The organism is Gemella sp. zg-1178 (assembly GCF_018790995.1).
Classification (GTDB): Bacteria; Bacillota; Bacilli; order Staphylococcales; family Gemellaceae; genus Gemelliphila.
This window is the reverse complement of record NZ_JAHKEI010000005.1, coordinates 1-107,869: the sequence shown is the minus strand read 5'-3', so window position 1 is coordinate 107,869 and position 107,869 is coordinate 1. Positions and strand designations below refer to the sequence as shown.

The 107,869-nt window shown below is 30.8% G+C and carries 116 protein-coding genes and 4 riboswitches; of the genes, 95 read left to right on the top strand and 21 right to left on the bottom strand.

Annotation, left to right across the window (positions count from 1 at the left end; translation table 11 throughout):
• The 6 genes from KMP12_RS02385 to ileS form a co-directional block, all read left to right on the top strand.
• Positions 1-716 (top strand): restriction endonuclease subunit S (locus KMP12_RS02385; RefSeq protein ID WP_215756136.1); only part of this gene is annotated, 716 nt, incomplete at its 5' end.
• 112 nt (positions 717-828) lie between these two features.
• A complete protein-coding gene (locus KMP12_RS02380) occupies positions 829-1,803 on the top strand; it encodes a YeiH family protein (RefSeq protein WP_215756135.1) in 975 nt (324 codons plus the stop codon).
• An 85-nt stretch (positions 1,804-1,888) separates the two neighbouring features.
• Complete coding sequence (locus KMP12_RS02375; protein ID WP_215756134.1) at positions 1,889-2,314, top strand: cell division protein SepF; 426 nt, start codon at positions 1,889-1,891, stop codon at positions 2,312-2,314.
• 1 nt (position 2,315) lies between these two features.
• On the top strand, positions 2,316-2,600 hold the full coding sequence (locus KMP12_RS02370) for a YggT family protein (RefSeq protein WP_252344668.1): 285 nt from the start codon (positions 2,316-2,318) through the stop codon (positions 2,598-2,600).
• 1 nt (position 2,601) lies between these two features.
• The gene (locus tag KMP12_RS02365) at positions 2,602-3,375 is read left to right on the top strand and encodes a YlmH/Sll1252 family protein (protein WP_215756133.1); all 774 of its coding nucleotides are present in this window, start codon (positions 2,602-2,604) and stop codon (positions 3,373-3,375) included.
• 874 nt (positions 3,376-4,249) lie between these two features.
• Positions 4,250-6,979: an isoleucine--tRNA ligase gene (gene ileS, locus KMP12_RS02360; RefSeq protein WP_215756132.1), complete on the top strand. Its 2,730-nt coding sequence runs from the start codon at positions 4,250-4,252 to the stop codon at positions 6,977-6,979.
• A 292-nt stretch (positions 6,980-7,271) separates the two neighbouring features.
• Here ileS and ung read toward each other — a convergent pair whose 3' ends face one another.
• Positions 7,272-7,919: a uracil-DNA glycosylase gene (gene ung, locus KMP12_RS02355; RefSeq protein ID WP_215756131.1), complete on the bottom strand. Its 648-nt coding sequence runs from the start codon at positions 7,917-7,919 to the stop codon at positions 7,272-7,274.
• Positions 7,920-8,055: 136 nt separating this feature from the next.
• Here ung and pepF point away from each other — a divergent pair, with 136 nt between their 5' ends.
• The 6 genes from pepF to thiM all read left to right on the top strand — a co-directional run bounded on the left by pepF (position 8,056) and on the right by thiM (position 16,715).
• A complete protein-coding gene (gene pepF / locus KMP12_RS02350; RefSeq protein WP_215756130.1) occupies positions 8,056-9,864 on the top strand; it encodes an oligoendopeptidase F in 1,809 nt (602 codons plus the stop codon).
• A gap of 76 nt (positions 9,865-9,940) precedes the next feature.
• The gene (locus tag KMP12_RS02345) at positions 9,941-10,774 is read left to right on the top strand and encodes a DNA adenine methylase (RefSeq protein WP_215756129.1); all 834 of its coding nucleotides are present in this window, start codon (positions 9,941-9,943) and stop codon (positions 10,772-10,774) included.
• Positions 10,775-10,783: 9 nt separating this feature from the next.
• Positions 10,784-11,644 (top strand): type II restriction endonuclease, encoded by an 861-nt coding sequence (locus KMP12_RS02340; protein ID WP_215756128.1) that lies wholly within the window; start codon positions 10,784-10,786, stop codon positions 11,642-11,644.
• 196 nt (positions 11,645-11,840) lie between these two features.
• Positions 11,841-12,932 carry an NAD(P)/FAD-dependent oxidoreductase gene (locus KMP12_RS02335; protein WP_215756127.1) on the top strand — a complete coding sequence of 364 codons (1,092 nt, stop codon included), beginning with the start codon at positions 11,841-11,843 and terminating at the stop codon, positions 12,930-12,932.
• A 927-nt stretch (positions 12,933-13,859) separates the two neighbouring features.
• A riboswitch (TPP riboswitch) is annotated at positions 13,860-13,963 on the top strand.
• Positions 13,964-14,024: 61 nt separating this feature from the next.
• A riboswitch (TPP riboswitch) is annotated at positions 14,025-14,128 on the top strand.
• 61 nt (positions 14,129-14,189) lie between these two features.
• Positions 14,190-14,293: riboswitch (TPP riboswitch) on the top strand.
• Between the two features lie 147 nt (positions 14,294-14,440).
• Positions 14,441-15,274: a bifunctional hydroxymethylpyrimidine kinase/phosphomethylpyrimidine kinase gene (gene thiD, locus KMP12_RS02330; protein WP_215756126.1), complete on the top strand. Its 834-nt coding sequence runs from the start codon at positions 14,441-14,443 to the stop codon at positions 15,272-15,274.
• A gap of 4 nt (positions 15,275-15,278) precedes the next feature.
• Complete coding sequence (gene thiM / locus KMP12_RS02325) at positions 15,279-16,715, top strand: hydroxyethylthiazole kinase (RefSeq protein ID WP_215756125.1); 1,437 nt, start codon at positions 15,279-15,281, stop codon at positions 16,713-16,715.
• A gap of 531 nt (positions 16,716-17,246) precedes the next feature.
• On the opposite strand, the gene KMP12_RS07490 is transcribed toward thiM, so the two are convergent.
• Entirely contained in the window at positions 17,247-17,399 is a 153-nt protein-coding gene (locus tag KMP12_RS07490) for an NAD(P)-binding protein (protein ID WP_252344667.1), read from the bottom strand.
• Positions 17,400-17,850: 451 nt separating this feature from the next.
• Between KMP12_RS07490 and adhE the strand changes: the two genes are divergently transcribed.
• Positions 17,851-20,511, top strand: a complete 2,661-nt coding sequence (gene adhE / locus KMP12_RS02315) for a bifunctional acetaldehyde-CoA/alcohol dehydrogenase (RefSeq protein ID WP_215756124.1) — start codon at positions 17,851-17,853, stop codon at positions 20,509-20,511.
• Between the two features lie 217 nt (positions 20,512-20,728).
• Here adhE and KMP12_RS02310 read toward each other — a convergent pair whose 3' ends face one another.
• Complete coding sequence (locus KMP12_RS02310; RefSeq protein ID WP_215756123.1) at positions 20,729-22,612, bottom strand: PTS sucrose transporter subunit IIABC; 1,884 nt, start codon at positions 22,610-22,612, stop codon at positions 20,729-20,731.
• Between the two features lie 223 nt (positions 22,613-22,835).
• Here KMP12_RS02310 and KMP12_RS02305 point away from each other — a divergent pair, with 223 nt between their 5' ends.
• The 3 genes from KMP12_RS02305 to KMP12_RS07780 all read left to right on the top strand — a co-directional run bounded on the left by KMP12_RS02305 (position 22,836) and on the right by KMP12_RS07780 (position 25,737).
• Positions 22,836-24,290, top strand: a complete 1,455-nt coding sequence (locus KMP12_RS02305; RefSeq protein WP_215756122.1) for a sucrose-6-phosphate hydrolase — start codon at positions 22,836-22,838, stop codon at positions 24,288-24,290.
• Positions 24,271-25,233 carry a LacI family DNA-binding transcriptional regulator gene (locus KMP12_RS02300; RefSeq protein ID WP_215756121.1) on the top strand — a complete coding sequence of 321 codons (963 nt, stop codon included), beginning with the start codon at positions 24,271-24,273 and terminating at the stop codon, positions 25,231-25,233. The genes KMP12_RS02305 and KMP12_RS02300 overlap by 20 nt, the downstream gene beginning before the upstream one ends.
• A 339-nt stretch (positions 25,234-25,572) precedes the next feature.
• Positions 25,573-25,737 carry a DUF5713 family protein gene (locus tag KMP12_RS07780; protein WP_371821650.1) on the top strand — a complete coding sequence of 55 codons (165 nt, stop codon included), beginning with the start codon at positions 25,573-25,575 and terminating at the stop codon, positions 25,735-25,737.
• A 318-nt stretch (positions 25,738-26,055) separates the two neighbouring features.
• On the opposite strand, the gene KMP12_RS02295 is transcribed toward KMP12_RS07780, so the two are convergent.
• Positions 26,056-26,226, bottom strand: a complete 171-nt coding sequence (locus KMP12_RS02295) for a transposase (protein WP_215756143.1) — start codon at positions 26,224-26,226, stop codon at positions 26,056-26,058.
• 213 nt (positions 26,227-26,439) lie between these two features.
• On the opposite strand from KMP12_RS02295, the gene KMP12_RS02290 reads away from it, so the two are divergent.
• Both KMP12_RS02290 and KMP12_RS02285 read left to right on the top strand, forming a co-directional pair.
• On the top strand, positions 26,440-28,362 hold the full coding sequence (locus tag KMP12_RS02290) for an ABC-F family ATP-binding cassette domain-containing protein (RefSeq protein ID WP_215756120.1): 1,923 nt from the start codon (positions 26,440-26,442) through the stop codon (positions 28,360-28,362).
• Positions 28,363-28,385: 23 nt separating this feature from the next.
• Positions 28,386-28,763 (top strand): DUF1934 family protein, encoded by a 378-nt coding sequence (locus KMP12_RS02285; RefSeq protein WP_215756119.1) that lies wholly within the window; start codon positions 28,386-28,388, stop codon positions 28,761-28,763.
• A 60-nt stretch (positions 28,764-28,823) separates the two neighbouring features.
• Here KMP12_RS02285 and KMP12_RS02280 read toward each other — a convergent pair whose 3' ends face one another.
• The 7 genes from KMP12_RS02280 to KMP12_RS02250 form a co-directional block, all read right to left on the bottom strand.
• Entirely contained in the window at positions 28,824-29,339 is a 516-nt protein-coding gene (locus KMP12_RS02280; protein ID WP_215756118.1) for a YjbQ family protein, read from the bottom strand.
• A gap of 37 nt (positions 29,340-29,376) precedes the next feature.
• A complete protein-coding gene (locus tag KMP12_RS02275) occupies positions 29,377-30,072 on the bottom strand; it encodes a triose-phosphate isomerase (RefSeq protein WP_215756117.1) in 696 nt (231 codons plus the stop codon).
• Between the two features lie 2 nt (positions 30,073-30,074).
• The gene (locus tag KMP12_RS02270) at positions 30,075-30,920 is read right to left on the bottom strand and encodes a class II fructose-bisphosphate aldolase (RefSeq protein ID WP_215756116.1); all 846 of its coding nucleotides are present in this window, start codon (positions 30,918-30,920) and stop codon (positions 30,075-30,077) included.
• Positions 30,921-30,932: 12 nt separating this feature from the next.
• Entirely contained in the window at positions 30,933-31,283 is a 351-nt protein-coding gene (locus tag KMP12_RS02265; protein WP_215756115.1) for a transcriptional regulator GutM, read from the bottom strand.
• A 1-nt stretch (position 31,284) separates the two neighbouring features.
• Entirely contained in the window at positions 31,285-33,237 is a 1,953-nt protein-coding gene (locus KMP12_RS02260; protein WP_215756114.1) for a BglG family transcription antiterminator, read from the bottom strand.
• Between the two features lie 82 nt (positions 33,238-33,319).
• Positions 33,320-34,609, bottom strand: coding sequence for an NAD(P)H-dependent oxidoreductase (locus KMP12_RS02255; protein WP_215756113.1), 1,290 nt, complete (start codon positions 34,607-34,609; stop codon positions 33,320-33,322).
• Between the two features lie 36 nt (positions 34,610-34,645).
• A complete protein-coding gene (locus tag KMP12_RS02250) occupies positions 34,646-35,002 on the bottom strand; it encodes a PTS glucitol/sorbitol transporter subunit IIA (protein ID WP_215756112.1) in 357 nt (118 codons plus the stop codon).
• Positions 35,003-35,169: 167 nt separating this feature from the next.
• Between KMP12_RS02250 and srlA the strand changes: the two genes are divergently transcribed.
• The 11 genes from srlA to pyrE all read left to right on the top strand — a co-directional run bounded on the left by srlA (position 35,170) and on the right by pyrE (position 48,585).
• Entirely contained in the window at positions 35,170-35,694 is a 525-nt protein-coding gene (srlA, locus tag KMP12_RS02245; RefSeq protein ID WP_215756111.1) for a PTS glucitol/sorbitol transporter subunit IIC, read from the top strand.
• Between the two features lie 12 nt (positions 35,695-35,706).
• Complete coding sequence (gene srlE / locus KMP12_RS02240) at positions 35,707-36,702, top strand: PTS glucitol/sorbitol transporter subunit IIB (RefSeq protein WP_215756110.1); 996 nt, start codon at positions 35,707-35,709, stop codon at positions 36,700-36,702.
• An 878-nt stretch (positions 36,703-37,580) separates the two neighbouring features.
• Positions 37,581-38,111, top strand: a complete 531-nt coding sequence (pyrR, locus tag KMP12_RS02235; protein WP_215756109.1) for a bifunctional pyr operon transcriptional regulator/uracil phosphoribosyltransferase PyrR — start codon at positions 37,581-37,583, stop codon at positions 38,109-38,111.
• Between the two features lie 146 nt (positions 38,112-38,257).
• Complete coding sequence (locus KMP12_RS02230) at positions 38,258-39,142, top strand: aspartate carbamoyltransferase catalytic subunit (protein ID WP_215756108.1); 885 nt, start codon at positions 38,258-38,260, stop codon at positions 39,140-39,142.
• Positions 39,143-39,152: 10 nt separating this feature from the next.
• A complete protein-coding gene (locus KMP12_RS02225) occupies positions 39,153-40,430 on the top strand; it encodes a dihydroorotase (protein WP_215756107.1) in 1,278 nt (425 codons plus the stop codon).
• A gap of 64 nt (positions 40,431-40,494) precedes the next feature.
• Positions 40,495-41,586: a glutamine-hydrolyzing carbamoyl-phosphate synthase small subunit gene (carA, locus tag KMP12_RS02220; protein WP_215756106.1), complete on the top strand. Its 1,092-nt coding sequence runs from the start codon at positions 40,495-40,497 to the stop codon at positions 41,584-41,586.
• A gap of 11 nt (positions 41,587-41,597) precedes the next feature.
• Complete coding sequence (carB, locus tag KMP12_RS02215; RefSeq protein ID WP_215756105.1) at positions 41,598-44,774, top strand: carbamoyl-phosphate synthase large subunit; 3,177 nt, start codon at positions 41,598-41,600, stop codon at positions 44,772-44,774.
• Between the two features lie 177 nt (positions 44,775-44,951).
• The gene (locus KMP12_RS02210; protein WP_215756104.1) at positions 44,952-45,716 is read left to right on the top strand and encodes a dihydroorotate dehydrogenase electron transfer subunit; all 765 of its coding nucleotides are present in this window, start codon (positions 44,952-44,954) and stop codon (positions 45,714-45,716) included.
• A gap of 9 nt (positions 45,717-45,725) precedes the next feature.
• Positions 45,726-46,640: a dihydroorotate dehydrogenase gene (locus KMP12_RS02205; RefSeq protein WP_215756103.1), complete on the top strand. Its 915-nt coding sequence runs from the start codon at positions 45,726-45,728 to the stop codon at positions 46,638-46,640.
• A 580-nt stretch (positions 46,641-47,220) separates the two neighbouring features.
• A complete protein-coding gene (gene pyrF, locus KMP12_RS02200) occupies positions 47,221-47,922 on the top strand; it encodes an orotidine-5'-phosphate decarboxylase (protein ID WP_215756102.1) in 702 nt (233 codons plus the stop codon).
• 42 nt (positions 47,923-47,964) lie between these two features.
• Positions 47,965-48,585 carry an orotate phosphoribosyltransferase gene (gene pyrE / locus KMP12_RS02195; protein WP_215756101.1) on the top strand — a complete coding sequence of 207 codons (621 nt, stop codon included), beginning with the start codon at positions 47,965-47,967 and terminating at the stop codon, positions 48,583-48,585.
• A gap of 356 nt (positions 48,586-48,941) precedes the next feature.
• On the opposite strand, the gene msrB is transcribed toward pyrE, so the two are convergent.
• From msrB to KMP12_RS02165, 6 genes are all read right to left on the bottom strand, one after another.
• The gene (gene msrB, locus KMP12_RS02190; RefSeq protein WP_215756100.1) at positions 48,942-49,382 is read right to left on the bottom strand and encodes a peptide-methionine (R)-S-oxide reductase MsrB; all 441 of its coding nucleotides are present in this window, start codon (positions 49,380-49,382) and stop codon (positions 48,942-48,944) included.
• Positions 49,383-49,519: 137 nt separating this feature from the next.
• On the bottom strand, positions 49,520-50,302 hold the full coding sequence (locus KMP12_RS02185) for a cation diffusion facilitator family transporter (protein ID WP_371821649.1): 783 nt from the start codon (positions 50,300-50,302) through the stop codon (positions 49,520-49,522).
• 202 nt (positions 50,303-50,504) lie between these two features.
• A complete protein-coding gene (locus KMP12_RS02180; protein WP_215756099.1) occupies positions 50,505-51,656 on the bottom strand; it encodes a DUF819 family protein in 1,152 nt (383 codons plus the stop codon).
• Between the two features lie 24 nt (positions 51,657-51,680).
• Positions 51,681-52,091: an NUDIX hydrolase gene (locus KMP12_RS02175; protein WP_215756098.1), complete on the bottom strand. Its 411-nt coding sequence runs from the start codon at positions 52,089-52,091 to the stop codon at positions 51,681-51,683.
• On the bottom strand, positions 52,075-52,599 hold the full coding sequence (locus KMP12_RS02170; protein WP_215756097.1) for a hypothetical protein: 525 nt from the start codon (positions 52,597-52,599) through the stop codon (positions 52,075-52,077). The genes KMP12_RS02175 and KMP12_RS02170 overlap by 17 nt, the downstream gene beginning before the upstream one ends.
• A gap of 2 nt (positions 52,600-52,601) precedes the next feature.
• Positions 52,602-52,928: a hypothetical protein gene (locus tag KMP12_RS02165; RefSeq protein WP_215756096.1), complete on the bottom strand. Its 327-nt coding sequence runs from the start codon at positions 52,926-52,928 to the stop codon at positions 52,602-52,604.
• Between the two features lie 297 nt (positions 52,929-53,225).
• On the opposite strand from KMP12_RS02165, the gene upp reads away from it, so the two are divergent.
• The 32 genes from upp to rho all read left to right on the top strand — a co-directional run bounded on the left by upp (position 53,226) and on the right by rho (position 84,867).
• Positions 53,226-53,855 carry a uracil phosphoribosyltransferase gene (gene upp, locus KMP12_RS02160; RefSeq protein WP_215756095.1) on the top strand — a complete coding sequence of 210 codons (630 nt, stop codon included), beginning with the start codon at positions 53,226-53,228 and terminating at the stop codon, positions 53,853-53,855.
• Positions 53,856-54,004: 149 nt separating this feature from the next.
• Entirely contained in the window at positions 54,005-54,733 is a 729-nt protein-coding gene (gene atpB, locus KMP12_RS02155) for a F0F1 ATP synthase subunit A (protein WP_215756094.1), read from the top strand.
• Between the two features lie 45 nt (positions 54,734-54,778).
• On the top strand, positions 54,779-54,991 hold the full coding sequence (gene atpE / locus KMP12_RS02150) for a F0F1 ATP synthase subunit C (protein WP_215756093.1): 213 nt from the start codon (positions 54,779-54,781) through the stop codon (positions 54,989-54,991).
• A 40-nt stretch (positions 54,992-55,031) separates the two neighbouring features.
• On the top strand, positions 55,032-55,556 hold the full coding sequence (gene atpF, locus KMP12_RS02145; RefSeq protein ID WP_215756092.1) for a F0F1 ATP synthase subunit B: 525 nt from the start codon (positions 55,032-55,034) through the stop codon (positions 55,554-55,556).
• Entirely contained in the window at positions 55,556-56,095 is a 540-nt protein-coding gene (gene atpH, locus KMP12_RS02140) for an ATP synthase F1 subunit delta (RefSeq protein WP_215756091.1), read from the top strand. The genes atpF and atpH overlap by 1 nt, the downstream gene beginning before the upstream one ends.
• A gap of 25 nt (positions 56,096-56,120) precedes the next feature.
• Positions 56,121-57,623 (top strand): F0F1 ATP synthase subunit alpha, encoded by a 1,503-nt coding sequence (gene atpA / locus KMP12_RS02135; RefSeq protein WP_215756090.1) that lies wholly within the window; start codon positions 56,121-56,123, stop codon positions 57,621-57,623.
• Positions 57,624-57,651: 28 nt separating this feature from the next.
• On the top strand, positions 57,652-58,530 hold the full coding sequence (gene atpG, locus KMP12_RS02130; RefSeq protein ID WP_215756089.1) for an ATP synthase F1 subunit gamma: 879 nt from the start codon (positions 57,652-57,654) through the stop codon (positions 58,528-58,530).
• Between the two features lie 48 nt (positions 58,531-58,578).
• On the top strand, positions 58,579-59,994 hold the full coding sequence (gene atpD, locus KMP12_RS02125) for a F0F1 ATP synthase subunit beta (protein WP_215756088.1): 1,416 nt from the start codon (positions 58,579-58,581) through the stop codon (positions 59,992-59,994).
• A 14-nt stretch (positions 59,995-60,008) separates the two neighbouring features.
• Complete coding sequence (locus KMP12_RS02120) at positions 60,009-60,413, top strand: F0F1 ATP synthase subunit epsilon (RefSeq protein WP_215756087.1); 405 nt, start codon at positions 60,009-60,011, stop codon at positions 60,411-60,413.
• A gap of 392 nt (positions 60,414-60,805) precedes the next feature.
• Positions 60,806-61,657 (top strand): ParB/RepB/Spo0J family partition protein, encoded by an 852-nt coding sequence (locus tag KMP12_RS02115; RefSeq protein WP_215756086.1) that lies wholly within the window; start codon positions 60,806-60,808, stop codon positions 61,655-61,657.
• A gap of 10 nt (positions 61,658-61,667) precedes the next feature.
• Complete coding sequence (locus KMP12_RS02110) at positions 61,668-62,426, top strand: ParA family protein (RefSeq protein ID WP_215756085.1); 759 nt, start codon at positions 61,668-61,670, stop codon at positions 62,424-62,426.
• The gene (locus KMP12_RS02105; RefSeq protein WP_215756084.1) at positions 62,419-63,273 is read left to right on the top strand and encodes a ParB/RepB/Spo0J family partition protein; all 855 of its coding nucleotides are present in this window, start codon (positions 62,419-62,421) and stop codon (positions 63,271-63,273) included. Before KMP12_RS02110 ends, KMP12_RS02105 begins: the two co-directional genes overlap by 8 nt.
• Positions 63,274-63,275: 2 nt before the next feature.
• On the top strand, positions 63,276-64,130 hold the full coding sequence (locus KMP12_RS02100) for a mechanosensitive ion channel family protein (RefSeq protein WP_215756083.1): 855 nt from the start codon (positions 63,276-63,278) through the stop codon (positions 64,128-64,130).
• A gap of 12 nt (positions 64,131-64,142) precedes the next feature.
• On the top strand, positions 64,143-64,328 hold the full coding sequence (locus KMP12_RS02095; RefSeq protein ID WP_215756082.1) for a DUF951 domain-containing protein: 186 nt from the start codon (positions 64,143-64,145) through the stop codon (positions 64,326-64,328).
• 246 nt (positions 64,329-64,574) lie between these two features.
• On the top strand, positions 64,575-65,222 hold the full coding sequence (locus KMP12_RS02090) for an O-methyltransferase (protein WP_215756081.1): 648 nt from the start codon (positions 64,575-64,577) through the stop codon (positions 65,220-65,222).
• An 80-nt stretch (positions 65,223-65,302) separates the two neighbouring features.
• Positions 65,303-66,232, top strand: a complete 930-nt coding sequence (locus KMP12_RS02085; protein ID WP_215756142.1) for a peptidase U32 family protein — start codon at positions 65,303-65,305, stop codon at positions 66,230-66,232.
• A gap of 139 nt (positions 66,233-66,371) precedes the next feature.
• A complete protein-coding gene (locus KMP12_RS02080) occupies positions 66,372-67,646 on the top strand; it encodes a peptidase U32 family protein (RefSeq protein WP_215756080.1) in 1,275 nt (424 codons plus the stop codon).
• A gap of 2 nt (positions 67,647-67,648) precedes the next feature.
• Positions 67,649-68,269, top strand: a complete 621-nt coding sequence (gene udk / locus KMP12_RS02075) for a uridine kinase (protein ID WP_215756079.1) — start codon at positions 67,649-67,651, stop codon at positions 68,267-68,269.
• 56 nt (positions 68,270-68,325) lie between these two features.
• Entirely contained in the window at positions 68,326-68,808 is a 483-nt protein-coding gene (gene greA / locus KMP12_RS02070) for a transcription elongation factor GreA (RefSeq protein ID WP_215756141.1), read from the top strand.
• A gap of 4 nt (positions 68,809-68,812) precedes the next feature.
• Positions 68,813-69,496, top strand: coding sequence for a 5'-methylthioadenosine/adenosylhomocysteine nucleosidase (locus tag KMP12_RS02065; protein WP_215756078.1), 684 nt, complete (start codon positions 68,813-68,815; stop codon positions 69,494-69,496).
• 304 nt (positions 69,497-69,800) lie between these two features.
• The gene (gene argS / locus KMP12_RS02060; RefSeq protein ID WP_305798195.1) at positions 69,801-71,438 is read left to right on the top strand and encodes an arginine--tRNA ligase; all 1,638 of its coding nucleotides are present in this window, start codon (positions 69,801-69,803) and stop codon (positions 71,436-71,438) included.
• Between the two features lie 13 nt (positions 71,439-71,451).
• Positions 71,452-71,913 (top strand): DNA-directed RNA polymerase subunit delta, encoded by a 462-nt coding sequence (gene rpoE / locus KMP12_RS02055; protein WP_215756076.1) that lies wholly within the window; start codon positions 71,452-71,454, stop codon positions 71,911-71,913.
• 64 nt (positions 71,914-71,977) lie between these two features.
• Entirely contained in the window at positions 71,978-72,529 is a 552-nt protein-coding gene (locus KMP12_RS02050; RefSeq protein WP_215756075.1) for a histidine phosphatase family protein, read from the top strand.
• A 155-nt stretch (positions 72,530-72,684) separates the two neighbouring features.
• Entirely contained in the window at positions 72,685-74,379 is a 1,695-nt protein-coding gene (locus KMP12_RS02045) for a proline--tRNA ligase (protein ID WP_215756074.1), read from the top strand.
• A 113-nt stretch (positions 74,380-74,492) separates the two neighbouring features.
• The gene (locus KMP12_RS02040; RefSeq protein ID WP_215756073.1) at positions 74,493-78,833 is read left to right on the top strand and encodes a PolC-type DNA polymerase III; all 4,341 of its coding nucleotides are present in this window, start codon (positions 74,493-74,495) and stop codon (positions 78,831-78,833) included.
• Between the two features lie 308 nt (positions 78,834-79,141).
• A complete protein-coding gene (pgeF, locus tag KMP12_RS02035) occupies positions 79,142-79,840 on the top strand; it encodes a peptidoglycan editing factor PgeF (protein ID WP_215756072.1) in 699 nt (232 codons plus the stop codon).
• Between the two features lie 19 nt (positions 79,841-79,859).
• Positions 79,860-80,390, top strand: a complete 531-nt coding sequence (locus KMP12_RS02030) for a hypothetical protein (RefSeq protein ID WP_252344663.1) — start codon at positions 79,860-79,862, stop codon at positions 80,388-80,390.
• A gap of 60 nt (positions 80,391-80,450) precedes the next feature.
• The gene (locus tag KMP12_RS02025) at positions 80,451-81,251 is read left to right on the top strand and encodes a 6-phosphogluconolactonase (protein WP_215756071.1); all 801 of its coding nucleotides are present in this window, start codon (positions 80,451-80,453) and stop codon (positions 81,249-81,251) included.
• Positions 81,244-82,605: a hypothetical protein gene (locus KMP12_RS02020; RefSeq protein WP_252344662.1), complete on the top strand. Its 1,362-nt coding sequence runs from the start codon at positions 81,244-81,246 to the stop codon at positions 82,603-82,605. Before KMP12_RS02025 ends, KMP12_RS02020 begins: the two co-directional genes overlap by 8 nt.
• Before the next feature lie 95 nt (positions 82,606-82,700).
• Positions 82,701-83,003: an EamA family transporter gene (locus tag KMP12_RS07480; RefSeq protein ID WP_252344661.1), complete on the top strand. Its 303-nt coding sequence runs from the start codon at positions 82,701-82,703 to the stop codon at positions 83,001-83,003.
• 272 nt (positions 83,004-83,275) lie between these two features.
• A complete protein-coding gene (locus KMP12_RS07475; protein WP_252344660.1) occupies positions 83,276-83,449 on the top strand; it encodes a hypothetical protein in 174 nt (57 codons plus the stop codon).
• 149 nt (positions 83,450-83,598) lie between these two features.
• A complete protein-coding gene (gene rho, locus KMP12_RS02010; RefSeq protein WP_215756070.1) occupies positions 83,599-84,867 on the top strand; it encodes a transcription termination factor Rho in 1,269 nt (422 codons plus the stop codon).
• A gap of 1,291 nt (positions 84,868-86,158) precedes the next feature.
• Here the strand turns inward: rho and KMP12_RS02005 are convergent.
• Genes KMP12_RS02005 through KMP12_RS01990 form a run of 4 tightly spaced genes read right to left on the bottom strand, consistent with a single transcriptional unit; the run spans position 86,159 to position 88,898 of the window.
• Entirely contained in the window at positions 86,159-86,881 is a 723-nt protein-coding gene (locus KMP12_RS02005; protein ID WP_215756069.1) for an ABC transporter ATP-binding protein, read from the bottom strand.
• The gene (locus tag KMP12_RS02000) at positions 86,881-87,879 is read right to left on the bottom strand and encodes an ABC transporter substrate-binding protein (protein ID WP_252344659.1); all 999 of its coding nucleotides are present in this window, start codon (positions 87,877-87,879) and stop codon (positions 86,881-86,883) included. Before KMP12_RS02000 ends, KMP12_RS02005 begins: the two co-directional genes overlap by 1 nt.
• Positions 87,866-88,645 carry an ABC transporter permease gene (locus KMP12_RS01995; protein WP_215756068.1) on the bottom strand — a complete coding sequence of 260 codons (780 nt, stop codon included), beginning with the start codon at positions 88,643-88,645 and terminating at the stop codon, positions 87,866-87,868. Before KMP12_RS01995 ends, KMP12_RS02000 begins: the two co-directional genes overlap by 14 nt.
• Positions 88,617-88,898 carry a thiamine-binding protein gene (locus KMP12_RS01990; RefSeq protein WP_215756067.1) on the bottom strand — a complete coding sequence of 94 codons (282 nt, stop codon included), beginning with the start codon at positions 88,896-88,898 and terminating at the stop codon, positions 88,617-88,619. Before KMP12_RS01990 ends, KMP12_RS01995 begins: the two co-directional genes overlap by 29 nt.
• An 87-nt stretch (positions 88,899-88,985) precedes the next feature.
• Positions 88,986-89,088: riboswitch (TPP riboswitch) on the bottom strand.
• A 106-nt stretch (positions 89,089-89,194) separates the two neighbouring features.
• Here KMP12_RS01990 and KMP12_RS01985 point away from each other — a divergent pair.
• The 34 genes from KMP12_RS01985 to rlmB all read left to right on the top strand — a co-directional run bounded on the left by KMP12_RS01985 (position 89,195) and on the right by rlmB (position 107,770).
• Positions 89,195-89,728, top strand: a complete 534-nt coding sequence (locus tag KMP12_RS01985) for an NYN domain-containing protein (RefSeq protein ID WP_215756066.1) — start codon at positions 89,195-89,197, stop codon at positions 89,726-89,728.
• A 29-nt stretch (positions 89,729-89,757) separates the two neighbouring features.
• On the top strand, positions 89,758-90,015 hold the full coding sequence (locus KMP12_RS01980) for a GNAT family N-acetyltransferase (protein ID WP_215756065.1): 258 nt from the start codon (positions 89,758-89,760) through the stop codon (positions 90,013-90,015).
• A gap of 380 nt (positions 90,016-90,395) precedes the next feature.
• A complete protein-coding gene (rpsJ, locus tag KMP12_RS01975) occupies positions 90,396-90,704 on the top strand; it encodes a 30S ribosomal protein S10 (RefSeq protein WP_215756137.1) in 309 nt (102 codons plus the stop codon).
• A 20-nt stretch (positions 90,705-90,724) separates the two neighbouring features.
• Positions 90,725-91,387, top strand: coding sequence for a 50S ribosomal protein L3 (gene rplC / locus KMP12_RS01970; RefSeq protein WP_215756064.1), 663 nt, complete (start codon positions 90,725-90,727; stop codon positions 91,385-91,387).
• A gap of 28 nt (positions 91,388-91,415) precedes the next feature.
• Positions 91,416-92,039, top strand: coding sequence for a 50S ribosomal protein L4 (gene rplD / locus KMP12_RS01965; RefSeq protein WP_215756063.1), 624 nt, complete (start codon positions 91,416-91,418; stop codon positions 92,037-92,039).
• Positions 92,039-92,320 (top strand): 50S ribosomal protein L23, encoded by a 282-nt coding sequence (gene rplW, locus KMP12_RS01960; RefSeq protein ID WP_215756062.1) that lies wholly within the window; start codon positions 92,039-92,041, stop codon positions 92,318-92,320. Before rplD ends, rplW begins: the two co-directional genes overlap by 1 nt.
• Before the next feature lie 35 nt (positions 92,321-92,355).
• Positions 92,356-93,186, top strand: coding sequence for a 50S ribosomal protein L2 (rplB, locus tag KMP12_RS01955; RefSeq protein WP_215756061.1), 831 nt, complete (start codon positions 92,356-92,358; stop codon positions 93,184-93,186).
• A 78-nt stretch (positions 93,187-93,264) separates the two neighbouring features.
• Positions 93,265-93,546: a 30S ribosomal protein S19 gene (gene rpsS, locus KMP12_RS01950; RefSeq protein WP_215756060.1), complete on the top strand. Its 282-nt coding sequence runs from the start codon at positions 93,265-93,267 to the stop codon at positions 93,544-93,546.
• A 28-nt stretch (positions 93,547-93,574) separates the two neighbouring features.
• Positions 93,575-93,910 carry a 50S ribosomal protein L22 gene (rplV, locus tag KMP12_RS01945; RefSeq protein ID WP_215756059.1) on the top strand — a complete coding sequence of 112 codons (336 nt, stop codon included), beginning with the start codon at positions 93,575-93,577 and terminating at the stop codon, positions 93,908-93,910.
• Positions 93,911-93,948: 38 nt separating this feature from the next.
• Positions 93,949-94,602 carry a 30S ribosomal protein S3 gene (rpsC, locus tag KMP12_RS01940; RefSeq protein WP_215756058.1) on the top strand — a complete coding sequence of 218 codons (654 nt, stop codon included), beginning with the start codon at positions 93,949-93,951 and terminating at the stop codon, positions 94,600-94,602.
• A gap of 2 nt (positions 94,603-94,604) precedes the next feature.
• Positions 94,605-95,030: a 50S ribosomal protein L16 gene (gene rplP, locus KMP12_RS01935; RefSeq protein ID WP_215756057.1), complete on the top strand. Its 426-nt coding sequence runs from the start codon at positions 94,605-94,607 to the stop codon at positions 95,028-95,030.
• Between the two features lie 23 nt (positions 95,031-95,053).
• Complete coding sequence (gene rpmC / locus KMP12_RS01930) at positions 95,054-95,239, top strand: 50S ribosomal protein L29 (RefSeq protein ID WP_370520016.1); 186 nt, start codon at positions 95,054-95,056, stop codon at positions 95,237-95,239.
• 14 nt (positions 95,240-95,253) lie between these two features.
• Positions 95,254-95,517, top strand: coding sequence for a 30S ribosomal protein S17 (gene rpsQ, locus KMP12_RS01925; protein WP_215756056.1), 264 nt, complete (start codon positions 95,254-95,256; stop codon positions 95,515-95,517).
• A 39-nt stretch (positions 95,518-95,556) separates the two neighbouring features.
• A complete protein-coding gene (gene rplN, locus KMP12_RS01920; protein WP_215756055.1) occupies positions 95,557-95,925 on the top strand; it encodes a 50S ribosomal protein L14 in 369 nt (122 codons plus the stop codon).
• Positions 95,926-95,965: 40 nt separating this feature from the next.
• Positions 95,966-96,271, top strand: a complete 306-nt coding sequence (gene rplX, locus KMP12_RS01915) for a 50S ribosomal protein L24 (RefSeq protein WP_215756054.1) — start codon at positions 95,966-95,968, stop codon at positions 96,269-96,271.
• Between the two features lie 31 nt (positions 96,272-96,302).
• On the top strand, positions 96,303-96,842 hold the full coding sequence (gene rplE / locus KMP12_RS01910) for a 50S ribosomal protein L5 (protein WP_215756053.1): 540 nt from the start codon (positions 96,303-96,305) through the stop codon (positions 96,840-96,842).
• Positions 96,843-96,860: 18 nt separating this feature from the next.
• Positions 96,861-97,130 (top strand): 30S ribosomal protein S14, encoded by a 270-nt coding sequence (rpsN, locus tag KMP12_RS01905; protein ID WP_215756052.1) that lies wholly within the window; start codon positions 96,861-96,863, stop codon positions 97,128-97,130.
• 29 nt (positions 97,131-97,159) lie between these two features.
• Positions 97,160-97,555 (top strand): 30S ribosomal protein S8, encoded by a 396-nt coding sequence (rpsH, locus tag KMP12_RS01900; RefSeq protein WP_215756051.1) that lies wholly within the window; start codon positions 97,160-97,162, stop codon positions 97,553-97,555.
• A 22-nt stretch (positions 97,556-97,577) separates the two neighbouring features.
• The gene (gene rplF, locus KMP12_RS01895) at positions 97,578-98,114 is read left to right on the top strand and encodes a 50S ribosomal protein L6 (protein ID WP_215756050.1); all 537 of its coding nucleotides are present in this window, start codon (positions 97,578-97,580) and stop codon (positions 98,112-98,114) included.
• Between the two features lie 27 nt (positions 98,115-98,141).
• Positions 98,142-98,498: a 50S ribosomal protein L18 gene (rplR, locus tag KMP12_RS01890; RefSeq protein ID WP_215756049.1), complete on the top strand. Its 357-nt coding sequence runs from the start codon at positions 98,142-98,144 to the stop codon at positions 98,496-98,498.
• 20 nt (positions 98,499-98,518) lie between these two features.
• Positions 98,519-99,016 (top strand): 30S ribosomal protein S5, encoded by a 498-nt coding sequence (gene rpsE / locus KMP12_RS01885; RefSeq protein ID WP_215756048.1) that lies wholly within the window; start codon positions 98,519-98,521, stop codon positions 99,014-99,016.
• Between the two features lie 16 nt (positions 99,017-99,032).
• On the top strand, positions 99,033-99,209 hold the full coding sequence (gene rpmD / locus KMP12_RS01880) for a 50S ribosomal protein L30 (RefSeq protein WP_179942112.1): 177 nt from the start codon (positions 99,033-99,035) through the stop codon (positions 99,207-99,209).
• Between the two features lie 21 nt (positions 99,210-99,230).
• Positions 99,231-99,671, top strand: a complete 441-nt coding sequence (gene rplO / locus KMP12_RS01875) for a 50S ribosomal protein L15 (RefSeq protein ID WP_215756047.1) — start codon at positions 99,231-99,233, stop codon at positions 99,669-99,671.
• A gap of 2 nt (positions 99,672-99,673) precedes the next feature.
• Positions 99,674-100,966, top strand: coding sequence for a preprotein translocase subunit SecY (gene secY, locus KMP12_RS01870; protein WP_215756046.1), 1,293 nt, complete (start codon positions 99,674-99,676; stop codon positions 100,964-100,966).
• Positions 100,967-100,977: 11 nt separating this feature from the next.
• Positions 100,978-101,631 carry an adenylate kinase gene (locus tag KMP12_RS01865; protein ID WP_215756045.1) on the top strand — a complete coding sequence of 218 codons (654 nt, stop codon included), beginning with the start codon at positions 100,978-100,980 and terminating at the stop codon, positions 101,629-101,631.
• Between the two features lie 14 nt (positions 101,632-101,645).
• Complete coding sequence (gene infA / locus KMP12_RS01860; RefSeq protein WP_066130735.1) at positions 101,646-101,861, top strand: translation initiation factor IF-1; 216 nt, start codon at positions 101,646-101,648, stop codon at positions 101,859-101,861.
• Between the two features lie 28 nt (positions 101,862-101,889).
• Positions 101,890-102,003: a 50S ribosomal protein L36 gene (gene rpmJ, locus KMP12_RS01855; RefSeq protein WP_003144208.1), complete on the top strand. Its 114-nt coding sequence runs from the start codon at positions 101,890-101,892 to the stop codon at positions 102,001-102,003.
• Between the two features lie 17 nt (positions 102,004-102,020).
• On the top strand, positions 102,021-102,386 hold the full coding sequence (gene rpsM / locus KMP12_RS01850; protein WP_215756044.1) for a 30S ribosomal protein S13: 366 nt from the start codon (positions 102,021-102,023) through the stop codon (positions 102,384-102,386).
• Between the two features lie 25 nt (positions 102,387-102,411).
• Positions 102,412-102,801, top strand: a complete 390-nt coding sequence (rpsK, locus tag KMP12_RS01845; RefSeq protein WP_215756043.1) for a 30S ribosomal protein S11 — start codon at positions 102,412-102,414, stop codon at positions 102,799-102,801.
• Between the two features lie 40 nt (positions 102,802-102,841).
• Positions 102,842-103,783 (top strand): DNA-directed RNA polymerase subunit alpha, encoded by a 942-nt coding sequence (locus KMP12_RS01840; RefSeq protein ID WP_215756042.1) that lies wholly within the window; start codon positions 102,842-102,844, stop codon positions 103,781-103,783.
• A gap of 14 nt (positions 103,784-103,797) precedes the next feature.
• Positions 103,798-104,166, top strand: a complete 369-nt coding sequence (gene rplQ / locus KMP12_RS01835; protein ID WP_215756041.1) for a 50S ribosomal protein L17 — start codon at positions 103,798-103,800, stop codon at positions 104,164-104,166.
• A gap of 976 nt (positions 104,167-105,142) precedes the next feature.
• On the top strand, positions 105,143-106,543 hold the full coding sequence (cysS, locus tag KMP12_RS01830) for a cysteine--tRNA ligase (protein ID WP_215756040.1): 1,401 nt from the start codon (positions 105,143-105,145) through the stop codon (positions 106,541-106,543).
• Positions 106,528-106,968 carry a Mini-ribonuclease 3 gene (locus tag KMP12_RS01825; protein ID WP_215756039.1) on the top strand — a complete coding sequence of 147 codons (441 nt, stop codon included), beginning with the start codon at positions 106,528-106,530 and terminating at the stop codon, positions 106,966-106,968. Before cysS ends, KMP12_RS01825 begins: the two co-directional genes overlap by 16 nt.
• Positions 106,969-106,987: 19 nt before the next feature.
• Positions 106,988-107,770, top strand: a complete 783-nt coding sequence (gene rlmB, locus KMP12_RS01820; protein WP_371821646.1) for a 23S rRNA (guanosine(2251)-2'-O)-methyltransferase RlmB — start codon at positions 106,988-106,990, stop codon at positions 107,768-107,770.
• Positions 107,771-107,869 lie beyond the last annotated feature (99 nt).

Below are 107,869 nucleotides of genomic sequence, written 5' to 3'. Positions count from 1 at the left end.
AAATTGATTTTGAATTTATGGACGCTTATATAAGCGAGCTAGAAGAGGAGCGTATAAGCGAGCTAGCCGCTTACTTGACAGTAAGCGGCTTGGATAACTACAAGTTATCCACTCTTGAGCGTGAGGCACTAGACCTTGTCTTAGCAGATAAACTTACTTGGGCAGAGTTTAGGATTGGGGATTTGTTTGAGAAAATCAAAACAAAAAAATTATTATATAAAGCTAAAGATTTACCAAAAGTTCCTACAAGTAAAAATACTTTGCCAGCTCTAACTTCTAGTTTTACAAATCAAGGTTTAAACTATTATGTACCTAAAGATAAAGCAACAATTTTACAAAATGTTATTTCTATTCCTTCAAATAGTGATGTTTATAGAGCATACTATCAATCAAGAGATTTTACTGTATTATCAGATGCTTACGCAATAGAATGGAAAAATAAAGAAATAAATTTTGAATCAAATAATTATATATTTGCTGTACCTTGTATAAATAAAGTTACAGATTTACCAATATATTCATATAAAAATAAATTAGGTGGTTGGAATGTTGTAAAAAATAAAAAAATAGTCTTACCAATCAATTTAAATAATGAAATTGATTTTGAATTAATGAAAATTTTTATACAAGCCATAAGAAAACTCGTTATTAAAGACGTCGTACTTTACGCTGATAAAAAAATTCAAGCAACTAAAGAGGTTGTGAAGAGAAAGTAAAAAATTAACTGTCGCCATAAAACTACAAGCAATAAAAAATTAGTGAATATTATAAAATCATCTTTTTTTATTTAGTATATGGGTGTATAATAAAGAAAAAGGGGGAGAAATAATGCTTAAAGAAAAAAATTTTTATATATCATTTACTATAACTTTTATAGTATCACTTTGTGCTATGTACTTAGCCAAGCTACCATATTTAAAACTATTCGGTCATTTAGTTTTAGCCCTAGTTTTTGGTATGCTACTTCAAATAATTTTTAGGGATAAGCTAAGAAACATAAAAAAAAGTACAGCTTTTATAAGTAATAAATTTTTAAGAGTGGGAATTATTTTACTAGGTTTTAAGTTGTCGGTAGATAAGTTGTTTTCTGAGGGAAAAATTACTATATTAATGGCCTTTTTACTAGTTCTTTTTATGATTATTTTAACTTATTTAATCTGTAAATTTTTTAAAATCGAAAATGATTTAGCCCTACTTGCTTCGTGTGGATGTGGTATTTGTGGAGCTGCTGCAGTAATGGGTGTGGGTTCACAAATCAGGGCAAAAACAGAAGATAGCGTAGTTGCCGTGGCAGTAGTTGCCATCTTGGGAACAGTTTTTACTCTTATTGAGGTAGGCTTAAAACCATATCTAAATTTGAGCGATACAGCTTATGGAACTTTTACCGGGGCAAGTCTGCATGAAATTGCCCACGCAGTAGCTGCTGGGGGTGCAGGAGGCAGTCTAGCCTTAGAGGCTGCAATCCTAATGAAACTTTCAAGAGTTCTTATGCTTGTTGTGGTTATTTTAGCCCTGGCTATATTTAAAAAAAATAATAGTAGAGAAAAAGCACCCTTGCCTTATTTTATACTCGGCTTTATCGCCATGAGTTTTATAGGCAGCTATGTTACAGTTTTAAAACCGCTAAGTCCTTACTTGGTCGATACAGCCTATATCTTGCTTGGTATGGCAATGGCAGCTTTGGGAATGAATGTTGATTTTAAAGTTTTACGCCAAAAAGGCGGTCTAGTTTTAGGAGCTTGTTTTATTTCTTCTTTTATATTAATGATAGTTTGCTATGCAGTTGTCAAATTTTTATTATAAATTATGTTAGATGGTGTAGTTTCTAGTTTTTTTAATTTTTATGTGCTATAATGAGATGATATATAAATTTTAGGGGTATAAAGCTATGAGTATATTTAAAAAATTTAGTAATTTTTTAGAAGATGACGAAGAGAAAGTATATAATGAAACAAATAATAGTAAAATGGAAAAAAATGAAAAAAAGGAAAGAGAAGTTGATATAGTGCAAAATAATAAATCGAGTAAAAAAGTAGGTATCTCACAAGGCATGGCCAAAAAAGGAGATGTAGTATTAATAGAACCCCTAGTTTTTGCAGACAGTAAAGATGTTCTTGACGATATTAAGGCCAACAAGGTAGTTATTTTAAATTTAACAAAATTAGATTTAGAAACTTCAGACAGGCTATTAGATTTTATTTCTGGTGGAATTTATGCCATGGATGCAAAATTAAAAACAATAGGTGATGAAATATATCTTTGCGTTCCTCATGGAGTAGACGTAGAGGGTGAATTTTCAGAAGGAGAATATTAATTTGGATACTGTTTTTTACATTTGGATATACAGGGTTATTAGTTACACTTTTAGATTTTACGAGGGAGCCTTACTAATCTATATTTTTTCGTCTTGGTTTCCCATCTCAAGAGAAAATATAATAATCAGATTTTTAGAAGATATTTGTGAACCCTACTTAAAATTATTTAGAAAAATATTACCACCCCTTGCCATGGTAGATTTTTCTCCTATCCTAGCCTTTATAGCTCTAGGATTTATAGAAAGATTAATATACGCCCTTGTCTTTGGAGTGTCAATTTTCTAGTATGAAAAATTTATTTAATAATAATATTTTTTCCAAAGAAGAGCAGGAGATAGCAAAAGATTTATTAAATACCATAAATTTAAAAAGTGGTAAAAATGAAATTTCTCCTTTTTTAAGTCAGCTAGAACAAAAACTTTTAGAAAAAATTATAAATTATTCTTATAGTAATATAAAATTAGATTTTTTTGGTGGCACTTTAGATAATGAACGTAAACGTGCCAAACTGCTTATTAATAATAACTACGATATTGACTATAATATAGTCTGTTTGGTGGCAAATTTTAATACTAAATTTCATAAGATAGGACACAGGGACGTTTTGGGAGCAGTCCACAATCTAGGCTTAAATTTTAACCGTATCGGAGATATTATTGTTGAAGATGACAAGATATTTATTTTTGTTGACGCAGGTATTGCCGAATATCTAATAATGAATTTTAGTAAAATCGGTAGGGCTGTTTTAAATTTTAGCATAGAGGAAAAGCTGGCTGACATTAAAATAGAAAAAAAATATCAAAGTCTTAGTATTGTTTGCTCATCGCATAGACTAGATTCTATCGTTTCAAAAATTATAAATAAAAGTCGCAGCAAAACAAAGGAAGTCTTGCAAAAAGAATTTGTAAAAGTAAATCACACCCTAGTTACTGACGGCGAAAAAAATTGTAAGATTGGCGATATGATTTCTATTCGCAAGTATGGGAGATATATCCTAAAAGAATCAAGTCAAAATACAAAATCTTTAAAATATAGAATAATCTTAGATAAACTTGTCTAAGATTATTTTTTATTTTCTAAAATAAGGGATTAATATTAGGGCTGGGAATAAAATTTTTTTAATATGGACAGGGGAATTAAATTTTTTATAAATTTACTTACTATAAAATATTTTTGCTAGTTTTTATTAGTTGTATTGCCAAAGGCAAGATATTTTTATAAAATCTATTAGCAAAGAATTATTATAAACTTTAAAATATAAGTTTGACTAGATAAAATTTTTAATCAAACAAATTTTAAAATCTAAATCTTGCTAGATAAAAATTTTTTAAGAAAGTTTGTCTAAATTTTTTAATTACCAGCTTAAATATTTTTTATAAATTTACTGGCTATAAAATATTTTTGCTAGTTTTTATTAGCTGTATTGCCAAAGGCAAGATATTTTTTATAAAACCTATTAGCAAAGAATTATTATAAACTTTAAAATCTAAGTTAGATTAGATAAAATTTTTTATCAAACAAATTTTTAAAATCTAAATCTTGCTAGATAAAAATTTTTAAGAAAGTTGGTCTGAATTTTTTTAATTACCAGCTTATATATTTTTTATAAATTTTTGTCAAATAATTTTTTAAACTTTTTCAACTGGGAAAAATATTTTTTAAATTTTATATTTTAAATTTTCACTAATCACTTGCTAATTTTTAGAAAATATAATATAATTAAATAAATTTAATAAAGACAAGATTTTTAAATTAGGTTTATAGAGAGAAACTGGTTGGTGCAAAGTTTTAACAAGATTTAAAAATTATCACTTTATTTAAAAAATTAATAATTAAAAGAGCTGCTCCTAAAGTGAGTTAATAGAGGTGGTACCGTGGATTTTTTCGCCCTCTGATTTATTTTAGGAGTTTTTTATTTTGAAAGGAGATAGGACATGGAAGTTAAAGACACACTACTTATGCCCAAAACAGCTTTTCCAATGCGAGGCAATTTACCAAACAAGGAGCCGGAATTTTTAAAACGTTGGGACGAAATGGACTTATACAGAAAGGTTTTAGCGAAAAATGAGGGGAAACCGACATATGTTTTACATGACGGCCCACCCTATGCAAATGGTAATATTCATATCGGACATTCTCTGAATAAAATCCTAAAAGATTTTATCGTGAAGTATAAAAATATGAATGGCTACCTATCGAACTTTGTTCCTGGTTGGGATACGCACGGTTTACCAATCGAGCAAGTTTTGGTAAATAATGGCGTTGATAGAAAGTCTATGCCAGCCTACAAGTTTAGAAACAAGTGTAAAGATTATGCCCTAAAGCAAATTGATAAGCAAAGAGTAGACTTTAAAAAATTAGGTGTTATCGGAGATTGGGACAATCCTTATGTAACCTTGGATCCAAAATTTGAAGCAGAGCAGATTAGAGTTTTCGGAAAAATGGTGAGCAAGGGCTATATTTACAAGGGACTAAAACCTATTTACTGGTCGCCATCTTCTGAATCTGCCCTGGCAGAAGCGGAAATTGAATATAAGGAACACACTTCGCCGTCAATCTATGTAGGTTTTGAACTTATCAGCGATACTGAACTTGTTGACAAGGGAACTAAGTTTCTTATTTGGACAACTACTCCTTGGACTTTGCCAGCCAATGTTGCCATTGCAGTAAATAAGGATTTTTTATATCAAGTAGTTGCCGTTAATGACCAAAAATATTTAGTGGCAAAAGATTTGCTAGATAAGTTAGCAAAAGAATTTGCCTGGGAAAGTTACCAAATAATCAATGAAGTAAACGGTGCAGACCTAGAATATCTACTATGTAAACATCCTTTCTTGGATAGAGAATCAATGCTAATAGTAGGCGACCACGTTACGCTCGAAGCAGGGACGGGGCTTGTTCACACTGCACCAGGCCATGGGGTTGACGACTACAATGTAGGTTTCTTACAGTACAAACTACCCGTAATTTCTCCGGTTGACAATCAAGGTATTTTCACAGAAGAAGCAGGAATGTTTGCTGGAAAATTTGTTTTTGATGCCAACAAGGATATTATTGAACACTTAGCGAGTCTAGGAGCCTTGTTAAAACAAGAAACTATTACCCACTCATACCCACACGACTGGCGTAGTAAAAAACCTATTATCTTCAGGGCAACACCTCAATGGTTCTGTTCGGTCGATGCCTTTCGTGGAGAACTCTTAGACGCTATCGACAGAACGAAATTTTATAGTGAATGGGGGAAACCTCGTCTTTATAACATGATTCGCGACCGTGGCGACTGGGTAATATCTCGTCAGAGAGTTTGGGGAGTTCCTATTCCAGTATTCTATGCAGAAAACGGACAACCAATTTTAGATAGCGACCTAATCGAACACGTTGCAAAAATCTTTGAAGTAGAGGGTTCTAATGTTTGGTTCAATAAAGAAGCCGAAGAACTACTACCAGCAGGCTACACTCACCCAGACAGCCCAAACGGCAAATTCACAAAAGAAATGGATATAATGGACGTGTGGTTCGACTCTGGAACATCCCACCAGGGCTGCTGTGCAGTGCGTGATGACTTAACATATCCAGCCGACCTTTACCTAGAGGGAAGCGACCAATATCGAGGTTGGTTTAACTCATCACTAATAAATTCTGTTGCTGTCTCTGGACAAGCTCCCTACAAAGAATTAGTTTCTGCTGGTTTTGTTGTGGACGGTAACGGCCATAAGATGAGTAAATCTTTAGGAAATGTTATTTCTCCAAATGATGTAGGAAAACAACTAGGGGCAGAAATTATTCGTCTATGGTCAGCAAGTGTTGACTACACACAAGACGTGCGTATTTCAAATGACATATTAAAACAGGTTTCAGAATCTTATAGAAAATTACGTAACACATACCGTTTCTTACTAGGAAATTTATTCAACGGAAAATTTGATAACAGAAAAGACCTATTAGCCTATGAAGACTTATTAGAATTAGATAAGTATATGCTGATAAAATTTGAACAAGTTGTTAGTAAAATGCTAAAATACTATGAAAATTACCAGTTCAACTATGTAATGAGCGAGCTAACAAACTTCTTTAATATCGATCTATCTTCTTTCTACCTAGATTACGGAAAAGATATTCTTTATATCGAGTCAGAAGATTCTCACATTCGTAGAAGTATGCTGACAGTTCTATACACAATCCTAAGTAAAACAGTAAGATTAATAGCACCGATACTATCATTTACTGCTGAAGAAGTATATGACAACATGCCTTATGAAGAAGCTGACTCAGTACACCTAACAGACTTCCCAGCCGAAAACCTTATCGACGACAAAGAACTAGAGGCTAAGTGGGATAAATTATTAGAAATTCGTGATGACGTTCTTAAAGCCCTAGAAGAAAGCCGTAACGAAAAAGTAATCGGTAAATCACTAGAAGCAAAAATAGAAATTTATGCAAAAGATTTAGAAATAGTAAACCTATTAAAATCAGTAGATAATTTACATCAATTATTTATTGTAAGTAAGGCAGATGTTAAGGAAAATGGCGGCAAAGAATATGACTATACAGCAGTGAGCGTAGCAAGAGCAGAGGGTTATAAATGCCAACGTTGCTGGACAATAGTTGATGAAGTAGATGAAGACGGCTTATGCCCACGTTGCCATAACATTTTAAAAAAATAAGATAAAACTACCTAAATTTAGGTAGTTTTTTTATTTAAAGGGAAAAGATATTTTACGAAGATATAAAAATTTAAAATAAATAATTATCCTAATAAGCAAGTTTAGAAAAATTGTTCCAGAAAATATACTTACTGAAGATAAGAAAGCAGTGAGTGTTAAAAAGACTGAAGAACACATCAAAAATTTAGCTTTTAAAGAAAAGAAATAGGACAAGAAAAAAGACTTAAAATTATTTTAAATCTTTTTGTTTTGCTCTCTTATTTTCAGATATTTTGTAAAATTTTTATTGTCGCTACCACTTTATTTCTTCTTTGTTTACAGATTTTAGAAATTCGTTGGTTTTTGAGAAGGGTTTGCTTCCGAAAAATCCTCTATAAGCAGACAAGGGACTTGGGTGGGCTGATTCGATAATATAATGTTTTTTAGGGTCTATAAGTTTCTTTTTGCTACGAGCAAAACCTCCCCAAAGAATAAAAACAATATTATTACACTCATTAGATATTTCTTTTATAATGTAGTCTGTAAAATCTTCCCAACCAAGATTTGAATGACTAGCTGGCTTATTTTTTTCAACTGTCAGAACAGAATTAAGCAAAAAAACTCCCTGCTCGTGCCAGATTTCTAAGTTGCCACTTTTTCTAGGCGCTATAGCCAAGTCGTCGTGCAGTTCTTTGTAAATATTTATTAAACTTTTGGGTAGAGGCACATCATCTTTTACAGAAAAACTTAAACCGCAGGCCTGATTATCGTTGTGGTAGGGGTCTTGTCCCAGTATTACCACCTTTATATCTTCAAGGGCTAAGTCAAAAACTTTAAATACTTCATCTTGAGGAGGGAAGATTGTTGTTTTTGCCCTTTGTTTATTTATTTCATCTAGGACATTGCCAAGGGCTTGTCGTTTAGGATAATTTTTAAAAAATTTTTTCCACGAAGCATCCATAAAAACTCCTTAAATTTATTTTTCTTAAATATATCATAATAAAGTTGCTATGGCAATTTTCTAATAAATAGTTTATAATTTTCAATATACAAGTTAAATACATTTTTAAGGAAAATTATAGCTAAAGGAGATTATTATGAGTCAAGTAAGATTAGTAGATAGAAAAGATGTCGATAAAAAATATACATGGGATATTAATTTAATTTATAAAGATGATATAGAGTACAAGGAAGAATTAAAAAAACTAGAAAAAAATATTATTGAATTTAAGGCAGAGTTTGAAAATAAATTAGCCGACTTAAATATTTTAGATAGGGCTATTAAAATTTTTGAAGAATTATTGTTCGATTTAACTAAGTTAGAACATTACGCCTACTTGCCAACAGCAGTAGACAGATTTAATAATAAAGTTATTGAAAATTATAGTTTGTTTGAAAATTTTGTGAGTATCTGGTCAAGTAATGCAAGTTTCTTTAGTAGTGAACTTGCTACCTTAGAAGAAGATTTTATTAAGGAATTTGTAAGTTCTAAACGTCCCGACCTAGAATATTTTTTTAGTAAAGTTTTGCGTGATAAAAAACATATGCTAAGTAAAGATACAGAACAATTATTAGCAAGCCTAGAAAGTTTACCGAGCTTTTACAATCTTTATGAAGTTACAAAATTTGAAGATATGGAATTTGATTCTTTTGAAGCAAATGGAAAAACTTTAGAAAATTCTTATGTTCTTTATGAAAATCTACACGAAATGGATAATGACAAGGGAGTAAGACGTAATGCAGCGGCAAGTTTTTATAAAACTTTGAACCGATATAAAAATACGACAGCTAACGAATATATATCGCACATTAAAAAAGAAAAAGCCATAGCCACTGCTCGTGGTTACGAAAGTGTAATTGATTATTTATTAGATAGACAAGACGGGGATAGAGAACTTTATGACAGACAAATTAAAGTTTTAATGGAAGATTTAGCACCCCACATTCGTCGCTACATAAAATTACTTGCTCGTGAACACAAGATAGAAGATATGACTTTTTCTGACTGCAAAATCAACCTTGACCCAGAGTTTGAAGTTGACATGACAGTTGATGAGTCAAGAGAATATTTGAAAAAGGCTCTTGGAATTTTGGGACAAGATTACCTAGCCTTAATTGATGAAAGTTATGACAAGCGTTGGACAGATTTTCCACAGAACAAGGGAAAATCTACTGGTGGTTTTTGTGCTACCGTGCCGAATATAGCTAGCTATATTCTCTTATCTTGGACGGGTAAAATGAATGAAGTCTTTGTTCTTGCTCACGAATTAGGTCATGCCTTTCATTTTATGAGTACAGGCAAGCACCAAACAATGTTAAATTATGACTGCCCTCTTTACTTTGTAGAAGCTCCGTCAACTTGTAACGAAGTAATAGTTTCTAACTATCTTTTAAAAACAAGTGAGGACGCAAGATTTAAACGCTGGGTAATTTCTAATATGATTAGTCGTACATATTTTCACAATATGGTAACCCACTACCTAGAAGCTGTTTATCAAGACAGGGTTTATAAAAAAGTTGATAATAATGAAATGCTTACTGGAGAGATATTATCAGATATTAAAGGCTCTGTAATGGAAGAATTTTTTGGAGATAGTTTAAGAGTAAATGAGGGAGCAGAATTAACTTGGATGCGTCAGCCACATTATTACATGGGACTATATCCATACACCTATTCAGCAGGACTTACAATAGGTACAGCCATAGCAAATAAAATAGAAAAGGACACTTCAGCTGCTCAAATTTGGTTAAACACTTTAACAAAAGGAAGTAGTATGTCAGCAAAAGACTTGGCAACTTTAGGAGGTTGTGATGTAAGAACGCAAGAACCACTAAAAGAAGCAATTGCCTATGTAGGATATTTAGTAGACCAGTTGTACAGCTTGACTGATGAAGTGAATAAATAAAATTTATTTTAATTATATTTATGAAATATTTTTATTAAATTAAAATTATATCAAGGTATATTAATTTAGGAGATATATGAAAAATGATAATGTTATTTATCCACAACCTTTTGTAAAGTGGGTTGGTGGGAAAAGACAGATAATAGATAAAATAAAAAATAAAATACCTTCAAATTTTAATGATTACTACGAGCCTTTTGTTGGAGGTGGAGCGGTATTGTTTAATATTAATTCTGAAAATATTTTTATTAATGATATTAATGAACAATTAATAAATGTTTATCATCAAATAAAAAATAATTACAAAGAACTTGCATACCAAATAGATTGTTTAAATAGTGAAGAGGTTAATTCCATTAGGTATGAAAAATTAAGAGAATTATACAATGACAAGATAATAAATAAAGAGCTAGACTTAGAGTGTGCAGCTTTATTTATGATTATAAATAAATATTGCTTTAACGGTGTATATAGAGTCAACAAAAAAGGGCTTTACAATGTTCCTTGGAATAAAAAAACTAAGGTTAAAATTTATGAGTTAGATAATTTAAAGGCTATTTCTAAAAAGTTACAAAATGCCACTATAAAATCTGGTGATTTTTTAAATGTTCTAAAAACTGTAAAAAAAAGGGATTTTGTATTTTTTGATAGTCCTTATGCACCTTTAAATGAAACTACGTTTAATTCATATACACAAACAGGTTTTACAAAAGATGACCATAAAAGATTAGCTCAAGAATTTAAACGATTAGATGGTAAAGGGGTATATCTTATGCTAACTAATCATAATACAAAATTAATTAGAGAGCTATATAAAGAGTATCATATTGAACTGCTTGATGTTAAAAGGGCAGTCAATAGCGATGCATCAAATAGAGTAGGCAAAGAAATTATAATAACAAATTATTAAGGAGTAAATATGGATAGAAATTTTGATATATGGTTATCTAAAATGGTTAATTCTATAGCTAGTTGGTCTTGGTATACAGATTTTGAAAAAGTGTATAAAAATATAGATAGCATAAAAATAGAGTTAAATTTGTTAAACACGCTAATTAATAGCAAGAATATAGAAGTAGAATTTAAAAATTTAGTAGAAAAATATCCTAATATTTTAAATGCAATACCAATATTAATAGCTAAAAGAGAAAACAAGATAATAATTAAAGACAATAAATGTGATTATGAATTTAATTTTAAGAAACAGAATTATGATATTAAAGATTATATTTTGTTTATGAGAAAAACAGGAATTTTTAACCTTTTAGAAAATCATATAATTTCCAATTTATATGATTATGTTACAGGAATAGAAGTAGGATTAGATTCTAATGCTAGGAAAAATAGAACAGGACATTTAATGGAAGATTTAGTTGAATCGTATCTGCTAAGTTCTGGTTTAGTTAAAAATGTAAATTATTTTAAAGAACTAAATAAAAGTAAGATAGAAGAATATTGGGGAATAGATTTATCAAAGCTAGGAAATAGTGGTAAAACAGAAAAGCGTTTTGACTTTGTAATAAAAACCAATAATAAAATTTATGCCATAGAAACAAATTTTTACTCCAGAGGTGGTTCTAAATTGAATGAAACTGCAAGAAGTTATAAAAATTTATTTGAAGTATGTAATAAAATAGAAAATTTTGAATTTATTTGGATTACTGATGGTCAGGGGTGGAACAAGGCTAAGAAGAATTTAGAAGAAACTTTTAATATAACTAGAAATATTTATAATATAAATGATTTGGAGAATAATATAATATTAAAATTAATTAATTAAGTTAAGACAGTGTTTTAATTTGCTTTTATGGTAAAAATAAAAATTTTTAAATAGTATCTAATAAAAATACTTTGAGATTTTAAATATTTCAAAGTATTTTTTATTTTGAAATATAAAATTAAAAAATAAATTATAAAAATAATTGAATATAGTTTTTTAGTGCTATAAAATAAGTATATAAGAAAGAGGTGTTAATATGAAAATAGCAGTCGTTGGTGCTGGCATAGTCGGAGCTACTTGTGCCTATTACTTATCAAAAGAAGATGTTGAATTAAAGGTTTTTGATTACGGCTTGGGACAAGCAACAAAGGCGTCAGCAGGAATTATCAGCCCCTGGTTTTCTAAACGTCGTAACAAGGCCTGGTACAAGATGGCAAGATTGGGAGCTGAATTTTATTTAAAATTGGTAAAAGATTTAAAAAATGATGGTTACAGCACAGATTTTTACAGGCAAACTGGAGTTTATATCCTAAAAAAAGATGAAAGTAAATTACAAGACCTATTAAGTCTTGCAGAAAGTAGAAGAGAAGTTTCTGCTATGATAGGAGATTTAAAAATAGTTTCTAAGGCGGATATTAAAAAAAATATTCCAGATTTCACAGGTACTAATTACGCCCTTTATGCGAGTGGTGGGGGTAGAATAGAGGGAGAACTTTTTGTAAAAACACTACTTGAAGCTGCTAATGTTGAAGTAATAAATAAAAAAGTTTCACTAGAAATTCAGCAAGACAAATATATTATTGACAATGAAGAATTTGACAAGGTAATTTTATGTACAGGGGCATGGCTTAAAGAAATACTTGAACCCCTTAATTTTGAAATAGACGTTCGCCCACAAAAAGGACAACTTCGAGATTATCAAATTTCAGATTTTAACAGTGGTACTTATTCTGTAATTATGCCAGAAGGCGAGTTAGATATAATCCCTTTTGAAAATGGTTTTGTCAGCATGGGAGCAACTCACGAAAATAATATGGGCTTTGATTTAAGGGTTGACAAAGATTTATTAAATAAATTTGAAGAAGAGGCGACTAATTTTTTACCTACATTAAAAAAAGCAAAGGTAATAAATGAACGTGTAGGAATTAGGGCATATACAAATGATTTTTCTGCCTTTTATGGTCTAGTTCCAGGAGAAAAAAATCTTTTTGTAGCAAGTGGTTTAGGCTCTTCTGGACTAACTACCGGAGGCATAATTGCTTATAATCTTGCAATGCTTGCAGTAGGTAAAGAGGAGTTGCTAGACAGTTCGGATTATCCCACAAGTAGATATATTAGAAAAAAATAAAAAAATTCTGAAGCTAAGTTGAGATTTTTTCTAACTTTCTATGTTTCAATCACACCCATAAAATCCATAATTATTTACAATCTCCCATCTCCCAATAAAAAATATATAAGCATCATTTAAAACCTAACAAGACTTGGAAATATTTATTTTAAAACTTCTAGGCAACTTGGGCTACCATGATATGCCAGTTAGTTCTTTAAATTTTTATCAATTTAACATGACTTGTATAAGCCAATGTTCCTAATTTTCCAATATATAAGAGGACTAGTATTTAATAAATAATTCTATATAACTAAAGCCATTGAAATTATAAATAATAAATATGGTAATAATCTATGATAACACCATTATTGTCGCTTTAATTAAGTGTATATGATAACTAAAATTTTGCAATTCGTCTTTAATAATAATGTTTAATCTTGCTAGGTTTAATATGGTAGAAAGTACTTAATCAGATGTTTTCATAAGGGATAAAAATATATAATATATAATTCATCTTTTCTCACTACTAAAATATAGTAGAATTAGCATCTAAATCACAAGTTTCTAATCCTATTTTTATTATATTCAATAAAAACAGATAATTTCTTACTAGAAATTATGGGTACTTCTCCTAATCTTATATTTCTATATAGCAGTAGACTTGAAAATTTTATTTTTAAAATCTAGGATGAAATCATTTTTTAATATATGTCTTTTTTCGATTTCACCAATTCCAAGGAAATAAAATATAATATTCTTATATTTTACAAGAATATTTATAGCAAAAACAAGAATATTATAAATGATTATTTCAGGTATAGTTAATATTTATTTTCTAAATTGTTTGTTTTATTTCCAGTGAAAATTAAATACAAATAATAATATATAACTCTTTTTATTGAAAAAATAAAATTTTTATGCTAATATGAAATAAGAAATAAATTAATCTTATAAAAGGGGGCTGATAAATCGGCTGAGATAAGAATGTGATTCTTGACCTTCGACCTGATCTGGGTAATGCCAGCGTAGGAATTTAATTGACGCCGCATATATCCATAGATATATGCTTTTTTAGTGGATTTACTTAAAAATTATTAAAAATAATAAATTATCTTATAAAAGGGGGCTGATAAATCGGCTGAGATAAGAATGTGATTCTTGACCTTCGACCTGATCTGGGTAATGCCAGCGTAGGAATTTAATTGACGCCGCATATATCCATAGATATATGCTTTTTTAGTGGATTTACTTAAAAATTATTAAAAATAATAAATTATCTTATAAAAGGGGGCTGATAAATCGGCTGAGATAAGAATGTGATTCTTGACCTTCGACCTGATCTGGGTAATGCCAGCGTAGGAATTTAATTGACGCCGCATATATCCTCAGATATATGCTTTTTTAGTGGATTTACTTAAAAATTATTAAAAATAATAAAATTATATTATTAAATATTGAGCTAGCATCTAACTTTTTTGAAAATAGATTAGTATATTTAATTAAACATTATATATGGAGGGTAAATAATGAAAAAAGTATTAACAATAGCCGGTTCTGATTCAAGTGGAGGAGCTGGGGTTCAAACCGATCTAAAAACATTTGCAGCGCATGGAGTTTATGGTATGAGTGTTATAACATCAATAACAGCACAAAATACAATGGGGGTTAATTATATAGAAGATATTTCTTCAAAAGGAGTTACGTGTCAGCTAGAAGCTATTTTTACAGATATTGAAGTTGATTCTATAAAAATAGGAATGCTGTCAAATTCAAATATAGTAGAGTCGGTTTATGACGGTTTAAAAAAATATAAAACTAATAATATAGTTTTAGACCCTGTTATGATTTCCACTTCAGGCTTTGATTTAATAGATGATGCGGCAAAAAATAAATTAATAAATACACTTTTTTCTATTGCTGATATAATTACTCCCAATATAATGGAAGCCAAGTGTATATATAAATTATTATTTAACATAGAAGTAAATATAACTAGGGTAGAAGAAATGGTAAAAGTTGGTAAAGAAATACAAACAGTAACAGGAAAGTATGTACTCATTAAGGGAGGGCATCTTGATGAAAATCCATGTGATGTTTTAATAGATATTAATAATAAAGAACACTACTTTACTAATAATAGAATAAATACTAAAAATACACATGGAACTGGATGTACATTATCTTCAGCAATTGCTGCAAATTTAGCTTTAGGCTTTGAAATGATTGATGCTGTAAAAAAATCCAAAAAATTTATAACTATGGCTATTGAAAATTCTTTAAATATAGGTAGTGGATGTGGACCTACAAATCCTATGGGACAAATATATAAAGATTTAAACCTAAAATATAAAGGAGATTAAAAACATGAATAAAAATATAATTATAGAAGAAATTTGTAAAGCAATTAAAAAGGTTAGGGAAACAAAACCTTTAATAGAACAAGTTACAAATTATGTTACAATAAATGATTGTGCAAATGTTACACTAGCTATTGGGGCATCACCAGTAATGGGAGATGCGTATGATGAAGTAGATCAAATGACGAAAATAGCCAATGCACTGGTACTTAACTTTGGAATAATTAGTTCTGAATCATTAAAAACAATGATAAAAGCAGGAAAGACTGCAAATGAGAATAATATACCCATAGTTTTTGACCCAGTAGGCATAGGTGCAACTCCTTTTAGAAATGAAACGGTTATAGAGTTTTTAAATCAAGTGCACGTTAGTATTATTAAAGGTAACGCTTCTGAGATAATGGCATTGGCAGGAGTTAATGTAAAAACCAAAGGAGTAGATTCAAGTGTAGAAAGTACTGAAGCAATAGACGCAGCTATTTTTATAGCTAGAAAGTATAGATGTGTATGTACTGTTACTGGAAAAGTTGACATTATAACAGATGGAATAAATATTATAAAAATACAAAATGAATCAGATTCTTTAGCCTACATTACAGGAACTGGTTGCATGATTGCTTCATTGATAGGAAGTTATGTTGGAGCTAATAAAAATCCATTAATTAGTTCAGTTGCAGGTGTCTTGACTATGAGTCTATCTGGTGAAATAGCAAATAATGAAACTAAGGGGATTGCCGCTTATAAAGAACAGGTGATGAATAATATTTTCAACTTCAATCCAGAGATGGTAATAAAAAACGCTAAAATATCTTATGAAAAAGTGAAATATCAATATGATATGTATGTAATTACAGATGAAAAAGCATGCTTGGGTAAAGATCTTTATACATCTATAGAGGAATGCATAAAAGGTGGAGCTAAGATTATTCAACTTAGAGAAAAAAAATTAGCTACTAGAGATTTTTTAAATAGAGCCATAAAGATAAAAGAAATTTGTGCAAAATACAATGTTCCATTATTAATAAATGATAGATTGGACATAGCTATTGCTGTAGATGCGGATGGTGTACATGTAGGACAATCTGACATGCCAATAAAAAAAGTGAAGGAATTAATGGGACATAATAAAATAGTAGGAGTTTCTGTAAAAACTGTATCACAGGCACTTGAAGCTCAAAAAGAGGGAGCTGATTATATAGGAGTCGGTGCTATATTTGCTACAAATACTAAACCTGATGCTCATGTAATATCTAAAGAGACTATTATGGATATTAAAAATAATGTATATATTCCAATTTTAGCAATTGGAGGTATTAAGTTAGAAAATTTAGATGTTATTAAAGATATAGGGGTGGATGGAATCTGTGTAATATCAGATATATTAAATCAAGAAGATTGTAAAAAAAGAACAGAAGAATTAGTAGAAAAATTTTCAAACCTATAATAAAAAATATTAAATAAATTATATGTAAAAAGATACATATTCCCTAAAGAGTATTATTATGAAACAAATAAAAATCATATTAATTAAATACTTGGTCAGGTTTTAGTATAAAAATAAATCTAAATATCAGCATATCAAAATATAATTTAGAACTTGATAAATTTAATAAAGTTCTTTTAGAAAAACTTAAAAATTTTATATAAAAATTAATATAATTAATTTATAGGATTTTATAATTCAACCACAATTTGTATAACATCTTAAAAAAGACACTTCCTAATAAATATTTTAAGAGGGTTAGATATGGAGATCTAGCTCTCTTTTTATTGCATTATTAATTTTAAAACAATTCACAGCATCTCTAGCTTTTTCACTAGCTGGATAAAGGCTTTTATTTTCTTGTTTTAAAGGCAGGTTATGATTTTTAAAAAATTCATGGAGCTTATATTTATGATAGGCACTGCGTAAAAATCTACCGTTATGTATGGCTAGTTCTAACTGATTTTGTGTGTCGCTAGATAAAAGATTACATCAAGCATTGCCAGTCATCAATAATTTTGTGCCAACTCTTTTTCTTTCTTCTAGTAGAAAAATTTTAAGTTTATGATTATTTAATCTATCTGCTATCATAAGAGGGCTAATCCCAGCTCCAATAATAATTAAGTCATATTTAAAATCTTTCATACTCCTCCTAAAACTGTTATCTAATAAAATGAAATATTTTTCAAAATAGAAAAGTCAATAAATTTTTAAAAATATTTTTATTATTATTTTTGTCTTTTTAAATAAGATAAATAGATATATAACAATTATTATTTAAAAAATAAATTTTAAAGTAAAACACCATTTTTTAAAATGAAATATTCTGTTTCACTGTTTTATTTTATATGTTTCAAAAATGATATCTTGATTTATAAAAATAAGAATAAAAATAAAAATAAATTAATTTTTATATTCAAAACAGATATATAACAGATATTTACAAAAATTTTTTTGTGTGTTAAACTTTAGGTGTAATAAATTAAGGGACAAATTAGCTAATAAAACTAAATAATGCCTAGCAATTATTGTAATTTTTATTTTAAAATTTGTCTACTTATGAAAATTTAAATAATTTTTAAAAGGAGTCATAATCATGGCAAAAGAAAAAGAAGTATTATTAGACCCAATCGAAGAAGTGAACACGCTTGTTGCAAAAGGGCAAGTAGCATTAGCTGAATTCTTGAAAATAGAAGACCAAGAAAAAATTGATGCGATAGTTCAAGCGGCGGCAGTTGCAGCTCTAGAAGCTCACGGGCCTCTTGCGGTAGCAGCGGTTGAAGAAACAGGACGTGGTGTAATAGAAGATAAGGCAACTAAAAACTTATATGCGTGTGAATATATAGTAAACAGCATGCGTGGAGTTAAAACAGTTGGTGTTATAGACAGAGATGAAGTAGATGGTTTGACTGCTATAGCAGAACCTGTTGGGGTTGTATGTGGTGTAGTTCCTACTACTAATCCAACATCAACAACAATTTTCAAGTCATTAATCTGTTTGAAAACAAGAAATCCAATTATCTTTAGCTTCCACCCATCTGCTAATGAATGTTCTAAAGAGGCGGCAAGAATAGTTAGAGATGCTGCTATAAAAGCAGGGGCGCCAGAAAACTGTATTCAATTTATCGAAAAACCATCAATGGAAGGTACAAATGCCTTGATGAAACATGATGGAGTTGCAACAATTTTAGCAACTGGTGGTAACGCAATGGTTCGTGCAGCTTATTCTTGTGGGAAACCAGCCTTAGGTGTAGGTGCAGGTAACGTGCCAGCTTATGTACACAAAGATGCAAAACTTAAACAAGCGGTAAATGATATTATTTTAAGTAAAGCATTTGATAACGGAATGATTTGTGCATCAGAACAAGCGGCTATTGTCAATAAAGAATTATACGATGAATTTATTTCTATAATGAAATCACACAGAGTTTACTTTGTAAACAAAAAAGAAAAAGCTCTTTTAGAAAAATTATTATTTGGAGTAGAAGCTAAATCACAAGATTGTGCTGGAGCAAAATTAAATTCAGTAATAGTTGGTAAACCAGCAACAGAAATTGCAAAACTAGCAGGATTTGAAGTGCCACAAGGAACTGTAATTTTAGCTACTGAATGTAGTGAGGTAGGAATTAACGAACCACTAACTAGAGAAAAATTATCTCCAGTATTAGCAGTAATTAAGTCAAAAGATACAAAAGATGGATTAGAAAAATCACGTCAAATGGTAGAATTTAATGGGCTAGGACATACAGCAGCTATCCATACACAAAATGCTGACGTAGCAGAAGAGTTTGGTAAATTAGTAAGAGCTTGCCGTATTGTTTGGAACTCTCCATCAACATTCGGAGGAATTGGAGATGTTTATAACGCATTTATCCCGTCTCTAACATTAGGTTGTGGTAGTTACGGACGCAACTCAGTATCAGGAAACGTATCAGCAATTAATCTAATCAACGTAAAGCTTATTGGACGCAGAAACAATAATATGCAATGGTTCAAAGTACCACCAAAAGTTTATTTTGAGCCAAATTCAATAAAGTACCTAAGAGAGATGGAGGGTTTGGAAAGAGTAATGATAGTAACTGACGAATCAATGGTTAAACTAGGATTCGCTCAAAAAGTTATTGACCAATTACAAGGTCGTGCAAACAAGGTACAAATTCAAATCTTTGACCAAGTAGAACCAAACCCAGATATTAAAACTGTAGAAGCTGGTACAGCTTTAATGAATAGCTTTAAACCAAATGCGATAGTTGCACTTGGTGGTGGTTCTCCAATGGACGCAGCAAAAATAATGTGGCTATTCTATGAAAGACCAGACGCTGACTTCGTTGAATTAGTACAAAAATTCGGAGATATAAGAAAACGTACAGTTAAATATCCACACTTAGGAAATAAAGCTAAATTTATAGCTATTCCAACAACATCAGGTACAGGTTCAGAAGTTACTCCATTTGCTGTAATTTCTGACAAAGAAAATGATAAAAAATATCCGTTAGCTGACTATGCACTAACTCCTCATGTGGCAATAGTAGACCCTAATCTAGTATTAACAGTTCCAGCAGGACCAACAGCAGCGACTGGTATGGATGTATTAACTCACGCAACAGAAGCTTATGTAGCTACTCTAGCTAACGACTATACTGACGGTTTAGCTCTTAAAGCTATAAAATTAGTATTTGATAACTTAGAAAAATCAGTAAAAACTGCTGATAGAGACGCTCGTGAAAAAATGCACAACGCATCTTGTATGGCGGGAATGGCATTCGCTAACGCCTTCTTAGGAATTTGCCACTCAATGTCACACAAAATAGGTGGTAAATTCCACACAGTTCACGGTGAAAATAATGCGACCTTATTACCTTATGTAATTAAATATAACGGTACTCGTCCAGGTAAAGTTTCACTATGGCCTAAATATGAACACTACCAAGCAGCAGAAAGATATCAAGAAATTGCTCGTATGCTAGGACTAAAAGCTAGCACACCAGAAGAAGGTGTTGAATCTTATGCACAAGCTGTTTACGAACTAGGTAGAAAAGTAGGATGTCCAATGGCATTCAAAGAACATGGTTCATTCGCAAAAGGTGGTTATACTCACGAACAATTTTTAGCTTCACTAACAAAACTTGCCTTCGACTCTTATGAAGACCAATGTACGCCAGCTAACCCTCGTTTAGCGATGATTAGTGATATGAAAGAAATGTTTGAAGCGGCATGGTATGGCTACGGAGAGAAAAAATTCGTAGAAAAAATCTAATTAAAGTAACTCTCAATCAACTTTCAATAAAAAATGCAGTCTTTGGACTGCATTTTTGTTATATATAAAATATTTATATGAAGAAAATAGGGTTTAAATTTTATAAATATTTAAAAAGAAAATTCTATCTATGTAAAATATTAAGCAATTTGTGGAGTAGATGACACTGCATATGGTAGATATAACTTAATTTTAAGAGCTAAAACTTTTTATATGCTTATTTTAGTACTTTAAATAAGGCATCACCATGTGATATTCTAGAATTTGCAAGGGCTTCAACTGCTTTAAATTCTGATGAATTTACTACTATTACCATAGTAGTATCATCAAGACCTGCAGATACAATCTTGCTTAAATCAAACTTAGCAATAGCCGTTCCTGCTTTAACCTTATCACCTACTGCAACTAATTTCTCAAATCCCTCACCTTTCATTGATACAGTATCAATACCGATATGAATAAGTAGTTCAGCCCCACTTGCTGTCTTCAAACCATAAGCATGCCCTGTGTCAAATACAATAGTAACTTCTGCGTCTGCTGGTGAATAAACAAGACCTTCAGATGGCTTGACAGCAACACCTTGTCCAATAGCACCTGATGAAAAAACAGGATCATTAACATTTTCAAGAGCAACAACTTCACCTGAAAGAGGTGAAACAAATATTTCTTCTTTAACAAGTGGATTTGAAGATTTATCTATTACTTCAGTAGTTGATGCTACTTTAAAATTTTTTTCAGAAGTTACTGCTTCATCTTCAAACCCAAACATATAAGTCAATGTGAAACCAGCTATGAAGGATACTGCTACCATTAATAAATAAGGTAGAAGTTGTCCGTTCAAGTAAAGTAGTGTCCCTGGTATAATAGTAATACCGAATCCAACACCTGCAAGCCCTAGAATAGAAGCGAGAGCACCGCCTATAGCACCTGCAATCAATGAAAAGAAGAAAGGTTTACGAAAACGTAAATTCACACCAAAGATAGCTGGCTCTGTAATTCCCAGAAAAGCCGCAAGAGATGCAGGGAAAGCAAGAGCTTTCAATTTAGGATTTTTAGTTTTCACACCAACTGCTACTGTAGCCGCTCCCTGTGCTGTCATCGCCGCAGTAATAATGGCATTAAATGGGTTTGCACCAGTATTTGCAATTAACTGAGATTCCAACAAATTGAAGATATGGTGAACACCAGAAACAACGATAACCTGATGGACCCCACCAATAAAGATGCCTGGAAGACCAAATGGAAGAGCAAGAAGAGCTTTGGTAGCTGCAAGAATATAATTCTCAACAACATGAAATACTGGGCCAATAACAAACAAACCAAGGATCGACATCACAAACAATGTAACAAATGGTGTTACTAAAAGATCCAATACTTCGGGCACATGCTTTCGTACAAATTTTTCAAATTTAGCACCAACTATACCGATAATAAAGGCTGGGAGAACTGAGCCTTGCAAGCCAACTACTGGAACAAATCCAAAGAAAATAGTTGGTGTCGCATCACCGCCCTTAGCCACCTCCCAAGCATTTGGTAAAGAAGCAGATATTAGCATCATACCAAGTATGATACCAATAGTTTGATTTCCTCCAAATACACGGAAGGTTGACCATACTACAAGTGCTGGCAGAACAATAAAGGCTGTATCTGTCAAAATTTGAGAATAAACATTCAAATTTTGAGGTAGCGTAATACTTAAAGCAGCAAGTAATCCACGCAAGCCCATAAACAAACCAGTTGCTACAATTACGGGTATAATTGGAACAAATACATCACCGAATGTACGAATAGCACGTTGAAATGAATTACCTTGTTTAGCAGTTTCTGCTTTCATATCATCTTTTGAAGAAGTTGGGAGGCCGAGTGCAACAACTTCATCATAAATTTTATTAACGGTTCCAGTGCCAAAGATTATTTGATATTGTCCTGAATTGAAAAAAGCTCCCTGTACTTTCTTTATATTTTCGATAAGAGTTTGGTCAATTTTATTTTTATCTTTTACCATGACACGTAGCCTAGTTGCACAGTGGGCTACACTATTAATATTATTACATCCACCTAGAGCTTTTATGACATTTTTTGCAATTTCAGTATTGTTCATATTGTAAAAATCTCCTTTATTAAATGTTTTCTTTATTGAATTAAAAAGTATTTTAAGACGTATATATTTTTTATTATAAACTTTTTCCTTAATATGTCAAACGTTTAATATATTTTTTAATACTTTAAAATTTAAGCACAAAATCTTGCTTTTTTACAAGAAAAAGTTTACTATATTAACTATATTTATAGAAAAATAACTAAAAATGAAATAAGGAGAAAACATGCTCTTAACAAATGAAGAACGATACCGTCCTTATGAAGATTGGTCAACAGAACATATTGAAAAAATCACCAAAAATACGGAGAGTTCTCCTTGGAGAACAAGCTTTCATATCGAACCTCCACACGGTCTTTTAAACGATCCAAACGGATTTTCTTACTTTAATGGGAAATGGAATCTCTTTTATCAATACTTTCCATTTGGTGTAGCTCACGGATTAAAATCATGGTTTCATACTCAGTCAACAGATCTTGTCCACTTCGAACCTACAAGGGTCATGATATACCCCGACACTAGGCTCGACAGCCAAGGTGTTTATTCTGGATCCGCCATGCAGTTTGAAGACAAGCTTTTTCTCTTTTACACTGGGAATGTACGTGATAAAAACTGGCTTCGCCACTCTTATCAAATTGGAGCCCTAATGAGTAAAAATGGGAAAATTCAAAAAATTGATAAGATTTTGATTGATAAACCAGACGACACAACAGATCATTTTCGCGATCCGCAGATTTTCAACTTCAAGGGCAACTGCTATGCTATTATTGGGGCTCAAAATATTAATAAAAAAGGTATCATCAAACTATACAAAGCTGTAGATAATGATTATTTAAACTGGATCTATATTAATGATTTGAATTTTGATAATGATTTGACATCTTATATGATAGAATGTCCAAACCTTGTATTTATTAATGAACAACCTATTCTACTTTATTGCCCACAAGGACTAGATAAAAATATTCTTGAATACGACAATATCTATCCAAATATGTACAAAATAGCTCAATCATTTGATCCAAAAACAGCTACAGTGTTCAATCCTGGTCCACTTGAACAGCTGGATTACGGCTTTGAATGTTATGCAACTCAAGCAATCAACGCTCCCGACGGACGAGTACTTGCAATCAGCTGGCTTGGGCTACCCGACATTAAGTACCCTACGGAAAGATATGATTATCTTGGTTGCTTATCCTTGGTCAAAGAATTGAAAATAAATAATGGTAAACTCTACCAATACCCTGTTGAAGCTATTACTAGTCTCCGTAAAGATTCTCAAGTCTTTAAAGAAAAAAAAGAAACTAATAATGTATACGAATTGGAATTAACTGTAGAAAAAGATGGTTATATTGAGCTGCTTCTCTTCTCAGATTTAAACAAAAAAGGGCTAAAACTAGTTATTGACCCTGCAAATGAAAAGGTATCGGTTGATCGCAAGAACTGCGGAGAAGCTTTTGCCCTTGAATTTGGTACAAAACGCCATTGCCATATTGACAACAAGATAACAACAACTAATATTTTCGTAGATAAGTCTGTATTTGAAATTTTTATTAATAAAGGAGAAAAAGTATTTTCTGGACGCATATTCCCTTGCCAGGGTGAGACGGGAATAACTATTCTAGCAGGGAAAGCAACTGGAAATTACTACTCATTAGATTATGGTTGCAAAACTAACTGATGTCGCAAAACTAGCTGGAGTAAGTCCTACAACCGTCTCTCGTGTCATTAATAAAAAAGGATATTTGTCTGAGAAGACGATAAAAAATGTTATCGAAGCTATGCAAAAGTTAAACTACAAACCAAACAATCTAGCTAGAGGTTTACAAGGAAAATCTCCCAAACTAGTTGGTCTCATATTTCCAACCATCGGTAATATATTCTATGCAGAATTGATTGCTTACCTAGAAAAGGAATTATTCAATAGAGGATACAAAACTATTATTTGCAACAGCCAGCAGGATTCTGCCAAAGAAAAAGAGTACTTAGAAATGCTAACTGCCAATCAAGTAGATGGTATTATTTCAGGAAGTCATAACCTAGGAATTAAAGATTATGACCTAGTTACAGCTCCTATTATTGCCTTTGACCGTAATTTATCGCCTTCTACACCAATTGTCTCATCTGACAACTACAGCGGAGGTATTTTAGCAGCTAAAACACTTAAAAAAGCAGGATGCCTTCATCCAATTATGATTACAGGGAATAACAATTCCAACTCTCCTACTGGTCTTCGCCAAAGAGGATTTTCTAGTATTTTTCCAAAAGCAAAGATTTACCATATCTCAAGTGATTTCTCCCCTGTTCGCAAAGAAATAGAAATCAGAACAATTCTTAAAACAACCAAAACAGACGGTATTTTTATTTCAGATGATTTGACTGCCATACTAGTATGGAATATAATCCAATCCTTGAAATTATCTATTCCACAAGATTTAAAACTTATAGGCTACGATGGTACTTATTTCATCGAAACACATTATCCCCAACTGACAACCATCAAACAACCCCTAGCAGATATTGCTAAACTCATGGTAGATCTTCTTTTGCAAAAAATTGAGGGTTCAAGTTTAGAAAAATCTTATCTTCTACCCGTAAGTTTGTTACCAGGTAGGAGTGTCTAATATAAAACATTCAAATTAAAACACAGCTTTACTAAATTTATATATAAAAATAGTTTAGATTGATTGTTATATATATGATTATGGATGGTAAACAATACTTATCAAGCTGTAATGAAAGTTTATAAAGAAGAAATAGCAAATTCTGATAATTTAGAAGGTATAAAATTTATGCATATTTTTAAATGGTAATGCTGAAATAATTGACGGAGAAATTTTTTAATTATAATTTTGAAAAATATTATATTAAGTAATCAAATTATTTATGAGTATATCTGTAAAAAATATAAAACCAGATATTATTATAAATAATTTTAAATTAATAAATAAACTTGTGGAGTCATTTACATAAAAGAATTTGATAAAGAATATAGACTATTAAAAGAAATTGTTAATGATGATTATTACCAGTCTTTTATTGTTCAAAAAATCAAAAGTCTTATTTTGCCAGTGATAGAACTTTTGGAAAATGGTGAAAAAGATATAGCTATTATTCAAAAAACTTGATAAAATTACTTTGGTTATTAATGATGTAAAATAAGAATTTTATGAAAATAATAGTTATATAGAAACTATTGCAAGTGATGATATGGTAGAAATAATTTCTGACATGCTAAATGTCTTTATATTGCTATAGGTATTTAAGATACTGTGGCTTAAAGATATTGCTAAAATAAAATGTAGTGATTTAATATTAGTTAAGTCACTACATTTTTATTTTAAGTACAGCTTATGTATAATTTACCGAAATGGACACTATACATTTATCTTCCCCTAGGTTGTAAGAGAAAGGAGTTATTCTCACGTAGGTTTGTGCTTAAAATATTAAGCAATTTGTGGAGTAGATGATGCTGTATATGACACATATAACTTGCATATTAATAAAATACGATTTCTAAAATATGAATATTTATGATAATCATAAGAATTTCTCTTTAGTATTTTAATTTTATCATTAATTCCTTCAAGTAGTGCGTTAGCGAAATGATTATAGATAAATGTGTTGTATAATTTTTATTTTACAAAATTTAATGGTTAAGTAAATCTTATTTTTGAATTTTTACTCAACTAGTAAAAATATATTTTTTTTGTTATAATTAGGTGTTATGAATATAGTTTATAGTAATGTTTATTAAAAAATAATTTTAATTTTACAATTTTTATTTTGAAAATTATTTATAAAAATAAATCATTTAGAAAGGAGAGCTTATGCTAATTCAATTAAATGATATTAGTAAATATTTTGTTGTTACAGAAGTATTTTCAAATGTTAAATTAGAAGTCAATGAAAAAGATAAAATTGCCATAGTCGGTCGTAACGGTGCGGGTAAATCAACACTATTAAAGATTATAGCAGGGCTGACAAGTTTTGATAGTGGGCAAAGAATGGTTGCAAAAAATACAAAAATTGGTTATCTATCCCAAGAATTTATTGTAAAAGAAGAAAGAACTATTTATGAAGAAATGCTTGACTGTTTTACAGAGATAATTGACCTAGAAAGTGATTTAGAAAAATCAGCAGCCAACCTAACGAATGAAAATATAGAAAAAGACCCAAATTTATTAAATAGATATGACAATTTACAAAATATGGTTTTAAATCATAAGGATTATCACTACAAGAGCAAGATTAAATCTGTCTTGTTCGGTTTAGATTTTTGCGAAGATGATCTGCATAAAAATATTATTAATTTTTCTGGTGGAGAAAAAACTCGTATCTCCATGGCAAAATTATTACTTAGTGAACCCGATGTTTTAATTCTTGATGAGCCGACCAACCATCTGGATATGGAAAATGTAGCCTGGTTAGAAAATTATTTAAATGCCTATAAGGGTGCAGTAATCATAGTAAGCCACGACCGTTATTTTCTTGATAAGATAGTTGATGTTGTTTATAATGTTGAATTTGCTACTTGTAAAAAATATATCGGCAACTACTCAAAATTTTTAATTCAGTATGAAGAAGATTTTGAAAAACACCTAAAAGAATATATAAGTCAACAAAAGGATATAAAAAGATTAGAAGACTTTGTACAAAAAAATATAGCAAGAGCTTCTACCAGCGGTATGGCAAAAAGTCGTCAGAAGATTTTAGATAAGATAGAACGCCTAGATAATCCTCGCAAAGATGACAAGACAGCCAACATAGAATTTACAATTAGTGAACAAAGTGGACGTGACGTTCTTAGAATAGAAGATTTAAAAGTAGGTTACGACGGAAAGCAAATAGCAAAAAATTATAATTTTGATGTGTACAAGGGCGACCGTTTAGCTATTGTCGGTAAAAATGGTATCGGCAAATCAACTCTAATAAAAACAATAGCCAAAAAACAAGAAGCCCTAGCTGGAAATATCTATTATGGAAGTAAGGTGTCATTAGGTTATTACGACCAAAAACAAGCAGAATTTCAATCATCAAAAACAGTTTTACAAGAACTGTGGGACGAATATCCGACCATGAAAGAAGCTGACGTAAGAAGTGTACTGGGAAGATTTTTATTTCCGGGAGAAGATGTACTAAAAATAGTTAGCGACCTATCAGGAGGAGAAAAAGCTAGGTTGCAACTCGCTAAACTCATGCTTGAAAAAAATAATTTATTAATCCTAGATGAGCCGACCAACCACCTTGATATAGCCAGCAAGCAGGTCTTAGAAGCGGCACTTGAAAACTATGAGGGAACAATAGTATTTGTTAGTCATGACAGGTACTTTATTAATAAGATTGCTAACAAGGTTATGGATATAAATGAACAAGGTTCTAATATTTATCTTGGTAATTTTGATTACTATCTTGAAAAAAAAGAGCAAGAATTAATACTAGAAAAAATTACCCAGACAGAAAAAACTAATCCTAATCAAAAAAAAGAAATAAATGACTACACAATCAGCAAAGAAGAAAAAAAACAAGTTCGTAAACTAGAAAGAGAAAGAGATAATCTCATTTCACAAATCGAAAATTTAGAACAAGAAATTATCAGCGTAAACAATGAACTAATTAAAGAAGAAGTTTACACAGACGCAAAGAAAACTCAAGAATATAATAATATCTTGCAGGATATAAACACAAGACTAGAAGAATTAAATACTACTTGGTTAGAAGTAGAAGAAGAATTGGAAAATTTAAAATTATAGTTTTAATCTCATAGGAGCTTATGATGAAAATAAATATAACAACATATATAGATAATGAAAAGCTACTCTTCGAAAAAAATATGGGAGACTTAGTAGAAAATGAAAAAAATTATATCCTAACTTATCAAGACAGTAAAAAAAATAATTTTGAAATTAAAATTGCTAAGGATGCGAGCAGGGCTGATATTATCAAAGACGGAGTAGTTCTAGCACTTAGTAAAAAACTTCAAAAAACAAACTATAAAACTGATTTTGGTATTGTATCCTTTAATACCCATTTACAAAAAATTAATATCCTAGAAAAAAATAAATTTATACAGTTTGAGATAGATTATAAAATATATTTTTCTGACACTGACAAACAAGATAATAAATTAAAAATTCTTGTTAATAGAAATTAAAAAAGAGATAGACGGAAATAACTCTTAATTTTGAGTTGATTTCTTTCTATCTCTTATTTTTTATTCTCCCATTACAAGAACATTAATAGTTCTATTTCTTTCTCTTAGCATATCCCAGTCAGCAAAATATACTTTTCCAAGAGAACCCATTTGCATCTGTCCATCTTTTACGATAATTGTTTGTGAGTTTGTTCCAAAAATAGATGATTTGATGTGGGCATCTGTGTTTAGCATAGTCCATGCTTCTGGTGGATAGTTAGGACTTGTTAGGCCTAAACCAAATTCTATATGTTCTGGGCCAGGACTGAAGTATTGAGTTTCAGTTGTACATCTAGGAACGATTTTATCCATTACATTGCTAATATCTACTTGTAAATATTCATCTCCATAGTAGTTTTTATCGTGCATATATTCTTCAAAATATAATGAACAAGTTGTGTGCGAACTTGTTAATGTGATTATCCCATTTTTAATACCGCTTTTAGCAACTATTTCTTTTGCTTGTGGAGTAATATCATGATAAGATACACGATTTTGTACAGTAGTTACCTTAATATCTTCGTGATGAAATTTCATTTTTTTATACCATCTGAAAAATTCAGATTTCCTTTCTTTATTTTTTATTTTCTCTGTCTTTGTAGGCTTTAAGCATAGCTTGTAACATGTCGTCTACGGTTTGTTTAGGGTCTTTTGCTTTTATGATACCACTTGTTCCTCCGGTAGAGTCAGCTCCCAAATAGATAGCACGGTATACATCTTCTGCAGTAGAAACACCCGCTGCTTGTAAGACTTGTGTATTAGGATTTGCTTCTTTTACTGCTTTGTTTGTTTCTATCATGTATTCATCAGAACTTGTTTGTCCAGTTCCAACTAATTCATCTGGCTCACAAATAATAATATCTGCTCCGAGTCTTGCAGCTTTTTTAGCGTCGTTAATTCCGTTAGCACAAACAACAGATTGTATACCCAACTCTTTGCATTTTGCCATAGATTGCTCTAGTTCTTCATCGGTAATTTTATGTTCAACATGATTTAAGAATGTAGCACGCACTCCAACATTATAAAGCATTTCTCCAACTATTTTTCCCATACCACGTCCTGGTGATATTCCGTCCATGTGCTGAGCTGTTATAGTAAGATACTTAGTATTTTCTGCTATTGTTTTAAGTTCTACATAAGGTGCAGTAAATAAAATATCTACATCATATTCTTTTGCCTTTTGGTCAGCAAATTTTGCCAAGTCTAATAATTCTTCACCATACAGGTATGATTTTGGATTTATTACAAGGTAAGGTACTCTTAATCCCATATTTATTCTCCTTTAGTTTCAAAAACATTGAAGTAGTGTAGCAGAGTATTTTTAATAGCTTCTTTAACTTCTTCTTTATGTTCGTAGTAGTTGTTAGATTTTGAATTGACAACTGATTTGTGTGAAGCTTTTAAAAAGTCTGTATAGATATTAATTTTTCTTATACCATTAGTTGCACAATTATTTAAGTTTTCATCTCCAGATGATGAGCCACCATGTAAGACTAGAGGTGTGTCTATTGCTGCATCTATTTCTTTTAAGCGTTCGATACTAATATTAGGTTCACCTACATAAGTTCCATGACTTGTTCCAATAGAAATTGCTAGAGAATCTACATTAGTTTGTTTTACAAATTCTTTAGCTTCTTCTACACTTGTATAAACATTTCCGTCGCTACCAACAGCACATTCAACTCCGATAACATCTCCGCTTCCTACATGACCAATTTCTGCTTCAACAAATATTCCCTTGCTATGAGCATAGTCAACAACTTCTTTTGTTAGTCTAACATTTTCAGCAAATTCTTTTTCTGAAGCATCTATCATTACAGAAGTAAAACCTAAATCAATAGCTTTTTTTACACTTGCTAAACTTTGCCCGTGGTCTAGGTGTAATATTATTTTTGCCTTGCTATTTTCTGCATAAAATTTTCCTAGCAGGGCAGCTTTTTCCATACTTATATATTCAGAGTGGGCTTCTGCAAAAGCAATTATTAATGGTTTGTTAGTTTCTTCTGCCGCTTCAATGTATGCTTCTAACATTTCTTGGTTGATAAAATTTGCAGCAGGTATTGCATAATTATATTTATCAGCATGATTAAATGCTTCTTTTACGTTTATTAATGTCATATTTTCTCCTTTTTATTTTATTTTTTCATAGAATGATATAGCATTTATTATTGCAGCTTCGTGGGCAAATTTTTCTTTAGCCTCTTTAATAAAAAGTCCGTCTATATTTTCTATTTTCTTAAATTTAGCAAATACTGTACGCCCCTTCATAAGTTCTCCGTATTCTATTTTTCCTGTTTTGTTTATAACTAATATTGCTATACTACCTTGTTTGAGAATTTTTTGATTTTTACCAGTTGAAATGTAAGATGTTGGATATTCTTTTTTTAGTCTAGCAGTTTTTTCCTTATATTTTTTCATTTGTTTGAATGATAGAAAAATATTTATAACATAAACTATTACTATGGCTATCAGTATTTTCATTTTATAAGCTCCTAATTATTTGTTTAAATTCAGCAGAACTATTTGTGTTTATAAGAGAGTTCATAAGTTCTACATCTTGACCTATATTCATTATATCATCATAAATTTTTATTATTAAGTCTGGGTCTATCATTTCTTCTTTTGGATAGGCAGTTAAAATAATAAATTTTACTATTTTATTACAATGATAGCATTCTTCTTTTAAAACACCAATAGCTATTACTGGTTCTTGTATTAATTCACTCGTATAGTGGGGAAGCATTATCCCATTATCAAAAATAGTAGGATTAACTTCTTCTCTATCAATAATATATTTTTTAAATTTTTCATTTACCTTGTTAGAGTCTATTAGACTATCAATCATATCTACAAGAATTTCTTTGTAATCACTACTTTTATAAAAATGAATATGGTTGTCTTGAATAAATTTTAAGATAAAAGAATTATTATCTTCATTATCGTTAAAATTATTTATATACAAAGTATTTTCAATAAGATTAAGTATTTCATTTTCGTTAAATAAGGTATCTATCTTTATAATGGGTAGTGATATAGACTGAAATACTTTTGTATTGGGAGATATGGTTGTAAAAACTATCTGATATTCGCTATGGTCTATTTTGGCAAATTCATAGATAGAAAAAACGTCAATTTTACTGTCAGAGCTAAGCATTCTCTTTAATCTAGCTTTTAAAAGCATAGAAGTTCCCAAACCATTTTCGCAAACTAGGGCAAAGTTTTTAAGTTTAGAAACTTTGGCTTTATTATTTTCTAGTAAGGCTCCAAAGTGAATTGCAATTAAGGCAGTTTCACTTTCTGATACATTAACTCCTAATTCATCTTCTATTATTTTTGATGATAATTCAGCTAGACGATAGGCAAATTTATATTTCTTTTTAATGTCGTAAGTGCTAGTGTTATTGATTTGAACATTGAATATTATACGATTAATTGAATAATTTAGGTGCAGGGCAAGATTTTTTAATAATTTTTTATCATTTATTACAAAACCTATATCCTGATTAATTTTCAACCATATCTTATCCATAATTCTAATAACAAAGTTATCAATATTTTCTTCGTCATATATTTCACTCACTGCAGCATTACGTGTCAAAAATGGAATTGATAGATAAATTCTACCATTTTCATTTACCTTAATATCAAAATATTTTTCTATTAATTCTCCAACACTGTCAGTATATTTACGTAGGTAAGAGTGGTTAGTTATTACAGAATGTTTTTTCTCGATATGATTTATAATATAACCTTTCTTAACCCTATAAAGCATAATAAGTATGTGTTTAATAATTTCATCAAGTATTAATTTGGTTGTATTATAATTATTTTCCGTAAGAAAATTATAAATATCTGTTTTTAGTGATTTAATAATATGAGTTTCTAATTTGAGATATTTGTTATTAATCATTTCTATTGTGTAATTTTCACAACAGTAATTTAAGATTAATAATCTTATATCTATTTCATTATAGTCAAGATAGCTACCTATATTTTTTTTACTTTTTATTTTACAACTAAATTTCTTTAAAATTTTATCTACTTCCTTCATATCGCCAATTAGTGTAGTTTTACCAATATTTATTTGGTAGGCTAACTCATCTAATGTGGCAATACCGTCAAGCTCAACAAAATAATCAATAATATATTTTATTCTATCTTCTCTGCTGTTTAAAGCTAGATTTTTTTGATTGTTTTCCTTTAAAAATTTGTTGAACAAGGTTTTGTCGTAAATATTAAGATAAACACCCTTTGTTCTGTGGGCTTCTATCGAAATAATATTTACAAGTTCTTCATTAATTCTTTTTATATAATTACGAATACTTCTGTCAGAAACACTTAGCTCTTGAGATAATTTATTGATTGGAATAAATCTCTCTTCTGCTAGCAAATTAATAATTTTTAAGTCCTTATTGTCAATTATTGGTATTTGCATAAATGCTCCTTTCAGAAGTATCATAATATATAGTATAATTTGATTATATCAAGTTTTAATTTTTAATGTAAAATATTTTTTATTAAAATAATTTTTCTTGTAGTTGTCTTAGGTGGTATAGGGTAGTAGACTTATCTATTTCTACCATATCATAAGTTATGATTTCACCTTTTTTAATATCTTTAAGAACTTTTGTTTTCTTGTCAACTAAACCAAGAGGTACTGCATTCATTTCTTTTGCATTTTCGTATGTATCTATTAAACCGTAGCAAGTGTATGCTCCGTATCCGTCCATGTATTCTCCAGCTTTCAAATCTTTTTTAGCAACAGTAAGAACTTCTGCAACTAGTCCAGCCTTAGGAACAATAGTTGGTTTATTTTCTAAAACTGCCATTGCAACTGATAGCGGAGTTTCTAATGAACAAAGATGATATGGTCTATATAGTACATAGTTAGGTCCATCTCCCATACTTACATATTTCATTTCGTGATTAACTGATGGTAACTTGTGGGCAACTATTGCAAAAACTCCAGGAGCAATACCATTTACAAAATCTACAACTCCGTATTTATTTAATACTCCACCTTCTTCTTTCAATGAGAATTTTTGCGGTAGGTCTTTAACGTCAGATACGATACCGTGAGCACCACGAACATCTGGTACCATTCCAGTAGCATTACACATTAAAGCCATCTCCACCATTGTTTTAGTTCCTTCTTTAAATGAAGTAATCATGTGTGGGTTTGCCCCTCTTCTTAGGGCATCTTCTCTTACTGAATCTGGATTTGCGTCAAAGTCTAGGGGATTATTTTTTCCTTTACCAATTACACGAACTTCAAATCCCATTGCGTCTGCAAAATCATATAATTCCATTACAGCACCTGGTTCATCACCGGCAGAACCTGTAAAAATAACTCCAGCGTCATCAGCTAATTTTTTCAGTATTGGTCCAACAACACAATCAGTTTCAGCATTTAACATTACGATATGTTTTTTATTAAGAATAGTATTAAATGCTATCTCAGCTCCAAGAGCAACCCCACCAGTTGCGTCGACAACTGCTTGAATTTTTTCAGCCTTGCATCCAATTAAGAAATCTTTACAAACAACACGTTTTCCGTCTGCAATAGCTGCATTAGCTTCTTCTACATTATTTACTTCTACTATTTGACTTGGGTCAACTCCAGAATCAGTGAATGCTTTTTTAGCATTTTCTATATTTATATCTACAACTATTGTAGCTTCCATACCTTTCATAGTTGCCATTTGACTAACCATACCGTTACCCATTTGACCTGCACCAACTAGAGTAACACGAATTTTTTCTCCTTTAGCTTCTAGTTCAGCTAATTTTCTATTTAAACCAAACATTTTTTTCTCCTCCTAATAATGTTTTTATTTTTTAGATTATTTAATAGTAAATTTATCTCCGATTTTAATATTTTTTAGTTCACCAAATACTGCTATCTCTCCTGGTAAATTAACTTCACCACTTCCTGTAAAACGCATAGTTAAATGACCGATATTTTTAAAAGTTTCTAGTGCGACATCACCGACAGCGGTAACGTATAATTCATTTTCGCCAATTCTTATTTCATCACCGACAGCTATATCTTCTAATAGTTGAGATGACTTGTGAACCAAGGCAATATCTTTGAGTGATTCATCTAGGACACTGTCATTAAATAGAATTAAACTTTTAATTCCTTCATATAATGATAGAGCGTCTCCTCCGATATTAACCACTTCAGAATTATATTTCATCTAAAATTCCTCCCTGCTATTTAATTTATAATTTTATTGTACTTTTAATAAAAAAAATCATAAATACATAAATTTTCCATTTGCGATGAAAAAATATGTATTTATCTAAAAAAATAATATACTTATAATGAAATCGTAAACAAATTATTTTTAGGAGGTAACATTATATGTTAGATAAAATCACACATGGTATAGAAGCTTTTATAGGTCTTTTTAAAGCTGGTGGTGAAACTTTTGTAGGTTTAGTTACAGGAATTTTACCAACTTTAATAGTTCTTATGGTTGCTATTAATTCTATTATTAAAATTATTGGTGAATCTCGTGTTGATAGATTTGCTCAAAAAATATCAAAATATTCATTTGCACGCTATTTGGTTCTACCATTTTTAGGAGTTTTCTGTTTAGCTAATCCTATGTGCTACACATTCGGTAGATTTTTAAAAGAAGAACACAAGCCAGGTTATTACGACGCAGCTGTATCTTTTGTACATCCAATAACTGGATTATTCCCACACGCAAATCCTGGAGAACTTTTTGTATGGTTGGGTATTTCAGCAGGACTTACAACTCTAGGGCAGTCAACTACTAAATTAGCCCTAGTATATTTCTTAACAGGATTAGTTGTAATCTTTATTAGAGGTATGGTAACAGAAAAAATTTACAAATATTTAGCAGGTAAATCTAAAAAATAAGAGGTGGAGAAAATGACGAAAGAAGTTTTAATTCAAAAAGGTCCTTCTGGTTGGGGAGGTCCACTTAGAATAAGAAAAGAAGAAGGAAAAGATGTAATTTTATCTATGACTTCAGCAGGTATTGAACCTGTAACAGAAAAATTAGCAGAATTGTTAGATTGTAGAATAGTTGATGGTTTTAAAACTGGAGTTGATGATAGTGAAATTTTAGTAGCTGTTATTGATTGTGGAGGAACTGCAAGATGTGGTGTTTATCCTAAGAAAAATATTTTTACAGTTAACGTAAAACCAACTGGAAAAACTGGACCACTAGCTCAATTTATTACAGAAGAGCTTTACGTTTCAGCTGTTGGTCTTGAACAAATTACAGTAACTGACGGAGCAGATGCACCAGCTCCTAAAAAAGCAGTTGTGAGTAATACAGGAGTTAAAAAACCTGAAAATTATGATGAAATTAAACGTCAAGCTAAAGAACAAGTTAGTGGAAGTTTTATTATGAAACTTGGTCAAGGAGTAGGAAATGTTGTCGCTAAATTTTATGAAGCAGGACGTGAAACTATAAATGTTGTAATCGGAAGTGTTTTACCGTTTATGGCTTTTGTAAGTATGCTTATGGGACTAATACTAGCATCTGGACTTGGTGATTTAATTGCAAAAGGAATATCACCATTTATTGGAAATATTTTTGGTCTAGTTGGAATTTCAATTATCTGTGCTATCCCATTACTATCTCCAATATTAGGACCAGGTGCAGTTATTGCTCAAGTAGTTGGTACTCTTATCGGTACACAAATTGGTTTAGGAGTTATTCCAGCTTACCTAGCCTTGCCGGCACTATTTGCGATTAATTCACAAGTAGGTTGTGATTTCGTACCAGTAGGTTTAAGTTTGGGAGAAGCAGAAGCAGAAACAATCGAACATGGGGTTCCAGCTCTATTCTACTCAAGATTAATTACTGGACCGCTGTCAGTAGTAATTGCTTATGCAGTAGCTTTATTATTCCTATAAAATTATTTAAGTTATAAAAAACAATTTTTCTTTATAAACTATTAAATTTTTAAAATATATTTTGAAGAAAAAAGACGACTATCTAGTCGTCTTTTTTAGATATATATTTATTGTATATGTGTAAAAATATTATAGGAGTTATTAAACTATTTAAAGATGACAGTAATACCGATAGTGTATTACCTATTATGTTATGATTTTTAAATAGTCGGATAAGTCCATGTATTATTGCTGATGTAATAATAAATATTATGACTAAATATATTTTTGATTTCTTCTTTCCATAATTACTTGTCCTATTTTTTAATTTATTTTTTATTAATTTTTTATTAATTAGTCTTGTGATTTTCTTTTTCTAATATTTTTATGTATTTATTTACTAGTGGTGTAAAGACTAAAGAAGTTACTATTCAGAAAATTATATTTATTACAGTTATTAGAATAAGTTTTTTTATATAACTTTCCTAATTTTATTTAAAGTTAAAAAATTATAGTTATTTCAATATAAAAATAAGATACAAAAATTTTAAAATCAATATGAAAATAAAGGGATAAAAAATTTTTTAATAATACATTTGTTTAAAATATATTTAGAAAATTTTATTGTTAAAATAAAAATTACTTACTAATAAAATTACAAGATAGCTGTAAAATAATTTATTTAAAAATCTATTTTTTATATAAGGTTCTTTTATTATTTTATTTGACAATATCTTTTTTATAATTTATAATTATATTAATATAAAAATAATAAAAATTCTTTTAAATAGTCCAGAGAGGCTAGTAAGGAAATATTTTAAGACATGGCTTGCTATGTTTATTAATGAAGATGAAATTACTACTCTGACTTAGGTCGGAGTATTTTTTTGAGGTGAGAAATGAAGAAGAGAATTTTATTCGATGAAGATACAATGTCAAGAATGATTAGCCGCCTTGCTCATGAAATTTTGGAAAAAGGTTATGAAGTAAATAGTCTTGTTTTGGTCGGAATAAAAACTCGTGGTGTTTTTCTTGCCAAACGCTTAAAAGAAAAAATAAAAGCTATTGACGGAGTTAATGTTGCTATTGAAACTTTGGATATAACTTTTTATCGTGATGATTTGGAAAAAGATTTTAGTGAACCTAAGGTTAAAAATACAAATTTCAAACTTGACTTAACTAATAAAATAGTAGTTATAGTTGATGATGTATTGTATACGGGTCGTACTGTTCGTGCGGCGATAGATGCAATAATGGATGTAGCTCGCCCAAAGGCTATTCGCTTAGCCATACTTGTTGACAGAGGTCATAGGGAGCTACCAATTCGTGCAGACTATGTAGGGAAAAATATTCCTACTTCAAGCAGAGAAAATATAAAAGTACAACTAAAAGAAGTTGATGACAAAGATATGGTTGTACTCATAACTTAATACAATATCTTTTTAAGGGTAGCCCTGTGAGGCTAACAAGAGATTTATAGAATTTACTAGGGTAAGTCTATTTATCACGCCTTGTTTGCCAGAGCAGATGAGGTGTTTTTATTTTGTATAATAATTTAGTCAAAGGAGAATGATATATGCCAAAAAATTTAGTAGCTATGTCTGATTTATCAAATGAAGAAGTTTACGAATTAATAAGGAGGGGGTTAGAATTAAAAAATGGGGCTAAGCCTCTAGCAAGAGAAGATTTATTTGTTGGGAATTTATTTTTTGAAAATTCAACTAGAACAAAACACAGTTTTGAAGTTGCAGAACATAAATTAAAGTTAAATGTTATTAATTTTGAAACTTCAACATCTTCAATCAACAAGGGGGAAAGTTTATACGATACTTGCAAAACTTTGGAAATGATAGATTGTAAAATTTTGGTGATTAGACACCCAGAACGTGAGTATTATAAAAATTTAAGAAAATTAAATATTCCTCTTGTATCTGGTGGGGATGGTAGTGGTGAACACCCGAGCCAGTGTTTACTAGACCTGATGACCATGTATGAACGTTTTGGAAAAATTGAAGGTTTGAATGTTGTGATAGTGGGTGATATAAAAAATTCCAGAGTAGCCCGTTCAAATTATAATATTTTAACTAGGCTTGGGGCGAAAGTAAATTTTGTATGCCCAGAAGTTTTTGTTGATAAGACGCTAGGGCAAGTAGTAGATTTTGATGAAATAATTTCTCAAGTAGATGTTTGTATGTTGCTAAGAGTGCAACATGAACGCCATGACGGACAAGTAATATTCGATAAAGAAAGTTACCACACAGGTTACGGCCTAACACTTGAAAGATATAAAAAATTAAAAGATGGTGCAATAATAATGCATCCAGCTCCAGTAAATAGGGGAGTAGAAATAGCTGATGAACTTGTAGAAGCAGAAAAATCATTAATATTTGAACAGATGAAAAATGGTATGTATGTTCGCCAAGCTATTTTAGAAAAAATAATAAGAGATAATAATTTATAAGGAGTTTACAATGATACTTTTAAAAAACGGAAAAATATTAGAAAATGGGAAATTAGTAAAAAAAGATATTCTTATTGACGGAAAATATATAAAAGAAATTGCAGATGAAATTAATGAAAGTTCAGAAAAAATTTATGACCTAAACGGAAAATTTATTTCACCAGGTTTTATTGATGTTCATGTTCATTGGCGAGAACCGGGCTTTTCTTATAAAGAAACAATATACCAAGCCTCAAGAGCAGCAGCAAGAGGTGGATTTACAACAGCCATGCCAATGCCAAATCTAAATCCAGTTCCAGATAGTTACGAAAATCTAAAACAGCAATTAGATATTATAGAAAAAGATAGTGTAATCAGAGCCATAGCTTACGGAGCAATTACCAAAGGTGAGTTGGGTCAAGACTATGCAGAATTTGAAGAATTAAATGATTATGTATTTGCATTTTCTGATGATGGTCGTGGAGTTCAAGATGCAAATATGATGTACCAATCAATGAAAATTGCAGCCAAGTTAAACAAGGCGATAGTTGCTCACTGTGAAGATAATTCTTTAATACTGGGTGGTTGTATGCATTGTGGTAAGAGAAGTAAAGAATTAGGGCAAAAAGGTATTCCATCTGTTTGTGAATCTGTGCAGATAGCTAGAGATGTTTTACTAGCAGAAGCGGCAGGTTGCCATTACCATGTTTGCCATGTATCAACAAAAGAATCTGTTAGGGTAATAAGAGATGCTAAGCTAGCCGGAATAAAAGTTACTTGTGAAGTTTGTCCTCACCATTTAATCAGCGATGAAAATGATATTCCTGAAGCAATAGGAATGTGGAAGATGAATCCACCTCTAAGAGCTAGCGAAGATAGACAAGCACTAATTGCTGGAGTTTTGGACGGAACAATAGATATTATAGCAACAGACCACGCACCACATGCACCACATGAAAAAGAAGTTCCGATGGCAGAATCAGCATTTGGAATTGTCGGTTCTGAAACAGCCTTTTCTCAACTTTATACTTACTTTGTAAAAACTGGAATTTTTACTTTGGAACAACTTGTAGATATGATGTCTAGCAAGGTGGCAAGAACATTTGATTTACCTTATGGGAAATTAGAAGCTAATGAACTAGCTGATTTAGTCGTAATAGATTTAGAACGTAAAGAAAAAATTAATCCAGATAAATTCTTATCAAAAGGACGCAACACGCCATATACAAATCAAGAAATTTATGGCATACCAGAACTAACATTTGTAGATGGGAAAATAGCTTACTGTGATGAAGAAATTTTTAAATAAAATATAGGGTAGCAAAATTTACTAAAAAATATTTTTACATTATTAAAATTATACGGAGGAAAAGATGTATAAGCAAGATAGACAATTAATATTAGAAGATGGAACGATATATAAGGGTTACGGATTTGGTGCCGAAACAGAAATGAAAGGTGAAGTAGTTTTTAATACGGCTATGACCGGTTATCAAGAAACTTTATCTGACCCTTCATACAATGGACAAATTGTAACATTCACATACCCATTAATCGGTAATTACGGGATAAATAGAGATGATTATGAAACTATCAATCCGACAATAAAAGGAATGGTCGTAAGAGAAATTTGTCAAAAGCCCTCAAACTTCCGTCAAGAATTTACTTTAGATGAAGTTTTAAAAGAATTAGACATACCTGGTATTGCTGGAATTGATACTAGAAGCTTAACAAGAAAAATCAGGGAAGCAGGAACTATAAAAGGGGTAATCACATCAATAGAAAAAAATAGTGATGAAGTTTTAGCTGAATTACGTTCTACGGATTTACCAACAGACCAAATAAACCAAGTTTCTACAAAAAAATCATTCATGTCTTCTGGTAGAGGATATAGGGTTGTACTTCTTGATTGTGGAGCAAAATCTGGGATAGTAAGAGAACTAAACGCAAGAGATTGCGATATTATAGTCATGCCTCACAACTCTACTGCTAAAGAAATTTTACGTCAAAAACCAGACGGTATAATGTTAAGTAATGGACCAGGCGACCCAACTGATGTACCAGAAACAATCGAAACAATAAAAGACTTAATACCACAAGTTCCTATTTTTGGAATTTGTATGGGACACCAACTTATAGCCCTAGCGAGTGGAGCAAAAACTTATAAACTAAAATTTGGTCATAGGGGAGCTAACCAACCAGTAAAAAATATTTTGACTGGTAGGGTTGATATAACTTCTCAAAATCACGGTTACGCAGTTGATATAGAATCATTAAAAGATACGGACTTAGAATTAACTCACATAGCTGTTAATGACGGAACGTGCGAGGGAGTTAGACACAAAAAATATCCAGTCTTTTCAGTTCAATATCATCCAGAAGCATCACCAGGACCACACGACCCAAATTATTTATTTGATGAATTTATAAATAATATGAAAAATTTTAAAGAAAGTAATAAGTAAGGAGAAGAAAAATGCCAAAAAGAACAGATATAAAAACTATTCTAGTAATAGGTTCAGGTCCAATCATAATTGGACAAGCAGCAGAATTTGATTATGCAGGAACACAAGCCTGTCTATCTCTTAAAGAAGAGGGCTACAAGGTAATTTTGGTAAATTCAAATCCTGCTACCATAATGACAGATAAAGAAATAGCAGATAAGGTTTATATAGAACCCCTTACTCCAGAATTTATTACAAAAATTATTCATAAAGAAAGACCAGATGCCCTGTTGCCAACTTTAGGAGGACAGGTAGGTCTTAATATGGCAGTTGAGTTACACAAAAGAGGAGTATTAAAAACTTATAATGTAGAATTGCTAGGAACAAAATTATCTTCTATCGAGCAAGCAGAAGACAGGGAATTATTTAGAGATTTAATGTATGAACTAAATGAACCAGTTCCTGAATCAGAAATTATTAATAATTTGGAGCAGGCTTATAAGTTTGTAGAAAAAATTGGTTATCCAGTAATCGTTCGTCCAGCCTTTACCATGGGTGGAACAGGTGGAGGAATTTGCCATAATCCAAAAGAATTAGAAGAGATAGTAGGAAATGGTTTGCACTATTCACCTGTAAATCAGTGTCTACTAGAAAAATCTATTGCTGGTTACAAAGAAATAGAATATGAAGTAATGCGTGATTCTAACGACACAGCTATTGTAGTGTGTAATATGGAAAATATTGACCCAGTAGGAATACATACAGGAGATTCTATTGTGGTAGCTCCATCACAAACTTTAACGGATAGAGAATATCACATGCTAAGAGATGTTTCATTAAAAATAATTAGAGCCTTAAAAATTGAAGGTGGTTGTAATGTTCAATTAGCTCTTGACCCAGCATCATTTAAGTATTACATTATCGAAGTAAATCCTAGGGTATCTCGTTCTTCGGCTCTTGCGTCTAAAGCTACTGGTTACCCAATAGCAAAAATTGCAGCAAAAATTGCAGTAGGTTTAACTCTTGATGAAATTATAAATCCAGTTACGAAAGTTTCTTACGCTTGTTTTGAACCGGCACTTGATTATGTAGTAAGTAAAATTCCACGTTTCCCATTCGATAAATTTGAGCATGCAGACAGAAAATTAGGAACTCAGATGAAGGCCACTGGTGAAGTTATGGCAATGGGTAGAACCTATGAAGAATCTTTACTAAAAGCTATTCGTTCATTAGAGTATGGAGTTCATCATTTAGGTTTACCTAATGGAGATGATTTTGAACTTGACTACATAATGAAACGTATCAAGCAAGCTGGAGATGAAAGATTATTCTTTATAGGAGAAGCCTTAAGAAGGGGAGTAAGCACTAAAGAAATACATGATTTAACAAAAATCGATATGTTCTTCTTGGATAAAATGCAAAATATTATAAATATTGAGCATGAATTAAAAAATAATCCTAAGGATATAGAGTTATTACTTTATGCTAAACGTTATGGATTTTCAGACAAGGTAATTGCACATAGATGGAATATGACAGAAGAAGAAATTTATAATTTGCGTAAAGATAAAAATATAAAACCAGTATTTAAAATGGTTGATACTTGTGCGGCAGAATTTACATCATCAACACCATATTTCTATTCAACTTATGAATTTGAACAAGAATCAATAGTTAGTGATAAGAAAAAAGTTATTGTTCTTGGTTCTGGTCCAATAAGAATTGGTCAGGGTGTAGAATTTGACTATGCAACTGTTCATACGGTAATGGCTATTAAAGAAGCAGGTTATGAAGCAATAATTATTAATAACAATCCAGAAACAGTTTCAACTGATTTTTCTATTTCTGATAAATTATATTTTGAACCACTAACAACAGAAGATGTAATGGAAATTATTGAACATGAAAAACCTATGGGAGTTGTTGTGCAATTTGGTGGACAAACTGCCATAAATTTAGCAGATAGTTTAGCTAAAAAAGGAGTTAAAATTTTAGGAACGCCCCTAGAAGAAATAGATAATGCAGAAAATCGTGATAAGTTTGAACACCTATTACGCAAGTTAGAAATTCCACAGCCTTTAGGAAAAACTGCATTCACAACAGAAGAAGCGGTACAACATGGAAAAGAAATAGGCTATCCTGTTTTAGTTCGTCCTTCTTATGTGCTTGGAGGACGAGCTATGGAAATTGTATATAAAGAAGAAGAGTTACGCCACTACATGCAAAATGCTGTAAAAGTTTCGCCAGAACATCCAGTTCTTGTCGATAGATACTTGGTCGGAAAAGAAATAGAAGTAGATGCAATATGCGATGGACAAACAGTCGTTATACCAGGAATAATGGAACATATCGAAAGAGCAGGAGTTCACTCTGGAGATTCAATAGCAGTTTATCCACCACAAAGTTTAAACAAAGAAGAAATAAATACACTAATTGATTATACAATTCGTTTGGCAAAAGGATTAAATATTGTAGGACTTTTAAATATTCAATATGTTATTAGCAAAGGTGAAGTTTTTGTATTAGAAGTAAATCCAAGAAGTTCTCGTACAGTTCCATTCTTGAGTAAAATAACAAATGTTCCTATGGCAAAACTTGCTATGCAGGCAGTCTTAGGAGAAAAATTATCAGATAAGGGCTACACTACTGGACTTGTTAAAGAAGCGGAAAAAATATATACAAAAGTTCCCGTATTTAGTTTCCAAAAATTAAAAGATGTTGATACAACATTAGGACCAGAGATGAAATCAACTGGAGAAGTAATGGGTGTTGATAAAACTTTAGAAAAATCTTTATACAAAGGTTTGGTTGCAGCTGGAATTAAGATAAAAGATAATGGTAATGTTTTATTTACAGTAAGTAAAGATGCTAAACCAGAAGCGTTAAAATTAGCAAAACGTTTTGCAGATATAGGCTATAATATAGTCGCAACAAAAGGAACAGCAGATTATTTATCTGAACATGGCTTGAGAATAGAAAGAGTAAACAAGATAACAGAAAATGAAAATACGGTACTTGATGCAATTTATGGTGGCAAGATAGATGTGATAATAAATACAACATCAAAAGAAAAACGTAGTACGAGTGATGGCTTTAAAATAAGAAGAGCAGCAAGTGAACAAGATGTTATTTGTTTAACTTCACTAGATACGGCTAATGCTTTAATCAGTGTCTTAGAATCAATGAGTTTTACAATAGCAGAAGTTTAAAAATATAAACTAAGTAAATATAAAATATTATACAAATAATTTATTTACAAATTTAAAAAATAAAAAAATTATTTATATAAATTTTTAAAATAAAAAAAAATATTTTTAACTTAAGTATAATATTTTATATAGTTACTTATTATTTGATTTTAAAATTAAAAATCATAGGAGGAAAAAATGCAAGTAGAATTAACAAAAGTTATCGAGAATAAAAATATTGCTCATAATATTTTTAAAATAACCTTGCAGGGAGATATAGTAAAAAATATGAACCAAGCAGGGCAATTTGTAAATATTAGGATAAATAATTCAAATGAATACTTGTTAAGACGTCCAATTTCTATATGTGAAATTAATAAGGAGCAGAATACTTTTGTGATGATTTATCGTGCAGAAGGTGCTGGAACAAAAATTATTTCTCAAATGAAAAAAGGAGATGTGGTTGATATACTTGGACCTCTCGGTAATGGATATGATATATCAAGTTTAAAAAAAGGTCAGACTGCTCTGCTTGTTGGAGGTGGCATCGGAGTACCACCCCTTTATGAACTTGCAAAAAAATTTAGGGCAGCAGGAATAAATACTATCCACATACTAGGCTTTAATAATCAAGGTGATGTTTTTTATGAAGAAGAATTTAAAAAATTGGGTAATACTTATGTAGCAACAGCAGATGGAAGTTATGGCGAAAAAGGTTTTGTAACTGATCTTATTAAAAAATATAATTTACAGTATGACAAGTATTATAGTTGCGGACCGCTGCAAATGTTAAATGCCTTAAAAAATTTAAATCCTGATAAGGAAGGTTATATTTCTTTAGAAGAGAGAATGGCGTGTGGAGTTGGTGCATGCTATGCCTGTGTCTGCAAAACAGAATTTGATGATACGGCTAGAGTTTGTTATGACGGACCTGTTTTCAAGGCTGAGCAAGTTATATTTTAGGAGGTTATTATGAATGATAGATTAAGAGTAGAAATACCGGGACTTGACCTAAAAAATCCAATTATTCCCGCTTCGGGCTGCTTTGCTTTTGGAATAGAATATGCAAATTTTTATGATTTATCAAAATTAGGTGCAATCATGATAAAGGCAGCGACAAAAGAAAAAAGAAATGGCAATCCAACGCCAAGAATTGCAGAAACTTCGAGTGGAATGTTAAATGCTATTGGGCTTCAAAATCCAGGAGTTCACAGGATAATAGAAGAGAAATTACCACAATTAGAAAAATATGATGTTCCTATTATTGCCAATGTCGCTGGAAGTGAGATAGATGATTATGTTTATGTAGCAAAACATATTTCAAAATCTCCTAATGTCAAAGCCTTGGAACTTAATATTTCTTGTCCCAATGTAAAACATGGCGGAATACAATTTGGAACAGACCCGGAAACTGCAAAAAATCTAACGAAAAAAGTAAAAGCAGTATCAAGTGTGCCAGTTTATGTAAAACTTTCTCCCAATGTAGCTGATATTGTAGCAATGGCAAAAGCAGTTGAAGAAGGTGGAGCTGATGGAATAACTATGATAAACACTCTAGTTGGTATGAGATTGGATAAAAAAACAGGCAAACCAATTATAGCAAATTTAACTGGTGGTTTGTCAGGTCCTGCTATAAAACCAGTAGCCATTCGTATGGTCTACCAAGTTGCACAGGCTGTAAAAATTCCAATTATTGGTATGGGTGGAATTATGAATGAATGGGATGTTATAGACTTTATTTCAGCTGGAGCTTCAGCTGTGGCAGTCGGAACTGCAAATTTCACCGACCCCTATGTATGTCCAAAAATAATAGAAAAATTACCTCAAGTTCTTGATGAATTAGGAGTAAATCACATTTTAGATTTACAGGGAAGAGCCTTTAGATAAAAGAATATTTAAAGAATATTTAGAAATTGTAAAAATCCAAGTCATGTTTACTTAATAAAAATATAATTAGAGAGTTATCAAGAAGAAGTAAGTATTGATAAAGTTCAATATTTTCCTAGTTTATTATAGCTTTTCAAATATTAAAAATATATATACAATTTTAGATAACAGCATTAAAATTTTTAATAGGCAATAAAAAATAATTATTTATTAGATTACGCACAAATTTTTGTAAAAAATGTATAATGTTATGATTTTACCGATAAATTTTTAAAAAGAAAATTATTTGCAAGTGTTGAAAGTAAAATGCGAGAGTTTGTTAAATAATATAGATTTCTATACGAATTATCTGGCTAATTTTAGATAGAAATTATACTGCACCTAAAGAGGTAAAATTAGAAATTATAAATCTTTTAGCTAACTTTTTAAAAATATTAAAAAATTAGAAAAAACATGTAAATTGTATAATTAAATGTAGAATTTATTATAAGGCTTGGTTTGATTTTTTAAAGTAAGGACGACTACAAATCTTATAAAGATTATTTGATTGAGAATAATATAGATTATTGAGGAGAAAATTATGAAAAATGATGTAATAATAGCATTAGATTTTCCAACATTAGAAGAAAGCCTAGATTTTTTGGATAAGTTTCAAGATGAAAAACCATTTGTTAAGGTAGGAATGGAATTGTATTTGCAAAATGGACCTAGAGTTTTAGAAGAAATCAAAAAAAGAGGGCATAAAATATTTTTAGATTTAAAACTTCATGACATACCCAATACAGTTTACGGAGCAAGCAAGGGGCTAGCAAAATTTTCTGTTGATATTTTAACAGTGCATGCTGCTGGTGGACAAGAAATGTTAGAAGCTGCTAAAAAAGGTATGCTTATTGGTGGAAGTTTCAAGACAAGGGTAATTGCAATTACACAATTAACATCAACATCAAAAGAAAATATGAAAAAAGAACAGCTGATAGAAAAAAGTTTAGAAGCAAGTGTTTTGAATTATGCAAAACTGGCAGAAAAAGCAAGGCTTGATGGTGTGGTATCATCTGTTCTTGAAGTTAGTAAAATAAAAGAGGTTACTAAGGAAAAATTTTTAAAAGTAACACCAGGTATTCGCCTTGCAACTGATGAGGACGGCGACCAAAAAAGAATTGCGACACCCAAGCGTGCAAGAGAAATGGGTTCTACACATATAGTAGTAGGTCGCCCCATAACACAATCAGAAGACCCGGTAGCTGCTTATAAAAAATTTAAGAAAGAATTTTTAGGGCAATAAATTTTGTAAATAGTTTTAAAAAATTAAGAAGGAGATAATATAATGACTAAGAATCTTGCTCAAGAAGTAGCAAAAAATTTATTAGAAATCAAGGCAGTGGAACTAAGACCCCACGACTATTTTACTTGGACATCAGGAATTAAATCACCCATATACTGTGATAATAGGCTGACTATGTCTTATCCGAATGTTCGTCGCAATATAGCTAATGGCTTAGCTCAACTTATCAAAGAAAACTTTTCAGAAGTTACGGTTGTAGCAGGAACAGCTACGGCTGGTATACCTCACGCAGCATGGGTTAGTGAGCTACTAGATTTGCCAATGTCTTATGTTCGAGACTCTAAGAAAAAACATGGAAAAACTAACCAAATTGAAGGTTTAGTGAAAAAAAATGATAAGGTGGTTGTAGTAGAAGATTTAATTTCTACTGGACTATCATCAATAAATGTAGTAAAAGCATTAGAAGAAATAGGTTGTGAGGTTTTAGGAGTAGTAGCAATTTATAGTTATAATTTACCTAAGGCTCTAGCAGCATTTAAAGAAGCAAATGTAAAATATTTCACAATAACTAACTATGACTTGTTGATAGAAGAAGCGAGTAAGCAAGGCTACATCAAAGAAGAAGACAAAGAAGAGTTAGTTAAATGGAGAAATAATCTTTAAGAACATTAAAAATTTTTTGAGAATTAAAATTTCATAAAAAATATATAATATTTAGTGTGGCTAAGAAAAATCTGCACTAAATATTTTTTATTACTTTCTTACCTACATCTATTAATAAAAAGCTGAAATTTCAAATGAATATTTTTAGCAACATATATTAATAAAGAGTAGAAATTTCAAGCAGATATTTTTATTCCTTTTTAGCGACAGACATTAGTAAAGATATGAAATTCTAAACAAATATTTTTATTAATTTTTTATTCACATATATTAATAAATAGCTGAAATCCAAAATAAATATTTGTTATCAACATTTATTAACAAATAAAAATACCTTGACAAAAGACAAGGTATTTTTATTTTTCTTCAAAAATTTCTTTCCATTTAGAGTAGCCTTCTTCATCTAATTTTTCATAGGCTATAAATTTCAAGGCTGCAGAATTTATACAGTATCTAAGTCCGCCCTTATCAAGTGGCCCATCACTAAAGACATGTCCCAAATGAGAGTTGGCTTCTTTACTGCGTACTTCTACCCTGTGCATACCGTAAGAAAAATCTGCGTGATTTGTAACCATCTTGTTTTCTATGGGTTTAGAAAAGGCAGGCCAGCCACAACCAGAATTAAATTTATCAAGTGAAGAGAATAAGACTTCACCACTCACGACATCGACATAAATACCCTTTTCAAAAAAGTTATCATATTTCCCAGAAAATGCTCTTTCTGTCGCAGAGTTTTGTGTAACTTCGTAGGCTAACTCGCCAATTCTTTTCTTTAAATCATCTTTATTTTCTAACATATAAACTCCTTATTAATAATAATCTATATTAAGTATAGCCCTCTTAAGATTTTTTGTCAAAATTTAGAAATTAATTTTTTATTTTTTAATGATTATACATGATTTTTACAATCTTCGTGAATATCAATAAAGCTATGTTATATACTATATTTATCTTTAAGAATATTTTTTATTTTTTGATTGGCTGCTCTGTAATTTATTTCATTAGAATTAATAAGGGCATGCATTGTTATTGTTTTTTCTTCGTCATTGGTATTCCACAGGTGACTTTCGTGAACATTATCCACACCAGAAATATTTAAGATATCATTACCAATATCCTTGATATTAATATTAGAATAATCCATTAATATTAAAAATGCTTTTTTGGTAATTTTATAGCCCCCTTTAAAAAGGACAAAACTTATAAAAATACTCATAATAACATCAACTATTTTGTAGCCTGTAAAATAGATAATAATAGCTGAAATAATAAGGCCGATAGAATTTATTAAATCTCCGATAAAATGCCAAATTGCACTTTGCACATTCAAATTATTTTCTTCTTTAAGACTTTTATGCAATACCAAAGTTATCCTTATATTGAATATCAAAACGATTATAGAAATTCCTAGCATAGTTTTTAATTCTATTTCACGAGGATAAATAATAGACAAAATACCCTCGATTATCATGTAAAAAGAAATGGCGATAAGGACTAAGCCGTTGACAAATGCTGTGATAACTTCTAAACGCAGATAGCCGAATGTAAAATTATCTGTTGGCTTTTTTGCTGAAAAATATATGGCAATAGCACTTGCTCCCAAGGCTAAAACGTCAGAAAGCATGTGAAAAGAATCTCCGATTAGGGCTAGAGAATTAGATATAATACCTCCAAATAATTCTAATAAGGCAAAAGCAAGAGTTATTATAATACTTATGTAAATAGTTTTTTAAGATTTAATTTGATTTTTATAATGTTTAGTATGATGAAAATTTGTTGTTAGTGTGTTCATAATTATTCCTCCTCTTTACATCATACAAGTTAATTTTTTCTTTACCAGCCAATGATAGTTAATATCATTAAGACATAAAAATAAAAAAGAGAATTTCTATTACTAAAAATTCTCTTTTGAATATAATTTATCCTAAGTATTGACCTAAAAGCAGACCGAAGTAGGTTCCTATGATGTAACCGAGAGTTCCTACTAGCATGGCAGGAGCAACAAATTTATGCCAGCTCTTAGATATTGCCATGGCCACAGCGGTAGTAGGTCCACCAATATTTGCATTTGAAGCTATGATAGCTTCTTCAACAGTGAAATTAAAAATTTTTGCACCAATAAAAGTAACTACCATATTAACAAGAACTATTATTGCACAAAATACTACTATCAATGGTGATTTTTCTAATATAGAAGTAATAGAAGCAGGAATACCGATTACTACAAAAAAGATGTAGATTAAAAATGTTCCAAGTTCATTACTTGATTTTATACTTTGGAAAAATTTCGGGAAAGCACTTGTTAAAATCACGGTTATTGTAGCCAAGATTAAATATTTATTTGAAATAAATTGCATGATAGGATTTTCTCCTAGCTTTACTAAATGCTCTGATAGGGTAAAACTTAAAGCCACTATCACAGCAGAGCTTGCAAAAGAAAAGGCAATATCTCTGACTGAAGTGTTAAGATTTTTTTCTTCTTTTTTTATTTCATTTTGATTTTGGTGATTGTAGGTTGACTTAAAATGTTTTTGAAAAAATTTAGAACTAGGTATAGCGATTAATATAAAGAAGTATATAACTGTAATTAAATAGTCGCTAACTGTAACGGCTGATACCAAATCAGATGGAGTGTTAAAGGCTGTTGTTACAGCAACAAAATTCACACTACCTCCTATGTATGAAGCTGTCATCATACCTGCTATATGATTTAAAACTGGTATGTGGTTATGTAGTAATATGTAACCTAACATAGCTCCTAATATTGTACCTAGAGAAGAAATTAAAAATATTATGGTCATGCGACCACTTTCTTTCCAAATTTGTTTAATATCACATTGAAAAAGTAACATGGGTATGGCTAATGGAATTACATAAGACCAAATACTGTCATAAACTTCAGATTCTGTAGGAATTATTTTTAAATTACCTAGTGTCGCAGCTATTATCATAGCAATAATAGCACCGGTGATTTTTTTTGCCCATGTAAACTTATCTTCTAAATATATACTAAATGCGGCTATAAATAAAATTATAGCCCACAAAATCCAAATATTATCTGCTTGTATCATAGATACCTCCTAAGTATTTTATAATTATTTAGTGTAGCCAGTTATTTTTAAACATTTAATAACTTCAATTAATGTTGGTGTCAACTTACTTTTATCAGGCTTATAAATATCTATCCACTCATAAGAAGATATTTCATTTGCTATTGCAAAATCATATTTATAGTCCACCATAAAAATATAAGATGTGATAGGTATATTTTCAAACTGAGCTGTTGAATTTATTGTTGTTAAAAATCTTATACTATTTTCATCTACACTAATATTCAATTCTTCTTTTAACTCTCTGATAAGAGCTTCTTCTTTTGTTTCATCAACTTCTAATTTTCCACCTGGCAAAATAAAATGACTAGCATTATTTTTCTTTTTTAGGGCTAAAAGTTTTCTATCTCTAATAATTATTCCTGCTGATTTTATAATTTTATTTTCTTGATTCATAATTTCTATACCAAAATATTCCTATAATAGTTATTATTGCCGTTAAGTAAGGAAAGGCTAAATATATTTTTGCAGTTACACTTATACTCATAAGTATAGCCTGAATTAAGGACGGTACAAATATAATTAAAGGAACTGCCTTATTCACATTAAATTTTTTAGCTAGGTACATAGTTGCAAGAAGCCAAACAAGTATTATGACTATACAAATTATTCGAGGAATATAAAAATTATAATTTTTAGCAAAACCAAAAGGATTAAATACCAGTAGAATTATCATAAAAATAAAAATTCCACTTTGAACATTGCTGACAGTTTGCCTATTAATATTCTGATTTATTATAAGAGAATATATTACTAAAAATCCTAGAAGTGCTAATGACAAAATCACAATTATTTCTATAATATTAGCAGGAACAAACGGATTTGTTAGCATAGGAAAAAAATAAAAAAATAAGTAAATAGAAAATAAGAAAAGCAATCTAAATTTTTCAAACTTTTTATTCATAACTAGTCCTCCTTAGTAACTAATGCACCTATAAAATATCCAGCAAAAGAAAGTATAAAAATTATAAGAAATACTACAATAACAGAATTATTATAAATAAAAAATAAGCCTGCACTACACATGGCAGATAAAAAAGGTATTTGTATTTCCTTGCCTAGCCTGTATGTGAAAAATAAATTTAGAGCAAAAGATAAAAATGCTAAAATAAGCATAATAGCAAAGGCTGCTTTGTCTAAATTATTCGTAGTATAACTAAGTATTAAGATAGGTATAGCTATATAACTAACTAAAAAAATTAAAAACATTCCAAATAAATGTTTAAAGGTCATTATTAACCTCCTTTTGTCGAAAATATATTTTTTCTTTATCAAAGTAAAAAATAATAAAAAATAATAAAAAATAATTTTGAAATCATTTTTAAAATTTAATGTATATAATTATACACAAATAAAAAAAAAATACAATAAATAGTTATCAAATCAAATTTAAAATAAATTTATTTGAAATGAAATATCAAAAATTTATTTTTAAATTTTATTATGATCATCTATTCTGAAATAACTTGTTAAATATTAAAAATTAGAGTAAAATTATTTTATAACAATTATTTTAAAGGAGTATAGAATATGTCAAAGGTACATGTATTTGATCATCCCTTAATTCAGCATAAACTATCATTCATTAGAGATATAGAGACAAGTTCTAAAGACTTTAGACAACTAACTAATGAAGTTGGTATGTTAATGGGCTATGAATTAACTAGGGATTTACCATTGGAAGAAGTAACAGTTACGACACCTGTGGAAACTACAACTTGCAAAAGATTGTCAGGAAAAAAAATAGTTTTTGTTCCAATTTTAAGAGCAGGTTTAGGAATGGTAGATGGGTTAATGGCTTTAATTCCATCTGCAAGAGTTGGGCATGTTGGTTTGTATAGAGATCCGGAAACTTTGCAACCACACGAATATTTTGTAAAGATACCTAACGAACCAGAAAAAAGACAATTTATAGTAGTCGACCCAATGTTAGCAACTGGAGGTTCTGCCATAGCGGCGATAAACTCTTTAAAACAAAGAGGGGTTACTGATATTAAATTTATGTGTTTAATAGCAGCACCAGAAGGCGTAGAAGCACTAAAAAATGCTCATCCTGAAATTGAAATTTTTATTGCAGGCTTAGATAGTCATTTGAACGATCATGGCTATATTGTTCCAGGACTTGGTGATGCGGGAGATAGAATATTTGGAACTAAGTAAAATATTAAAATTGTTTTAATGGGTATTTTAAAACTAAAATTACTTGAAACATAAATTAAAAAATAATATAATGTAAACTGTACGTCTAATATGTTAAGACAGTAGATGATATACAAAACTAATTTCTAAAAAGAGAGGCGAGAGATTAAATGCATGAGCAAACTTATCTCATCACGAAATTATTTGGTACTGATATTACTTTAAATATACCTAGTGCCATAGGTACTATTTTAACTTGTTTGATAACATTTTTTATGGTTATGTTTTTCACAAAGAGAGTAGAATTAAGACCAGATAGTAAACGGCAAAATATGATTGAAATAATTGCAGACTTAATAAGAAAAGTTATTTCAGAAAATATATCTTGGGCTAAGTATGGAAAAAATTTATGGGCTATGGGGTTAAGTTTAGTAACATTATTAGTAGTTGCTAATACCATTGGAGTTTTATTAGAAATTAGCTATGATGATGTATTATATATAAACTCTGTTACAGCAGATCCAACTTTTACTTTTACGTTGGCAGGTATCATGATATTGTTCACTCATTATTATAGTTATAAAAACAAGGGTGCTAAGTTTTACTTGGGTACTTTTGCTTCGAACGGTGTATGGCTAACACCCTTCAAAATTATAGAAGAGTTTGTAAATATACTTACTCTATCAATGCGTTTGTTTGGTAACATATTCGCAGGTGAAGTTCTATTAGGTATGCTAGTTTCCCTAGCTACTATCGGCGGAGTTTTATACTTCATACCAGGAATTATCGGGCTTGTAATATGGAAAGGCTTCTCACTATTTATAGGTTTTATCCAAGCATATATATTTACAACAATGGTGTATACCTACATTTCACATAAAGTTTCAGATGAACACTAAAAACATAATTATTATACAAAAATTTACGGAGGTTAAAAATTAATTATGGGATTATTAGGAGCAGGAATAGCGGCAGGTTTAGCTGCTTTAGGAGCAGGTATTGGCAATGGATTTTTATTTGGAAAATATATGGAATCATCAGCACGTCAACCAGAGCTAGAACCAAAATTCAAATCTAGTGCATTAATGATGTTCGCCTTAGTAGAGGGTTTCCCAATTCTTAGTATCGTAGTGGCGTTTATACTTATATATAAATAATAGATAACTACCAGAATACTAAGATAGGAGGATGTTAAATATGGGACAATTAATATTTTTAGCTACAGAACATTCTTCTCAACAAGGTTTTAATATAGCAAATATAATAGTAAACGTAATTGCAGGATTAATTCTTTTTTGGGCACTTTATAAATTTGCTTGGAGTAAACTACTAAATATGCTTGATGAACGTCAAGCTTTAGTAAATAATCAACTTGACGAAGCTGAAAGAAACCAAAAAGAATCTTTAGAATTATTAAAAAAAAATCAAGAAAACTTAGCCAATGCACAAGCTGAAATCAAAGATATGATGGAAAAAGCTCGCGAACAGTCTAAACTTGAAAAACGCACAATTCTAAATGATGCAAAAGAACACGCAGAACTAATAAAAGAAAATGCTAGACGAGACATCGAAGACGAGAAGAACAAAGCACTAGATGAAATAAGCAAGCAAATAGTAGAATTATCTGTATTGGTAGCATCAAAAATTATTGAAAAAGAATTAGATGCTAATGCTCAAAGTGTACTTGTAGATAAAATTATAAGAGAGGTAGGGAATAAGTAATGAGTAAATCGATTTTAGCTGCTAAAATAGGAAAAACACTATTTAACATTGCTAAAGCAAACAACACATTATCAATAGTTGATAATGATTTAAAACAATGCTCAAAAGCTATTTTAGAAGAAAATAGCTTCATTACTTTGATGAATAACCCTAATATAAGTAAAGAACAAAAATGTCAAATAATTGATAAAGCATTTAGTGGTGTTAATAAATACGTTGTGAATGTTATAAAAATTTTGGCAAATAATTTACAAATAACTTTAATAGGAGATGTAGTAGAAGTTTATACAGAAATAAGTAATGTATTCAACAATACAACTTTTGTAAAAGTAGAATCTGTTTATAAACTAAATTCTGAAGAACTAACTAAATTAGCTGATACTATTAAGGGGAAACTAAATGTTAATAAAGTAGAAATAGATAATGTTATTGATGAAAGTTTAATTGGAGGACTAAAGATATCTTACAAGGGTAAAGTAATAGACTCCACAATTAAGACAAGAATTAAGGATATTCAAAGAAAAATGGCTAACATTTAGTATAAAAAATTAAGGAGGGACATAGATGGCTATTAAAGCTGAAGAGATTAGTGTACTACTTAAATCTCAAATAGAAGATTATCAGTTTGAATTAAAGTCAACAGATGTCGGAACAGTAATAGAAGTTGGAGACGGTATAGCTCGTGTGTATGGTCTTAATGAAATTATGAGCGGAGAGCTGGTAGAATTTCCTAAAACAGGAGTAATGGGACTAGCTCAAAATTTAGAGGAAACTAATGTAGGTATAGTTATTTTAGGTTCTACAAAAAATATTGTTGAAGGTGATAAAGTACGTAGGACTGGTCGTGTTATGGATGTACCCGTAGGAGAAGAACTGATCGGACGTGTAGTAAATCCACTAGGGCAGTCAGTTGATGGACGTGGAGCTATTAAAACTACCAAACGTCGTCCAATAGAATCACCAGCGGTAGGGGTAATGGGACGTAAATCAGTATCTGTTCCTTTTCAAACAGGTATTAAAGCCATAGATTCACTAGTACCAATCGGACGTGGGCAACGCGAACTTATAATTGGAGATAGACAAACAGGTAAAACATCTGTTGCAATAGATTCAATTCTTGCTCAAAAAGGACAAAATATGATTTGTATCTATGTAGCTATTGGTCAAAAAGAATCTACTGTTCGTAGTGTTGTTGAAACATTAAAAGCACATGGTGCTATGGAATATACGATTGTAGTAACAGCATCATCTTCACAACCAGCACCTCTTCTTTATATAGCACCTTATGCAGGGGTAGCTATGGCAGAAGAATTTATGTTTAACGGTAAAGATGTAGTTATAGTTTATGACGACTTGTCTAAACAAGCGGCCGCTTATCGTGAGCTTTCATTATTACTTAAACGACCACCAGGACGTGAAGCATATCCAGGCGATGTATTCTACTTGCATAGTCGTTTATTAGAAAGAGCAGCCCGTGTTAATGAAGATTTTGGTGGGGGCTCTATAACAGCTCTACCATTTGTTGAAACTCAAGCAGGAGATATTTCGGCTTATGTACCAACAAACGTTATTTCAATAACAGACGGACAAATATTCTTGCAGTCAGACCTATTTTTCTCTGGAGTAAGACCAGCTATTAATGCTGGGTTATCAGTATCACGAGTTGGTGGTTCTGCACAAATTAAGGCTATGAAAAAAGTGTCTGGTACCTTACGTCTTGACCTAGCCTCTTATAGAGAGTTAGAAAGTTTTGCGCAATTTGGTTCAGATTTAGACCCTGCAACAAGAGCAAAACTTGATAGAGGACAAAGAACAGTTGAGGTATTAAAACAAGATTTACATAAACCAATTCCAGTAGAAAAACAAGTTATGATACTTTATGCTTTGACTAAGGGCTATTTAGATGATGTTGCAGTAAAAGATATTCATAGATTTGAACAAGAATTATATTCTTACTTAGATGCTAATCCTAATGAAGCGATAAAATATATTCAAGAAACTAAGGATTTACCAGAAGCAGAAGTTATGAATTCAGTCATAGAAGCATTTAAAAAAACTTTCTCTTAAAATGTAATTAGAAAAGGCGGTGAATTAGTTGGCATCACTTAGAGATATAAAAAATAAAATAAACTCTACTAAAAAAACAAGCCACATCACTAAGGCTATGGAAATGGTATCTACTTCTAAATTAATGAAGGCACAATCTAATGCAGTTAGATTTACCCCTTATATGAAAAAAATACAAGAAGTAATGGCTACAATCTTTTCTAATAACAAGACTTTGAAACATCCAATGTTAGTAAAAAGAGAGGTTAAGAAAACATTATATGTAGTTATCACTAGCGATAGTGGTTTATGTGGAGGATTTAATTCTAATATAATAAGAAATCTTGTAAATACTGTAACAAGTAGACATGCTAGCAATGACGAATACGGTATAGTATCTATCGGAAATTACGGGACAGAATTTTTTAGAAAAAATGCTTTTCCACTTATAGATTTCTATAGAGATTTACCCGACGAACCGAGTTTTTCTCAGGTTAAAGAAATTACGAGTAAGGTTGTTGGTTACTATGAAGATAAAAAATATGATAAAATTTATCTTCATTACAACCACTTTATAAGTATGATTTCTCAAGAAGTTACAGAAACACAAGTATTACCAATAGAAAATAAAGATGAGTTAATGAGTACGGACTCTAAAGAAACAGTTTTAGGTATGTATAATTTCGAGCCTAATCCTTCTGGAGTTTTAAGTGTCTTATTACCTCAATATGCTGAAAGTATGATTTATGGAAGTATTTTAGATAGTAAAGCAAGTGAACATTCAGCGCGTAAAACTGCTATGAAAAATTCAACAGACAATGCTCAAGCTATTATTGATACACTATCTATTAAATATAATCGTGCACGTCAAGCAGCTATTACACAAGAAATAACAGAAATTGTTGCCGGTGCAGCTGCCACTCAATAATTTAAAAAATGATGAAAGGAGAAGCTACCATAAGTAGCAAAGAACATAATGAACAAAGGTTATATTCTCCAAGTTACGGGACCTGTAGTAGACGTACAGTTTGAAGCAGGGCAAATGCCTGATTTATTAAACGCACTTGAAGTGTATATTGATAAGGGCGATGGAAATAAAGAAAAATTAGTTCTTGAAGTATCTCTACACATAGGGGATAATGCAGTAAGAACTATAGCTATGGCATCAACAGATGGACTTAGTAGGGGGGCTGAAGTTTTTGATACTGGTGCTCCTATATCAGTGCCAGTAGGAAATTTCACGCTTGGACGTGTATTTAACGTACTAGGGGAACCAGTTGATAATAAAGAAGCTGCTGGAGCAGAAATTAAAAAAGATGCTATTCATAGAGAAGCACCTACTTTTGAAGATTTATCAACACAAGTAGAAGTATTAGAAACAGGTATCAAAGTAATAGACTTGTTAGCACCTTACATCAAGGGTGGGAAAATAGGTTTATTCGGTGGAGCTGGAGTAGGAAAAACAGTTTTAATTCAGGAACTTATTAACAACGTTGCACAACAACATGGGGGTATTTCTGTATTCACAGGAGTTGGAGAGCGAACTCGTGAAGGGAACGACCTTTACTATGAAATGAGCGACTCAGGAGTTATCAATAAAACTGCCATGGTTTTTGGTCAGATGAACGAACCACCTGGAGCACGTATGCGTGTTGCATTAACAGGACTAACAATGGCAGAGCATTTCCGAGATGAAGAAGGGCAAGACGTGTTATTATTCATTGATAATATCTTCCGTTTTACTCAAGCAGGTTCAGAAGTTTCTGCCTTGCTAGGACGTATGCCGTCAGCCGTTGGTTATCAACCAACATTAGCAACTGAAATGGGTAGATTACAAGAACGTATTACATCAACAAAAAAAGGTTCGGTTACATCTATTCAAGCAATTTATGTGCCAGCAGATGACTATACTGACCCAGCACCAGCAACAACATTTGCTCACTTGGACGCAACAACAAACTTAGAGCGTGCCTTAACAGAAATGGGTATTTATCCAGCTGTTGACCCTCTTGCTTCTACATCAAGAGCACTTTCTCCAGAAATAGTAGGAGAAGACCACTACAATGTTGCTACAAGAGTACAAAGAACACTACAAAAATATCGTGAGCTACAAGATATTATTGCAATACTAGGTATGGATGAATTAAGTGATGAAGATAAGAAAACAGTTGAAAGAGCAAGACGTATTCAATTCTTCCTATCACAAAATTTCCATGTTGCTGAACAATTTACAGGGCAACCTGGCTCATACGTACCCGTATCAGAATCGGTAGAAGCATTTAGAGATATACTTGATGGTAAATATGACAATATTCCAGAAGACTGTTTCCGTTTAGTTGGAGGAATAAAAGACGTATTGGAAAAAGCTAGTAAACTTGGAGTTGAAGTATAAAATAGGAGATATATATGAATACTATGAAAGTAACAATAGCTACCCCTCATGGAGAAGTTTATAATGAGCAGAATATCAGAATGGTTACAATAGAAACACATAATGGTAGTATGGGCATTATGGCAAAACATGAACCAACAGTTACAACATTAAAAATAGGCACTTTAAAAGTTGTAGACGATAAAAATAAAAATATCTATTTTGCAGTAAGTGAAGGTGTTGCAGAATGTCATGGCAAAGAAGTTACCATTATAGTTCAAACTGCTGAATTAGCTGATATTATTGATAAGGACCGTGCGGAACGTGCAAAACAAAGAGCAGAAGAAAGATTAACCTCTGATACGAACTATGATGTAAAAAGAGCTCAGATAGCTTTAGCAAAAGCTCTAGCACGTTTAAAAGTAGCAGAATTAAATTAGAAAAAGTATGACAAATATTTGTCATACTTTTTTATTTTAAAATTATTAATGGGAATTTTTAAAATTATATGTAAAAACGAATAAGAAATTAAATTCTATTTATTTAGATATTAAAATAAAAAATAAAAAATTATTGATTACTAATTTTAATAAATAATTTTAATAATAAAGTAGTAAAAAATAAGTTTATAAAAATTTTCTTTAAAAATGTATAGAATAAAATTTTCATCTTAATTTTTTAAAAAGAATTTAAGATGTTTTTGGGAAATTAATATTAAATTTAGCATTAGATAAAGATATTTTATTAAAATTTCTTTGGGAAATATTTTGACTTATCAGCCATGATATGATATTCTATTTTATAATAATGTAAAAAGATGGGAGTGATTTTATTGGTAGGAACAGCAAAGCCATTTAGTAAACTATATAACCTAACACATAGGGCAGACAAGGTAGGAATTTCTGACGAAGATGTGCTAAAGGAAATATATGTTGATAAAATAGTACCGAGTAAGTTTCAACCTAGACGAGAATTTGATGATAGTAAGATTATAGAATTAGCAGAATCAATTAAACAAAATGGTTTGTTGCAATCAATAACTGTAAGAGAGTTAGCAGACGGGAATTATGAACTTATTGCTGGGGAACGAAGACTTAGAGCCTTAAAATACTTAAACGAAACAAAAACCAAGGCAATAGTAAAAGAATTGACTGATGAACAGATGGCAACCTTAGCCTTAATAGAAAATATTCAAAGAGAAGAATTAAGTCCCATAGAAGAAGCTAATGCCTATCAGCAATTATTAGAAATAAATAATATTACGCAAGAAGAGTTAGCCAAATCATTAGGAAAAACTCAGGCAACTGTTGCCAACAAAATTAGATTGTTAAAATTATGTCCCAAAGTAGTAGATGCAATTAGTACAAAAAAAATTACTGAAAGACATGGCAGGGCAATGGTTAAATTAGAAACTAATGTTCAAGAAAAAATATTGCAACAAATTCTACTTCAAAATCTAAATGTTGTTCAGACAGAAGAAAAAATCAATAATTACTTAGAATTAAAAAATGAAAATAAGACTTCTGATAATATTATAAATTATGATGCTCAAAAAATATTGGCAAAGTTGCTCAAAGAAATTTCTAAGTTAGAAGAAAAATATGATGTAGACTTGTCAAAAGAAGAAGATGAAGAAATGAATGCTGTGGTTCTAACAGTTAGAGTACCTAGATATAAACAATAAAGGAGAAGGAATGAAAGTATTAGCAGTGTGCAACCAAAAGGGTGGTGTGGGGAAGACAACAACGGCTATAAATTTAGCAGCATCACTTGCAAGTTTAAAGAAGAAAGTATTAATGATAGATACAGACCCCCAAGCCAATGCGACAAGTGGTATCGGTATTGATAAAAATGATGTAGAAAAATCAATTTATAGCGTACTTGTTGATGAAGTAAATATAAATACAGCTATAAAACCTACGTCTTATGACAATCTTGATATAGTTCCATCAAGTATAGAACTAGCTGGTGCAGAAGTAGAACTTGTTTCTGTAATCAGTCGTGAACAAAGAATGAAAAATTCCATATCAGAATTAGAAAGTTCTTATGACTATATAATTATAGACTGTCCTCCATCTTTGGGTCTTATTACACTAAATTCACTGACGGCTGCTGACGGAGTAATAATTCCTGTACAAACAGAATATTACGCCTTAGAAGGATTAAGTCAACTGATGAATACATTTAATATAGTTAGAAAACACCTAAATTCAACATTAGAAATTTTTGGTGTTCTGCTGACAATGACAGATAGCAGAACCAATATTTCTAGTCAGGTATCAGAAGAAGTGCGTAAATATTTTAAAGAAAAAATTTTTGATACCATAATTTCAAGAACGGTAAGACTTAGTGAAGCTCCAAGTTTTGGCGAACCTATTATTGAATATGCAAAGTCTTCTACTGGAGCAAAACAATATCTAGCATTGGCAAAAGAGGTGATTGGTCGTGGCTAAATCAAAAGGATTAGGAAAAGGTCTAGGAGCTATTTTTCAAACGGAAAATGTTGAACAAATAGATGACAACTTTGTAAAAATTGAAGAAATAGATATAGAAAAAATTAAAAAAAATCCTTATCAACCCAGAACAACATTTAATGAAGAAAAAATCACAGAATTAGCAGGATCAATAGAAACAAATGGTCTTTTGCAACCCATAATTTTAAAAAAATCTATTAATGGCTACTATATAGTTGCAGGGGAAAGACGGGTTAAGGCATTTGAAAAATTAGGAAAGAAATCAATTCCAGCCATAGTAAAAAAATTTAGTGACGAAGAGATGATGGTTTTTGGCATTTTAGAAAATTTACAGCGCGAAGACTTATCAGTTTTAGAAGAGGCCTTGAGTTATAAACAATTAATGGATAGTTTAAAAATAACGCAAGAAGAGCTTGCTAAAAAATTAGGTAAGAGTAGACCCTATGTTACTAACACCTTACGTTTACTAAAATTACCCCAGTCTGTAAAAGAAATGCTGGCAAATAATTTAATAACTGCAGGGCATGCAAAGACTCTACTCGGCTTGAAAGTAGAAAAAGAAATTCCTATTCTTGCACAAAAAGTTATTAAAGAAAATATGTCAGTTAGAAATTTAGAAGACTATATAGCTAAAATTAAAAATCCTGCAATTATAAAAAAAACTATCAAAAAAGATATTTTTATTGAAGAACAAGAAAATATTTTGAAAAAATTATTGGGGACGGAAGTTAAGATAAAACAAAGTCGTAATAAAAAAGGTAAGATAGAAATAGAATTTAATGATAATGAAGAATTTGACAGAATAGTGGGATTATTTAGGAACTAAAAATGGAAGTGTTAAAAAATAAATTTTTAAATATAATAACAGATGAAAATTTGTACAAAATTCTTTTAGAGAAAATATTATTAATAATATTAATTGCAGTTATAGCCAGCCTTACAACCAAAATAATTTTAAAAATTTCTGATTACATAATGCTAACAAGTTTAAAAACTAATGAAAAATTTGGCATTAAGGCTAATATAAAACGTACCGATACGTTGCATAAATTAATCAATAACCTAATAAAATATCTGATATACTTTATAGCTTCTATTCAGATACTCTCTGTTTTCGGTATAAACACAACAGGAATTTTAGCAAGTGCTGGGATAGTCAGTGTTGCCATTGGATTTGGAGCTCAAAGTCTTGTTAAAGATGTAATTACAGGATTTTTCTTGATATTAGAAGGTCAGTTTGATGTTGGGGATTATGTAAAAATAAATAATCAATCTGCTTTTATAGCCGAAGGAAGTGTCCTTGCCCTAGGTTTACGTTCAACAAAAATACTCGCTAATAGTGGTGAAATTTATTTTATTCCCAATAGTAGCATTAATCAAGTTATTAATTATTCTCAAACTTATAATCTAGCTACAGCAGAATTTTCTATTTTAATTACAGAAAGTTTAGAAAAATTAGAAATGGAAATAAATAGCTTACTAGATTCATTAAATTCAAGTGATAACTACAATAAATATTTTTACAAAAAAGAAAAAATAATATTGACTGCTATTACAAAAATAGAAGATAATATTGCTAGTATTAAAGTAGGGGTTAAGGTCAAATTAAATAAATCTAGTCTAGTAGAAACAAAACTAAGAAAAGATTTTTATAATAAATTTCAAGGCAGATTGAAAGGTTAATAAGAGGAGCTTATGGATTACGATTTGAATGATATTATCGAAATGAAAAAAAAACATCCTTGCGGAACAAATCGTTGGCAAATTACCAGGATGGGAGCAGATATAAAAATTAAATGCTTAAAGTGTGATAATTCAATAATGATGGTACGCAGAGAATTTAACAAAAAAATAAAAAAAATACTGGAGAAAAATAAGTAAAATAGGATAATTATTTTTAATTATTTTTTAAAAAATTACTTAGGCTATTAAACAAAAAATATATATTAGAAAAATTATGTTTTGATTTTTTGAAACATAATTTTTTTATTAAAATATAATTTTAAAAACTCTAAGTGCAGTGAGATTGCTAGAATATCTTACTGTATTTTTTTGCTTGGATATGTTATTATGTTAAGATAATATTTTTAAATTTTATATGTCTAGTAAAAATTTACAGGAGAAAAAATGGTTGCAATAGAATCTAAAGATAGCCTATATGTAGAAAATCTACTACCAGATAGTGAGAAATTTTTTAAAGAATTAGAAATATTTGCTAAAGAAAATCATGTTCCTATTATTGATAAGATAGGCTTGGCATATTTAGTTCAATTATTAAAAATAAAAAAAGCTAAAAATATTTTAGAAATTGGCACAGCTATTGCTTACAGTTCTATAAATTTATGCGAAAAAGTCGGCTGTAAGGTTACAACTATTGAGCGTGATAAAAAAATGTATGATTTGGCAAGAAAAAATGTGTCTGCAAGAAATCTACTAAATAAAATAAGTTTGATTTATGGCGATGCTTTAGAATTGTCAGAAGAAGTAGTAAAAAATTCTCCTTATGATGTAGTTTTTATTGATGGGGCAAAAAGTCAAAGTAGAAAATTTTTTGAATTATATGAACCATATTTTTCTGAAGATGTGCTAGTAATTACGGATAATGTTTTGTTTAAGGGGATGGTAGCAGACCCCAGCATTATTAAACAGAGTAGAGATTTAAAACAATTATCAAGAAAAATTAATAATTATAATGAGTGGCTAATGAAAAATAAAAATTATGAAACGGTAATTTTACCCTTTGGAGATGGAATAGCTATTACTATTAGAAGTTAGTAGTAAAAATATTTCAACTTAAATCTTATGGTATAATAATTTCATTTTTTTAGTTTTATTTTTTAATTATTGAAAGGTAAATTATGACAGTAGAATTAGTAGTAACACCTAAAAGTATTGACCATATTTACGAATTAATAAATGTCGGAGCAGACGCATTTGTTATTGGTGAAGAAAAATTTGGTCTAAGATTAGCTGGTGAATTTGATAGGGAAGATTTGAAAAGAGCTATTCAAATAATACATCAAGCAGGAAAAAAAGCATACGTCAGTGCAAATGCAATTTTTCATAATAAACATTTAGAAGAACTTGTAGACTATTTAAAATATGTAGATACTTTAAGTCCTGATGCAGTGATATACGGCGAACCAACTATAATAACTATAGTAAGAGAAGAAAAATTAAATTTCAAATTGCAGTGGGATCCCCATACTCTAGCAACAAATTCTTTTTCTTGCAATTATTGGGGCAAGCGAGGAGCATACAGAACCTGTCTATCTAAAGAACTTACAATAGAAGAAATTGAAGAAATAGCTGTCAAGTCAGAATATGAACTTGAAGTGCAAGTCCAAGGAATGTTATGTATGTTTCAGTCTATAAGAAGTTTAGTGGATAATTATTTTCTGTATAGCGACAAGGAAGAATATATAGAAAAATATTCTAACTCTAAAAAACTATTTTTATACAGTAAAGACAGAAATGAACGCTATCCAATTTTTGAAGATTCCAACGGTACCCATATTATGAGTGCCAATGATATTTGTGCGATTGAATATTTGGATAGATTAATTTCATCGGGGGTAACAGCCCTAAAAATTGACGGAATTTTAAAAAGTGAAGACTACATCACAGAAGTAACAACAATTTATCGTGATGCTATTGACTTATACTATGAAGATGAAGAATCTTATCAAGAAGAAAAGAAAGATTTTTACGACGATATTGAAAGAATAAAACCTAAGTATAGAAACATAGATTTAGGATTTTTCAATAAAAAAACTATATATTGATTAATAATTTTAGATTGTTTAATATTTTTTATTAAAAATATTTTAAAATTATAATGCTTTAAGTAAAAAACTTAAATAAAATTTCTAATTTAGAATTTAAAAGGAGGCAGGGTCATACTTGAATATGACTACCTAATTTATGGCAATACCAAAAATTTCAGAAATAATTAATGGAAAAAGAGTAATAACGAGAAAACCAGAATTACTAATGCCAGCAGGTAATTTGGAAAAATTAAAGGTTGCAGTTCACTATGGAGCTGATGCAATTTTTCTTGGTGGTCAAGAATTTGGTCTGCGAAGTAATGCAGATAATTTCACTATCGAAGAAATAAAAGAGGGTTGCGAATTTGCTAAGGGTTACGGAGCAGATATTTATGTAACAGCAAACATTATAGCCCACAATGAAAATTTTGGCGGCTTAGAAGAATTTTTATCAGCCTTGCAAGATGCAGGTGTTAGAGGAATAATAGTAGCTGACCCTTACATAATAGAAACTTGTAGAAGAGTTGCTCCTAATGTAGAAATACATATAAGCACACAGCAATCAATTTCTAATTATAAGGAAGTGCAATACTGGGAAAGTGAAAATGTTCACCGAGTAGTTTTAGCAAGAGAAACTGGTTATGAAGAAATTAAAGAAATTCGTGAAAAAACAAATGTAGAAATAGAAATGTTTGTACATGGTGCTATGTGTATAGCCTACTCGGGCAGATGTACCTTGAGTAATTATATGACGGCTAGAGATAGTAACAGGGGTGGTTGTTGTCAATCGTGTCGCTGGAATTATGACTTGTATGAAGAAGATAAGACAGAAGATACAGCACTTTATACAGAAGGTTCCGACCCTTACGCCATGAGTCCAAAAGATTTAACTCTAATAGAGAGTATACCAGAAATTATAGAATTAGGTATTGATTCTTTAAAGGTAGAGGGGCGTATGAAATCTATACACTATGTTGCAACTGTTGCTAGTGTTTATAGAAAATTAATAGATGATTACTGTGCCGATCCAGATAATTTTGAAATGACACCAGCCTACAAATTAGAATTGTATAAATGTGCTAACAGGGATACAGCTTCATCATTTTTCTACAATATACCAACTTACAAAGAACAAATGTTTGGTAATCAAGGTGGCAAGAAAACAAATTTTGATTTCGTAGGACAGGTTTTACACTATGATGAAAGTAGTGGAATAGCAACTATTCAACAAAGAAATCATTTCAAAACTGGTGATAGGGTAGAATTTTTTGGCCCCGAGATAGAAAGTTTTGAACAGGTTATTGGCGAAATCTATGACGAAGATGGCGACTTGATAGACGCTGCAAGACACCCGCTACAAATTATCAGAACAAAAATTGATAGTAGGGTATTCAAGCAAAATATGATGAGAAAAGAAATTGGAGCAAGATAATTATGAATAAACCTTTAGTTATCGGTATAGTTGGTGGAAGTGGTAGCGGAAAAACTACTGTTACCAAAAGAATTATAGAAGAATTAACCAAAGATAAAGTTGTATTAATTGAACAAGATTATTATTACAAAGACCAAAGTCATATGACCATGGAAGAAAGAATAAAAACTAATTACGACCACCCAGATGCATTTGATAATGAATACTTATGTTCTCAACTTAAAGAATTAATTGCAGGAAAAACTGTTGAAATGCCAAGATATGATTATGTAAATCACACAAGAAGTAAAGAAACAGTTATTCAAGAATCAAAAGAAGTTATTATTTTAGAGGGCTTATTCGGTTTGTATTCAAAGACTATAAGAGAATTTTTAGATATAAAAATTTTTGTAGATACACCCAGTGATATAAGAATATTACGTCGCTTGCTTAGAGATATGAACGAAAGAGGTCGTAGTGTTGAATCTGTAATTAATCAATACTTAACTTCAGTAAGACCTATGCACGAACAATATATACAACCGACTAAACAATATGCAGATATAATAATTCCTGATGGTGGTTATAACGACATAGCAGTAGATATATTAATAACAAAAATTAAATCAATACTAGAAAAATAATATAAAAAAGTGTATACTAAATTTTAGAAAGTATAAAAAGGAGATAATACATGGCAATAGAAGAAAATTTAGAATATCAAATGACACAAGAAGGTTATGACAAGTTAATAGCAGAATTAGAACACTATAAAAAAGTAAAACGGCCAGAAGTTATAGAAAAAATAAAAATTGCACGTAGTTTTGGAGACTTGTCTGAGAACTCTGAGTATGATGCTGCAAAAGACGAACAAGGATTTATAGAGCAAAAAATTCTTGAAATGGAACAAATGATTCGTTATGCAAAAATTATTGAAATTGATACATCATCAAATACAATACGTTTGGGTCATACGGTAACTTATGTAGAAGTACCTAGTGGTGAAGAAGAAACTTACAAGATAGTGGGTAGTGCAGAAGCAAATCCTTTTGAATTTAAAATTTCTAATGAATCTCCAGTGGCTCAAGCCTTGTTGGGTAAAGAAGTTGGCGATGTGGTAAAAGTTTCTCTACCTACTGGTCCAGAAGATTCAATCGATATTAAAATTTTGAAAGTTGAGTAATTATATGATAGCTTTAATTGGTGCAATGCCAGAAGAAGTTGCTATTATTAAATCTGAAATAAAAGATTTAAGCATAGAAAAAAAAGCCCATGTAGAATTTTATTTGGGAAAATATTTAGAAAAAGAAATAATACTTATGCTTTCTAAACCGGGTAAAGTAAATGCAGCTATTGCCACTTCTTTATTACTTGATAACTATAATATTGATTATGTTATAAATATTGGTTCTTGTGGTTCTTTGGATAATAAATTAGAAATTGGCGATATGATAGTGGGAACAGAAATATCTTACTTTGATGTTGATGCAAGACATTTCGGTTATAGATTTGGACAAGTACCCCAGATGCTAGCTTCATACAAAAGTGCTACTGACTTAGTAAAAAAAGCTGAAAATATTAGTTTATCAAATAACAATATTCACTTTGGTCTAGTTGGCACATCGGATTCTTTTATTTCTGATAAGAATAGAAAAAAAGAAATTTTAAAATATTTTCCAAAAATGTTGGTTGTAGACATGGAGGCGGCGGCCATAGCCCAAACTTGTTATAACTTTGGCGTGAAGTTTATAATATGTAGAAGTGTTAGCGACAAGGCAGAAGAAGGAAGTAGAATTACCTTTGATGAGTTTTTACAAATTGCAGCTGAAAATTCTTCTAAACTAACTACGGAATTAATAAAACAATTATAGAAAATTCTTGCTTGAAATATTTATTTCAGGCAAGAATTTTTTATTTTTAAACCTAAATATTAAAATTTAAAATTTTATTTTTATTGCTTAATTTAAAAATAAAAATATAAGTTATGAAAGATTAAGATATAAATAAAAAAATTTTAAAATTTATGCTATTTTCTATTGAAAAATTTATTAAATAAAAGTAATATAGCTATGTAATTAAATAATAAATTATGTTATAATGTTTATTTGAAAAGATATAGTAAACTATATAAATTTATTACCCATGCTTTTTATACTAAAATATCAAGGAGAAATGATGAAAGCAAAAATTATTAATTTACTTAAGTCATCTGTTGAAAAAATAGGTGCAGCAGATATTGATATTTATGTAGAAACTCCAAAAAATATAGGTAATGGAGATTTTTCTAGTAATATAGCAATGCAACTTACAAAAATTCTAAGAAAAAATCCTAGAATTATTGCTGAAGAAATAATAAATAATATTGAAGAAAATAGTTTTGTAGAAAAAATTGAAATAGCAGGTCCAGGTTTTATTAATTTTTTTGTAAATAAATCTAATCTTGCTGATATTCTTTCTGAAGTTTTTCAAAAAAATGAAAACTTTGGAGAAAATCAAACAGGAAATAATGAGAAAATTTTATTAGAGTATGTATCAGCCAATCCGACAGGAGATTTACACGTTGGTCATGCTCGTAATGGAGCGGTAGCAGATTCTTTAGCTAGGATTATGAAAAAATCTTCTTATGACGTTACAAGAGAATTTTACGTCAATGATGCTGGTAAGCAAATTAAGAATTTAAGCATGTCAGCTGACGCTAGATACAAACAAGCTCTAGGTCTTGATGTACAAATGCCAGAAGACGCCTATAATGGAAAAGATATTGTAAAATTAGGGCAAGTTTTGGCTAAAGAATATGGAGATAGTCTTTTAAGTAAAAAAGAAGATGAATATCTTAAATTCTTGCGTTCATATTCAGTAAATTATCAGCTAGAAAAATTAAAAAATGATTTGAAAGATTTTAGGGTAGAGTTTGATAATTTTTACAGTGAAACTTCCTTGTACGAAAGTGGCAAGGTAAAAGCAACGCTAGAAAAATTAGAAGAACTAGGGCATCTATATAAATTAGACGGTGCAACTTGGTTAAGAACTACTGAATTATTAACAGGAGATGATAAAGACAGAGTTCTTATAAAAGCAGACGGTGCCTATACATATTTCACACCCGATATTGCCTATCACAAGGATAAATTCGACAGAGGTTTTGAAAAATTAATAAATTTATTTGGGGCCGACCATCACGGCTATGTTCCAAGACTTAAAGCATCTGTAAATGCAACTGGTTATAATTCAAACAATTTAGAAATTTTGATTATGCAACTTGTAAGATTACTTGAAAATGGTCAAGAAGTAAAAATGAGTAAGCGTACAGGTAAATCAATAACCATAAGAGATTTAATTGATGAAGTTGGAGTAGATGCTGCACGTTATTTCTTGGTTATGCGTAGTGCAGATGCCCATCTCGATTTTGATTTTACCTTAGCCAAAGAACAAAGTAGTGATAATCCACTTTACTACGTTCAATATGCCCACGCTCGTATATGTTCAATCTTGCGTCAAGCAGATGAACAAAAAATAGAAGCTAGACAATATAATAAAGAACTTTTAACAGATGATTATTCTGTGGAAATATTAAAAAATCTAGCCTATTTCCCAGAAGTAGTAGCTCAGGCTGCAAAAAGTTATGAACCGCACAGGGTATGTAATTATATGCAAAATCTTGCAGCATCCCTCCACAAGTTTTATGGTAACAAGAAGGTAATTACTGACAACAAAGAACAAACAGCTAGTTATCTTGCCCTAATAAAAGCTGTAAAAATAACAATTAAAAATGCTTTAGAATTAATAGGAGTTAATGCTCCAGAAAAAATGTAATAGGAGAAGAAGAATGACAGAATTAAAAAAAGTAAATAGTTTATCAATCACAGAACAATGCTATCAATATATTGTAGAAAATGATATTAAAAGATTAAACATTTATGACTTTTTTGATTATATCAAACCACAATTAAACTTATCAGAGGAAGAATTTATATCACAAATGTCTTATTTCTATACTGACTTAAATGTTGACGGACGTTTTGTCTGTGTAGAAGATGGTAACTGGATGTTAAAAGAAAAATTATCTTTAGAAGATGTACAAAATTTTACAGAACCGAGTATAAGCACTTACTCATTAGATGAAGAAGATTTCGATTTATCAGAAGAATATGAAGAAGAAATTACTGATGAAGTTGATGAGCTTCTAAAAGATGAGGAAGAAGACGAAGAAGATGAAGACCTATATAATGAATATGGAAGAGATGAAATAGTATCTAAGTTTAGTGTTGATTCGGAAGAAGAATTTTAATTATATTATAGCTACGACATTTCGTGGCTATATTTTTATAGAATAAATTATTAAGGAGCAGGATATGAAAATTTTAATGGTCCGCCATGGAGAAACAGATTATAATAAAAATCATTTGGTACAAGGAAGTACAAACATTCCCCTAAATCAAGAGGGGATAAATCAAGCCATTAAGGCGTCAGAAAAAATAAGAGATTATAAAATAGCAAGGGCCTACAGTAGTCCTTTAGATAGAGCCTATGATACTTGCAGATACATGCTAGATAATTCTAATAATGCTGATATTGAAATAACAAAAGATATTAGAGTGATAGAAAAAAATTATGGAAAATTTGAAGGTGCAACTTATGAAGAGTGGCGTAAAGGACGAGAGAATAATGACCTATCTTCAGTAGAATTAGATACTAACGTTGCCAAAAGAGTAGAAGAATTTTTAAAAGAAAAGTATGTTCTTCATGAAAACGAAACCATTTTAGTAGTCTGTCATGGAGCATGTACTAGAATATTTTTAGAAAGTAAAAATCTAAGACCTAATAAAAATTATATTATTAACACATCACTTAATGAATTAGAATATAACGGTTCTGAATTTAAGCTGTTAAAATATAATGTTTAAGAAAAATTAACTATGAAATATAAAAAATATATTTTATAGTTTTTTTAATGTATAACAAGCTTAAAATTTTTTGAAAATTTTAATAAAAAATATATTTTTTTTATTATTTATGTTATAATCTAGCTATATTTAAATTTAAAAGGTGGTATTTTATTATGAAACAAACGAAAACATTCATTCCAACTACAAGAGAAATACCAGCTAGTGCAGAAGCAATAAGTCATAAATTGTTAATTAAAGCAGGTATGGTTAAGCAGGTCTCAGCTGGCGTTTATACTTATCTGCCCTTAGCTAACAATGTTGTTGAAAAAATTAAAAAAATTATTCGTGAAGAACATGAAGCTATCGACGCAGCAGAAATTGTAATGCCCTTATTACAGGCACAAGAATATTGGCAAAGGTCAGGTCGCTGGAATAAAATGGGCGATGAACTTATGCGTATTACAGATAGAAAAGGTGCAGGCTATGCCATGCAGGCTACTTCTGAAGAAATAGTTTGTCAGACGGTAGAGAATATGCTAACGTCATATAAACAACTACCCCTAACACTTTACCAAATTCAAACAAAATTCCGTGACGAAGTTCGCCCTCGGTTAGGACTATTACGTTGTAAAGAATTTATTATGAAAGATTCATATTCATTTCACGACTCTTCAGAGTCATTGCGTGAAGGTTATATAGATCACTTCAATGCATATTGTAAAATTTATGATAGAATGGATTTAAAATATCGTGCAGTTCAGGCAGATTCAGGTAATATTGGTGGTTCTTACACTCACGAATTTCAAGCCTTGGCTGATGTAGGAGAAGATACAATAGCCTACACTGATGAATCAGATTATGCAGCAAATATCGAAACTGCAAAAGTTGTAGAAGAAAATTACACAATGCCAGTTTATGAGAAAAAAGAACGTTCACTTTTAGAAACTCCAGCCCAAGAAACTATTGATGAAATTGCATCCTATTGTGGTGTAGAAGTTAATCGTGCAATGAAAGCTTTAGCCCTAAAAGCTGACGGAGAACTTTACCTAGTTTTAATGCGAGGTAATGACCAATTAAATGATTTGAAATTTAAAAAAGTAACTGGAACAAGTGAAGTTGAAATGGCAAGCCCAGAAGAAATAGAATCAATGGGGTCAGTAGTGGGATACATGGGACCATTCGGTATTAAAAACTGTAGAGTGATTGCCGACATTGCAGTTAAATATATGTACAATCATAGTTGTGGTGCCAACAAAAAAGGATTCCACTACATCAACGTAAATCCAGGAGATTATGAAGTAGATGGATTTTATGATTTGCGTATGATAGAAGAAGGAGATTTAGCAGAAGACTTATCAGGTAAAGTGAAATTTGCTAAGGGTATAGAGATTGGTCAAGTCTTTGAACTTGGACAAGGATATTCTAAATCAATGGGTATTAACTATTTAGATGCCAAGGGTAAAGCACAACCATTCTATATGGGCTGCTACGGAATAGGAGTATCACGTCTGCTATCTGCAGTCATAGAACAACACAATGACGAGTACGGTATAATTTGGCCAAAAGAAGTAGCACCATATCAAGTTCATTTACTTTGCTTAGACATGAAAAAAGAAGAACAAGTGAAACTATCAGAAAAAATTTATAAAGAACTGAACAATGCAAAAATAGAAGTTTTATTCGATGATAGAAATGAACGTGCTGGAGTGAAATTTAATGACGCCGACCTAATAGGGATACCACTACAAATTATTGTAGGTAAAAAAGCTCAAGAAAATATAGTTGAAATCAAAGAAAGAAAAACGGGCGAAAAAGTCGAGTATTCAACAGATAAAATATTAGAAATCATTAAAGAATTTTACGCATAAAAAATAAAAAAGAGTAGCTAGAAATTAAATTTTCTGGCTACTCTTTTAGTTTTTGTACTAGAAATATGTTATACTAGATAGGATAAAATTATATTGAAAATAGAGGATAAAAAATGACTAATAAACATTTTTCTTTATTACTAAAAACCTTAGACCTTAATCATCTTTTAGAAAAAGAAGATTTTGCAAGTATAATTCTTGAAAATATTTTTAAAGACAAGAAAAATAAAATATGGACTTTTAATTTTGAAGTTAAGAGCTTACCAAACGTAAATGACTTTATAATTTTTATAAAAAAATTTAGAGAAAGTTTTTTTGAAGATTATTCAGTAACCTATAATTTTAAAATTAAAGGGTTTATTTCAGATGAAAAAATTTTAGAATACTGGCCATTTGTTGTCGCAGAAAAATTTGTTGATTTGCAAAATGAAAAAATAGTAGAATTAATTTTATCTAACACTGCAAAAATAGAAAATAAGGAATTAATTATCAAGGTTTTAACTCCGATAATTTGGAATAATTATATAGAAAGTAATGAAGTAGAATTTTTAAAAATCTATAAAAAATTAGGAATAGACCTTATATCTATAAAAGCAAATTTCAAACTGGAAAAAATTATTACTAAAAAAGAAGAAGAAATAAATAATGAACTGGCTAGATTAGAAAAAATAGACCTAGAAAATGAAAAAAAACAAGAAGTTAAAGAAGAAGTCGCTAAAATTAATGTAGCAAAATTTGGTAAAGCTATTTCAGATGAAGAAATACAAGAAATAAAAGATATTATAGGATATAAGGGGTCAGCAAATATTTTTGGTCAAATTTTTGAAATAGAAAAAATAGAATTTAGAAAGGGTGGCGGACAATATCGTATTAAATTGACAGACTATACAGAATCGATAATTATGCGTATTTTTTTCAATGCTGATAATGCAAAATTTAAGACGAGTACAAGAAAAAATGCTCTTATAGAGCTTATTTCCACTTTGAAAGAGGGGCAATGGATAAAATTAGAAGGTAATGTATCTTACGATAATTATTTGAATGATACGGTAATAGAACCTCGAGCTATTGAACTGGCAACTAAAGAAGAAAAAATGGATACTCATGAAGGGAAAAAACGTATCGAATTAAATCTTCATACGAAAATGTCCTCACTAGATGGAGTAGATTTTGCTGGTGATTATATTAAAAGAGCTTTGACTTGGGGGCATGCTGCCATAGCCTTTACCGACACTTACGGAGTTCAGGCTTATCCAGAAATTTGTTTATCAACTAAGGGCAAAGATATAAAAGCTATTTACGGTCTGAATGCCTTTATTATAGATGACGGTATCCGAGCAACAACAAACAAAAAAGATATTCTATTAAAGGATGCAACCTATGTAGTGTTTGACGTTGAAACGACTGGGCTATCTGCTGAACGTGATAAGTTAATAGAAATAGCGGCAGTTAAGGTCAGGGACGGAAAAGAAATTGATAGTTTTGAATCTTATATTAATCCACGCAGAAATATTTCAGAATTTATAACAAGACTAACAAGCATAAGTAATGAAGATGTCAAAGACGCACCTTTTGAAGAAGAGGTAATGACAAATTTTTATAAGTGGTTAGATGATGATGATATTTTAGTTGCTCACAATGCTAAATTTGATTTGGGAATGATAGGGAAATCTTTTGAACGACTGGGTATAATGAAAGATTTACATTATGCAAGTATAGATACCCTATTTATTTCTCGTGCAGTCAATAAAGAAACAAGTCGTCATGGACTTAGCCCTTTGGCAAAATTTTATAAAGTAAAATTGCTTCAACACCACAGAGCCATTTATGACACAAGAACAACATCAGGAATATTTGTTAAAATGTTAAATCAATTAGATGAACTTGGCATAAAAAAACATAGCCAGATAGATACTATTATTGATTTGGAAACTGCCCATAAAAGATCTCGTGCTTTTCCTTGTTCTATCTTAGTAAAAAATTCTCAAGGGCTAAAAGATTTATTTAGATTGGTGTCTTATAGTTCAACACAATTTTTATCTTCAGGGAAACCAACTATTCCCCGTAGTTTACTTGAAAAATATCGCCAAAATCTTTTAATTGGAAGTGGCAATTCTGCCAATGAAGTTTTTGAAGAATTATTAAATTCACGCCAGGATAAAATTATAGAAACCCTTAAATTTTATGATTATATAGAAGTTCAACCCCTGCATCATTACGAAAGATTTATAAATGAAGAACGTTTGGCTGATAAAGAAGAATTAAAAAATGAGATAAAAAGACTAATAAATTTAGCTAAACAGCAAGGCAAAATTGTAGTTGCCACAGGCGATGTTTATTATCTTGATAGTTATCAACAAGTTTATCGCCAAATTCTAAGACTTACGGTTAAAAATAATCCTGCCGCAAGAGATATTATGCCAGTTTCTAATCTATTAACAACTGATGAAATGTTGGCTGAATTTTCATTTTTAAATGATAAAAAATTAATTGAGGATATTGTAATAAATAATACCCATAAAATTAATAATATGATTGATGTAGTTGTTCCCTTAAAAGATAAGTTATACACTCCAAAAATTGAGGGTGCAGAAGATGAAGTAAGAAATATGAGTTATGAAAAAGCTCGAAAAATATATGGGGGCAAGTTGCCAGAAATAGTAGAAAAAAGATTAGAAAAAGAATTAAATTCTATAATTAATAATGGATTTTCAGTTGTATATTTAATTTCTAGTAAATTAGTAAAAAAATCTTTATCCGATGGCTACTTAGTAGGTTCTAGGGGTTCTGTTGGTTCTTCTTTGGTCGCTACCATGATGGATATTACAGAAGTAAATCCCTTAGTACCTCATTATGTTTGCCCTAAATGCCAGCACAGCGAATTTTTCTTAAAGGGTGAATACGCATCTGGTTTTGACTTGCCGAATAAAAATTGTCCTCACTGTCAAACTAAGATGAAAAAAGATGGACAAGATATCCCCTTTGAAACTTTTTTAGGATTTAAAGGAGATAAGGTACCCGATATTGATTTGAATTTTTCAGGAGAGTATCAACCGACGGCACATAATTTTACAAAAGAAATTTTTGGAGAAGATTATGTTTATCGAGCAGGAACCATATCAACAGTTGCAAAAAAAACAGCCTATTCATTTACAAGAGAATATTTTGAGAAAAATGATATAGAAAAACGCGATGTCGATTTAGAAAGAATAGCTACTGGTTGTGAAGGAGTTAAGCGAACTACAGGGCAACATCCAGGAGGAATTTTGGTTGTGCCAAATGATATGGAAATTTTTGATTTTACTCCATATCAATATCCAGCAGATGATGCAAACAGTGCTTGGCTTACGACACATTTTGATTTTCACTCTATTCATGACAACATATTAAAATTTGATATTTTAGGTCATGATGACCCGACCATGATTAGAAAATTACAAGACCTATCAGGAATTAATCCTACTGAAATTGATGTTTCTGATAAAGAAGTTATGAAGATTTTTTCTTCTCCTGATGTTTTAGGTGTTACAAGTAAAGATTTAGGTTGTGCAACAGGAACTTTAGGTATTCCAGAATTTGGAACAGGTTTTGTAATTCAAATGCTTCAAGATACCAAACCAACAACTTATTCAGAATTGGTACAAATTTCAGGGTTATCGCATGGTACAGATGTTTGGTTGGGGAATGCCCACGAACTTATAAAAAAAGAAATTTGTACTTTAAAAGAAGTTATAGGTTGTCGGGATGACATTATGGTTTACTTAATTTATGCAGGATTAGAAGAAAGTTTAGCATTTACAATTATGGAAAGTGTTCGTAAGGGCAGAGGTCTAAAAGAAGAATGGGAAGAAGCTATGCGTGCCAATAATGTTCCTGAATGGTATATAAATTCTTGCAAAAAAATTAAATACATGTTCCCTAAGGCTCACGCCGCAGCCTATGTACTAATGGCACTTAGAATTGCCTGGTTTAAAGTCTACCACCCAATAATTTATTACTGTGCATATTTCTCAGTAAGAGCAAATGATTATGACATAAAAACAGTAGTTAAGGGTAAAGAATTTTTAGCTAAAAGAATAAAAGAAATAAAAGAAACAGATAAAAGTCAAGTTTCTGGTAAAGATTTGGATTCTTTAGTAAGTTATGAACTAGCTTATGAAATGTTGCAACGTGGTTATAAATTTGCAGGAATAAATTTAGAAAAATCTCAAAGTTTTGACTATGTAATAGAAGGTGATACACTGATACCTCCATTTTCAATAGTTCCTTCACTCGGTAAAAGTGTCGCCCTAAGAATTGTTCAAGCTAGAGAAGAAAAAGCCTTTTTATCCGTGGAAGATTTTTCTAAAAGGGGCGGAGTTTCTACAACTATAATGGAATATTTAAAAGACTTAGGAACTTTTAAAGGACTACCAGAAAAAGCACAATTATCATTCTTCGATGAATTATTTTAAAAATATCAAATAAATTAAATGCTAGATAATATTTAGTGGGATAAAAATTCTCACTAAATATTTTTTTGTAAATTATTTACAATTTTAGTTAGAAAAGATAAAATATTTTTTATCAAGTCAAGTCTATAAATAAAATATTTTGCAAGTAAAATTTTTCAGTAGCTTAGTATGTATTTTTTATATAAATATTAAATTTAAATTTTTAAAATAATATTTTATTTATTTTTTCTCAAGAATTACAATTAATTTTACTTTTATCTTAGGAATAGTTTATAATATAGTTAATATTCAAATAAACAGAGGATTTTATGAGAGAAGAAAAATATTTGTATTTGTATGAAGATGAGAGGGTAAAATTTGCTTTTACAAAAAGAGAAGTTGACGGAAAAAATATTGAAGATATAAAAAAAGTTTTGAGTAAGTATAGTTTTAATGTTGATAAATTATCTTATGCTAAACAGGTTCATGGTTCTAAAGTAGAGTTGGTAAATTCAAATATTATTAATTTTTCAACAGAGTGCGATGCCCTAATAACTGACAAAGTAAATACCCCTTTACTAATTTTCACAGCAGATTGCCTGCCACTTATATTTTATGACAAAACAAAAAAAGTTGTTGCCCTAGCCCATGCAGGTTGGAGGGGAACTTATGACAAAATAGCTTCTCAAGTAGTTAGCAAAATGAAAAATATTTACACATCTTCTGAAAAAGATATTCAAGTCTTTCTTGCCCCACATATCAGTATTAATAATTATCAAGTATCACTTGAACTTATAGAAAAATTTTCTAAATTTAATATCAAGAACTACTATAAAAGAATAGAAAATTCTTATTTTTTAGATTTAGAAACTATTAATAAATATTTTTTAATTAAAGCTGGTATTTTGGAAAAAAATATTTCTTCAAGTGGTTTTTGTACTGTTGCAGATAATGATAAATTTTTATCTTATAGAAAAGACAAGGGAACAGAAAAAAGAATAGCCACAGTAATCGAGTTGAAAAAATAAGAAACTAGGAGGCAAAATAATGGACGATATAAAAATAGTTGAGCAAATAAGCAGTTTTAAAAAAATTCCTCTGGGTTCTGATGCTTGGCGATTGGCATTTTATCATATAGCAAGAGAATTTTGGAATATGGGGGAACATTTTATAGTGCTTGATAAGGCAAGTTACGAACAAAATGGCTATCACCTACCATTAATAAGAGAATACAAGGGAAGTGTAGCAGTTCAATTTTTTACCAACTATGAAAAAGCTAGAATTTTTGTTGAAGATAACAAGGATTTATTTGAAGTGGCTGGGAAAAAATTAATTTATAAGATAAAACAGGGGGCATTTCAGCAAGTTTTTGCACCCTTTTTTGCCCAACAAAAATTTAATTACATAATCAATGCTCCAGAAGAACATTTTTTGGATACTTTTGAAAGATTAATAGGGCTTATGGAAGCTGATAGTGATTATATAGTTGATGAATTTCAAAAAAGTTTATTGGACGAAGGTAATTATAAAGAATTTTTTGTGGATATTTGTAAAAAATATTTAGTTTTTGTAGGTTAGCTACTAGGGCTAAAAAATATGATATAATTAAGTGTAAAATAAAATAAATGGAGAAAAAAATTGAAATATATAGTATGTAATAGTGAGCAAGCTGTTTTTAATCGAGTTTATGACGAATTAGAAAAATTTATAGAAGCCGGTGCAGTTTTTTCTTTTTCTGAAAAAATATTGGGTAGTCAGTTTGAAAAAAGAATAGTAGATGAACATATTAACGGTAAATACAACTACAATCATGTTATTTTTATCGGTCAAAAAGAATTTCTTAATATGGACAAGGAAGAAGATTTTGGTCTGTATAGACTTATGAGAAAAAATCTTTACAAGCCTCTTGAAGTGGACTATAAAAATATATTTTCACCTGAATACCAAAAAGAAGAAGATATATATTTATACAAGGAGATACTCAAAGAAAATCCTATTGATGTAGCAATTTTATTTATAGACAAGGCAGGCTATATTTTAAATTATAACAGGGTAACAGAAGAAAATAGTGATGTGCATATTTACGAATTATCATCTTATGAAAAAAATAATTTAATAGAAAAATATGGTTTCAAGCTAAATAGTGATAAGGTAGTAGCTATGGGTTATGACAATATCATGTCAGCAAGAAATATATTTTTAATAGCCATAGGCAGTGATAAAAAAGAATATGTTGCTAATATCTTTGAAGAAAATGAAGATAAAAGCCCAATCTCTTTATTAAAAAATCACAAAAATTTAACTATCTTTGTGGATAAGGACGCGGGTTATAAGTCAGAAGAGGAAGTGAATAAGCTAATCAAAGAAAAACAACGCAAGAAAAAAGAATTAGTAGAACAAATGAAAGTAGAGAAGTACATAGCTAAGGAAGATGAATAATATTAATGACTATAAACATATAATTGATTACGATTTTAGCAAGCTTGACCTAAAAGATACAGTAGCAGTTAGTTTTAAAATAAAAAATAATATAACAGCCTACGACTTTCTAACCATATTTTACGAAAAAAAGGGAAAAAGATTTGCCATTAAAAGACCCAATGCCAAGGATATGATTATAGGAATAGGGCATGAATATACTTGGAATTTTGATTCTAATGATTTTCTAACCAATTATAAAAATGATACCATAACATCAGATTTTGAAAATCTAATGTCCCAAACAAGCAAAATAAATATTGATGATTTTTCAAACGATTATTTTGGCATGTATGGTGGTGTTTCTGCTGGTAATAATAAAAAATCACAAGAGTGGATAGATTTTAGCGACACTATTTTTGTGATACCCAGCATACTAGCAGTTTTTAAGGATGAAGAAATTTTATTTACACTATTTTTTAAAAACAAAAAAGATGTAGATTTTTCTAAACAATGGCAAGATAGAATAGTATTTTTAAGAAAAATTGCAAATAAAGAATTTATACCCTTGAGATTAATCCAGCCAAAATCAGTAAGAGAAATATATCCAGAAGTTTGGCAAGATAACATAAAAGAAGCCTTAGAACAAATAGAAAATAATATTTTTAAAAGAATAGCCCTGTCAAGAAAGAATCAAATAGTCTTAGATGAAGAAATTTCTTTGGCAAAAATTGTAAAATATTTTACCAAGAAAAAACTTTATTTCATAGCCTTTGAATCTAAGAAAAGTTCCTTTATCACCAGTAATCCTTTGCTATCCTTATCAACCTCACAAGAGGAATTAAAGGCTTATTTATACTTGCAAAAAGAAAACTTATTTAATGGTCGTCGTTCCATAGATTTTGATGAAGAAGATATAGAAAAAAATTACAAAAAAGAACTAGAAGAAAAAACTGGTTACACTTTTGAAATTTTTAAGGATAAAATATTAACCGGCAAGGCCTTGGATATTTATTCTGTATGCAGAACAAAAGGAAATAAGCCCCTAAAAGACATAAAATTACTGAGTTTACTCTATCCAATATCAATAATAAAGGGTTATCCCAAAGAAGAAACAGAAAAATTTTTAAAAGAAAGAGAAAATATAGGTTACGGTTTTTGGTACTCCCCATTTGGTTTTATAAATCATAATTTAGAAGCTAATTTTTATACTTGTGGCAATATGATTGTGTCCTTCAAAAAAATCATTACCATATTCACAACAATTTTAGTAAATGACTTAATGACCTATGAAGATATTATCGAAAATAGTGATGACTTGGTAGCCAAAAATTTAAAATTATTTGATAATAAAGACTTAGAAGGTAATGACTAGAAAATGAAAAAATTTTAAGTGATTATAGAAAAGGAATTATTTATGCTCTTTTAGGTGCAAGTTTTTAGGGACTATCTGGAGTTTTAGGAGAATACTTGCTCAATGTTTCTAAACTTAATTCAACTTGGACAATAAGCAATCGCATATTTTATTCGGGCTTTATATGTTACTTATTCTCTACACCAAAGAAAATAAAGAAAATTTTTAGTCCCTTTGCCAACAAAAAAGATGTAATAAAATTAATAAATTTTGCTTTTTTAGGTCTGCTTATTTGTCAAGGAATTTATTTTTTATCAATAAAATATACTAACTCATCAATAGCCACTATCCTGCAATATTTAGGACCTACAATGATTATGTTCTATTATTGCATCGCTAAAAAAGATTGCCAGTTTTGAATGAACTGCTTGCTATCTTTTTATCGTTTTTTGGTACTTTATAGCAACTCACCTAAATTTTTATAATATTATAATATCTCCTTGGGGGCTGTTTTGGGGAATATTTTCTGCACTCGGCTTGGCATCTTATAATATTTTATCAATAGACCTAATAAAAAATACGGTTCTATCTTAACAGTAGCTTGGGGATTTTTTATTGCTGGTCTTGTTATTCAAATAGCAACTGGCAGTTTTTATATTCCAGCAGGATTTAATCTTATTGATTTTTTGCCATGTTCGGAGTTATAGTTTTTGGTAAGATACTATTATTTTCAATATACCTAGAAGTTGTTCAACTTATTGGAGCAGTTAGAGGAAGCATAGTTAGTTGCTTTGAAGCCATAGTTGCTATTATTTTTTTCTTTTATCCTCTTAGGAAGAAAAAAATTTTTTTTATGACATATTAGGAATAGTAATTATTTTATCATCGGTACTCATACTTAACAAAAAATAGTTTACTTGCAATAATATTATAAAATTAATAAAATATAGATAGCGATGAGAATATTAGTATTTGCTAATATTCTTTTTTTATAAAAATTTTAAGGAGAAAAAAATGGACTATAAAAGTTTTGATGACTTATACAAGACTATGACAACAAAAGAATTGACCCTACTTGCCAAAGATTTGAAAGTAGAACGTTATTCAACATTAAATAAAAAAGAGTTGGTGCTTGCCATATTAGAAAAACAAATGGAAAAAGACGGCAACTACTACTTAACAGGCGCTTTAGATGATATTCACCAGGAACAAGGTTTTGGATTTTTACGAACGGTAAATTACAATAAGGGCGAAGTTGATATTTATATTTCTTCATCACAGATTAGACGCTTTGAATTAAAAAAAGGCGATGAAGTTACTGGTAAAGTTCGTAAGCCCAAAGAAAATGAACGCTACTACGGTCTTCTTCAAGTTGATTTTATAAATGGTGTAAATGCTGAAGAAATAAAATCACGTCCCCATTTTCAAGCCCTTACTCCTATCTACCCCAATCAAAAAATAAAATTAGAAACAACAAAAGAAAAATTATCTACTAGATTTATAGACTTGGTAAGCCCTATTGGATTTGGACAACGTGGCTTAATAGTTGCACCACCAAAAGTTGGAAAAACCACATTAATAAAAGAAATTGCCAACGCAATTCGTAAAAATTATCCCGATAAAAAATTAATTATTTTACTTATTGATGAAAGACCTGAAGAAGTAACAGACATGGAAGGTTCTGTTCAAGGGGCTGAGGTTGTAAGTTCTACCTTTGATGAAAAACCAGAAAATCATGTCAGAGTTGCAGAATTAGTGATTGAACACGCCAAAAGACGAGTTGAACTTGGGCAAGATGTGATAATATTAATGGACAGTATAACAAGACTAGCAAGAGCCTATAACATAGTTTCGCCAAGCAGTGGCAAGGTACTTTCTGGAGGAGTTGACCCCTATAGCTTGCACAAACCAAAATCATTTTTTGGCGCAGCCCGTAATGTAGAAGGTGGCGGAAGTCTAACAATTATAGCGACGGCTTTAGTAGATACTGGTTCTCGTATGGACGATTTAATATTTGAAGAATTTAAGGGGACAGGAAATATGGAATTAGTCCTTTCTCCAGACTTGGCAAGAAAAAGAATTTATCCAGCCATTGATTTTGCAAAAAGTTCAACAAGAAAAGAAGAATTACTACTAACAGAAGATGAAATTGCAGTAATTAACCAAACAAGATTAAAACTAGCAGACGTTTCAGAACCAGCTATAGCAGTCCTTAATCATCTAAAAAAACATGATACTAATAAAGAATATGTTGAAGAAATGTTAAAATTTATTAATAAATAAAATATTTATAACTATATAAAGTTAATTTATTATAAAAATATTCAAAAAAATTTTACTAATTATTAAATCCTATATAAATAAAATTTATGGAAGAAATATTACGGAAATAAGAATAGCAAATATTGATGAAGTACTAGAAATAAGTAAAATTCATGCTAGAGAATGGAGTAATACATATAAATACTTAATTCCTAAAGACAAGCTGGCTAATATAAGTGGGGATATGTGCTTGAAGCTAATAAAAATATTATAAAAAATAAAAAAGCGAATATTTATGTGGCGCAAGTAGGAGATATAGTTTTGGAAAATATAGGCTAAATGAAAATGATGGAGAAATTTATGTTATATATTCTTAAAGAATATCAAAATAGGGATATAGGACATCAGCTATTTCAAAAGCCTTAAATATATTGCTAAAAGATTATAAGAAAACTAAAGTCTTAATTTTATCTCAAAACCATAAAGCTAGAAAATTTTATTAAAAATTTAAATTTAGATTAGTGGCTACTAAAAAATTAATTTTTTGAAATTGAATTAGATTCTTGTGTGTATGAATATAATTTAAAAAATAAATAATTAAAATATTTAATCAGTATTACAGAAAATAAGCAAAATTAAATATACTTTAAATTTAGAAATAATAAGAAAATATTTATAGGTATAAAATAAAAATGAAAAAAATAAAAAATTTTTAAAAGTCTATTTTAGCTTTATATTCTTATTACTAGGCTTAACTATTTCATTTTATTTATGGGCAAAAACTTATAATACAAATCTAGAATTTAAACCACTAAAAGCAAGGGTAAAAAGGTAGAGGGAATTTATTATAAAAAATAGGGGGAACTACCGAATATAAGATCACAGTTTCGTTTGAAGATAAAAAATATGAACTACAAAATGTAATTATGGATTATCATATAGAAATAGTAATATTATTGACGTATTTTTAGCTAAGGCTATGCTATATGAAAATATAGAAGGTCTTAGAACAGATACTAAAGAAGCGAGATATTATTTTCTAAGTTTAGGACTAGACCTAATATTATTATTTTTGTTTTTCTATCATTTACTTGAATTTAATAAGATGAGGAAGGGAATAAATATTAAAAAGTATAAATTATAAATTGCTCTAAATTTAATTTTTTATTGTTTTTCTTTCGGAAAAATTTTTAAAATATGTAATAAACTAGATAAGTAAACTTTATAACAAGTATTTCCAAAGAAATATTTATTCCTTTTAAAATTTTAAAAATAAAAGTATTGATTAGCTTTTCTAATCAATACTTTTTTTTTATATTCCTAATTTTTGTAATATTGCTTTTTTAAATTTTAGTTTTTGGTAGTCTATATCTTCTGTTTCGTCGAAAGTTATTACTACTTCATCAACTAGTTGACCTGGTTTATTTTTTAAAATGTATATTCTATCGCTTAGATTTATAGCTTCTTCTATATCGTGGGTAATTATTAGACTTGTTAGCCCTAATTTTTTATGAATATCCAAATACCACTGGTGTAGCTCTCTTTTTGTAATAGCGTCTAAGGCACTAAAGGCTTCATCTAGTAAAAATAATTTTTCCTTAAACATATAGGTTCTTAGTAGAGCTATTCTTTGTCGCATGCCACCACTTAGTTCTTTTGGGTACTTGTCCTTATATTTTTCTAAACCGAATTGAATGAGCTTCTCCTCTGCTTCTTTAAGGGCTTCTTCTTTTTTCACCCCTCTTATAATAAGGGGTAGGGCAATATTTCTTATAACTGTTTTATGCTCTAGCAATAAATCTTTTTGGAGCATATAGCTTACTTTTCCGATAAAATTGCTATCTTGTCCTATTTTTATAGAACCAGCTTGTAATTTTTCAATTCCCGCTATGATGTTAAAAAGAGTTGATTTACCTACACCGCTTGTTCCGATTATCGAAACGACTTCACCTTTTTTAACATACATATTTATATTTTCTAATACTGGATTGTTAGGATAGGTATAAGTTAAATTTTCTATTTCTAATATCTTCATTATTTTATGTATTCATTCGTAAAGCCAGCATTTTCTTTTAATGGATTTTCTGTAATTTTATTTTCGTTAAGCCACTTATAAAATTTATTCCATCTTGCAGGGTCTATTTCTCCCCATTTATCTTTATTTGTAGCGTATTGTTTTGCTAAATATTTTTGTGATTCAATAACAAACTCTTTTTTATCCTTTAGTTCAGGAGCGTACTTAATAAGTATCTCAGCAGCTTCTTTAGGATTTTCTATTGCATACTGATAACCTTTTTTAATTGCTTGAATTATTTTTTTGGCTTCGTCACCATTTTCTTTTAAATACTTGTTATTTGCAATTATTACTGGTGAATAATAATCAAGTTCTGGGGCAAAATCTTTTAGGTAAAAGAAGTTTGTGTCTATATTCATACTTTTAGCCAGTAGTCCGTCCCAAGCATAAAAAATCCATGCAGCATCAAAGACTTTATTCTCAATAGCCGTAACAGAGTTGCTATCCGTATTAGGAACCAATTCTAACTTTTTAAAGTCAGCTTTTTCTTTATCCATAATATTTTTTATCATGGCAAGTTCTATTGGATCATTCCAAGTTCCGTATTTTTTATTTTCCAAATCTTTTGGTCTAGTTATATTTGCCTGTTTTTTTGAGATAATTCCTGATGTATTATGTTCTATTATTGCTGCGACAGCAGTTATTTCTGCTCCTTTTGCTAGTTTGTTTGCCATGCTATCTTGAAAATATATGGCAAAGGGAGCTTTGTTATTTATTACCAAGTCTGAAGAACTATCTTCTGGGGGTAATTTTATATCTAAGTCAATCCCAGCTTCTTTTAAATATCCCTTTTCTTTAGCTACATATAGCCCAGTGTGATTAGTATTAGGTGTCCAATCTAGTATAAAATCTACTTTTTTAAGTTTTGTAGTTTCTTCTTTTTTTGTTGCACAAGCTGTAATACTTATTATCATAATAAGTGACAGAATGCTATAAAGTATTTTTTTAATTATTTTCATCATTTTCTCCTATATATTTCCATTTAATAAGTTTCTTTTCACTAATTTTTATAATTTTCATACTTAATAAACTAATTGCTGATACCAGAATAATTATTGCAAACATTGTGTCGTATTGAAATAGTTTTTTTGTCCTAATCATATATACTCCAAGACCTTCAAAACCTCCCAACCATTCAGAAACAACCGCCGCTATAAAGGCGTAAGATACACTGACACGCAAACCAGCATAGAAATAGCTTAAAGAATTTGGAATCTTAACATGCTTCATTATCTGCCATTTATTAGCCTTCATCAATTTTAAAAGTTGTATCGTGTCTTCATCAGCATTTCTGAAACCATCTAATATGCTAATTATTATTGGGAAAGTAGTTGTTATTATTATTAAAACTATCTTTGGAGCCATACCGTAGCCTAACCATAAAACCAGTATAGGAGCTATGGCAATAGTGGGAACTGTTTGTGTTATTATCAGTAGGGGATAGATTGCCCTATTAAAAGAGTTAAAAGTATCCATTAAAACAGCTAAAAGACAAGCTATTAATATACCGTAACTTAGCCCTATAAAAGCTTCTATTATTGTTATTTTACTATGAAATAATAATTGATTATAATTTTTTATAAAGGCTCTGGCTATCTCTAATGGTGTAGGTATAATAAATTTTGGTAATAAACCAAGATTTCCAGAAATTTGCCAAATAAATATAATTAAAGAAAATGTAACTAGACTAATATGTCTATTTATCAAATTTTTTAATTTTTTCATAAGACGTCATAATCTCTCCATAGTTTATTTTCACGTTGGCAAATATATTTTTATGTTCTTTCCCAGCTAAGTCTATAGCCATTTTCAAGCTATCCATGAGATAATTAAATTCCCCCTCAATAACCGTTTCAAAAGGAGAAACCACAATCTTGTCATGCCTACTTTTTAAAAAATATATGACCTTATCAATAATTTCTATCCTATCCTCCCTACCAAGTGGTAAAATTTGTAAAGCAATGCTACAATTTAGCAAAATAAAAAACCTCCTCAATATTAAGTACAAGTACTCTATTTTAGGAAGTTGTGTTTTATCTAATTTTATGACCCATTAACAGTCAAATTCATGACTAAATTAATTTCCTACGCTGGCATTATCCAGATCAGGTATGGTCGAACCTACAAGGTTCCTCTCAGACTGTTCACAGACTCCCTTATTTCTAATTATAACATACTGTATAGGCTTTAACAAGAAATTAAAATTTAATTTTTCTAAAATTTAAAATTTTTTGCTATAATATTATGGAGGAAAAAATACGAAAGGAGAATTTTTTGAAAAACCAATATCTCATAATAGACGGCTACAACCTCTTATTCAAGCTGAAAGAATATTCTAAAATAAAAAGTTCTGCCTTTCAAACAGAAAGAGATAGCCTTATAGAAATACTAAAAGAATATGCTTCTGGCAACAACTACAAAGTTTATTGTGTTTTTGATGCCTACAAAAATGGTAATAAGGAATATATAAAAGAAGAAAATCCAATTTATATAGTCTACACTAAAAACGGGGAAGATGCTGACAGATGGATAGAAAGAAAAACAAAAGAACTCTACATAAATCATTTTGTCGACGTAATAGTTGTTAGTGATGACAGGGATGAAAGAGATAGTGCTTTAGGATATGGAGCTATCCTTAGAGATTGCCATAGATTTATAAAAGATTTGTATGACAGAAAAAATCAAATGTCAAAATACATAAAAAAACACAATGAAACAAGAATTAAAAATAGAAATATCAGAATAAGTGCCAAAGACAGAAAAAAATTAGAACAATTTTTACTAACAGGAAAAAAATTTAATAATTAAAAATATTTTTTTTAAAAAAGGAGATTACTATGCAATTTCAACTTAACGACAAAAAAGATTTTTTATATTACGGAGAAGATGAAAAAACATCTATCTGTTATTTAGTTTTTCCCAAAAATCCAGACGGTAGCCAAACAATAACAAAAGTTTTTGTTGATGAAAAATACAGAGGTCAAGGCTTAGCAGGCAAACTAATGCAAGAAGTAGTTACCTATGCCAAAGAAAATAATATTAAATTAGACGCCACTTGCTCTTACGCTATAAAATGGTTTGAAAAAAATAAATAGAAAAATAAAAACTAAGATTTTTGTAATTAAAAATTTTAGTTTTTTATTATCTTTAGCTGGTTAATTTTATTTTAGAACTTGATAAATATTCTAAAGAACGTTTAATTATTTGTCTTCATAGATTGCATATTATTATTGCTAATTTCATTTTAGAATATGCAGTTTTACAATTCTAAAATTAATTAGAAAATATTTAAAAAATACTTGCATTATTATTTTTAAGTATGTATAATAGTAATGTTGGTCTTATTAAAGACTTGCGTTGAAGCGAAAGGTTACCGACACGCCAGGCCGCTTTGCCATGGCATAACGTAGTTGGATAACTTTCGTGGAGAAGTCATTGCTAGACGATGGCGAATATACAAACAGGAGGAGAAATGATGGCAAAACAAAGAATACGTATCCGTCTAAAAGGATATGACCACAGATTAGTAGATCAAAGTGCAGAAAAAATTGTTGAAACAGCAAAACGTTCTGGTGCAAAAGTGTCTGGACCAATTCCGTTACCAACAGAAAAAGCTGTGTACACAATCTTACGTTCAGTTCACGTTTATAAAGATAGTCGTGAGCAATTTGAACAACGTACTCACAAACGTCTAATCGATATTATTGAACCAACACAAAAAACAGTTGACGCTTTAATCAGCTTAAACTTACCATCAGGTGTTGACATCGAATTAAAATTATAATAATCAGGAGGTGACTTTCGATGACTAAAGGTATCTTAGGTAGAAAAGTTGGTATGACTCAAATTTTTGCTGAGAACGGTGAATTAATCCCAGTAACAGTTATAGAAGCAAAAGGCAACGTCGTACTACAAAAGAAAACAGTAGAAGTAGAAGGATACAACTCAATCCAATTAGGATTTGATGACAAACGTCCTTACGACAAAGAACGTAAAGACCGTTTAGTAAAAGTAGCTAACAAACCTGAGCAAGGTCATGCTGACAAAGCAAACACTGCTCCAAAACGTTTTGTTCGTGAAATTAGAGATGCTGATGTAGCAAATTATGAAGTAGGTCAAGAAGTCCAAGTTGATATTTTTGCAACAGGAGACTTAGTTGACGTAACAGGAACAAGTAAAGGTAAAGGATTCCAAGGGGCAATCAAACGCCACGGGCAAAGTCGTGGACCAATGGCTCACGGTTCTCGTTACCACCGTCGCCCTGGGTCAATGGGACCTGTAGCACCTAACCGTGTATTTAAAGGTAAAGCACTACCAGGTCAAATGGGTGGAGTTACAGTAACTACTCAAAACTTAGAAGTTGTAGGTGTTGATGTAGAAAACGGAGTTATCTTAATCAAAGGCTGTATCCCAGGTTCTAAGAAAAGTTTCGTAAAAATCCAATCAGCAGTTAAATCTGGTAAATAAGAAATATACGGAAGGAGGAAATTAGCACATGACACAATTAGATTTATTTAAACAAGATGGTACTAGAGTTGGTGTAGTTGAAGCTAATGATGCAGTATTTGGAATTGAACCAAATCAACACGTTTTATTCCAAGCTGTAACTTTACAAAGAGCTTCTTTACGTCAAGGTACTCACAAAACTAAAGGACGTTCTGAAGTATCAGGTGGTGGTCGCAAACCATGGCGTCAAAAAGGAACAGGACGTGCTCGTCAAGGGTCTATTCGTTCGCCACAATGGCGTGGAGGAGGAATTGTATTTGGTCCAACACCACGTGATTATGGCTTTAAAATGCCAAGAAAAATGCGTAGGCTAGCATTACGCTCTGCTTTATCTTCTAAAGTTGCAGCTAATGAAGTATTCGCATTAGAAACATTATCATTTGATGCAATCAAAACTAAAAACTTTAAAGAAATGATGACAAACTTAGGTTTGGATAAAAAAGTATTATTCGTAGTATCTCAATATGAAGAAAATGCTTTATTATCAGGAAGAAATATCCCAGGAGTCAATATAATTGAGTCTGAAGGATTAAATGTAGTAGACATCTTAGGACACAATAAAGTTGTATTCACTAAAGATGCAGTAGAAAAAGTTGGGGAGGTATTAGCATAATGGAAGCTCGCGATATTATCAAACGCCCAGTTTTAACTGAGAAATCATATTTATTAATGCAAGAAAATAAATATACTTTCTTAGTAGGTACACGTGCTCACAAAACTCAAATCAAACAAGCTATCGAAGAAATTTTCGGAGTTAAAGTTGAAAAAGTGAACGTGATGAATTATAAAGCTAAATTCCGTCGTGTTGGAAGACATGCAGGATTTACAAATAAAAAACGTAAAGCTATTGTAAAATTAGCTGAAGGACAAACAATCGAAGGATTATTTGCTTAATAAGAAATTAAAACCACTATGGAGGGAAATGACAAATGGCTATTAAAGTATATAAGGCTATAACTAATGGTCGTCGTAATATGACATCATTAGATTTTGCAGAAATAACTGCAACAAAACCAGAAAAGTCATTATTAGCGCCGCTACCGAAAAAAGCGGGAAGAAATAATCAAGGTAAAATAACAGTTCGCCACAATGGGGGAGGACACAAAAAACAATACCGCATTATTGACTTTAAAAGAAATAAAGACAATGTACCAGCAAAAGTTGCTACAATAGAGTACGATCCAAATCGTTCTGCAAATATCGCATTGTTACACTATGTTGATGGTGAAAAACGATACATAATTGCACCGAAAGAATTAGTTGTTGGACAAGAAGTAGTTTCAGGGCAAGAAGTAGATATTAAAGTAGGTAACTCTTTACCGCTTGCTAATATTCCAGTAGGTACTTTAATACACAACATAGAACTTAAACCAGGTAAAGGTGGACAATTAGTTCGTTCTGCTGGTGCAAGTGCTCAAGTATTAGGTAAAGAAGGTAAATACGTATTAGTTCGTCTTAAATCAGGAGAAGTAAGAATGATTTTAGCGACTTGCCGTGCAACAATAGGTGAAGTTGGTAACGAACAACACGGATTAATTAATATAGGTAAAGCAGGAAGAACTCGTTGGCTAGGTAAAAGACCTACAGTTCGTGGTTCTGTTATGAACCCTAACGATCACCCACACGGTGGAGGTGAAGGACGTACTTCAATCGGACGCAAATCACCAATGTCGCCTTGGGGTAAACCTACACTTGGGAAGAAAACACGTTCTAAAAAAGCTCGTTCAAACAAATTCATTGTACGTGCTCGTAACAAATAGGAAAATAGCTGGACTTGGTAAGGAGCAAAAGCTCTTTACCAACAACACAGCATACAACATTCGAAAGGAGATAACACAATGGCTCGTAGCTTAAAAAAAGGACCATTCGCTGATCACCACTTATTAGCAAAAGTAGAAAAAATGAATGGCCAAGAGAAAAAACAAGTAATTAAAACTTGGTCACGTCGTTCAACAATATTCCCAACTTTTATTGGAATTACATTTGCTGTATATGACGGAAGAAAACATGTACCTGTTTATGTAACTGAGGATATGGTTGGACATAAGCTTGGAGAGTTTGCACCGACAAGAACATATAAAGGTCACGCAGCAGACGATAAAAAAACAAGAAGAAGATAATAAATAGATAAAATCAAGGAGGCACCTCATGGAGTCAAAAGCAATCGCTAAGACAGTCCGCATAGCACCTCGTAAAGTAAGACTTGTATTAGACTTAGTACGTGGCAAAAAAGTGGGCGAAGCATTAGGAATTTTAGAATTCACACCTAGAGCAGCTTCATTACCAGTGGCTAAAGTTATCAAGTCAGCTACTGCAAATGCTGAACATAATTACGGAATGAATATAGAAGACTTAGTAGTATCACAAGCTTTTGCAAACGAAGGACCAACTCTTAAGAGATTCCGTCCACGTGCAAAAGGATCTGCAAGTGCAATTAACAAAAGAACAAGTCATATTACTATCGTAGTAAGCGACAACAAATAATATTTTAGTATATCTAAAAAACAAAAGGAGGCTAAACTGTGGGTCAAAAAGTACATCCAATAGGATTGCGTGTAGGAATTATTCGTGATTGGGATTCAAAATGGTATGCAGAAAAAGATTTTGCTACAAACTTACACGAAGATTTTAGAATACGTGAATTTATAAGTAAACAATTAAAAGACGCATCAGTTTCTAAAGTAGAAATTGAAAGATTTGATAAAAAAGTAAACATTTCAGTACACACTGGCAAACCTGGTATGGTAATCGGTAAAGGTGGAACTGAAATTGATAAATTAAGACTATCGTTAAATAAATTAACTGGAAAAAGAGTACACATAAACGTTGTGGAAATTAAAAAAGTTGATATCGACGCTAAACTAGTTGCAGAAAATATTGCTCGTCAATTAGAAGCTCGTGTATCATTCCGTCGTGCTCAAAAACAAGCTATCCAAAGAGCTATTAGAGGTGGAGCAAAAGGAATTAAAACTCAAGTATCAGGACGACTTGGTGGAGCAGATATGGCTCGTTCAGAAGGATATTCAGAAGGGTCGGTACCTCTACATACATTAAGAGCTGATATTGACTACGCTCATGAAGAAGCTGATACAACTTATGGCAAACTTGGAGTTAAAGTTTGGATTAACCGTGGTGAAGTATTACCAACTAAAAAATCTGAAAAAGGAGGTAACTAATTATGTTAATGCCTAAACGTGTAAAATATCGTCGTCAACACAGACAATCAACAAAAGGTAAAGCAAAAGCTGGCACAGTAGTAGATTTCGGAGAATACGGATTACAAGCTACAACAGCATCAAGAGTTACTTCTCGTCAAATAGAATCAGCACGTATTGCTATGACACGTTATATGAAACGTGGTGGTAAAGTGTGGATTAAAATATTCCCCCACATGCCTTACACTAAAAAACCTTTAGAAGTTCGTATGGGTTCTGGTAAAGGTGCAGTTGAAGGATGGGTTGCAATAGTTAAACCAGGTAGAGTGATGTTTGAAGTTGCTGGAGTAAGTGAAGAAGTTGCTCGTGAAGCTCTAAGACTTGCATCTCACAAATTACCTGTTAAATGTAAATTTGTAAAACGTGAAGAAACAGGTGGTGAAGCATAATGAAAACAAGAGAATTCAAATCTATGATTAGAGAATTAACTTCACAAGAGTTAGAAACAAAAATTAAAGAATTAAAAGAAGAGCTTTTCAACTTACGCTTCCAATTGGCAACAGGTCAATTAGAAAATACAGCTCGTATTAGTCAAGTTAGAAAATCAATCGCTCGTATGAAAACTGTTATTCGCGAAAGAGAATTAGCGAATAAATAAAATAGGAGGTAACTATGACTGAAAGAAATGATAGAAAAGTTTACGTAGGTAAAGTTGTTTCAACTAAAATGGATAAAACAATCACAGTTTTAGTAGAAACTTACAAAAAACATCCACTTTACGGGAAACGCGTAAAATATTCAAAAAAATTCAAAGCACATGATGAAAATAATGTAGCAAAAATTAATGATATTGTAAAAATAATGGAAACTCGTCCATTATCTGCAACAAAACACTTCCGTTTAGTAGAAGTAGTAGAAGAAGCAGTAATTATCTAAAAAAGTATAAATATACTGTAATAAGGAGGCAAAAAGCGCATGATTCAACAAGAAACACGCTTAAAAGTAGCTGATAACTCAGGAGCAAAAGAAGTTTTAACAATCAAAGTTCTTGGTGGTTCAGGACGTAAAATTGCTAATATTGGTGATGTAATTGTATGTTCTGTAAAAAAAGCAACACCAGGAGGAGTTGTTAAAAAAGGTGATGTAGTTAAAGCTGTAGTAGTTCGTACAAAAACAGGAGCTCGTCGTAATGATGGGTCATATATAAAATTTGATGAAAATGCTTGTGTAATTATCCGTGATGATAAGAGTCCACGTGGTACTCGTATCTTTGGTCCAGTTGCTCGTGAACTAAGAGACGGTAACTATATGAAGATCGTATCACTAGCTCCAGAAGTATTATAATCACTTAAAAAGTAGAAATAAAGAAGGAGGCCAGCAAGACATGTTCATTAAAAAAGGTGATAAAGTAGTAGTAATTACCGGAAAAGATAAAGGTAAAGTTGGGATAGTAAAACAAGCTTTACCAAAAGAAGACCGTGTAGTTGTTGAAGGTGTTAATATTGTAAAAAAACACACAAAATCATCTCAAGCAGCACCTCAAGGTGGAAGAGTTGAATTTGAAGCACCAATTCACGTATCTAATGTAATGTTACAAGATCCTGAAACTGGAAAACCAACAAGAGTAGGTTTTGAAGTGAGAGATGGTAAAAAAGTACGTATATCTAAAAAATCAGGAAAAGAAATTTAATTAATAGTAGAGAAAGGAGGCACTATTTTAGATGGCTCGTTTAGGAGATAAATTTAAAACAGAGATAACAAAAGAATTAATGACAAAGTTCGGATACAAAAGTGTAATGCAAGTACCGAAAATTGAAAAAATCGTAATTAACATGGGTGTAGGAGATGCAGTTCAAAACTCTAAAAACCTAGACAATGCAGTTACAGAATTAACTTTAATATCTGGACAAAAACCACTAGTAACAAGAGCTAAAAAATCAATAGCAACTTACCGTTTACGTGAAGGGATGCCTATTGGAACTAAAGTTACTTTGCGTGGAGAAAGAATGTATGAATTTTTTGATAAATTAGTAACAGTAGCACTTCCTCGTGTTCGTGACTTCCATGGTGTTTCTAAAAAAGCATTTGATGGGCGTGGGAATTATACGCTAGGAGTTAAAGAGCAACTAATTTTCCCAGAAATTGACTATGATAAAGTAAGTAAAGTTAGAGGTATGGACATAGTAGTTGTAACTACAGCTAAAACAGATGATGAAGCTCGTGAGTTATTAGCACTTTGTGGAATGCCGTTTGCAAAATAATATTAGAGAGGTAGTATAATGGCTAAAAAATCAATGGTAGAGCGTGAACTAAAACGCCAAAGATTAGTTGAAAAATATGCAGCTAAAAGAGAAGAATTAAAAGCTAAAGGTGATTACATCGGATTAAGCAAACTTCCAAAAAATTCAGCGCCAGCAAGACTACGTAATCGTTGTAGCATTACGGGACGTCCACATGGATACATTGGTAAATTTGGAATTTCACGTATTAAATTCCGTGAATTAGCTTATAAAGGTCAAATACCTGGAGTTAAAAAATCAAGTTGGTAATATAAAAATAGAAAGGGGGATTTATCCTAATGACAATGACAGATCCTATCGCAGATTTACTTACTCGTATTCGTAATGCTAATATGGTAAAACACGAATCACTAGAAGTACCAGCATCAAACATAAAAAAAGAAATAGTTGAAATCTTAAAACAAGAAGGTTTTATCAAAGATGTAGAATATATCGAAGATAACAAACAAGGAATAATCAAAATCTTCCTTAAATACTCAAGAGGAGAAAGAGTAATTAAAGGAATTAAAAGAATTTCAAAACCTGGTTTACGTGTATATGCTAAAGCTGATGAGCTTCCAAAAGTATTAAACGGATTAGGTATAGCAATCGTCTCAACTTCAAATGGAGTTGTAACTGATAAAGTTGCTCGTAAAAATAATACAGGTGGAGAAGTATTAGCTTACATCTGGTAATAATAGAAGGAGGAGCCAATTAATGTCTCGTATAGGTAATAAAGTTATTACGATACCTGCAGGAGTAGAAGTTAAGTTAGATAACAACTTAGCAGTAGTAAAAGGACCTAAAGGTGAATTAACAAAACAATTTGACGCTGAATTAACATTTAACGTTGAAGGTAATGAAATAACAGTAGTACGTCCAAGCGATTCAAAAAGACATCGTACAATACATGGAACAACTCGTGCATTATTAGCTAACATGATTGAAGGTGTTTCTAATGGATTTAGAAAAGAACTAGAATTAATCGGGGTTGGTTATCGTACTCAAATGCAAGGAAATAAATTAGTGCTTAGCGTTGGTTATTCTCACCCAGTAGAATTTGAACAAATTGAAGGAATTAAACTAGGTGTTGAAGGAAATACTAAAGTAAGTATTGAAGGAATTAGCAAAGAATTAGTAGGGCAATATGCGGCGAAAGTTCGTGCAGTACGCCCACCAGAACCTTATAAAGGAAAAGGTATTCGCTATGTTGGGGAATATGTACGCCGTAAAGAAGGAAAAACTGGTAAATAATAGATAAAAGAAAGGAGTGTTTCAAATATGATTACGAAACTTGATAAAAACAAAGTTCGTAAAAAAAGACACGCAAGAGTACGTGTAAAAGTTCAAGGAACTAAGGAAGTACCACGTTTAAACGTATATCGTTCAAACACAAATATTTATGCACAAATTATTGATGATGCTAAAGGTGTAACATTAGCATCTGCTTCATCACTAAAATTAGCTGAAGTATCTAAATCAAGCGTAGCTGCAGCAAAAGAAGTTGGAAAATTAATTGCTGAAGCAGCAAAATCAAAAGGAATTACTAAAGTTGTTTTCGACCGTGGAGGATATTTATACCATGGACGTGTTAAAGCATTAGCTGATGCAGCACGTGAAAACGGACTAGTATTCTAATAAGGAGGGAAATAGACAAGATGCGCCAAGAAGAAATCAAAAAAGAATTTGAAGAACGTGTAGTTGCTATTCGTCGTGTAGCTAAAGTTGTTAAAGGTGGACGTCGTTTCCGTTTCTCTGCTTTAGTAGTAGTGGGTGATAAAAATGGACGTGTTGGATTTGGAACTGGTAAGGCCCAAGAGGTACCAGATGCAATTAAAAAAGCAGTAGAAGCTGCAAAACACAACTTAATAAATGTACCAATTGTGAACGGAACAACACCTCACGAAATTATCGGTAACTTTGGAGCAGGTTCTGTATTAATAAAACCAGCAGCGCCTGGTACTGGGGTTATAGCTGGTGGTCCAGTTCGTGCCGTATTAGAATTAGCAGGAATTTCAAACATTCTTTCTAAATCTTTAGGTTCTAACACACCAATTAATATGGTACGTGCAACAGTTGAAGGATTAACTAGACTACAAACAGTAGAACACGTAGCAGCTTTACGTGGAAAATCTGTGGAAGAATTATTAGGATAAGAGGAGGGAATAGATCATGACATTAAAAGTAACCCTAACTCGTAGTACGATAGGACGTCCAGAAAAACAAAGAAAAGTAGTTCAAGCCTTAGGTCTTAGAAAAATGCACCAAACAGTAGAACATAAAGATAATGCTGCAATTCGTGGTATGATTAATAAAGTATCACACTTAGTAACAGTAGAAGAAAAATAAAATAAGGAGGTGCTCGTCTAAATGAAATTACATGAATTAAAACCAGTTGAAGGTTCTAGAAAAGAACGTAATAGAGTAGGTCGTGGGATTGGTTCAGGAAACGGAAAAACAAGTGGACGTGGTCACAAAGGTCAAAAAGCACGTAGTGGTGGTGGAGTTCGCCCAGGTTTTGAAGGGGGACAAAATCCTTTATTCAGACGTATTCCAAAACGTGGATTTAAGAATGTAAATAGAAAAGATTACGCTCTTGTAAATCTTACAGATTTAAACAAATTTGAAGATGGTTCTGTAGTTAGCCCTGCCGCTCTATTAGAAGCAAAAGTTATTAAAAAAGAACTTTCAGGTGTAAAAGTATTAGCTACAGGTAAGTTAGAGAAAAAACTTACAGTACAAGCTCATAAATTCTCATCTTCAGCAAGAGAAGCAATTGAGGTAGCTGGTGGAGTTTGTGAGGTGCTATAGTAATGCTAAAAGCACTATTCAACTTATTTAAAGTAAAAGAAACTCGTAACAAAATATTATTTACATTTTTTATTATTACAATATTTCGTATAGGGTCATATTTGCCAATACCAGGTGTTGATGCATCGGTATTAAAAGCAGAAGATTCAGGAATATTTAGTATATTTAATACATTCGCAGGAGGAGCTTTACAACAGTTTTCTGTATTTGCTATAGGTATTATTCCCTACATTACAGCATCTATTGTAATTCAACTTATGCAAATGGATATTATACCTACCCTAACTGAGTGGTCAAAACAAGGTGAAGTGGGTCAGAAAAAAACGCAAAAATTAACTAGAGTATTGGCAATAATTTTAGCCTTTGTGCAATCCATAGTAATGTCTTATGGATTTAATAATGCATATACAGGCTTGGTTAAAGATACATCTATTTTAGGATTTTTAACTATTGCAATAGTACTTACAGCAGGAACAGCTTTACTACTGTGGATGGGTGACTTAGTAACTCAATACGGAGTAGGAAACGGAGTTTCGATAATAATCTTAGCTGGTATTATAGCAAGACTTCCACAAGGATTTATACAAATTTATGAAAGTCAGATAAAAGGTGCAGAAAATTTAACTTTGGCACTTTTAAAAATAGGAGTAGTAATACTTGTAGTTTTAGCAGTAGTAATGAGTGTAGTTTATGTACAAGAAGCCTTGCGTAAAATACCAATTCAATACTCACAAGCTAGAGCAGGAAGAAAAATGTTGGGAGCACGTTCAACATATTTACCATTAAAAGTAAATGGTGCAGGAGTTATTCCAGTAATTTTTGCAGTGGCATTCTTACAGTTGCCAAGAACTATCGCAATATTTTGGCATAATGAAAAAGTACAAAAAATTGCTAGTTATTTCGATTTAAGTCATTGGGCTGGAATGACACTATATGTAGTCTTGATTATTGCTTTTACATATTTCTACGTTATGGTACAAGTCAATCCAGAAAAAATGGCTGATAATTTGAGAAAACAAGGGAGTTTCGTACCAGGAATTAGACCTGGTAAAGAAACTGAAAAATACATTACAAAAGTTTTGTATAGATTAACTTTTGTAGGTTCAATATTTTTAGCGGCGATTGCTATCCTTCCAACAATGTTCGCCACATTGGCTAAATTACCAGCGTCTGTACAAATTGGAGGAACAAGTTTATTGATTGTAGTCAGTGTAGCACTTGAAACAGTTAAGCAACTTAATACTCAACTAACAGAAAAACACTATACTGGATTTATGAAATCTAGAAGAAGATAAGAGGTAATAATATGAACATACTATTAATGGGACTGCCAGGTGCAGGTAAGGGAACACAAGCAGAAAAAATAAAAGAAAATTATCCCTTACCCCACATATCAACAGGAGATATGTTTAGGGCAGCGATAAAAAATCAAACGCCACTAGGTGTTGAAGCTAAAAGTTATATTGACAAGGGACAGTTGGTACCCGATAGTGTAACAATTGGACTTGTAGAAGAAAGATTAAATCAAGAAGATGCAAAAGAAGGCTTTTTACTTGATGGATTTCCTAGAACAGTAGAACAAGCTGTAGCCCTTGATGAAATTTTGGTAAAATCAGCTAGAAAAATTGAAAAGGTACTAAACATAGATGTCAAACCAAGTATTCTAATACCTCGTTTAACAGGAAGAAGAATATGTCGTTCTTGTGGTGCTACCTATCATTTAATTTTCAACCCTACAAGAGTAGAAGGTGAATGTGATAATTGCCAAGGTGAACTATATCAAAGAAGTGATGATAATGAAGAAACTGTTGCGAATAGATTAGAAGTCAATATTGAACAAACAAAACCATTGTTAGATTTTTATAGCAAAAAAGATGGTGTAGTTCAAAGTATTGACGGAGATAGAGATATTCAAGTAGTATTTTCAGATATCAAAAAAATATTAGATACACTTAAATAATCAGGGAGGAATATATGGCAAAAGATGTCATTGAAGTAGAAGGCTTAGTGGTAGAAAACTTGCCTAATGCAATGTTTAAAGTAGAATTAGAAAATGGTCATGTTATTTTAGCACATGTTTCTGGGAAAATTAGAATGAATTATATAAGAATTTTACCTGGAGATAAAGTTACAGTTGAAATGAGTCCGTATGACCTAACTAAAGGTAGAATAACTTATAGATTCAAATAAGTTATAATTTCAAGGAGGAAATATAAGGATGAAAGTAAGGCCATCAGTTAAAAAAATCTGTGACAAATGCAAAGTAATTCGTCGTGGTGGTAAAGTATTAGTGATTTGCGAAAATGCAAAACATAAACAAAAACAAGGATAATAGGAGGTGCAAAATTAATGGCACGTATCGCAGGTGTTGATATACCTCGTGAAAAACGAGTAGTAATATCATTAACATATGTATATGGTATAGGTTTGAAAACTTCTCAAAAAATCTTAAAAGAAGCAGGAGTTTCTGAAGATGCAAGAGTAAAAGATTTAACAGGTGAAGAACTTGATAAAATTCGTGAAATAGTAGATAACTACAAAACAGAAGGTGATTTACGCCGTGAAGTTTCATTAAATATTAAACGTTTAATGGAAATTGGATGCTTCAGAGGAATTCGTCATCGTCGTGGCCTTCCTGTACGTGGACAAAATACTAAAAATAATGCTCGTACAAGAAAAGGTCCTAAGAAAACAGTAGCGAACAAGAAAAAATAATTAGAATAGGAGGAGAATAAACACTATGGCTCGTAAACAACAATCACGTAAACGTCGTGTGAAAAAAAATATACAAAACGGTGTAGCACACATTCGTTCAACATTTAATAACTCAATAGTAACAATCACTGATGAGCATGGTAATGCAGTAGCATGGTCAAGTGCAGGAGCATTAGGATTTAAAGGTTCTAGAAAATCAACTCCATTCGCGGCACAAATGGCAAGTGAAGCAGCAGCTAAAACAGCTATGGAGCATGGTATGAAATATGTAGATGTAACTGTAAAAGGTCCAGGAGCTGGACGTGAAGCAGCTATTAGAGCATTACAATCTGCAGGTTTGGAAGTAACATCAATAAAAGATGTAACACCAGTTCCCCACAACGGTTGCCGTCCACCTAAACGTCGTCGTGTATAATAGTATTGACATTGACAAAATTTAGAGGAGGTTTAACATAATGTTAGCAATAGAAAAACCAAAAATACAAATCGTTGAATTATCAAATGATGAAAAATTCGGTCGCTTTGTAGTAGAACCATTAGAGCGTGGATACGGAACTACATTGGGTAATTCATTGAGAAGAATGTTAATCTCATCATTACCAGGTGCAGCTGCAAGGTGTATAGATATTACAGGAGTTCAACATGAATTTTCTGCAATAAGAGGAGTAGTAGAAGACGTTACAGAAATAATTATGAACGTTAAAAATATTGCCTTCCAATTACATTCTGAAGAAGAAAAAGTTGTATCAATTAACGTTAAGGGTCCAAAAGTAGTAAGAGCTGAAGATATTATGGCTGATTCTGATGTTGAAATTTTTAATAAAGACCAACATATAGCAACAGTAGCTGAAGATGGACAACTTGAAATGTTAATCTATGTAGGTAAAGGACGTGGTTTTGTTCCAGCAGATGGCAACAAACGTCGTGATTTACCAATAGGAGTAATAGCTATTGATTCAATTTATACACCAGTAGAAAAAGTAAACTATACAGTTGAAAAAACTAGAGTAGGTCAAAGTACAGACTTTGATAAACTTACAATAGAAGTAAGCACAAATGGAACTATAAAGGCCCAAGATGCTTTAGGTCTAGCATCAAAAATCCTAATATCTCACTTAGAGTTATTTATGGAAATGTCTGAAGAAGCGGCTAATACAAGTGTATTAATTGCTAAAGAAGAAGATGCTTCTGGACAAATGTTAGATATGACAATAGAAGAATTAGATTTATCAGTTCGTAGTTACAACTGCTTGAAACGTGCAGGAATAAATACAGTACAAGAACTTGCAAATAAATCTGAGCAAGAAATGATAAAAGTACGTAACTTAGGAAGAAAATCACTTGACGAAGTGCGTGTTAAATTAGAAGATTTAAACTTAGGTTTTAGAGAAGAATAATAAGGAGGAATACTATGGGTTACAGAAAATTAGGACGTACATCTGCACACCGTAAGGCAATGTTAAGAAATTTAGTAACTGCTCTAATAGTTCACGGAAGAATTGAAACAACAGTTACAAGAGCTAAAGAAGTTCGTTCTTTAACAGAAAAAATGATTACTTTTGGTAAAAAAGGTGACTTAGCAGCAAGACGTAACGCAGCTAAATTCATGCAACCAGTAGCTGTTGCAACAGCAGAAGGTAAAAGCCAATTAGCACTTAAAAAATTATTTGAAGAAGTTGCACCAAAATATGCAGACCGTAATGGTGGCTACACTCGTATTCTACGTGTAGGACCTAGACGTGGAGACGGAGCAGAAACTGCAATTATCGAATTAGTTTAATATAAAATTTTTCATACAACAAATAACATACTACATACACAATACAACACAACAACATACAACAATAAATTATTAAACTAACTTTGTTGGTCAAAAGAGTGCTTGAAATGCGTAAATATTATTTGCGTCGTCTAGCTCTAGCCAGTATCCTGGTTATATGATTTAACTAGGATACGCTTTTGTCCCAACTATTTACAAATTCTAATTATACTTTAAAAGATTACTTATAGGCGGTAGTCTTTTTTTTATTTTTATAAAATTTAGGTCAGTAAAAAATAGTTAGCCTCTTAATTTTAAAAATTTTAGCTAGAGAAAAATTTTTTATAATAAGTATAAAATAAATTTATTTTAAAATTTGGTTCTATAATAATTAGTAATAATGATAAAAATCAAAAAATAAAACAATTAGGCTTATTTAAGTATGTAAAAAATACACAATTAAAAATAAACATAAAAAATATAAAGAAAAATAAGAATAATTTATAGTGAAATTTCTATATTTTTGAATTTTTGTAAGATAAATATTTTTTATAATTACTTGTTGACAAATAGCCAATATTTTTATTTTAATAACTTAATAATACTTGCAAGATTAAATTATTTTGATTATAAAATTAAAATAACAAAAATCAAGATACAAAATTAAAAGTAGTGTAAACAAGTTAAAGTATAAAATTTTTATTCTATAAAATAATTAGTAATAAGAAAAAATATTACTAGTTATTTTTTTATAAATTAAAAAATTTAGTAAGGAGTAAATAAAAAATTTGTAGCTTTAGTGTAATTGTTAAGTAAATTATTTTAGCAATTTAATATTTTTTAAATTAAAATTTTATCAAGAAATTTCGTTTTTTAATTTTAAAATTTTAAGTGTTCTATAAAAAGATATTTTATTAATATGGTAAAATACTATTGTTTATCCTTATATTGTGTTAAAATAGGTTGTGAAAAGTTTTGTAAGATAAGGAGAAGAATTTTGATAAAAATTTATAATACTCTAACGCAAAAAAAAGAGATTTTTAAACCCATAGAAGATAATAAGGTGAAAATGTATGTTTGTGGGCCGACTGTTTATAATTATATTCATATAGGTAATGCCCGTCCCATAATCTCTTTTGATGTTGTTAGAAGATACTTTGAATATGCAGGCTATGATATAAAATATGTGTCTAATTTTACTGATGTAGATGACAAGATTATTAAGGCTAGCCAGGAGGAAAAAATACCGACAAAAGATTTGACGGATAAGTATATAAAAGCATTTTATGAAGATTATGACGCCTTGGGTTGCAAGCGTGCTGATAGTAATCCTCGTGTTAGCGACTATATACCGGAAATAATTGAATTTATAAAAAAACTTGTAGATGAAGATTTTGCTTATGAAGTAAATGGTGATGTTTATTTTAGAACTCGTAGAAAAAAAGATTATGGTAAGTTGAGTAAGCAATCAATAGAGGACTTAATAAGTGGGGCAAGGGTAGAAGCCAACGACCAAAAAGAAGACCCACTAGATTTTGCCCTGTGGAAAGCGGCAAAGGCTGGTGAAGTTTTTTGGCCTAGTCCTTTTGGTAATGGGCGACCTGGTTGGCATATAGAATGTTCTGTTATGGCAAAAGAAACTTTGGGAACAACCATAGATATTCATGCAGGGGGGCAGGATTTGACTTTTCCTCATCACGAAAATGAAATAGCCCAGTCTGAATGCCATAATCACGCCCAGTTTAGTAATTACTGGATGCACAATGGTTTTATAAATATTGACGGAACAAAAATGAGTAAGTCTCTGGGCAATTTTACCCTATTAAAAGATATTAGAAAAAGTGTTGAACCTATGGTAATTAGGTTATTTATGCTAAGTGTTCACTACCGAACGCCAATAAATTATTCCTTAGAAACTATTGAACTAGCAAAAACTAATTATAATAAAATCAAAACTTCATACCAAAATTTATTATTTAGGCTTGCTAATTCTATGACACAGCAAAGGTTAGATGATGATGTTGTTAATGAAGCTTCGGATAATATTAGCTACTTGGAAGAACAGATGAATGATGATTTTAATACTGCTAATGCTCTGTCTTCTTGGTATGATTTGGTAAGAATTACTAACGTTTATACTGAACGTGATGAAGTTAATAAGGAAACTTTGGAAGTCTTAAAGGCAACTTTTGAAACTTATGTAGAAATATTAGGAATTAGCCTAGTAGATGATAAGGCAAATATGGAAGATGAAAAAATAGACAATTTGATAAGCAAGCGAGAAGAAGCAAGAAAAAATCGTGATTTTGCCTTGGCTGATAAGATAAGAGATGATTTAAAGGAACAAGGAATTATTTTAGAAGATACAAAACAAGGAGTTAGATGGAAGAGAATATAAAATTTAGTTTTCAAAAGGTAAATATAAAAAATTCTGCCAATATCCAAGCCTTGTCCCTAGCCTACATAGGAGATAGTATCTATGATATTATGAGCCGTGAATATATGATGACCTACCACATAGGAAAAATAAATGATTTGCATAAATTGGTTTCGGGCATGGTGTCTGCCAAGGCTCAGGCTAAATTTATGCAATCTATTTTGGAAAATAATATTCTGACGGAAGAAGAAGTTGCCATTTATAAGAGGGCAAAAAATCAAAAAAATAACTCTAAGGCAAAGAATGCCAGTATTATGGAATATAAGTTGGCAACAGGTTTAGAAGCGGTTTTTGGTTATTGGTATTTAGAAAAAAATTTTTTGAGATTGGAGCAAGTATTTACTTACATTATAAACGAATATGAGAAATCAGGAGAAAAAACTTAAAAATAATAAAGATTTCAATTTGAATAAATTTAAAAAACAGGAAAATTCATATAAAATTTCAGATGAAAGTAGCGAAAAAGAAATTATAGCTGGACGTAATAGTATTTTAGAAGCCATAAATGCTGGACGAGAAATAAATAAAATTCTTTTTCAAGAGGGGATAGAAAAGGGACGTTTAAAAAGTATTTTTGCCATAGCAAATGAAAAGAAAATTATTTGCCAAGAAGTCCCTAAAAGAAAGCTGGATAATTTAACTACTGAACGTCATCAGGGGCTTGTTGCTTTTGTCGCGCCCTATAACTACTATGAATTAGATGAAATGTTAAATTCTTTGGGTACTATTGATAAGGATACTACTCTATTACTACTAGACCATATCGAAGACCCGCATAATCTGGGTGCTATTATTAGGAGTGCAGAAGCGAGTGGAATAAAGGGTGTAATTATCCCAAAACGCAGGGCGGCAGTAGTAAGTCAAACGGTCGTTAAATCATCTGCCGGAGCAATAGAATATATGCCAGTTGCCAGGGTAGGTAATCTTTTGGATAGCATAAATAAGTTAAAAGAAAAAGGATTTTGGATTGCTGGCACAAGCCTAGGAAAAAATTCCGAAAATTATACAAAGATAGCAAGAGATGTTCCCCTAGTAATAGTCATTGGTAATGAGGGCGACGGAATTAGCAAGAGTGTAAGCGAGGCTTGTGATTTTCTTTATCACCTGCCAATGCTTGGCAAAACTCAAAGTCTTAATGCGTCAGTAGCAGCTGGAATTATAATGTATGAACGTATCAGAAAAGAATAAAATCTTGTAACAAAAGTTACAAGATTTTTTATTTTACCTAGTAAAATAAATTTATACAAAAAAAATAAAACAAGCTATAAAAAACAAGAAGACCCACAA

Excerpts from the sequence above, each read along its gene's own strand:
- KMP12_RS02380 (WP_215756135.1), top strand. The coding sequence starts at position 829 with ATGCTTAAAGAAAAAAATTTTTATATATCATTTACTATAACTTTTATA.
- KMP12_RS02375 (WP_215756134.1), top strand. The coding sequence starts at position 1,889 with ATGAGTATATTTAAAAAATTTAGTAATTTTTTAGAAGATGACGAAGAG.
- KMP12_RS02365 (WP_215756133.1), top strand. The coding sequence starts at position 2,602 with ATGAAAAATTTATTTAATAATAATATTTTTTCCAAAGAAGAGCAGGAG.
- ileS (WP_215756132.1), top strand. The coding sequence starts at position 4,250 with ATGGAAGTTAAAGACACACTACTTATGCCCAAAACAGCTTTTCCAATG.
- ung (WP_215756131.1), bottom strand. The coding sequence starts at position 7,919 with ATGGATGCTTCGTGGAAAAAATTTTTTAAAAATTATCCTAAACGACAA.
- pepF (WP_215756130.1), top strand. The coding sequence starts at position 8,056 with ATGAGTCAAGTAAGATTAGTAGATAGAAAAGATGTCGATAAAAAATAT.
- KMP12_RS02345 (WP_215756129.1), top strand. The coding sequence starts at position 9,941 with ATGAAAAATGATAATGTTATTTATCCACAACCTTTTGTAAAGTGGGTT.
- KMP12_RS02340 (WP_215756128.1), top strand. The coding sequence starts at position 10,784 with ATGGATAGAAATTTTGATATATGGTTATCTAAAATGGTTAATTCTATA.
- KMP12_RS02335 (WP_215756127.1), top strand. The coding sequence starts at position 11,841 with ATGAAAATAGCAGTCGTTGGTGCTGGCATAGTCGGAGCTACTTGTGCC.
- thiD (WP_215756126.1), top strand. The coding sequence starts at position 14,441 with ATGAAAAAAGTATTAACAATAGCCGGTTCTGATTCAAGTGGAGGAGCT.
- thiM (WP_215756125.1), top strand. The coding sequence starts at position 15,279 with ATGAATAAAAATATAATTATAGAAGAAATTTGTAAAGCAATTAAAAAG.
- KMP12_RS07490 (WP_252344667.1), bottom strand. The coding sequence starts at position 17,399 with ATGAAAGATTTTAAATATGACTTAATTATTATTGGAGCTGGGATTAGC.
- adhE (WP_215756124.1), top strand. The coding sequence starts at position 17,851 with ATGGCAAAAGAAAAAGAAGTATTATTAGACCCAATCGAAGAAGTGAAC.
- KMP12_RS02310 (WP_215756123.1), bottom strand. The coding sequence starts at position 22,612 with ATGAACAATACTGAAATTGCAAAAAATGTCATAAAAGCTCTAGGTGGA.
- KMP12_RS02305 (WP_215756122.1), top strand. The coding sequence starts at position 22,836 with ATGCTCTTAACAAATGAAGAACGATACCGTCCTTATGAAGATTGGTCA.
- KMP12_RS02300 (WP_215756121.1), top strand. The coding sequence starts at position 24,271 with ATGGTTGCAAAACTAACTGATGTCGCAAAACTAGCTGGAGTAAGTCCT.
- KMP12_RS02290 (WP_215756120.1), top strand. The coding sequence starts at position 26,440 with ATGCTAATTCAATTAAATGATATTAGTAAATATTTTGTTGTTACAGAA.
- KMP12_RS02285 (WP_215756119.1), top strand. The coding sequence starts at position 28,386 with ATGAAAATAAATATAACAACATATATAGATAATGAAAAGCTACTCTTC.
- KMP12_RS02280 (WP_215756118.1), bottom strand. The coding sequence starts at position 29,339 with ATGAAATTTCATCACGAAGATATTAAGGTAACTACTGTACAAAATCGT.
- KMP12_RS02275 (WP_215756117.1), bottom strand. The coding sequence starts at position 30,072 with ATGGGATTAAGAGTACCTTACCTTGTAATAAATCCAAAATCATACCTG.
- KMP12_RS02270 (WP_215756116.1), bottom strand. The coding sequence starts at position 30,920 with ATGACATTAATAAACGTAAAAGAAGCATTTAATCATGCTGATAAATAT.
- KMP12_RS02265 (WP_215756115.1), bottom strand. The coding sequence starts at position 31,283 with ATGAAAATACTGATAGCCATAGTAATAGTTTATGTTATAAATATTTTT.
- KMP12_RS02260 (WP_215756114.1), bottom strand. The coding sequence starts at position 33,237 with ATGCAAATACCAATAATTGACAATAAGGACTTAAAAATTATTAATTTG.
- KMP12_RS02255 (WP_215756113.1), bottom strand. The coding sequence starts at position 34,609 with ATGTTTGGTTTAAATAGAAAATTAGCTGAACTAGAAGCTAAAGGAGAA.
- KMP12_RS02250 (WP_215756112.1), bottom strand. The coding sequence starts at position 35,002 with ATGAAATATAATTCTGAAGTGGTTAATATCGGAGGAGACGCTCTATCA.
- srlA (WP_215756111.1), top strand. The coding sequence starts at position 35,170 with ATGTTAGATAAAATCACACATGGTATAGAAGCTTTTATAGGTCTTTTT.
- srlE (WP_215756110.1), top strand. The coding sequence starts at position 35,707 with ATGACGAAAGAAGTTTTAATTCAAAAAGGTCCTTCTGGTTGGGGAGGT.
- pyrR (WP_215756109.1), top strand. The coding sequence starts at position 37,581 with ATGAAGAAGAGAATTTTATTCGATGAAGATACAATGTCAAGAATGATT.
- KMP12_RS02230 (WP_215756108.1), top strand. The coding sequence starts at position 38,258 with ATGCCAAAAAATTTAGTAGCTATGTCTGATTTATCAAATGAAGAAGTT.
- KMP12_RS02225 (WP_215756107.1), top strand. The coding sequence starts at position 39,153 with ATGATACTTTTAAAAAACGGAAAAATATTAGAAAATGGGAAATTAGTA.
- carA (WP_215756106.1), top strand. The coding sequence starts at position 40,495 with ATGTATAAGCAAGATAGACAATTAATATTAGAAGATGGAACGATATAT.
- carB (WP_215756105.1), top strand. The coding sequence starts at position 41,598 with ATGCCAAAAAGAACAGATATAAAAACTATTCTAGTAATAGGTTCAGGT.
- KMP12_RS02210 (WP_215756104.1), top strand. The coding sequence starts at position 44,952 with ATGCAAGTAGAATTAACAAAAGTTATCGAGAATAAAAATATTGCTCAT.
- KMP12_RS02205 (WP_215756103.1), top strand. The coding sequence starts at position 45,726 with ATGAATGATAGATTAAGAGTAGAAATACCGGGACTTGACCTAAAAAAT.
- pyrF (WP_215756102.1), top strand. The coding sequence starts at position 47,221 with ATGAAAAATGATGTAATAATAGCATTAGATTTTCCAACATTAGAAGAA.
- pyrE (WP_215756101.1), top strand. The coding sequence starts at position 47,965 with ATGACTAAGAATCTTGCTCAAGAAGTAGCAAAAAATTTATTAGAAATC.
- msrB (WP_215756100.1), bottom strand. The coding sequence starts at position 49,382 with ATGTTAGAAAATAAAGATGATTTAAAGAAAAGAATTGGCGAGTTAGCC.
- KMP12_RS02180 (WP_215756099.1), bottom strand. The coding sequence starts at position 51,656 with ATGATACAAGCAGATAATATTTGGATTTTGTGGGCTATAATTTTATTT.
- KMP12_RS02175 (WP_215756098.1), bottom strand. The coding sequence starts at position 52,091 with ATGAATCAAGAAAATAAAATTATAAAATCAGCAGGAATAATTATTAGA.
- KMP12_RS02170 (WP_215756097.1), bottom strand. The coding sequence starts at position 52,599 with ATGAATAAAAAGTTTGAAAAATTTAGATTGCTTTTCTTATTTTCTATT.
- KMP12_RS02165 (WP_215756096.1), bottom strand. The coding sequence starts at position 52,928 with ATGACCTTTAAACATTTATTTGGAATGTTTTTAATTTTTTTAGTTAGT.
- upp (WP_215756095.1), top strand. The coding sequence starts at position 53,226 with ATGTCAAAGGTACATGTATTTGATCATCCCTTAATTCAGCATAAACTA.
- atpB (WP_215756094.1), top strand. The coding sequence starts at position 54,005 with ATGCATGAGCAAACTTATCTCATCACGAAATTATTTGGTACTGATATT.
- atpE (WP_215756093.1), top strand. The coding sequence starts at position 54,779 with ATGGGATTATTAGGAGCAGGAATAGCGGCAGGTTTAGCTGCTTTAGGA.
- atpF (WP_215756092.1), top strand. The coding sequence starts at position 55,032 with ATGGGACAATTAATATTTTTAGCTACAGAACATTCTTCTCAACAAGGT.
- atpH (WP_215756091.1), top strand. The coding sequence starts at position 55,556 with ATGAGTAAATCGATTTTAGCTGCTAAAATAGGAAAAACACTATTTAAC.
- atpA (WP_215756090.1), top strand. The coding sequence starts at position 56,121 with ATGGCTATTAAAGCTGAAGAGATTAGTGTACTACTTAAATCTCAAATA.
- atpD (WP_215756088.1), top strand. The coding sequence starts at position 58,579 with ATGAACAAAGGTTATATTCTCCAAGTTACGGGACCTGTAGTAGACGTA.
- KMP12_RS02120 (WP_215756087.1), top strand. The coding sequence starts at position 60,009 with ATGAATACTATGAAAGTAACAATAGCTACCCCTCATGGAGAAGTTTAT.
- KMP12_RS02110 (WP_215756085.1), top strand. The coding sequence starts at position 61,668 with ATGAAAGTATTAGCAGTGTGCAACCAAAAGGGTGGTGTGGGGAAGACA.
- KMP12_RS02100 (WP_215756083.1), top strand. The coding sequence starts at position 63,276 with ATGGAAGTGTTAAAAAATAAATTTTTAAATATAATAACAGATGAAAAT.
- KMP12_RS02095 (WP_215756082.1), top strand. The coding sequence starts at position 64,143 with ATGGATTACGATTTGAATGATATTATCGAAATGAAAAAAAAACATCCT.
- KMP12_RS02090 (WP_215756081.1), top strand. The coding sequence starts at position 64,575 with ATGGTTGCAATAGAATCTAAAGATAGCCTATATGTAGAAAATCTACTA.
- KMP12_RS02080 (WP_215756080.1), top strand. The coding sequence starts at position 66,372 with ATGGCAATACCAAAAATTTCAGAAATAATTAATGGAAAAAGAGTAATA.
- udk (WP_215756079.1), top strand. The coding sequence starts at position 67,649 with ATGAATAAACCTTTAGTTATCGGTATAGTTGGTGGAAGTGGTAGCGGA.
- KMP12_RS02065 (WP_215756078.1), top strand. The coding sequence starts at position 68,813 with ATGATAGCTTTAATTGGTGCAATGCCAGAAGAAGTTGCTATTATTAAA.
- argS (WP_305798195.1), top strand. The coding sequence starts at position 69,801 with ATGAAAGCAAAAATTATTAATTTACTTAAGTCATCTGTTGAAAAAATA.
- rpoE (WP_215756076.1), top strand. The coding sequence starts at position 71,452 with ATGACAGAATTAAAAAAAGTAAATAGTTTATCAATCACAGAACAATGC.
- KMP12_RS02050 (WP_215756075.1), top strand. The coding sequence starts at position 71,978 with ATGAAAATTTTAATGGTCCGCCATGGAGAAACAGATTATAATAAAAAT.
- KMP12_RS02045 (WP_215756074.1), top strand. The coding sequence starts at position 72,685 with ATGAAACAAACGAAAACATTCATTCCAACTACAAGAGAAATACCAGCT.
- KMP12_RS02040 (WP_215756073.1), top strand. The coding sequence starts at position 74,493 with ATGACTAATAAACATTTTTCTTTATTACTAAAAACCTTAGACCTTAAT.
- pgeF (WP_215756072.1), top strand. The coding sequence starts at position 79,142 with ATGAGAGAAGAAAAATATTTGTATTTGTATGAAGATGAGAGGGTAAAA.
- KMP12_RS02030 (WP_252344663.1), top strand. The coding sequence starts at position 79,860 with ATGGACGATATAAAAATAGTTGAGCAAATAAGCAGTTTTAAAAAAATT.
- KMP12_RS02020 (WP_252344662.1), top strand. The coding sequence starts at position 81,244 with ATGAATAATATTAATGACTATAAACATATAATTGATTACGATTTTAGC.
- KMP12_RS07475 (WP_252344660.1), top strand. The coding sequence starts at position 83,276 with ATGTTCGGAGTTATAGTTTTTGGTAAGATACTATTATTTTCAATATAC.
- rho (WP_215756070.1), top strand. The coding sequence starts at position 83,599 with ATGGACTATAAAAGTTTTGATGACTTATACAAGACTATGACAACAAAA.
- KMP12_RS02005 (WP_215756069.1), bottom strand. The coding sequence starts at position 86,881 with ATGAAGATATTAGAAATAGAAAATTTAACTTATACCTATCCTAACAAT.
- KMP12_RS02000 (WP_252344659.1), bottom strand. The coding sequence starts at position 87,879 with ATGAAAATAATTAAAAAAATACTTTATAGCATTCTGTCACTTATTATG.
- KMP12_RS01995 (WP_215756068.1), bottom strand. The coding sequence starts at position 88,645 with ATGAAAAAATTAAAAAATTTGATAAATAGACATATTAGTCTAGTTACA.
- KMP12_RS01980 (WP_215756065.1), top strand. The coding sequence starts at position 89,758 with ATGCAATTTCAACTTAACGACAAAAAAGATTTTTTATATTACGGAGAA.
- rpsJ (WP_215756137.1), top strand. The coding sequence starts at position 90,396 with ATGGCAAAACAAAGAATACGTATCCGTCTAAAAGGATATGACCACAGA.
- rplC (WP_215756064.1), top strand. The coding sequence starts at position 90,725 with ATGACTAAAGGTATCTTAGGTAGAAAAGTTGGTATGACTCAAATTTTT.
- rplD (WP_215756063.1), top strand. The coding sequence starts at position 91,416 with ATGACACAATTAGATTTATTTAAACAAGATGGTACTAGAGTTGGTGTA.
- rplW (WP_215756062.1), top strand. The coding sequence starts at position 92,039 with ATGGAAGCTCGCGATATTATCAAACGCCCAGTTTTAACTGAGAAATCA.
- rplB (WP_215756061.1), top strand. The coding sequence starts at position 92,356 with ATGGCTATTAAAGTATATAAGGCTATAACTAATGGTCGTCGTAATATG.
- rpsS (WP_215756060.1), top strand. The coding sequence starts at position 93,265 with ATGGCTCGTAGCTTAAAAAAAGGACCATTCGCTGATCACCACTTATTA.
- rplV (WP_215756059.1), top strand. The coding sequence starts at position 93,575 with ATGGAGTCAAAAGCAATCGCTAAGACAGTCCGCATAGCACCTCGTAAA.
- rplP (WP_215756057.1), top strand. The coding sequence starts at position 94,605 with ATGTTAATGCCTAAACGTGTAAAATATCGTCGTCAACACAGACAATCA.
- rpmC (WP_370520016.1), top strand. The coding sequence starts at position 95,054 with ATGATTAGAGAATTAACTTCACAAGAGTTAGAAACAAAAATTAAAGAA.
- rpsQ (WP_215756056.1), top strand. The coding sequence starts at position 95,254 with ATGACTGAAAGAAATGATAGAAAAGTTTACGTAGGTAAAGTTGTTTCA.
- rplN (WP_215756055.1), top strand. The coding sequence starts at position 95,557 with ATGATTCAACAAGAAACACGCTTAAAAGTAGCTGATAACTCAGGAGCA.
- rplX (WP_215756054.1), top strand. The coding sequence starts at position 95,966 with ATGTTCATTAAAAAAGGTGATAAAGTAGTAGTAATTACCGGAAAAGAT.
- rplE (WP_215756053.1), top strand. The coding sequence starts at position 96,303 with ATGGCTCGTTTAGGAGATAAATTTAAAACAGAGATAACAAAAGAATTA.
- rpsN (WP_215756052.1), top strand. The coding sequence starts at position 96,861 with ATGGCTAAAAAATCAATGGTAGAGCGTGAACTAAAACGCCAAAGATTA.
- rpsH (WP_215756051.1), top strand. The coding sequence starts at position 97,160 with ATGACAATGACAGATCCTATCGCAGATTTACTTACTCGTATTCGTAAT.
- rplF (WP_215756050.1), top strand. The coding sequence starts at position 97,578 with ATGTCTCGTATAGGTAATAAAGTTATTACGATACCTGCAGGAGTAGAA.
- rplR (WP_215756049.1), top strand. The coding sequence starts at position 98,142 with ATGATTACGAAACTTGATAAAAACAAAGTTCGTAAAAAAAGACACGCA.
- rpsE (WP_215756048.1), top strand. The coding sequence starts at position 98,519 with ATGCGCCAAGAAGAAATCAAAAAAGAATTTGAAGAACGTGTAGTTGCT.
- rpmD (WP_179942112.1), top strand. The coding sequence starts at position 99,033 with ATGACATTAAAAGTAACCCTAACTCGTAGTACGATAGGACGTCCAGAA.
- rplO (WP_215756047.1), top strand. The coding sequence starts at position 99,231 with ATGAAATTACATGAATTAAAACCAGTTGAAGGTTCTAGAAAAGAACGT.
- secY (WP_215756046.1), top strand. The coding sequence starts at position 99,674 with ATGCTAAAAGCACTATTCAACTTATTTAAAGTAAAAGAAACTCGTAAC.
- KMP12_RS01865 (WP_215756045.1), top strand. The coding sequence starts at position 100,978 with ATGAACATACTATTAATGGGACTGCCAGGTGCAGGTAAGGGAACACAA.
- infA (WP_066130735.1), top strand. The coding sequence starts at position 101,646 with ATGGCAAAAGATGTCATTGAAGTAGAAGGCTTAGTGGTAGAAAACTTG.
- rpmJ (WP_003144208.1), top strand. The coding sequence starts at position 101,890 with ATGAAAGTAAGGCCATCAGTTAAAAAAATCTGTGACAAATGCAAAGTA.
- rpsM (WP_215756044.1), top strand. The coding sequence starts at position 102,021 with ATGGCACGTATCGCAGGTGTTGATATACCTCGTGAAAAACGAGTAGTA.
- rpsK (WP_215756043.1), top strand. The coding sequence starts at position 102,412 with ATGGCTCGTAAACAACAATCACGTAAACGTCGTGTGAAAAAAAATATA.
- KMP12_RS01840 (WP_215756042.1), top strand. The coding sequence starts at position 102,842 with ATGTTAGCAATAGAAAAACCAAAAATACAAATCGTTGAATTATCAAAT.
- rplQ (WP_215756041.1), top strand. The coding sequence starts at position 103,798 with ATGGGTTACAGAAAATTAGGACGTACATCTGCACACCGTAAGGCAATG.
- KMP12_RS01825 (WP_215756039.1), top strand. The coding sequence starts at position 106,528 with ATGGAAGAGAATATAAAATTTAGTTTTCAAAAGGTAAATATAAAAAAT.